We start from the raw sequence: 115343 nt of genomic DNA, 5'->3' as shown, positions 1-115343 counted from the left end.
CACGACGTAATTCGCTACTTTGGCTCGAGGCGAAAGATCTTCAATATCCATTTCCGTAACATCCTCGGCAGGCGAGACGATTTCCAGGAGGTCTTCCCCGACGAGGGTGACATGGACATGGTGCGAGTCATGATGACCCTCAAGGAAGTTGATTACCCTTATATGGTTATGCCCGATCATATGCCACGCCACCCAGACGACCCGAATGGGCGTCAGGCGTTTGCGTTCGGGTATGGTTATATCAAGGGGCTCATTCAGGCAGTTGATACGTTAGCCTAGCGGACCGCGATCATCTGTAGTTCGACCTTTGCACCAACGTTCAACGCCGCCACCTGGACGGTCGCCCGCGCAGGGGGATTCTCGGGAAAATACTCACGGTACACCTCATTGAACGTTGCGAATTCATCGATGTCCACTATGTAGGCGGTCACCGATACGACGTTCTCAAAATCCATCCCGGCAGCCAGCAGCACCTCACGGATGTTCGCCAGGGATTGCCGCGTTTCTAATTCGATGCCACCAGACACCAAATTGGTAGTTACCGGATCGCGTCCGAGATGTCCGGCGATGTACAAGGTGTCGCCGGTCAGAATACCTGGGCTGTAGGGCAGTCCGAAATATGGGTAGGTCTCGGGCCTGATAACCTGCCGCTCTTCCATTACCTGCCGCGTGGATGCCTTGCCATCCGACGCGACGATCATCGGGATTACAACGATTAGAACAGCCAAAGTGATTAGTGTGGCAACGTCTGTGCGATTTCTGAATATCATCATGCCCCTTTCATGAGTTTCTCAACCCAAGTCCCGAATTCCGACCTAAGCTAGCATCATCACTGCTGCGTCCACTCTACGCGCCGGAAAGAGTGCGATAAACAGCTACCAAACTATTACCAGATCGGATTCGGTCGGTAGAAAGGCCAAGCCCATGGACTCGATCTTAGATTGAGTTGGTCATCGTTAAATGCCAACTCTCCTTGGGTGGTTTCAAGATAATCTAGGATAAGTGCTCGGTCGACAGTTTCAAGCGGCCACAGGTTATGCTCGTCTTGCATCCAAGTGATCACCTCGTCCCACCGGTTGCGGTTCATGTGACTCGAAAGAATGATCGCTGTCGAGTGACAGAGAACGCAGTTCTCAAGCACCACCTCGCGCCCCTTCGATGGTCTAAGTCCCTCGAGAAGGCCTTCGGTGGTCGATTCAAGTGCCTCCTGCCCCCTTCGAGAGGGTCCCCGAAGGTTCTACTACACAATCCTCACGTGTTCTTCGCCAGAACATGAGAGAAAGATCGCTCCTTTGACGCTCTTGGCACACCCGCGTCACACGTAGGGCGACCAATACAGAACTGGCGGTGAGGCAGGGATTCGAACCCTGGGTAGAGGTTTAAGCCCCTACAACGGTTTAGCAAACCGCCGCCTTCAGCCTCTCGGCCACCTCACCTGTCATGGCACTGCGCCTAGAACACAGCCCGTTCCTAAGGATACCGCAGCAACCGGTTTCTAGTCTGTGACCTTATGCTGCAGCGTGGAATTGTTCGATGATGGCGGTAGTCATCGCCTTTGAGCCGACCGGTGGCTTATTGTCCATCGGGACCAAGTCGACCGTACGATAACCGGCCGCAAGGGTATCACCGATCGCTTGCTCCACAGCCGTCGCCTCAACGTCTAGCTTCAGTGAATGCCGCAAGAGCATCGCCACTGAGCCAATTGCACCAATCGGATTTGCCTTGTTCTCGTTCGCGATGTCTGGTGCCGACCCGTGAACCGGCTCAAAGAGGCCGACTTTTCCGCCGACACTCGCCGATGGCAACAGGCCTAACGAACCCACAATGGCACCGGATTCATCCGACAAAATATCGCCGAACAGATTCTCCGTAAGGATGACATCGTAACGATCAGGTTTTGACGCAATTAGCAGGGCGCATGCATCAACATACTCATGGCTTAGTTCAATATCCGGGTACCGCTTACCGGCGTCCGTCACAACCTTCCGCCAGAGTCTTGAGGTTTCGAGGACGTTGGCTTTGTCTACAGAGGTGACCCGTTTCCCGCGGAGGCGTGCACTTTCAAACGCGACGGTGGCGATCCGTTCGATTTCCTCAACCGAATAGCGCATGGTGTTGAAGGCTGACTGACCGTCTTCAGCAACGCCACGAGGCAGGCCGTAGTACAAACCACCAGTTAACTCACGGACAACTAAGATATCGACGCCTTTCACGACCTCAGGCTTAAGTGAGCCTCCATTTTCTAGGCCCGGCCAGACCCGCGCAGGCCGAAGGTTTGCGAATGCCTCCAGCTCACGGCGGAGCTTTAAAATTGCCGCTTCAGGGCGCTCTTCTGGCGCCTTGTCGTCAAACTTGGGATGGCCAACCGCGCCGAGGAAGATTCCGTCGGCTCCGAGACAACCCTCAAGCGTCTCGGTTGGCAATGGGGGGTAGCCTGCATCCAGCGCCGCACCACCCACCGCATAGGTTCGAAGGTCAAAAGCGTGACCGAAACGATCCTCCACGGCTTTCAGGACGCTACTGGCAGCAGCAGTCACCTCCGGGCCGATCCCGTCTCCCGGCAATAGAGCAATTGTGGCAACCTTCATCGAACTCCCCATTCTTCTCCGACCAAGACACGACGGAATCGGCCAGACCTATAGGCAGATGAACGTTCCCGTCAATGCAGATTTGATGTTGCGTTGGATGAACTAGGCGATACCTCTTGCCGACCCGAGTCCCTTATGCCGACTTGGCACCGGCTGCTGTTGATTCTGATTCAGTCTCCTCCATATGCACTGTCTCGATCATCGCAACCAAGTCCTCATCACCAACGGTCTTCTGGGCATCGGCTAGACGGATCATGCGTTGATAAATCTGATCAAGCTCGTACCGGCTAAGTTCGTAGCCGAGTTCCACGCAGCGATTCTGCACGGCATGCCGTCCCGAATGCTTACCAAGCACGAGTGTAGTCTGCGAAACCCCAACATCTTCAGGCTTCATAATCTCGTAAGTGCGTCGATCCTTTAGCATACCGTCTTGGTGGATACCAGCCTCGTGAGCGAACGCGTTACGTCCAACGATCGCCTTATTGGCCTGTACCGCCTCACCAGTCAACGCTGAGAGCAATTGACTGGTTTCATAAATGGCCTCCGTGTTGATTCCGGTCGCGAACGGTAGACGGTCTGCCCGCACCCGAGTTGCCATTACAATCTCCTCAAGCGACGCATTGCCGGCGCGCTCACCAATCCCATTAATCGTGCATTCAACTTGCCTTACACCTGCCCGTAACGCCGCCAAAGTATTCGCAACGGCGAGGCCAAGGTCGTCGTGGCAATGCGCACTGAAAACAGCCTTATCGGAGTTCGGGACACGCGTGATAATGGTTGTAAAGAAATCAAAAATTTCATCCGGTGTCGAGTAGCCAACCGTGTCGGGCAAATTGATTGTTGTCGCACCAGCCGAAATCGTCGCTTCGACGACCTGGCAGAGAAAGTCGATGTCCGTGCGCAATGCGTCCTCGGCTGAAAACTGAACATTGTCGGTGTACTGTCGAGCCAGCTTCACACCATCGACCGCAGCTTCCTGACACTGTTCGCGTGACATGTGAAGCTTGTGCTCAAGGTGGAGGTCGGAGGTGGCGAGGAACGTGTGAATTCGACTGCGCTCAGCACCTTCAACGGCTTCACCGGCACATTCGATATCAGCGCGCCGGGAGCGCGCCAGACTCGCAATTACTGGTCGCCTGACCTCCTTCGCTACTCGACGCACGGACTCGGCATCGTCCTTCGACGCGATCGGAAAACCAGCCTCAATGATATCGACGCCCAACGCGTCAAGCTGCCTGGCCAACCTGAGCTTTTCATCAATTCGCAGAGAGAATCCCGGCGCCTGCTCACCGTCACGCAGCGACGTGTCAAAAATCTGCAACCGTTCAGTCGTCATGAAAGGTAACCCCTCAAGTGTCCTTGTACGCCCCAAATCGAACCTTCGTCAAGATTATAATTATTACTATTTAATAAATAGATATTATATATTCGAGCCTGAAATCTGCCCATGAATCTTGCTGAGCTGCAAACGTTTCTAACTGTTGCTTCAGAGCGTAGTTTCTCACGTGCTGCCGCGAAGCTGCACCGAACCCAGCCGGCTGTCAGTCAGGCAGTAAGGCGCCTCGAGGAGGAACTAGACGAACGACTTTTTGACCGCACCTCGAAAGGCGGGCGACTGACCGAGGCAGGGCGTATCCTGCTCGATTATGCACGGCGCCTGACTGAATTACGCGACGAAGCAGAAAACGCGGTCCGCGAGTTACAAGATTTCCGGCGTGGGCGCGTGACGATCGGCGCTAACGAGGCTGCAGTGCATGTATTACTACCCATCGTAAGCCACTTCCGTAACGCACATCCGGACGCCCAGGTAGAAGTACGGCGTATCCCCGCGCGACAAGTTGCAAACGAGGTGATTAACGGAGCACTGGATTTTGGTGTACTCACGTTTGATCCAGCCGAGCGCGGCTTGAATTCAGTGGCAATTGGAGCCGACGAACTCGTCTTACTCACCAGCCCAGACCATCCCTTGGCTGCCAGGAAAGAAATTTCTATGGAGGAGTTCGGACGACAGACCGTGATCGCACACAATGATCCGTCCCCCGCACGGGAGCGCGTGCTGCGGCTGTCCGAGCAGCGTCATGCGCCAATAAACATACAGATGTCATTCCCGAGTCTCGATGGCATTAAGCGCGCGGTGGAAATGGGGCTTGGTGTCGCCTTACTGCCACGCCGGTGCGCTCTCACAGAAATCTCTCGTCAGCAAGTTGCCGTTGTCAAGGTTTCACAGCTTCGCCTACCGCGTCAGGTGCGACTGGTCTACCGGCGGTCTGGCGAGTTCTCACGCGCTGCAGCTGCCTTTCTTGATTCCGCGAAGCAAGCGGCACGCAAACTGGATTAAAACAACGAAAAGGACGGATTTGCAACGGACTCAAAAACCAGTGACGTAAGGTAGCTTTTCCGCAACGGCTCGAACTTCGCCAAACTGACTAAGCAAAAGACCGGTCGCATCCCAGGTCCCGGATAGAAGCGCTTCGCGCGGGGCAGGCGCCATCGACACTTCAACCGTTTGACCGCCGGTTTGGATACTTAGAGCGTGGAGGTCGAAAACCATCGGCAGGCAAGGTTGCTCCTCCACTGAGTGCATTAGTCCTTCGATTATCTCGGGCGTCGCTGTCGCGCACGGAAGTCCTAAAGCCGTTGAATTCGCTAGAAAAATCTCCGAGAACGATTCGCCGACACAAGCTTCGATGCCCCAGCGTTTCAGTGCCTGAGGCGCGTGCTCACGCGAAGAACCACAGCCAAAATTCGCGTTGGTCAACAAAATCGACGCATCCTGATACTGGGCCTGGTCAAAGATATGCCGCGCACCCGCTTCGATAAGCGCTTTTCGGTCATCCTCAAATACGTGCGCCTCAAGCCCTTCGAACCGCACCGACCGAAGAAAGCGGGCCGGAATAATCCGGTCGGTGTCGATGTCCTGGCCGCGCATCGGAACCGCGGTGCCGGTAATACGCTCAATCTTCGGCACGGCGTGGCTCTGACCACCCATCACGCACCCTCTTTGACTGGCATGAGTGCACGTACGTCCGTTATCTCACCAGCGATTGCCGCAGCGGCAACCATTGCGGGGCTCATGAGGAGAGTCCGGCCAGTGGGACTTCCTTGGCGACCCTTAAAGTTGCGATTGGACGACGACGCGCACACCTGACGGCCCTCAAGCTTGTCGGGGTTCATCGCTAGGCACATCGAACAACCCGCACCGCGCCATTCGAAGCCAGCGTCACGGAAAATCTCATCGAGACCCTCCTGCTCAGCAGCCACACGAACTGCCTGCGACCCGGGCACGACCAAACCAGTGACGTGGGGTGAAACTCGTTTTTTGGCGATAACTTGAGCGGCTTCGCGCAAATCTGTCAGCCGGGAATTCGTACATGAGCCAATAAACGCTACGTCAATCTTGGTGCCGGCGATCGGTGCGCCACTATCAAGTCCCATAAATTCCAGAGCTTCAGTAACCGCTGGCCGATCCTTTGCTCCAACATCTGTTGGCGCTGGGATTGTCTCACCGACCTGGACCGACTGACCCGGGTTGATTCCCCAAGTGACGACCGGCGCTAGGGCAGTGCCATCAATCTGGACGCGATCATCGTAGTTGGCATCAGTGTCTGAGGCCATTGACCCCCACCAAGTTTTAGCCGTTTCAAATGATTCACCGGATGGCGTGAACGGTAGACCATCGAGATAGGCGAACGTCGTGGTGTCGGGGTTAACGTAACCAACGCGCGCGCCACCCTCAACCGACATGTTGCACACGGTCATTCGCTCGTCCATCGTCATACCATCGAGAACTTCACCACCATACTCGTAGGCGTAGCCAACTCCACCTTTTACGCCAAGCCTACGGATAATCTCGAGAATTACATCTTTTGCATAGACGCCGTGGCCAAGAGAACCCGTCACATCAATCCGGCGCACCTTTAAGGGGTCGATAGCTAGACACTGTGATGCCAGAACGTCGCGGACTTGCGACGTGCCGATGCCGAACGCTACAGCACCAAACGCCCCATGCGTGGACGTGTGACTATCACCGCACGCAATTGTCATGCCCGGTTGCGTCAGTCCGAGTTCTGGAGCAATCACGTGGACAATGCCCTGTCTTGGGCTCGATAGATCCCAAAGCGGTACCCCGAACTCCTTCGCGTTTTGCTCGAGTGCCGACAACATCTCTTCAGCAAGCACGTCGGCGAATGGCCGAGTCTGGTCACGGGTTGGCACGATGTGGTCAACAGTGGCAAACGTCCGTTCGGGAAATTCTACCTTCCATCCGCGGCCGCGCAGCATGTCAAAGGCTTGTGGGCTTGTCACCTCATGCACAAGATGAAGACCAATGAACATCTGGGTCTGACCAGTTGGAAGATGGCGCACTCGGTGTGCGTCCCAGACTTTCTGTAACAATGTGCGGTTCATAAGCTTTGGGGATATTCTGCAGCAAAAGCGACGCTAGATAACCAACGTCTAACTGAAAGCCTACGTGAGGCAGTCGACCGATGCAACCTGTTGGTCGCTTTTGCTACGGACCAATTAGCAAAGGCTGCCCACCAGTGTTCGCAATCCGACTGTAGTTCTCAATAGTCGAGGGTGCGCGATCAAGAACTCCCCGACTCGCCGTCAGCATATAGTGCTGAGCCACAGTACTTACAGTAAGAGGCATCGTGATCATGGCCTTCTCGAGAGCACACGAGACAGGCCTGTGTCGACACCTTCGAAATTGGATTTAACTTAGCCAATTCAACCGAGACGATACCAGTCGGCACGGCGATAATGGCGTAACCTAGGATCATCAACCCTGCAGCCGCAACCTGGCCCAACGTGGTCGCCGGCGCAATGTCGCCGTATCCAACAGTCGTCATCGTGACAATTGCCCAGTACATGGCTCGCGGAATGCTTGTAAAACCGCTCGCCTCGCCTTCGATGAGATACACCACGGAGCCAACAACGACCGCGATTGACAGCAGGGAACTCACAAATACGGTGATCTTCGCGCGGCTTGCCCGTAAGGCTGCCATCAAGAAATCGCCCTCTTTCACGTAACTAGCAAGCTTTAATACACGGAAGACCCTCAATAGACGCAGTGCACGAATCACGAGCAACGACTGGCTGCCTGGCATAAGAACGCTAAGGTAGGTGGGTAAAATGGCCAATAGATCCACCACGCCGAAGAAACTAGTCACATAACGTCGCGCGTTTTGTACGCTGATTAGCCGAACGACATACTCGACCGTAAAAAGGATGGTGAAGACCCACTCCAACAGGAGTAACTCTTGGCCATAGCGGTTGTGAATCGAGGTGACGCTATCGAGCATCACCGCTGTCACGCTGATAACGATCGCCGTAATCAACAAGACGTCAAACAGCTTGCCGGCAGCTGTGTCGGCCTCGAACACAATTTCATGGACGCGACGCCGCCAGGGCGCCATGAAACTGATAGGTGGAGGGTTGGTCATACCTCGTGGCCTCATCGACGCGGTGAGCGTCCCGAAGAACGCCGTCGCGGTCGGGGGGTGCCGACCTTTTTCTTGGGTAGCGGCGGTTCAGTTGGTCGGTGAAGTGGCGCATGAAGGCTCTGTTGGTAGTAGTCATCAAGCAACATGGCAATGAGCGCAGACTCGTCTTCGTTCTCAGCCAGTTGCCGGGCAAGCGCAATAAATCGCTGGCTCCGCTCACGTTTCAGCGCATCCCGGTCTCGGAGTCTTGCCTCGAGTAGGACGGTGACACGTTCCGCCACCAACGTTTCTACATCCGACGGCGTTGGCAAGGGGCGTTCCTGCATCTCAATACCAAAGGCCTTTGCAATCTTATTCAGCGTGAACCACTCTAATTCTGTGACAAGCGACATGGCGATGCCGGTCGCACCGGCCCGACCGGTCCGGCCCGCACGATGAATGTAACCTTCGATGTCGGCTGGTGGCTCATACTGAATGACGTGCGACAAGTCGGGAATGTCGAGCCCACGTGCGGCTACGTCGGTTGCCACGAGAAACCGAAGCGATCCCTGTCGCACACGCTTTAGCACGCGTTCGCGCTCAGCCTGGGATAAATCCGCGCTCAATTCGTCAGCGTCGTAACCAAAGTTCTTCAGCAGATTGGACACGTAGTGCACCATCGACTTCGTGTTCGAGAAAATGATGGCTGACGTCGGATTTTCCAGTTCGATAATACGCATTAGACTGCGGTCCTTATCCATCCCGGGCACAATGTAGTACACGTGCTCGGTATCAGTCACATGGACGTGGTCGCGGCTGAGGGATAGGAACTCGGGCTCGTGAAGGAACTCCCGAGCAGTGCGCATGACAAAGTCTGGAAAGGTCGCTGAGAACATACAGCTGTGCAGTCGACGCTCCGGAAAGTGCCGTTGCATTTCCTTCATGTCCGGATAGAAGCCCATCGACAACATCCTGTCGGCCTCATCAAAGATGACCATCTTGAGGTGCTTGAACGACATCGTCCGTTTGAGTAAATGGTCAAGCACGCGACCCGGTGTGCCTACGATGATGTGCGCCCCGTCGCGTAGCGCGTCAACCTGCGGGCCGTAACCAACACCACCGTAGACTGGAACGTGGCGCAGACCAGCATCCCCGCAGAGCGTCTCGGCCTCATGCCACACCTGTCTCGCGAGTTCGCGGGTCGGCACAAGCACGAGAGCTTGGCAGTGAGGATGCGATCGATCCAGGCGTTTTAGCATCGGCAGTAAAAACGCACCGGTCTTGCCGCTGCCAGTCCGAGCTTGAATCAGCATGTCCCGGCGGGCCAGCAGATACGGAATCGCCATCGCCTGCACTGGCATGAGAGTCGTCCAACCCGCGCGGGCTGCCCCTGCACGCAAGGGTTCTTCGAGGTCATCAATTCCGACCTCGGGCAACAGGTCTTTAGGCTCCGACACGACAGATTCGTTAAGAAGTTTCGCCAAGCGGATATCTTTAGTAAGACATTCCAAGAACAGGTGATCCAGTCAATCATGCCACAGGTGGCAAAAATTGGCTGGTCGACATAGATTCCCTCGATGCGAGCACGCTCGATGAACGAGAGGACAACGCATTTGCAGTGAGTGTCACTCTGGAGTGTTGCAGCGTGATAGATTGATCAGGGCTTACCAAGATAACTGCAAGCCTGAGTGATTTTGAAGGAGATAAATCATGTCAACCACAATGTCTTTTTGGATGCGCGGCTTTTTGTCAGCGCTGCTGGCTAGTAGTTTCAGTCTCGCCGGCGCCTGCGCAGATGGTGAAGCCCCGGCTGATGAGGCCACCGAGGAAACGCCGGCGCCTTCAGCAGAACTGCGCATTGTGCATGAGCCAACGACCGACGACGAGTTGCCGGCCGCCTTACTCGGTACCGCACCGCCCCCACAGGGTCAGGCGCTCCATTACCTACCTGGAGATACCGCAACCACAGGTTATCTTGCGCTACCCGATGGTGACGGACCACACCCTGCGATTATCTTGGTGCATGAGTGGGACGGCCTAAAAGACCGGGTGCGTCAAGTGGCTGATGCACTCGCAGCAGAAGGCTATGTCGCACTTGCGGCCGATCTCTTTCAGGGTCGAACAGGAAGTAACCCTGACGAAAATCGTGCCTTGACCCGAGAGGCTCGGGCAAACATGGATCAGGTGGTCACCAACCTGAACGTCTCGGCCGCCTATCTACGCGACCGAGTCGACACGAGCGGTAAGGTCGCGGTAATGGGTTGGTGTTTTGGCGGCGGGATCGCGCTGAGCTATGGTCTTGACGGTGACATGCACGAAGGCACAGCAATGTTTTATGGGCAACTCGTGCAGGATCCAGAGATACTGCAGCGGATCACGCATGAGGTCTATGGTACATTCGCTGCGGAGGATGCAGGGATTCCGCCCCAAGATGTCGAACAGTTCGTCGAGGCATTACGGACGGCCAATATTGAGAATGATGTCCACATCTACGACGAGGTGAACCACGGGTTCTGGCTGTTTGTAGACCAAGAACCTGATACACGCACAGAACCCGCCCTCAATGCATGGCAGCGTCTGAAGAGCTACCTATCCCGCACATTGAGTGACTAGAAAAAAAGGAGGCAGAAATTAATGTCTCTGCCTCCTTTTTCCTGCTATTAAATGCCCGCAGTTACACGGCGCAAGTCATATCTTCGCCGCAACACATCGGCGACTTAATCTTGCCGTGATCATCAGGGCACTTCGAAATGTGCACGGCCTTCCCATCTAAAATCAACGTATCGTGCACTAACTCTTTCCCGCACTTTCCACAGGTCATCGTCCCCACGCTCATCCCACACTTCGGACAGGTATACGCAGCCATAACGCTCCTTTGGCAAATCAATCGGAAATCACAAACTCTCTAGTGTAAACAGTCTGGCGCGGACACGATAGCGATCCTCATTGCGCGAGTAATGGTAACCCCACTAAGAACGCCGTCACCGCTAGGACTATGCCAGCCAGCACCAATTCTGCGGCTACGGATCGAAGAAGTGACGCTGTCTTACTGGGACTACCTAGATGGGGCTTGAGTCGTCGCCAATTGTACGCCCCCAAGGACGCAACGGCTAGAAACAGTCCTAATTTGGTTAGAAGAGTCTGACCGTAAGCAGTGGTCCACAGCACGGTCATTTCATCAATGTAGAGCCAGGTCGTCAAACAACCGGTAACAACTAAAAGACCACAACCAGCAAGCGCCACCCGAGAGAATGCATTCACCACGACAGTTGGCTCTTGAATTAGCGGACGAGCCTCACCATCAGTTGGTGGCCAGACAATGACGGAGAAAACGATGACTAGCGTCCCAAGCCAAAGACCTGAACCGGCCAAATGCAATGCTTGCAACGACACCGCCTGCCAAGGGACGACGTGGCTCATCGCGTGACCGGTCAGCGGACTCGTCGCGCATATCGCCAATCCTGTGAGAATTGCCGCTGGCCAGCCAAGTCGAGGCGACCTAAGGATTGCCAAATACGCGACCACACACGCCGCCGAGGCAGCAAACTGCCACATCCATCCGCTGCCCCAACGGGTTTGGAAAACAACCGTTCGTAATAAGTCGACTGTGATGGTTTGTTCAGAACCGAAGAACACGTAGGTCTGGACATAAATCCGACTGAGCGAGGCAACAAAGAACAGCATGGCGCCGCCGAGGCCTATTTGACTGGCCCGTCGGTGGAACTGACCAGACCCCTCGCAACGGCGCACAGCAGTTAGCACGGCGAACCGAAAACCGCATGCCCCAACCGCAAGGACGCCGCCTACATAGGCCATCCAACGCGTGGCTCCTGACAGGGCAGTAACGGCAGTCTCAGGTGTCATCTTGAATCAAACCTTGCGGTTCTATAACTCATCCCAGTCAGTTACCGTTGAGCAACAACATTTGACACACTGAAGGAAAATTCGCCTCTTAGAACATGGCCATCATCGCCGGCGGTCTTCCACTCTACGATGTAATTGCCCGACGGCAGAACATCGTCCACCCTAGCGACAAGTGAGTTATCCCTACCAGCCTCAACGTCACTAATCGAGACGTCTAAGTCGCCCTGTTTCAAGTTTAGTGTGCTCACCACCAGTTCTGGTTTCTGCGTGAACCAAATTTGCACGAGTGATGGCGACTCTACGGTGGTGTTAGCTTCCGGCTCAGTCTTGGTGACGGCCAAGTGGGCAGCAAGAGTAGGCCCAAAAAGAAACACGGTAATTCCGACGCCAAGAATCCATCTGGTTTTTCGTTTCAAAATACACCTCCAAAAAAATTAAAAAGTCGTAACTCCAAACTCGCAGTTCCCCAAACCGAAATACACCAACTGCGGATGCTAGATGAGCGCTCGCTGTTGTGTTTCCAAGGGAAACTTTGAGTGAATCGAGGCTAAGCCAGTTATAGGCGAGGGGGGTGAGGAGAAAGGTCTCCAGGTATTTCGATAGGCAAAGGCAGGAATAAAGCCAAACGGCCGTGGACGCTATTAACGTTGTGAATCAATTGCTTGGATACGAGGATGCCAGACGCACCTAGTAACAGATCAATCGCCTGATCATCACTGCAGGCGCAACGAAAACCTAAGTCGGCTAGGTCAGCACTTCCTGCCGAGTCCATATCTTGCATTGCGCAATGCGCACCACTCCGCAGGTCACTACTGTGGTGTTCGGTCGCTTGAGAGCCATGGTGCATCAGACAGTTGTCTTGGCAGCACGCCAGCACAGCCGTCAGCAGCACGGTCATCTGGACCAAGAGGGTAAAAACACAACACCGAGCCATTCGTCGGCGAAACAGAGACATCCTGGTTAGTCTAAAGGAACACGTGAAAAAATCAAACGCTGCATAACCGCATACAGCACAAGGCCGACGCCAAGGATACCAAGACCGACGAGTGAGGCGAACGTCTCATTCATCAGCACGAACGTTAGTGCCCAGACGTTAACTGCTAGGTAGATGGCAGGCGTGACCGGGTAGCCCCAAGTTCGGTATGGCCGCACCAGGTTAGGCTCGGTTGACCGGAGAACGTACACACCAGCGACAGCCAAAGTTGAGATCATGGTCAGCAAGATCGACGCGTAGAGAAGCACTTGAGGAAACGTGGATGTATAGATAAACGTGAGAGCTAGGACTGTCTGAAAAATGAAGGCGTTCACAGGCAAGCCGCGCCTACTCTTCACCGACAGCCACGCCAACGCCGGAATGTCTTCGCCCATTACCATTAAGATTCTTGGCCCCAGGAAAACATAGGCACTCACAGTCGAAGCTAGTAGACCTGCGATGATGGCGGCCGTGATCTGCCCGCCGGCCTCGCCGAAGATCTGCACGCCCGCCAAGAAACCGACTTCGATCTGACCAGCCAGTTGGTCCATCGCAACAGTCCGGAGAAACACGTAGTTGAGCAGCACGTAGAGTACGGTGACCACGCCAGTGCCAAGAAGCAACGCTCGCGGCAGCGTGCGGCTTGGTTGGTCAATCTCATCGATGACGTAAATCGCCGCGTTCCAACCCGTGTAGGCGTAGGAAACGAAGATCAGCGCTACCGCAAAGGCTGGTCCGGTCATGACGCCGAGGACTCCTACCTGCGGCACTAGCGACAATTCCTGCGCGCGGTCGACAGTGAAGGCAGCGACGATAAATCCCAAGATGAGACACACCTTCAGACCGGTCAGCACGTTTTGGAACAGGGCGCCAACCCGGAGGCTCGACGCGTGGATCAGCGTGAAAGTAAGCACCGCCCCAGCGGCTAGATGTTTTGCAGGCAGGCCAGGAATGAACGCGTCGGTGTATGACGCCAAGGCTATAGCAGCCAAAGCCGACGGCCCGGCAAACCCAACTGTCGCCGAGACCCACCCGGCCAAAAACCCCAACGCCGGCGTGTAGACCCGACGGAGGATGTGATACTCACCGCCTGAGCGTGGTAGTGCTGCTCCCAGCTCGCCGTAGCTGAGCGCGCCACATAGTGCGACCACCCCACCAACGAGCCACAGCATCATAATGGCGAACGGTGACCGGATGTCGGCAACCTGAAACCCGAGCGTCGTGAAAACGCCAGTGCCGACCATCGCCGCAATAACGAACGCCGTGGCCGTCGTTAGACCGAGCGGTTTGCTCCCACCGTTACCTACATTGGTCATCGTGATGAAAGAAGGGTGCGACGGATCGACACACCCCTCGGTTGTTTACCGTTCCATTACGGTTGCGGTGTTCCAATCAAGACCGGCGGGACCCCTTGCCCTGCCAGGGTTTCGTTGAGCGACCTGACATTCTCGATCGCTCTACGCACCTCGACCAGCGTATCCCGCATCCGCGTTTCGAGCACGTCTTGCACTTCGCGCTGCTGGTCATTTGGCGGGAAATCGTAGGTGGCTACATTCCTGATGAGATATCCGATCCGTCCAGACAACATCGTCGGCCATCGGACATTATCCTGCCCGGTGCCGGTCAGCTTCATCTGGACTAGCTTTTCCTCGACCGCGATGAGGGTACCGTCCACTTCCTCGGTCGCTTCAATGAGTGAGTCACGGCCTGCGGGAGCATCGGCCAGAACCGCCTGCAGGTCATAAAGCTGCCGGCGGAGCCACTCCAGTTGGTTGATGGCCGCTGTCACCTGTTCGTGATCGTCACGTAGTTGATACAGCAGCGCGGTTTGTTCCGCGATGTCGTCCTCGCTTCCCTCGGAATTCGGGTCTTTCAAAACCTGAAGCTGCCGGCGCTGTTCACTGCCGTCTAGGTCCAGAACAACCGTGTAGGTTCCCGGTGGTTCAAGAATAGTGATTTCACCACCACCCGACCTCCAGCGCTCGTCGCCCAGATCCAACCACTCTCCGTAGGTCGGCTTCGTCCGCAGCTTGATCTCTGCTGACGGTTCACTTCGGAGGTCCCACCAAACTCGGTTGATCCCCTCGTGCGTAGTTCCATCGAGGATACGAACAGTTTCGCCGCGGTCGTTTTCGATTCTAATACTCACGTCACCGTGACCATCAGACCCGAGCCAGTAGTTGATCGAGGCACCATACGGTGGGTTCTCACCGTCAGACGGATCGTTCGGCATCGCCTGTGGTGACGTAATGTTATGTAGGCGATAGGTCGGGCGCGGTTCAAATAAGTGCGCCTCGGAGCTAGCCACCTCCGGTGTGAGTTGTTGCAATGGGGACAGGTCGTCAAGAATCCAGAACCCCCGGCCGTAGGTTCCGACGACTAGGTCGTTGAAGTGTTCCTGGATGACAAGACCGTAGTTCGGCGCGGCTGGCATGTTCGTTTGCAGCGGCTGCCACTGGTCGCCGTCGTTGAACGAAACATAGACGGCGTTCTCAGTACCTAAGTACACCAAGCCCGGGCGCACCGGGTCTTCCTGAATGCTTCGTGCAAAGCTGAGGACGCTGTCAGAAATGCCATCAGTGATCTTCGTCCACGATTCACCGTAATTGTCAGTACGGTAGACGTACGGTGCAAAGTTGCCCACCTGGTGGAACTCAACTGCGAGATACGCCTTGCCAGCATCCCACTTCGATGCATCAATGCCCCGAACAACACCAAGCTCCGGCAAGTCGGGAATGTTCGCCGTGACATCTTGCCAACTAAGACCATTGTCACGACTGACATGCACGAGCCCGTCGTTCGACCCGGCGTAGAACACACCGGGCTGCGCCGGCGACTCATCGAAGGCATAAACAACACAGCAGTACTCAACACCGATGTTGTCAGGCGTGAGACCTCCAGACAGTCCCTGCTTGCTTTTATCATTCGTCGTTAAATCAGGGCTAATAACCTCCCAACTCTGCCCATCGTTCACCGTCCGATGCACATGCTGGCTGGTTACGTAGATCGTGTCGTGGTCGTGGGGCGAGATGAGCAGCGGGAAGGTCCACTGGAATCGGTAACGCAGTGTCTCGGCCGGCCATCCAATCGTGCTCTCTGGCCACACCTCAACTTGCCTGAATTGTCGGGTGCGCTCGTCGAACCTAACGACGATCCCGCCAACCGCACCGGAACCGGACGCCGATGACCAAATGATGTCCGGCTCCACCGGATCCGGGGTTGCAAAACCGCTCTCCCCTCCACCGACTGAGTGCCACATGCCACGCGGAATGCGGCTACCACCGAAGCCCCCGGTTCGACTGTTGCTCGGCCCACGAAAGGATGGTCCGTCCTGCCGATTACCGTAGACGTTGTAGGGCACTTTCGTGTCGGTCGTCACGTGGTACATCTGAGCAATCGGCAGATTCACCCGCAGCCAAGTCGCACCTCGGTTCTCTGAAATAGCGAGACCACCGTCATTACCGATGATCATCCTGTCGCCGTTGGTCGGATCAATCCAGATGTCGTGGTTATCGCCGCCCGGGCGCCGCCGGCCATTTTGAACAACGCCAGTCTGCCCCCCGTCAATCGACTTTACGAGCGGCGCAGTTAGGAAATACGCTTCGTCAGGATCGTCTGGGGCGACGGCACAGTTGTTGTAGTAGGCGGTCCGACCACCGAAATTCTGGTCGTAGGTCACAAGCTGCCAGGTCTTGGCCCCATCATCCGAGCGCCACAATTCACCGTTATCAGTCTCCTCGCCATTTAGTGGCACCCCATCACCAGTCTCAATAAGCGCGTAGATTCGGTTGGAGTCGGCCGGCGTCAGGCAGACATCAACTTTCCCGATGGTTCGGAGAGGTAAACCATTGCCCTCAAGTTTTCTCCAGGTATCACCCGCATCGCGTGACACGAACAATCCGCTACCAGGCCCGCCGCTTTCGCGACCCCAGGTGTTAAAGATAACGTGCCACATCCCTGCATATAGGATTCTGGGGTTGTTTGGATCCATCTCAACACTTGAGGCACCAGTATTCTCATCTACAAAAAGGATGTGCTCCCAAGTCTCACCGCCATCCATGGTCCGATACACCCCGCGCTCAGGTTGCGAGGCGTGCGCGTGGCCCAGAGCCCCGACATAGACGATGTTCGGGTCCGATGGATGAATGAGAACGCGAGAAATCCGACCGGTTGCGCCGAGCCCCATGTTGCTCCACGTGCTACCGCCGTCGGTTGACTTCCACACTCCATCACCGATCGTCACATTCGACCGGATGTGTGGTTCGCCCGTCCCAACCCAGACGATTTCAGGGTCGGAGGCCGCAACCGCCAGCGCGCCAATCGCGTGGGATGGATGGTCATCAAACACCGGTTCCCAGAACAGACCACCATCTACAGTCTTCCAGACGCCACCCGACGCGGCGCCAACGTAATAAATGTTTGGGTTGCCCGAAACCCCAGCCACTGAAGCAATTCGGTTTCCGACCGGACCGATATGCCGGTAGCGAAGGCCCTCGTAATGATCGGGTGATATATCCTGGCCCGTCGCTGTTCCGGCGAAAAAAAAAATAGGTGCAAGCGTCACTAGGCAGGCAAAAACGCGCGTCTTCATCCGTTCGACCAACTTCGTCATTGGGACCCCCTCTAGAAACATTCCCATACCGCGGTAACTACATCTTACGCTTAGTGCCGATCGGTGACGAATAAATAGGCACTCGACCTGGCCTCCAAGCCCTTATCATCACCTTGACGATCGTCGCTGTTTCCGGCCGCGCACGAACAACGTGCCTGTAACAAAGAGCCGGCTCAGACATGGCATCACACGATGCCAGAATGGCCGCCGCGCTCCGCCGGGCGCGTGGTTACTTTGTCCTTCCGGTAAGTCGATGCACGATAGACCGTGACAGGGTCGATTGCACCGCCTGCATCTAGCCGAGCTCTTTGGACGATAGGCTCAACATTGATCTGGGTCGCCTCCCGCAATAGCCGAGCAGCACCGAGCGCATCGTTTGTCTCCTGCGCGACCGCTAGCGCTTCACGGTTAACTACCAGTGCCTGCGCCAGGGCGCGTTGTACTGCGGCTGTACTTTCGATCAAGCTTTCAATCGGATCAGTTACGTTATGCGATTGATCAAGCATATAGGCTGGAGCGAACCCATCGACTTGTCGCACCTCAGCGTCGATCAACTCATTGAACACGAGGAAGATGCGAAACGGGTCGATAGCGCCTGTATCGAGATCGTCATCACCGTACTTTGAGTCGTTAAAGTGAAATCCGCCCAGCTTTCCTAATTGGATTAGGCGGGCGACGATCATTTCAACGTTGGTCGTCGGTGCGTGGTGCCCGAGGTCGACCAAACATTGCGCTTTCGGCCCCAGCGACTCGGCACAGAAATAGCTCGTGCCCCAATCCGCAATGACTGTTGCGTAAAGAGCCGGTTCATAGAGTTTGTGCTCAAGAAACACTTTCCAGCCCTCAGGCAGCTGCGCGTAGATCTCACGCATCGACCCAAGATAGCGATCAAGCGCCAAGGCAAAGTGCTGCTGGCCAGGAAAATTCGCGCCGTCAGCGATCCAAACTGTGAGCGCCGTTGACCCGAGCTGTTCGCCGATCGCAATACACTCAAGGTTGTGCGTGATCGCTTGCGCGCGCACCGCCGGATCGGTATGCGTCAGACTACCGTACTTGTATGAGTGGTCCTGCCCAAGTTGGTCTTGAAAGGTGTTGGAGTTAACAGCATCGAATCCCAGGCCGAGTGCTTCAGCGTGCAGGCGTAGGGCGTGGATATCATCCACGTGGTCCCACGGCATGTGTGGTGAGACTCTCGGCGTCGCTCGCCCGAGTTGTTGTACCACAGCGCAATCTTCGAGTCTCTCGAAGATGTTGCGCGGTTCGCCCGGCATTGGAAATCGCGAGAATCGTGTGCCACCCGTGCTAACGCCCCAGGTGGGAATTGCTACGGTAAAAGCTCGCACACGCTGCACAACTCCGTCGATCGCTACCCCGCGGCGTTCTAGATACGCACCAAGGTGTTCAAAGTCTGAAAACAGTTCGGGTTCGAGTTCAGTGTTCTGCTCAGTTATTAACTCTTGGTCGATCAGCATCGAAGTTTCCTTAAGGTCCAACATTATCTACCAGTAGTGAAACTTTCGGTCCGGTAGACGGAATGTTTTACTTCAACCGATCTAGGCTTGCCCCTTGATTTTCATCGCTGACATTTGGGCCTCTCACGGCAATCAATTTTAGCTGAATCAGATACAAGCAAGATAGAATCCCAGCGGGAATGTGCGAGCCCGATACCATGTCAGCGAGCTTGACCAAGAGTTCCCGCATTGCGAGGAAATACGCTACGGCACTGGTGATTGCACTCCTAGCGCTCGGTGTGCCCGGAACGCTCTTCCTTTATGGCAATGAGCAGGCCGACCGCGCGCGCGTTGAGCAGTACTTGGAGCACCTGAGAACTGTGTTGCCGGAAGCTGATCATTTCGTTAGTAAAGACGGAGAGTATCCACACTTCCGCGGGTACACCCATAGCACAGACGACGACGTCGGGACACTAGTTGGCCTAGCCTATCTCAACAGTGATGTCGGACATGTTATTACGGGATACGCAAGTGAGATCGTCGTCATGGTCGGGCTTCGACCAGTCGGCACCATAACCGCAGTCACTGTCGTCACTCATGACGAACCCTACGGCTATCGGTCAATCGATCTAGCGCGTTTCAGAGATCAGTTCCCTAACCGCCGATACCGCGAACGGCTACGGGTCGGCGACGACGTTGATGGCATCTCAGGTGCAACGATTACGGTAAACGCCGCCACATCCGCCATCCGGCGATCAACGCGGCGAATGTTTCGTGAATTCGTCAAGGAACAATTAGAGGCGCAACCGTGACCGTTGCCAAGATCGTCGCAGCCTGCGCGATGGCCAGTTGCCTAGGCTTTGTGCCGGTCCGCGCGGAACCACCATCCCAAGCCGTCGAGACCGGTCAGCCCACCCTCTCTCTCGAAGACCTCGACGCATTGTTGGAGGAAGATGAAGTCGAAGAGTCGATGGCCTCGCTTAACTCGAGCGAGGTCGCGGACATTATCGGGATCGTGGCCGTGCTCGGTTTTGCGTTTTTCAGCTTTGCAAGGAAGAGTGTCGCCCTCAAATACATCTCGTTTGCTATGTCGATTGCATATCTTGGTTTATACAAATCAAACCTCGTCTCGATCGTTAACATTTTCGCGATTCTTCAAGGCAATCTTCCTGGGTTCAGGCATAGCATCCCGTGGTACCTGCTTATCGGCTTCACGGTGGTATCGACCGTGCTCTGGGGGCGGCTCTACTGCGGACGGATTTGCGCATTCGGGGCACTCACCCAAGTGCTTGATCGCCTTCTGCCGTCGCGGCTTCGCATCGATCCACCAGCGTGGCTCGACCGACGGCTGGCTTATCTCAAGTACGGCATCCTCGGCGGGGTGTTGGTCTACTTCCTCGGCACAGGTGATTTCCTCATCTATCGGTATGTCGAGCCGTTCTGGATGTTCACGCTAAATGGCAACGCGGTTATGTGGACGCTTGTCGCTATTCTTCTAGTAGCCACGGTTTTCGTCCGTAATCTCTATTGTCGGTATTTGTGCTCAGTCGGCGCAGCGCTTGGCCTCATTTCGAACTTCACCGTGTTTCGGATTAGGCGTTGGGGTGAATGTCAGACTTGTAAGATCTGCGAGAAAGCCTGTGAGTGGGGCGCAATTGACGGACCAAAGATCTCGGTTGCCGAGTGTGTCCGCTGCGACGACTGCGAACGTATCTACCACGACCAGAAGAAGTGTGTGCACTGGATCGTGCTACAGAAAAAACCGCGAGCCCAGATAATAACCTCCTCCTAACCCAAGCAGTATGGTGGAACCTGGTCGTAAACGTTGGTCTTCGCGCGGGTCGTTCATACTCGCTACCACGGGCGCGGCGGTCGGCTTAGGGAACATCTGGCGGTTCCCGTTTCTCGCTGGTGAAAACGGCGGTGCGGCGTTCGTCTTGGTTTATCTCGCCTTTGCCTTTCTCATCGGAGTCCCTGTGATCACGGCCGAGTTGGCACTGGGGCGCATGGGACACCGAAGTCCCATCGGTTCGGCCAAGACGATCATCCGAGAACAGGGCGCCCACGCAGGGTGGCAGATAATCGGTGTCGTTAGTTTATTGGTTCCTTTTCTCGGCTTTACCTATTACAGCATCGTCGCCGGCTGGTCCCTGTACTACACAGTCGAGGCCGTACGGAATACTTTCAACAGCATGGGTGCTGCCGATTCGCAGCGTCTGTTTCAAGACCTAGCGGCCTCACCGTGGCTCACTGTGTTCCTGCAAGGCGTCGTGATCGGACTCACCGCTGTGGTCGTCGGGAGTGGTCTCCATCGCGGCATCGAGCGTGCCACGAGGGTCATGATGCCCAGCCTCGTGTTCATCATGCTGATCATGATCGTTTACAACGTCTTCGCGGCCGATGTTACCGCTGCCTTAGCTTTTCTCTTCACACCCGACTTCTCGCAACTCACTGGCACGTCGCTGCTGCTCGCGCTCGGTCAGGCATTCTTCTCAGTCGGCGTGGGTGTTGGCTTTATGATGACCTATGGTGCTTATCTTCCCAGAGAAGTCTCGGTTCCCCACGCGGCGTTCGTGATTGGTGCAGTCGATACAGCCATCGCACTACTGGCCGGCCTTGTGATCTTTCCAATTGTCTTCGCCTCAAATCTGAATCCAGCTGAGGGTCCAGGACTCGTGTTTGTCACGATGCCAGTTGCCTTCGGCGGAATGGGCCTAGGACATGCAATCGGCGTGCTGTTCTTCCTGCTACTGTCGCTCGCAGCCTACACAACGACGCTCGGCATGCTTGAGCCGATCGTGTCGTGCCTGGAGGAACGGTGGCAGACTTCACGGCGTACACTGGCTATTGTGGCCGGCAGTTCAATTTGGATAGTCGGCTTCCTTCCCGCATTGTCTGACAATGTGTTGGCAGATATTAGACCGCTCAGCTTCATCGGCGCGATGGCGGAAATGTCGTTCTTTGAAGTGTTCGATTTTGTAACAGCGTCGGTCTTGCTACCAATTAACGCACTACTGATTGCACTATTCTCGGGATGGGTTATCGCGGGAAACGCGTTTCAGCAGGAGTTAGCAATGAAACACGACGTTTTCTTTACGGTCTGGCAGATACTAATGCGTTACGTCGCGCCGGCCGCAGTTCTTGTAATCTTAATCTCTGGTTTTATCGAATAGCCCAGCTTAATGGGTCCACGCAGCAGCACTACCTAAGCTCCTCCGTTGTCTTCTGACTCAGGCAGTCGATACGCGAGTAACTCTCCAGCGTAGGTGCCACCGCCCACAGCGACAACGATGTACTGGACACCGTCAATGCTGTAGGTCATCGGAGATCCGGTCTGTGAGGATGGCAGAAACACTGCGTCAATCTCCTGACCGGTCATTTTGTCGTAAGCCCGGAGCCGCGCGCCCTGGCGCTCGTCGGCTGAAGTAAACACCCCGCCGTCACCCGCAATGACAAGCGTCTTGGTCACGAGTGTTCCAACCCGCCCGACGCGACCAGTACGCGGGATGTCAAAATCCTGAAGCGCCGGATGGTCACGTACACGGTCCGCCGTCTCGCCGTGTGCGACTTGCCAGAGAAGCTCTCCAGCATTGAGATCAATCGCCGTAATCCGTCCCCACGGCGGTTTCACCAACGGCAGACCAGAGACGCTCAACGCCGCCCGCGCAGCGTTGACGCCCGCCGGACGGCCACGAATGAAATCCATATCCGATCGCTCGGGATTGTTGACAAGACCGAGCGACACGACCTGCGTCTTTGAATAGATGTAGAAAATTCCGGTTTCCGGGTCTAAAGCACCGCCTGGCCAGTTGGGCCCACCAGTAGCCGATGGAATCATCAGGGTTCCGTAGGTGCCGTCGGCTGTCGCAACCGATGGAGGGGTGTAAAGAGGTCCGAGACGGTATCGTGAGGCAACTTCGAGTGCCTCGGCTCGAAGCGCAGGTGTGAAGTCAATTAGATCGTTTGGGCCAATCCCCTGACGGTCGAAAGGGGGTGGCTTCGTCGGATAGGGCTGAGTCGGCGCCAGCACTTCACCAGGCACGTCCGAGGGAGGGACCGGACGCTCTTCAATCGGCCAGACCGGTTCCCCTGTTACGCGGTCGAAGACGAACAGAAAACCCTGCTTCGTCGGCTGAACGATCGCCTTTATGGCACGGCCGTCAACTGTAATGTCAGCAAGGATAGGCGCACATGGAAGGTCAAAATCCCAGACATCGTGATGTACAGTCTGGTAGTGCCACACGCGTTCTCCGGTCTCAAGATCGACCGCTACCAAACTATCACCGAAGAGATTGTCACCCAGCCGGTGCCCACCGTAGTAATCACCTGTCGGCATCTCAAGCGGCAGATAGGCTAAGCCCAGGTCAAGGTCAACGGTTACTTGCCCCCACAAGCCCGTATTACCAGTGTAGCGCCAGGACTCATTTAACCAAGTCTCGTGACCGTACTCGCCTGGCTGCGGGATCGTATGAAAGATCCACTTCCGCTCCCCAGTGCGGACGTCGTAGCCGCGTACGTATCCCTTGACATTCTCCCGGCTGACCGGCGCGCTGCCTACCGCGTGCGCAGCGCCAATGATGATCGTATTGCCAGCAACAACCGGAGCCGCGTGTAAGCCAACCTCGCCCGTGACAGGATCAATCTCCTGGTCAAGGTCTCGCTTTAAATCAACGATGCCGTCCAAACCAAAGTTCGGAACTTGGTCACCGGTTGACGCATCGAGTGCAACGAGATGGTACCCAGGCGTGACATAGAGGATTCGACCCGCTGCACCATCGTCCCAAAAAGCGAGCCCGCGTCCCGAAAGCCGACGAGGAGCCTGCTGACCTCGTTCGCCCTCGTCAAGGCGATGCATCCACAGCAGTTCCCCGGTCCTCGCATCCAGCGCAGCAAGCGCTCGGCGTGAACCCGCGGTTGTGTAAATCACGCCACCCACCATGAGCGGAGTGACTTGGTAGTTCGACTCCGGCCGCGGGCCGAAGCTGTCGGTCTGGAAGGTCCACGCTAGTTCCAAGTCACCAAAGTTTTGAGCAGTGACCTGATCAAGTGACGAATAGCGGGTACTTGCGAGGTTGCCGCCGTAGGTGCGCCATTCAGTGTCAGGAATCACCGTCTGTGCACTTAGTGACACAGTCACACAGCACAGACCGCTGAAGAGTAAAAGGCTGACGTTGTTACGCGAATACTGTGACACGTGCTAACCCTCCCCTGACAACTGGACCACAGCGACCCCATCCCATAGACCGCAACACGACAGGTTTGGCGTCGTCATCGAAGACAAGAATTATAGCTGGGAACGAGGGCGCCTCACTGGATTAGGCTTTCGGAAAGCATTCTCGGCTGGAACGTCCCTTTTGTCAGTTAGTTCTGGCGACAGAGGCTTGGTCTTTGCCCCCCCCCGCCAGCCGCCTAAATAGCTGCGGTCACGGACCCTAGCGAAACATTGTCTTCTATCCCTTGTCATCTTGGGAGATGCAGTCGTAGACTGCCACGGTAGCTTGGTTGGCGTGAGCATCATTTTCTTTTCCTCATCATTACCATCAAGGGGAGTGGCATGCGGATTACGCTCTTATTGCTATCAGTCTTCACCGCTTTGATGCCGGCGCTCGTCGAAGCGCAGCCCGTCGTGACCGCTGAAGACTACACTCGTGCCGAAAGCTTTCTGAGTGGTCAGACTGACTCACTCGTTTCGGGCGTTATGACCAGTCCGGCCTGGCTGACTAGCGACAGGCTCGTCTACCAGAATCGGATTCCAGAGGGTCGGGAATTCGTGATGGCCGATCCCGAGGAGGGCGTGCGGGCGCGTGCCTTCGACCATGCCAACATGGCAGCGGCACTCTCGGCTGCAGTCAATACGGATTACAGTGCTTTCAACTTACCTGCTCAAGCGAGATTTTCAGATGACGGTGCGTCAATCACGTTTGGCCACCAAGAGCGGCAGTACACCTGCATCATCGAGACATATGCCTGCCACGAGGTAGCGCGCCTAGATGCGCAGAACTTACGGAACGCCGTTGTTGCCCCCGATGGACAGAGAGCAGCATTTATCCGAGAGCATAATCTCTGGATGCGTGACTTGACCTCTGGCAGAGAGACACAACTCACGACTGATGGTATTGAACATTACGGCTACGCAACCAACAATGCGGGATGGGTCCGACGCGATCAACCAGTGGTCCTCTGGTCACCAGACTCTGAGAAAATTGCAACCTTCCAGCATGACGGCCGCTTCGTCGGTGAGATGTATCTTGTGTCCACCCAAGTCGGGCATTCCGAACTAGAAGCATGGAAGTATCCGTTGCCCGGCGACGAACACATCTTCATGATGCGGCGCGTTGTTATTCATGTGGACGAAGCTCGCGTGGTGGACCTGCTGGTCCCACCCGACCCCCACCGGTCCACGATCTCCGATCACGTGGCTAGCCGTAACGGCCAGTGGCTCGATGTGGAGTGGAGTGACGACTCATCACTGCTTGCGTTCGTTTCTTCGTCACGGAACCACAAAGAAGCCAGACTCAAGCTCGCCGACCCCGAGACTGGTGAAGTGCGAAATGTTTTAACAGAGACGGTTGAAACGTTCTTCGAGTCTGGGAGAGGACGAATTAACTGGCACGCACTACCCGAAACAAATGAAGCGATCTGGTTTTCCCAACGAGATAATTGGGGACATCTCTACCTGTATGACCTGGAAACTGGTGACCTTAAACACCAGATCACGACCGGTGACTGGACCGTCTTGCAACTGCTTCGGATCGATAAGGCGAACCGCACCCTGTACTTTATGGGTGCCGGGCGTGAGCCTGGCGACCCTTATTTCCATTACCTCTACCGTATTGGGATGGATGGCACAAACCTCGAACTTCTGACGCCCGAACCAGCGCACCACACCATCACCCTTTCGGTAACGGGCGCCTATTTCGTCGATAACTATTCGACCCCAACTGTTCCGGCAACCACGATTCTCCGGACCGCTGCTGGTGAACATCTGTTGACCGTCGAGGAGATGGACATCTCCCGTCTGGAAGAAGCCGGTTGGCAGCCACCGTTTCCATTTACAGTCAAGGCGCGAGATAACGTAACTGACCTTTACGGTCTGATGTACCAGCCAACGAATCTCAACACGGCAGGCTCGTACCCGGTTGTGAATTATCTCTACCCAGGTCCACAGACAGGTAGCGTCGGCAGTCGCTCCTTCCGGCCCTCGCGGAGTGATAAGCAGGCGCTGGCTGAGCTTGGATTCATCGTTGTTGAAGTGGACGCTATGGGCTCACCCGGTCGGTCAAAGTCTTTCCACGACACCTACTACGGCAACATGGGTGATAACGGCCTGCCGGATCAAATCGCCATGATCAAAGAGTTGGCAAGACGACACGCGTGGATGGACCTCGAACGCGTGGGCATCTGGGGACACTCAGGGGGAGGCTACGCCTCGACTGATGCTATTTTGCGCTACCCGGACTTCTACAAAGTAGCGGTCTCAGGCGCCGGAAATCACGACAACCGGAACTACGAGGACGATTGGGGGGAGAAATGGCAAGGGCTCCTCGAAACGAACCCCGACGGTACAACGAACTACGATAACCAAGCGAATCAACTCCTTGCCGAAAACCTAACAGGGAAATTGTTACTAGGACACGGCACGATGGATAGCAACGTGCCGCCATCGAACACGCTGCTTTTAGTGGACGCCCTTATCGCAGCCAACAAGGACTTCGATCTCGTAATGTTCCCAAACCGGCGCCATGGTTTCGGCCGTGAACCATACTGGCTGCGGCGTCGGTGGGACTACTTCGTACGACATCTACTTGGAGCTGAGCCACCCAAGGGGTACAAGCTTGGCACCGTGGCCGGACGATAATACTTTGTTAGGAACAGGCGTCTCGGGTCTTAAGGAGAATTTCGTGGACCGAACTTTGATCAGACTCTTGGTGTTCTTAGGCGTAACAGTCTGGGCCACATCCGTCGCCGCACAGGAAGATGAGGACTTCTGGCCGGAATGGCGCGGTCCGAGGGCGACTGGTGTGTCCACGAATGCTAATCCCCCTCTAAAATGGAGCGAGACAGAGAATATTCGCTGGAAGATTGACATTCCCGGGCGCGGTTCGTCCTCACCGATCGTTTGGAGGGATCGCATCTTTCTACTTACCGCAGTACCACTTGGTATCGCAGGGGAGGCCTCCCACGCGCCACGCGGTGGATATGAGCCCAGGGACACGCACCAGTTCCTGGTGCTAGCGATCAACCGGAGCGATGGTCAGATCCTCTGGGAACGGGTGGCGCGTGAAGCTCAGCCGCATGAAGCAACGCACGGCGAAAACGGCAGTTGGGCCTCCAGCTCGGCAGTGACTAACGGCGAGTTGGTCTTCGCGTCATTTGAGTCGCAGGGTGTTTATGCCTACGACCTTGACGGCAATCTCGTCTGGGAAAACGACCTCGGCAACAAAACCATGCGGAACCAGTTCGGTGAGGGGACCACGCCTACAGTACATAGCGACCGCCTGTTCGTGGTCTGGGATCACCAAGGTCAGTCATTCATCGTCGCTCTCGACACACAAACTGGTAAAGAGGTGTGGCGTACGAACCGCGACGAGATCGATTCATGGGCCACCCCGCTAGTGGTTGAACATGACGGACGTAAGCAGGTTGTTGTTAATGGCATGAACCGGCTACGTAGCTACGACTTCGAGTCCGGTGAGGTCATCTGGCACACCGAGGGCCTCACCATGAACCCAATTCCGTCGCCGGTCGGTGCCGACGGTCTCGTGATCGTTACAGCCGGTTATCGGGGCAATGACCTGAAGGCGATCGACCTGGGCGTGGCTCAGGGCGACATCACGGACACCGCAGCAATCGTCTGGACGCTAGACCGGGATACACCGTATGTCCCGTCGCCACTACTCTACGGTAATTTCCTCTATTTGCTGAAGCGCAACAACGGTATTTTGTCGGTGTTCGATGTCAAGACTGGTGAACCACACTACCAACTCCAGCGGCTCACCGACGTCCCGAACATCTTCGCGTCACCGGTGGGAGCGTCGGAGCGCATTTACATCCCAGGCCGAGACGGAACTACCCTCGTGATCAAGCATGGTGGGATGTTTGAGATACTCGCAGCTAACACACTCGACGATGGATTCGATGCATCACCAGCACTCGTCGGCAATGAACTGTATCTGCGTGGCTACAACCATCTTTACTGCATCGCAGAAAGCTAGACTCTCGCCCCGGAATTCCGGAATCTGCAGTAGGAGAATGTCATGACCAAGAAACTTCTCGGGCTGGTGATCTTCAGCGGATTAGCACTCACGCTGTCAGGCAATCCCGGGCTTGCGCAGTCCAAGCCGCGAGCTCGGGATTTGGGCGTGCCATTCCAGGGAACCCCAGGTCCCTTTAATGCGATTACCGACGTTAGGGGCGTCCATGTCGGCCACGCCACACTGATTCGTGGCGAGGGAGCACTTCAAGTGGGCCAGGGGCCGGTTAGAACCGGTGTTACGGTAATCCTGCCACGGGCTGAGAACCCCGCTGACCCGGCGTTTGCCGGCTGGTTTGCATTAAACGGCAACGGAGAAATGACCGGCACGACCTGGATCGAGGAGTCGGGTTTCCTTGAAGGACCAATTTCAATCACTAACACACATAGCGTGGGAACCGTGCGCGATGCGATCATCGCCTGGCAGGTCGAACGCGGTGCCGCGTTTCAGCCCTGGTCATTGCCGGTTGTCGCTGAAACTTACGATGGATCACTCAACGACATTAACGGCTTCCACGTAAAAGCGGGACACGTTCTCGAAGCCATCGAGAGTGCGTCCTCTGGACCGGTGGCAGAAGGTAATGTCGGTGGCGGCACCGGTATGCGGTGCCTCGGCTTCAAATGCGGCGTTGGTACTTCGTCGAGGGTGACGCAAGCGGCCAGTGTTTACACCGTTGGCGTGCTGGTGCAAGCCAATTTCGGTGGCGGCCGGCAACTCACCATTGCGGGAGTACCTGTGGGTCGAGAGATTTTCGGCGACCGTCGAGCGAGGCTAACTGCGCCACCTAGTGGGTCAGATCGTGGGTCGATTATCATTGTTGTGGCGACTGACGCGCCCTTGCTACCTCACCAGCTTAAGCGGATCGCCCGCCGGGCTTCACTGGGCGTAGCGCGCACCGGTGGAACCGCGAGTAACGGGTCCGGAGACATTTTTGTTGCATTCTCCACCGCTAACACAGGTGCTGCCAGCGCACAGCCGACCGCGAACATTACCCTGTTGAGTAACTCTCAGATAAGTACGCTCTTCGAGGCTACGGTGGAAGCAACTGAAGAAGCGATCATCAACGCACTAGTCGCTGCAGAAACGATGGTGGGCCGTGACGGTAATCGCTCAGAGGCCTTGTCGCATGACCAACTGCAAGAGATTCTCCAACGTTACAACCGGTTGGAAAATGGCTAACCGCAGCTAGTAGAGTGAACGGCAGGGTGTCTCGTTCCAGTTCCACCCTGATAAAGTGTTCACTTACCGGTCTCCTTCCTTTGTGAGACGGCGTCGGCTAGTACGCACAGGATCTCATACATCATGGTGGCCCCGACAAGCGCGGTGTTTCCTGTGGAATCGAATGGCGGCGAGACCTCAACTACGTCGCCTCCAATTAGGTTAAGTCCTCGGAGACCACGCAATAATCCCTGCGCCTCGATAGTGGTGAGCCCACCCACTTCAGGTGTCCCTGTTCCAGGCGCGAACGCTGGATCAAGGCTGTCTATATCGAAAGACACGTAGGTCGGACCGTCCCCGACCGACCGCCGCAGCTCCGCAATGACCGCCTCCACACCAAGCCGACTAAATTCTTCGATGAAGATAACGCGCATTCCGGAGTCAAGGGAGAACGCCCATCCTTCTTCCGAGTTCTGCGCCCCCCGGATACCGATTTGTACGACCCGTTTCGGGTCGAGGAACCCTTCCTCCACCGCTCGACGAAATGGGGTGCCGTGAGTAAATCGAGATCCGAGTTCCTCGTCGCAGGTATCTGTATGAGCATCGATGTGGACCATACCCACCGGCTGTCTGGCAGCAATCGCGCGAAGAATTGGGAGGCTGATTGAATGGTCGCCGCCGGCGCTCAGAGGCGCTACATCCGCCTCCCGCAAGGTTTCATAGAACCGAGTGATATCGGCATAACTTTTCTCTAAGTCGAAGGCCCAAGGGAACGCTACGTCCCCCATATCGCCGATGCGACACAACTCATAGGGGTTAATCTTTGTGACATGGTGAACCGAACGAGTCAAACTCGACATATTGCGAATCTCACGCGGCCCGTGACGCTGACCGGGTCGATTTTCCGCCCCAGCGTCGAATGGAACCCCGACCAAGGCGATATCCAACTTTGATGGGTCACGGATTAACGGCGCCCGCATAAAGGTCGGAATTTCCGAGTAGCGCGGCGCGAACCTAGATGTAGCGTTTGGCTCATTTGCCATTGTCTGAATCCTTTGGGCGAAATTCGGGCTACCGCCTGTCTACAATGCTATGCAGATCCCAGATTCCTAGGCCTGCAGTCAGTATGGATACTGGCGGAGGGACTGGGATTCGAACCCAGGGTGGAGTTTCCCCCACAGCGGTTTTCAAGACCGCCGCCTTCAACCGCTCGGCCATCCCTCCAATATAAAAACTAGCGTGCGGGTTCGATGACCTCCTGCCCGTCCATGAACGGTCGGAGCGCTTCGGGCACGACGACCGAACCGTCCGCCTGTTGGCCATTTTCCAGCACAGCAATGAGGGTACGACCAACGGCAAGTCCGGAGCCATTAAGAGTGTGGGCGAACTCAGCTTTACCCACGCCGTCGGGACGGAACTTGATCCCTGCACGTCTGGCCTGGAACGCTTCTGTGTTACTACATGAAGAGATCTCACGATAGGTTTCCTGTCCAGGTAACCACACCTCAAGGTCATATGTCTTCGCCGCGGCAAAACCCATATCACCGGTGCTCAGAACCATCCGTCGATACGGTAGACCGAGCTTCTCAAGGATGACCTCCGCATGGCGGGTTAGTGTTTCGTGCTCTCTGTACGATTGGTCAGGGGTCGTGAACTTGAACAGCTCAATTTTCTCAAACTGGTGCTGTCGAATGAGGCCTCTTACGTCCTTGCCGTAAGAACCGGCCTCGCTACGGAAGCACGGCGTGTAGGCCACGTAGCTGAGTGGTAGTCTTCGACCATCCAGAATCTCCTCCCGGTGAAGATTGGCAAGTGGAACCTCAGCGGTTGGTACTAAGTAAAGATTCGAGTTCCCTGCCATTTTGAACAGGTCGGCTTCAAACCTAGGCAAGTTGCCGGTGCCGATCAGAGCTTCTTCGTTGACAAGAAACGGTGGGGCTACCTCAACATATCCATGCTCCTTCGTGTGGACTGCAAGCATGAAATTAATTATTGCGCGGTTCAGTTTTGCGCCCACGCCAAGCAACACAGCAAAACGAGCTCCAGACATTTGCGTAGCACGCTCAAAATCGAGAATGCCCAATTCGGGACCCAGGTCCCAGTGCGCTTTCGGCGTGAAGTCAAAGCGAGTTACTTCACCCCAGCGGTTGATTTCCTGATTTGCCTTCTCGTTGGCACCTCGCGGCACGCTCTTGTGCGGAAAATTTGGCAGCCGGAGTAAGAGCTTCTGCCGTTCCTGTTCAACAGCTGCGAGGTCTTTCTCCTGCTCATGAATCCCGTCGGAGAGGGCTCGGCCTTTCTTCAGCAAGTCATCCGCCGACTCACCAGCCCTCTTGGCTAAAGCGACCCTAGCGCCCAATTCCTTGCGCTCCCGACGCGCCTCCTCGAGGTTAGGAATGATCGCCTTGCGCCTAGTATCGAGCTCCTTAATCGTGGCGAGGTCGGCCTTAAGATTAGTAGCCCCTCGCTCAGTGAGCCCCTTTTCAACCTCGTCGAGATGATCTCTAACTATTGCTGGGTCAAGCATGATGACGGCCTTGCTGTTACCATCGTTGCGCCGTGTGCGCTAGGAGCATTCTAAATCGTTTATCCCCACGGTGGCACCTGAGGTAGGATGCCCGCCGAGAGGTTACGCGTGTTGCCAACCATCCGCAAAGCAGTCTTTCCAGCCGCCGGTCTCGGAACCCGGTTCCTGCCGGCGACCAAGGCACAGCCAAAAGAGATGCTGACATTGGTTGATAAGCCAATTATTCAGTACAGCGTTGAAGAGGCCGCCGCCGCTGGCATTGACCATGTCGTCCTGGTGACCGGCCAGGGAACCAAGCTTGTCGAAGACCATTTCAAGATTAACGCCGAACTGGAGGCGCTACTCGAATCACGTGGCAAGGGGGACCTGCTCGCGGAGGTCCGGAATGTCCCCTGCCCCGCCAGCATCTCCACAGTCCAGCAGGGTGAGCCGTTGGGTCTGGGGCATGCCGTGATCTTGGCGCACGAGCTAATCGGCGACGAAGCATTCGCCGTTATTTTAAGCGACGATGTGATCGATGCCACCCCACCAGCGTTGCGTCAACTGATCGATGTCTACGAAAAGCTTGACGGCCCTGTTGTCGGGGTTGAACGAGTGTCTGCTGATCGGATTAGTGACTACGGGATCGTCGATGCCGAACCGGTTTCGAACCACGCCGGTGTTTATCGGATTCATGACATGGTTGAGAAACCCACAAGGGAAGATTCGCCTTCCGACCTTGCCATTGTTGGCCGCTACATCCTCACTCCAGACATTTTCCCCATTCTCGACACGACACCGCCAGACGCGCAAGGTGAAATCCAGTTGACCGACGCACTCCGACAACTGCTGACCGGCCGGCCGATCTACGCATGCGAAATCGACGGCGTTCGCCACGACACCGGTAGCAAACTTGGCTTTCTCCGGGCAACCGCCTACTTCGCGCTCAAGCACCCTGACTTGTCGGACACCTTTCGCGAATATCTCTGCAAGGTCGGCGTCAACAGGCCTGCCGGCAACTGACGGATTTAACCCCTTTCCGTCTTCACTGATCGGAACCTCTGCCGGCAGGGAACCCCGCGGCCTACTTTTTGGAGGGGGAGCCAGACGAGCTCTTCGATGCTGATTGAGACGTCGACGACGAACTCGATGATGAAGCGGGGGTGTCAGAAGAGGAACTAGTTTTCTGCTTGTCTTTCTTGGTTTTGGAGTCGCTCGGCGAACTGGGTTTCGCGCCGTCATCCGACCGGGAAGCAGCACCCGACTTCTTGGCGTAGTCGGTCACATACCAGCCGGTGCCCTTGAACTGAATGGCGGGCGACGACAACAGTTTCCGCACCGGTCCGCCACAGGCCGGACATTTTTTCTCGAGTGGATCAGAAAATCGCTGAATCCGCTCAAAACGGTCACCGCAGGTGTTACATTCGTACTCGTAAAGGGGCATGTTTTCAGGACGTTAGAAGCGACCATCGTACGCTCGCCCTCTCCACCTGTCAACGGGGAAGAGGGTCATTCACGCCAACGCGCTCCCGGCATTACCACCGAGCATGAGGCGACGATGCGCCCAAATCGGCAAGTTCCCGTTGCCAAGGAGACGGTCGTGGAAGGTCTTGAGAGAGAACTTGCTCGGGTGTTTGGCTTCGTAGTCTGCCCTGAGTTTAAGAATCATCAGTTTGCCGAGCGAATAGACAACATAGCCAGGGTCGAAGGTGCCCCGCTCGGCTTCCCGGCGTGCGCTCCCCTCTTCCATGAACGCTTCGTCACGAAAGAATCGTACGCCCTGCTCGACTGACATATCTTCGACATGCAACCGGATACCGACAACAAGTCGTGCGAGACGAATTAGCGCCTCGGCGAGCTGACCAAGCTTGACGTGATTATCCTTCCCACCAAACCCAGCCTCGATCATGACCTGCTCGCCATAGTGCGCCCAGCCCTCGATAAACCCAATCGACGCAAGAAGTCCCGATTTGCGAAGTTTCGACTCGATCCGGCACACATGCTGGTGCTGAAGAAAGTGCCCGGGGTAGGTTTCGTGCATCGAGATCGCCCAGAGTGCTCCGATATGAAAATCGCGAAGATGTTGCTCCTGGCGGTCGGGTGTCCAAGCGGGGTCGACATCAGTCAGGTAGTAGTAGGTCGGCAGCGGTCTAGCCTCAAAGGGGCCCGGCGCCCAGAGGCTGGCAAACGTCCACCGGTAAAAGGGTGGCGTGGGAGCTACCACGGGCACCTCGCCATCGGTCACGGAAACGAGACCCTTTCGTTCTACGAATGCGGCGAGTTCCGTCACCTGACCTTGGGCCGTCGACACCAACGTGGCGGCAGACGGATGATCCTGTTTTAGACGTTCAAGTGCCGATGCCACATCCCCGCCAAGCCGCCCAGCGACGCTGCGAAATTCTTCTTGGGTCTCGCGGAGTTCCCGCTGTGCAATCGCGAGGAGGCGGTCAGCACCTAGTGTTACGCCTTCTTCAAGTTCAAGCTTTCCATCAAAGTTTTCCCGGCCGAGCCGGAACGAACCTCGAGCCTTCGGTGCCACCTCGTTGCGTAGATACTCGGTGTAGCCGTGGATTGCTGTAACTGCTTCTGTGGACGCATCGGCGAGATCACTTAACAGATGCATGTCGTCCAGACTGGTCAGGGCTCGTGGTAGGTCGTGCTCAATGAACTCGACTACCCCGTTAAGCGACGTAATGCCTTCTCTAATGAAGATACCCGGCGGATCTTGAATCGTCTTCCTCGCCGTTTCGATTAGCCGGGGCGTTTGTTTTAGTTTCGAGAGAATGCGGCGTGCGCGCTCCCCTACCGGAGCGTAGGGAAACAAGACCTGCCCCGCCAAGCTCGTGGCGAGAATCTCGGAGTGCCGCTGTGGGTTACGTTCCCATGAACGTATATTCTCAAGTTCAAATATCCTTGCACGGATGTTGGCAGTGAGCATTTCGCGCTCGACCTGTTCGGTCTTCGTCATCCCCGACTTGCCAACAGCAGCCAGCTGTCTTACCAGTCCCCCCAACTCACGGCCCTGTCCCTCAAGTACGGTGCGGCTTGGATCCTCTAGAAGGTCATCGTATTGATGAACACCGTCGAAGGCTGCGGCGGTGGGCTGAGTCTCGTATAGGTAATTCAGGTAGTTCTCAACAAACGGTGACAGCGGTTCGCCTGAGTACATTCAGGATGTCGTCTATCGCCTAGGCGAGCGATCTCTCGAACGACGCCTCGCGGGAATGGTAGAATACGCTTGCCGGCGCCGGTTGACGCACGGTATTTCGCATGCCCGGCACCCTCTACGTGGTCGCCACGCCCATCGGCAACCTTGAAGATTTCACGTTACGGGCGATCCGCGTCCTCCAAGAGGTCCACCTCATCGCGGCCGAGGACACCCGCCGCACTGCAACTCTACTTAGACATTACTCGATCTCGACTCCGACCACGAGCTTTCACGCGCACAACGAACAACAAAAACAGGCTTCCCTGCTCTCTAAGCTCGAACAGGGCCAACTGGTTGCACTGGTCTCGGATGCGGGCACTCCAACACTGTCTGACCCCGGAACACGACTCATCGCGGCTGCTCACACACGAGGTATTCGTGTGGAGGCTGTTCCTGGCGCCAGCGCTATTCTCACCGCATTGGTCTCATCAGGAATGACAACGGACCAGTTTCTTTTTGCAGGATTTCCACCTCCCAAGGCCAAAGAGAGAACGGCTTGGCTCGAGAGACTCGCAGACGAGCCTCGGCCGATCGTAATTTTTGAATCTCCTCACAGAATTCTCAAGTTATTAGGTCATATGAGAGATATATTCGGCGACAGAGAAATTAGTCTCGGTAGAGAACTCACAAAGAAACACGAGGAGTTGGTTAAAGGACCTATCTCATTTGTAATAAACAAGTTAACTTCTATCAAAGGTGAATTTACCCTCGTTATTAGCCCTTCTACTCCAGACAAAAGAAAAAATCAGTCAGTCGATAAGATGCTTATTTATAAGGAGTTCTGTCATTTAACAGATAAAAAGGACCTTATGAGAAGAGAGGCTGTTCTGAGGTTGTCTCGTAGACATGGAATGTCCTCTAAGGCAGTTTACAAGGCAATCGAAGAAGCAAAGAAATATTGACCGGCTCACTCAATGACTAGCAACGTTAGGAACCAGTCGCATGTCTGGGGCCATGTTGACCCCAGATATAGCTTCTGTTAACCTACCGCGCCCAAATCAGGAGATTAGATGGCTAAGCAACGCCGAGCGACCAAAGCAAAGCGGACAGTGCGAGGAAAGAGAAAAGCGCAGACCGGCCGGGAAGTCAGCCCGCCGGCTCCGAAACCCAGTCCTCAGGAGGAGGCAGCCAGAGAAGCCAAGTTAGCCAGGCACCGAGAGGCCGTCAGCACTTATGAACATGGCCTGGGCGCCCTCCAAATTCGTGATTTTGCGTCAGCAGCCATTGCTTTCAAGTCAGTAATTGAGGAGTTTCACGATGAGCGTGAGTTGCACGACCGGTCCCGGGTACATCTACGGGTGTGTGAACGCCAAACGATGCCACTCACGCCGGGACCAACAACAACAGAGGAGTTGGTCTACGCGGCGACGATAGCCCTTAATAATGCAGCTCAAGATGAGTCACTGCGTCACTTACAGCAGGCTATCAGCCAAGATGCTGAAGCTGAACAAGCCCACTACATGCTTGCCATCGTCTATGCCCAAGCTGAATGCCCAGACCTAGCAATCTCCCATCTAGAGCGGGCGGTGGAGCTCGAACCAGAAAATCGAACAGTCGCGCGTCAAGAGCCAGATTTCAAATCTCTGCGGGAAGATCAACGGGTTCAGAAATTACTCAAACCACCCGTGCAAAAACGCCGGCGGGGCCACCGGCCGGCGCGGTAGCTCCTTGAGTGCCGGCGGGACGCCAGTTCGACGATCCGGTACACTACAATTTCTAGCAACTATGGTTGACACGCACGTCTTGATCTTGGCGGCGGGTATGGGCACGCGCATGAAATCGGCGTTCCCAAAGGTTTTGCACCGCGTGGCCGGACGACCGATGATCGAGTACGCGCTTCGTGCCATTTCCACACTTAATGTTGCGTCGACTACGGTAGTTGTGGGTTGTGGAGCCGAACAGGTTCAAACAGCAGTGCGTGGGTGGCCCGGCGTGCGGTTTGTTATCCAAGAACCGCAACTCGGGACAGGTCACGCACTCATGCAGTCCGAATCGGCGCTCAGCGGCTCAGATGGCACCCTTGTCCTTTTGGCTGGCGACGTGCCCATGGTCCGCAGCGCCACACTGCAAGATCTAGTGGCATTCCATAGGGACACCGACGCAGCTGCCACAGTGCTCACCGCAACCGTGCCACGGCCGTTCGGCTATGGTCGAATCGTTCGGTCACGTGGGCAGATCACGCGCATCGTTGAAGAACGTGACGCAACACCGGCGCAGCGAAACATCCGTGAGATCAACAGCGGCATTTATGCACTCAAACTGAAACCGTTGTTTGACGCGCTTCGGCAGATCGCCTCGGAGAACGCGCAGGATGAGTATTACCTGACCGATCTCATTTCAATTTATCGGCGGCGGAAGCTAGTCGTTGAAACCGTTTCCATCGAGAAGGCAGGGGAGGTTCGCGGCATCAACAGCCGGACTGAACTGGCAGAAGTGGGGGCCGTCGTGAGACAAAAAAAGAACGAAGAATTAATGGCAGCCGGTGTGACGATCGAGGACCCGGCGACGACTTACGTCGACGCCGATGTAACCGTGGGCGCCGACACTGTGCTACACCCGGGAGTTACACTCGAGGGTCGGACGGCTATCGGCACCGCGTGCGAGATTCACAGTGGCGTACGGATTGTGGACTCAACGATTGAGAACGACGTGACGATCAACAATCACTGTGTGATCACTGGTGCCCGCGTGGCAACCGGCGCGCGCGTCGGCCCGTTTGCCCACCTGCGACCGGATGCTGATATTCGGCGTAAGGTCAAGATTGGTAATTTTGTTGAAGTGAAGCATGCTGTCGTAGGCCCCGGCTCAAAAGCCAATCATCTCGCCTACCTCGGCGATGCCACCGTAGGAGAGAACGTCAATATCGGTGCCGGTACAATCATTTGCAACTACGACGGCACCGCCAAACACCAAACCGTGATCGAGGATGGTGCATTTATTGGCAGCGACACCCAGCTCATCGCACCGGTGACGGTGGGGAAGGGCGCCTACGTTGCATCAGGGTCGTCAATCACGGATGACGTACCGCCTGGGTCGCTTGCGGTCGCGCGTGGTCGCCAGACTATCAAGGAGGGCTGGGTGAAACGGAAGCGTCGCTCTTGACGCCGTAGTGCCCAGAGATCTGCCATGTGCGGCATTATCGGCTACGTTGGCTCAAAACCTGCTCTGCCTGTGATTCTCGACGGGCTGCGGCGGCTGGAGTACCGCGGTTACGATTCCGCGGGAATTGCATTGGTCCGTGAAGGGAAGCTTGAACGCCAGCGCTCAGCCGGGAAATTGGCACACTTTGAAGAGACCCTCAATCTGGAGTCCGCCAACGGGGACTACGGCTTGGGACATACCCGATGGGCGACGCACGGGCGACCGACCGAAGAGAACGCCCATCCGCATGTCGATTGTAAGAGCCGGCTGGTAGTTGTCCATAACGGCATCATCGAAAATTACCTCGAACTGAAGCAGAAACTCGAGCGGGATGGGCACACGTTCGTTAGTGAGACTGACACTGAGACGATCGCGCACCTAGTGGAGAGCGAAATGCGCGATGACGGTCTTGCAGCTGCGGTGCAACGATCCCTCTCGGCTCTCCGTGGTCTGTTCGCTCTGGTGCTCATCTCGGTTGACGACCCCGGCACCATCGTTGCTGCCCGTAGTGGGCCTCCGATTGTCATCGGCGTGGGCGACGGGGAATACCTAGTGGCGTCGGACATTCCTGGCGTGCTTAGCCATACTCGGGATGTCATCTTTTTAGGCGATCACGAGATGGCAGTCGTGCGACGTGATGGAGCAACGTTTACAGATTTTGAGGGGAACCCGCGCGCACTCAAACCACAGCACGTCGCCTGGGACGCCGTGATGGCCGAAAAAGCTGGCTACAAGCACTTCATGCAGAAGGAGATCTTCGAACAGCCCGACGGGATCCAAGAAACCTTGCTCGGACGGACCTCCCTAGAAACTGGCGATGTTTTTCCTGGCGAGCTCGGCATTTCGGAGGATATCCTCCGAACCATCGACCGTGTCGCGATCGTGGCCTGCGGCACCTCCTGGCACGCAGGCCTCGTCGGGAAGTTTCTCTTCGAGCAACTCGCACGCCTCCCTGTCGATGTCGACTATGGCTCGGAATCCAGGTATCGCGACCCGATCATCGACAGTCGGAGCTTGACCGTTGTCATCACTCAATCCGGTGAAACGGCCGACACGCTGGCCGCGCTCCGCGAGGCCAGAGACCGGGGTGCACATACCATCGCGATTTGTAACGTCGTCGGCAGCATGGTGACACGCGAGGCCGAAGGCACGGTTTACACCCACGCCGGTCCAGAGATCGGGGTGGCATCAACCAAGGCCTTCACCTCCCAGCTGATCGCACTACATTTACTGGCGTTACACTTAGCGCGCCTGCGGGGGACCCTGACGTCAGAAGCTGCACGACCGCATCTTCAGGCTCTCGCGCAACTGCCCCGACTCGTTGAGGAAACGCTCAAGCTGAATCCGATTATTGAGCAACTTGCGGGCCGGTTCTATGAGCAGTCGGACTTTCTCTACATCGGCCGCGGCATTAATTACCCGATCGCATTAGAGGGCGCACTCAAGCTGAAAGAAATCTCGTATATTCACGCAGAAGGCTACCCAGCTGGTGAGATGAAGCATGGGCCGATTGCGCTCATCGAAGAGAACGTTCCAGTTGTCGCTCTGGCGCCGCATGATCACGTTTTCGAGAAAATGACGAGCAATATCGCCGAGGCCAAGGCTCGCGGCGGCGCGATTATCGCCTTGACCGATGGTGAACCGAACGTGCTTGGTCAAATGCTCGACCGGTCGAACGACCACATCCTAACGGTCCCCAGCACACACCCATTACTGACGCCCGTGCTGATGGTCGTGCCGTTGCAACTCCTTGCCTACCACATCGCTGTCCGCCGAGGCTGTGACGTCGACCAACCTCGCAACCTCGCCAAGAGCGTCACCGTCGAATGACGGACTTTCTCTCGCAGCTGAATCCTGAACAGCGTGACGCCGTACTAAAACTGAACGGCCCGTTGTTAATCTTGGCAGGAGCAGGGTCGGGAAAGACTCGCGTCATCGCGTCACGCCTCGCGTATGTGATCGGCGATGGTCACGCCAAGCCAGAGCACGTCCTGGCAGTCACCTTTACAAACAAGGCCGCCCAAGAGATGCGCGAGCGTGTCGAGGGTCTCCTTGGTGTCGCCCACAAGAGGCTCTGGATTTCGACCTTTCATTCGCTGTGCGCCCGCTTGTTACGCCGCGAGGCTCCGGAGCTTGGTTTGTCACGCGACTTCGTTATCTATGACTCAAGTGATCAACTCACCTTGGTCAAGAAGATAATCCGAGACTTGGGCTTCGATGACAAGTTGGTAGCGCCAAGAGCTGCGCTCGGGCGAATCAGCTCGGCCAAGAATCGGATGCAGGGCCCTGACGAGGTGGCCGAGGGCGGGTGGGGGCCGTTCGAGGAACGCGTGGCTCAGATCTATAGGCGATACGTGCGCGCACTGGCCGACGCAAGCGCGCTTGACTTTGATGACTTGCTCCTCAAAACAGTTGAGCTGTTCGAGAGGTCCGGTCGGGTGAGAACAAAATACGCCGAGCAGTTCCGATACATTCTGGTAGACGAATATCAGGACACCAACCGCCCGCAATACCTGCTGGTCCGTCAGCTGGCCGAGAAGCATCGTAACCTGTGTGTCGTGGGCGACCCCGACCAGTCGATCTACAAATGGCGGGGCGCCGATCTCCGTAACATCCTTGATTTTGAGGAAGACTTTCCCGAAACAACAATCGTCCGCCTCGAACGAAACTATCGTTCAACGCAAATCATTCTCGACGCGGCGTCAGCCGTCATCCGCCAGAACCGTAACAGGAAGGAAAAACGACTATGGACCGAGCAAGAGGGCGGGGCGCGAATCAATTACTTCCGGGGGAGCGACGAGCTGGAGGAGGCTGCTTTCATCGCTTCCACAGCAGGTGCCTCAACTGAGGCCGGCGCCGAAATAGCCATTCTCTACCGCACTAATGCGCAGTCGCGGGCGGTCGAGGATGCGCTACTCCGCCTCGGGGTGGCCTATCAAATGGTCGGTGGTGTTCGCTTCTACGAGCGGAAGGAGATTAAGGACACGCTGGCCTATCTCAAGCTAGCGATCAATCCGCACGATGATGTCAGCCTGCGCCGAGTGATCAATGTTCCTACGCGGGGAATCGGCAAAGGCGTCATGAATACACTGGACCAGATGAACCCCACCAGTGGTGAAGAAACCCCGCTGCTAGATGTCCCAGAAAAGGTAACGCCACCACCGTCGCTGTGGACACGCATCATCCAGGTAGTGGACAAACAGCTCGTCCCGACCCGTGCCCTGAGCAGTTTGTCTGTGTTTCGAAAGCTCGTTGAACACATCAGCACCGTCGCGAGGACCCAAACGGCCTCGGCAACCATCGAGGGCGTTCTCGATCACTCCGGCTACCTTCAAGACCTACAGGACGAACGAAGCGAAGAAGCGCAAGCGAGAATCGAAAATCTTCACGAACTCGTCTCAGCTGCACGCGAATACGAAACTGCGGACGTCGAGCCGTCACTCGCAGGCTTCGTCGACAGATTGTCGTTATTGTCGGAAACTGACGAGGTTGAGGGTGACAAAAGTGCGTGTGTGTCTTTAATGACGCTCCACGCCTCCAAAGGGCTTGAATTTCCGACTGTCATCATTGCCGGTCTTGAAGAAGGGCTATTTCCACATTCCCGCTCATGCGACGACGAAGAGGAGTTGGAAGAAGAACGACGGCTTTGTTACGTGGGGATAACCCGGGCACAGGAGCGGCTCGTCCTTACCGGTTCGGCTCGGCGACGCGTGTTTGGTGAATACCAACCGAGTGACCCGTCACGATTCATTGACGAGGTGCCAGCCGAACTCGTCGACCACCTTGCATCATCGCTACGCACATCATCCCGGGACAAGTTGCGCAGCACCAACCGGCCTTCGGAAGGCTTCTCTCGTGGTGGACGCTCGAGACAGTTCCAGTCTGGTGAAGAGACGGTCGACTCAACTTACGCATACGAAGATGAAGACCAATCTCTTAGCGCTGTCGGACCCGGCACCCAAGTCCGGCATCCGCAATTTGGGGTTGGCATCGTCGTCGCGGTCGAACCTTCACGCGACGACGCTAAGCTGACAGTGAGATTCAGGACGGTTGGGCAGAAAAAACTCTTAGCCAAGTACGCCAAGCTGACTCTCGCCTGATTGGTGGTTGGGTCACACGCCAGTCAGCTGCCAAATGGCTAACATGAGCGCTACGAACCCGACCGCAATCCAGACGACATTCGCACCGATCGGCAAGCGATGTCGATCCGCGTCGTAGGGTAACATCCCTGGCCGGGCCACGTGGAATGGGCTTTGTAGGGTCACCGCAACTCGTTCGGCGACAGCAAGTGTGCCAAACCGCCAGCGCTGTCCGGCCATCGCAACACCGTTGACCAGACAGGTGACTAACATCCAGACCGGGCGCCGCCACAGCCGGTCGGTATCGAGGGTCACTGTTGGTGTACCGCCCAGTGACTGCCGTGCTAGCCAGAACGCCACTCCGGTACCGATCAGGAGCTGTAATGTCGATAACACATGGTCAAAAGTGTACGGTGCATAGGAGACCTCCGGCACTGGAAGCCGCGCGTACAACCAGTCGGGTATCACGCCGATCCCAATGCAGGCTGCCGCCGCCAATCCCATCGCGACCACCATGTTCCGTGGAAGACGGGTCGGCTTGAGGCCACGGTCCGGTCCAAAAAACGTGAAATAGGGGAGTTTCAGTCCGGTATGGAGGAACGTGCCGACACTGGCCACGATCAGCAGCCATTCGACCATTACGTGGCCATGCTCTGACGCGGCCGACACAATCAGCGATTTACTGACAAAGCCACTAAACAACGGCACGCCAGATATCGAGCAGGCGCCAATCAGGTAAAGCATCGTAACGCCAGGCATTGAACGTGCAAGGCCACCCAACTCGGTTAGTTTGTTCCGTCCGGTCGCTTGTAAGACGGCACCTGCCCCCATGAGCAAGAGCGCCTTATACAGAATGTGTGAGAACGCGTGGGCGGCCGCACCGTTAACAGCGAGTGCAGTACCCATGCCAACGCCAGCCACCATGTAGCCGACCTGACTGATGATGTGGTACGAGAGCAACCGCCGAATGTCGTTTTCAAGCACGGCAAACAGAGCACCGTAGACCGCCATGATCGCGCCAGCCCACATGAGAGCCTCGGTTCCGGGAAACACGCGAATCAGCAGATAGACGGCTGTTTTCGTCGTGAATGCACTCAGAAAGACTGTTCCTGTGACCGAGGCTTCGGGATAAGCATCGGTCAACCAAGCGTGCACGGGCGGCACGGCGGCATTCACAAGCACGCCAGCGAGAATCAAGCCGGAGGCTAGGCCAGTACCAGGGGACAGCCGTGTGAGTGTGAGTTCACCGCCGCTTGCCCACAGCAGTGCAATCCCTGAAAAAAGCAACGAGCCGCCGGTCAAGTGCACATAAATGTACCGGAGCCCGGCCATTCGCGCGCGCGTCGTTCCACCGAACCAAATGAGTGCTAGTGACGTAACGGCCATTAACTCCCAGCCTGCAAACACGGTGAGCCAATCGCCCGCATAGATAACGGTAAGCGCGCCCGCAGCATAGATTAGCTTTGTGAAGTGCTCACCGCCGCGATCAATGTGGAGGCCGTAAATAGTGCCGATGAACGCAATCGCCGTGAAAATCAAGCCAAAGAAACGGCTGACTGGATCAACTCTCAGCAGGACGAGGCCTTGGCCAGTGAGCTCGACAACACCACGGTCACCGTCGGGCAATGCAAACGCAGCGATCAGTGCGGCGAGGGTCGCCAGCACTAAGCCCACCTGGCGCGCTCGACCGCGAGTGAGCGCCGCGAACGAGGCGGCGACAATCAACACAAGCGCTGGATGTGGGAGCGTCATCATTAGGGCTCAGTCTCAGGATGTTCGTGCTCAGACCGTTGCAGCCCCAATCGACCCAACGCCTTGGCTCCCCAAATTAACGCTAGGCAACCGGTGAAGCCAGCCAATAAGTCGAACCCTGCAACACGGTGCCACCACCCGCCGTGCACTTCTTGCACGATGGCGATTTCGATGGCGATAAGACCAACCGTGCACACCGTCATCGCGCCAAACACTTGACGTGTCGTCATTGCAGCACTCCAGCACCAGTGACCACACTCTCGGCGGCGAGGCGGGCTAAGGTAAAAAAGTGGAGGCCGAAATCCGGTATGACTCCGAGAAGTAGCGCCACTACTGCCGTCACGCCAAGCGGTAAGACCATCGCCCACCCGGCCTCGCGCACGTCGCTAGTCGGTGCTCTGAAGAACGCATCGAAAAGAATAGGAAAGAAGTAGGCAACATTTAGCAGTCCACTTACTACGAGCACGCCGACCAGTAGTAAGTGGTCGACCTCGACCGCACCTACGCCAAGATTCCACTTCGCGATAAAACCAGCCAGTAGGGGTACGCCGGCCAATCCACACGCGCCGATAGCAAAAGCAGTCATTGTCACAGGCATTTGCCGACCCAGTCCGTCTAAGCCTTTGACACCGTCGCGATGAGCCTGCGTGTGCACCGTTCCTGCACAGAAGAACATGGTGATTTTCATGAACCCATGACCAGCAATGTGAAACATCGCGCCAGTCAACGCTGCCACCGACCCCACCGCGGCACCGAGCACAATATAGGAGAGTTGTCCGATGGTTGAGTAGGCTAGTCGGCGTTTCAGACGGTCTTCGCCCAGCGCTCTTATGGACGCGATCAAGATGGTTGCTACGGCGAAGATGATCAACACAGTATCGGCACCGGTCGCACGAAGGGTGTCGAGGCCAAACACGTAGCCCACCATTCGAACGATGCCGAAAACACCCGCTTTCACAACAGCTACAGCGTGTAACAAGGCACTCACTGGCGTTGGGGCAACCATGGCTGCGGGCAGCCATCCGTGTAGTGGCATGATTGCGGCTTTGACGCCGCAACCGACAACAAAAAGCACGAAGAGCATCCAGACGGTCAGACTTGATGTTTGGCTATTGAGGAAACCACCTGGCCTAAACTCGCTTCCCGGTACAAGAGTCTCCGCCCACACGGTCGCGACGAGTAGTGCCTGGCCAGCGGCTAGTGTGTACACAAGATACCGACGGCCAGCAGCCTGCGCCTCTGGCGTGCGGCCGTGTACAACAAGCGGGTAGGTCGCTAGCGTCAGCACTTCGTAGCACACGAAGAAGGTCAGAAGGTTGCCCGAAAACGCGATGCCGACCGTCGCCGATAAACAAACCGCAAAGGCAGAATAATACGATGTTTGGTGTGTCGAAGTAGTCGCTCGGAGATAACCAATCGAATAAATCGAGGTCAGCAACCAAAGGCTTGATGCCGTCAAAGCGAAGAGCAGCCCCAGGGCATCAACTCGAAATTGTAGTGATAACCCCATCCCAAGTGCGAAGGACACGCCTTCGACCCCTTGCCCGGCAAGCACAGCCGGTAACATCGACGAAACGAGAGCAAGTTTTAAGATGGCGGCCGTGATGGTAATGGTCTCTCGGACGGTTGGTCGCCTGCCCACTAACGGCAACAGCACCGCGGCAAGCAGCGAGACGAGCACGGCGGCGAGTGGACGAAGGGCTAAATCCATTTAGGACACGGCGATCGGCAGGGCGCGCTGTAGCACGTGTGTGATGAGTGGCTGTTGGAACAGGCCCAGCAGTAGCACCACCGCGGCCAGCACCAACGCAGGGCCTAGCATTCCAACGGGCAGGTCGTTTGACCGGACTGACGACAGCTTGTCGTCAGTTACAACGAACGCTCGTTCAAAAATCCGAAAGAAGTAGACAGCGCTCAGCCCCGTGCTCACCACAACCGCTCCCACTCCAATCCATGCCTCTGCCTCAAATGCACCGAGTAATAGGTACCATTTACTAAAGAAACCAGCGGTGGGCGGTAAGCCGACCAACGACACAGCGGCCACCGCAAAGGCCAACATGCTCAGCGGTAATCGCCGGCCCATACCGACAAACTCGGCAACGTTTGATGCCCCGGTACGCCACCTCACACCACCCACCACGAGGAAGAGGCATCCCTTCACCACAGCATGATTCAGCACGTGGAAGAGTGCTCCGACAAGCGCAATCGGGGAGCCGAGTGAAAACCCAAAAAAAATGTAGCCCATCTGGCTAACACTGGAGTAAGCCAACATCCGGCGGATATCGGTTTGCGATAGCGCCAACCAAGCACCCGCCAGGATCGCTATTACTCCTGCCCAGCCGAGAAACACCAGGGCGCTGCCCGCCGTCGGCTCACCGCCGAGGGTAAAGTAAAGCACCCGAAAAATAGCGTAGGCGCTCACCTTTGTCATAACCGCGGCTACAAAGCCGGTGACGGGTGGTGGAGCGTAGGTGTAGACATCAGGTTGCCAGCCATGGAACGGAAAGAGTGCGGCCTTGATAGCCAAGCCAATAACAATCAAACCAATGCCTGCAGCCTTGGCCGTTGAGTCATCGACGTCTGCCAAACGGGCCGTAAGGTCAGCCATGTTCAACGTGCCCGTCAGTGCGTAGAGAAAGCCAACGCCTAATAAATAGCACGACGCGGCCACCGTTCCGATCAGTAGGTAGCGAAACGTCGCCACTGTCGCGCGATCACCGCCAGTGGAAAGCAACGCGTAGGCTGCAATGGCAGAGATTTCCAAGAATACGTAAAGATTAAAAAGATCCCCGGTCGCCACGATTCCAAGTAGTCCGGTCACTAACAAAAGATAGAGCGAATCGAAAATTCCGATTCGCTGTGGGTCGCTTGCAAAGAGGTAGGACCACGCGTAAATCGATGTGGCCAGCGCAAGAAAGCTGACAAGCACCATCATCCCAGCGCTTAGTGGATCAAGAACGTATTCGATCCCCCACGGCGGCGCCCACCCGGCAAATGCATACCGCCATACGCCGTTGGCTACGACCACCGAAAGCAAAAAGGTTGAAGCCGCCAGCGTAAAGCCTAGAGCGGCCAGAGTGACCAGGTGTGCTGCACCCGGTGAACGGCGGCCAAGCAGCGGCACCACGACCGCAGCGAGAAGAGGAGCCACAACGACGAGAGCCGGTAAATGCGCACTCATTCTCGTAACTTGGCGAGAAGCGCCGTTTCACTGAGCGTACCGTAGCGCCGCCGGATACGAATGAGTAAGGCAAGAGCAACCCCTGTCGTGCTAACCGACACAACAATCGCCGTCAGCATCAGGGCGTGGGGAAGTGGATTGACGTATGAAGCGACGTTGATTTCGTGCCCGTCCTCGATAACCACGGGCACTGTTGCGCCGGATTTAGCGGACAACGCGATGAAGAACACGATGACCGCCACCTGAAGGATGTTCATCGCCATGAGCTTACGTAGGAAATGCTGACGGGCGACGATTCCGTAGAGTCCAACCAGTAGCAGCACAATGGTCAGAAAGTATTCCGCCGTTCCGCTGTTCCAGATTCCTTCCATTTCATCCGTCACTGCGCACTTCGGCCAGCGCATCGAAAATGAGCGTCAGAACACCAGTTACCGTCACCGCAACACCAACCTCAATCGCCATACTGCCAACGGCTCGAACTTCTGGGGTCTCAAGCCACAGTGGAAGCACAGAATAATCAAGAAAGTTGCCACCGAAAAGCGGGCCGAGTAACCCAACCGCTACAAAAATGCCCAGCCCCGCGCATGCAAACACCAGCGCACGCTCGGGCGCGAGTGTCCAGCCCCCGGCTCGTCCGCGGACGAGTCTAATCAGGATGACGCAGGCTGCAATAATCACACCGCCTTGAAATCCTCCGCCTGGACTGTCGTGACCGTGTACGACCACATAGGCACCAAACATCAGCATGAACGGTGTCATCAGACGGCTCGCCGCGTCGAGTGCTGGGCTACCGAACGCTAAATTCATTGCGCCTCACCATCTTCTCGCCATCGCGCGCCGAGGATGAGCCAGCAGGCAAGACCCGCCGCACAGATCACCGCCGTCTCACCTAGTGTGTCGTAGGATCGATAGTCGGCTAACACACCTGTGACGAGATTGGCGGCGCCCGTTTCTTGATGCCCGTGACTAATGTATCGTGGCGACACGTGCGTGGCCGCTGGAGACTCGGGGTCGCCGACCGCCGGTAAGCTGCCTGCCGCCGTCATAAGGAGGGCGCCCAGCACGACGAGCGGGACAAGCGACAGTCGGCCCACTAATCAGCACCTCGGTCAGTCCGGAAAATCGCCGTGACAAAGAAAACTGCCGTGATGGCGGCACCGACTGCCGCCTCGGTGAATGCAACATCAACTGCGCCGAGAATCGCAAAGTAAGTAGCCGAAAAAAAACTGAACGTGCCGAAAACGGTCACAGCGGCCAGTAAATCGCGCGCCGAGAGCACCGAAATTGCACAGATGATCATGAGTATCAGAAAAACAACTGCCAATGGATCAAGCATTGGCGTCACAAAGCATCCTTCCGTCGCCACGGAGCAATGCCGGCCCGATATGCCGCCCGGCCAAGCGCGTGGGTAGCGGTCGGATTGGCGAGCGTTACGAAGGCAACAATTAGCAAGATCTTCAAACTGGTAAGTGTGGCACCGCTGCGTAGCGCCAAAGCGCCAACGGTTAGGGCCACGCCCAGCGTGTCGGATTTGCCCAAGGCGTGTAACCGCGTGTAGAAGTCTGGCAGCCTGAGCACGCCCACCACACCAGCCGCAATAAAGAAAAGCCCTACGAGTAACACGAGGTCAGCAACAGGGATCATGGCTGATCCGCCTTTTTGGCCTCGAAGTACTTAGCTAAGGCAAGTGTGCCCACGAAGCTGATCAACGTGTACGAGAGCGTGATATCGACGAAGACTTCGACGCGGTCCGTCAGAAATCCGAGCACCAGTAGAAACACAATGGTCTTGGTCGAGATGAGACCTAAGCCCGTTAGGCGGTCGAAAACGGTTGGTCCGGCAAGCACGCGGTAGAGTGAAAACACCATCGCCGCGGCAAGCACGAACGCTGTGCCGAGTAGCAACGGGCTCATTGGGTCACCTCTCGGTCCAACTCGAGATCTGAGCGTAAGAAGAGCGCCTGGCATCGCTGCACCGTGTCACCACTTCTCAGGCCAGATGCGCTACGTGAGGTCAAGGCGTGTACCAGATAACCGGCATCATCAACATCAAGGGTTACAGTCCCGGGCGTTAAAGTGATGGAATTCGCGAGCACCAGACGGGCAAATGTATGCGGCGCTGGTTTATCCAGCCTCACTAGACTCGGCTCAATTGGCATTCGCGGATGCAGCACGATCCTAGCCACGTGTAGATTCGCCCTGATGACCTGCCAGGCTAGCCACAGCAAATACATCGGAAAACGTGACCAGAACACACCAGCCAACGGGTGAGATGCCGATGAACCGACCTGGGGCGGAAGGCTGAGAAGTCGGCCGGTCCACAACGAAATCGCAATGGCGCAGATAGCGCCGGCAAACAAATGGCTCCTGTCGAGCTTTCCCGATAGAACAATCCAAAAGGCAAAGAGAAGGATGGTAAACGGCAGGCCGCGCCAGAACTCGTGGATTAGATGCCCAAGATGCGACTGACTTGGTTCATGTTCCGCCATGCCCGGTTCATCGATCGCCGTACGATCTCGCATCAATCTTTCGTCGACTGGCGCGCGCATGGAGCACCATTCGAATCTCGATGAGCAACTTAAACCTCCGGGTCAGGACGACACGAGGGTGGTGCGGCGCCCCAGCGGACGCCGCACTGATAAGTCGAAAAGGTCGAAGTCTAAGAGTGCAGCTCGGCGCGCGATCTACCCAACTTCGTCGATAGCCGTGATGATCCAGCGCCCGCTGACCGGCGTGCCGTCGTCTCCAACAAGTTCGGCCCGCTGAATCTCGACCTCGAGCGTTTGCTGAACATCTTGCTCGTCCGGTGTGACCACATCCGCAATGATGCGGACGGTCTTTGACATAATCTCGCCGTCATACAGCGCGACGTCGATCATGTCCGTTGGGCTGTAGGTGCTACCCTCTGCCACAATGCGCCCATCGCTCAACGCCGCACGCGCATCGGAGACTTCCTGGGCATGTTGGGCCATCTCTGCGCGCCACTGTGTCCATTCTTCCTGGACCGTTCGATCGGCTCGGCGGCTTGGTGCGTTGCCCGCTTGCTCAGTTTCAAGGACCCGTTCAATCGCTTCAAGATTCTCGTCTTGGTAAGCCTGCTTCCGTTCAGAGAATTCTGACTCCGACGCCTGGCTTGCCATTAATGCTTCATTAAGCGCACGGGCGCGCATCGGCGCCGTTGTTTCTTCGGAGATGCTTTCCACCTCAAAGCTCGAGACAACGCCTCTCTCAGCAGGACTAAACGTCACCATCGAAAGATTAGCGGACGTCATGTTGTCCCGAAAGCGGGATGCGCGGAAGAAACTTGAGATCAACGTCTCCTCGGGTGGTGGACTCGAGCATCCGGCAAAGGCCGTCGTCAGAACGAAAAGTGCTAAAGCCGTGAATCGTGGCCGATGCATGTCGTCAGCCTCCTTCAATCAATGACTAGTTTTCTCGCTTCACTGGGTCGCCAACCGAGGGCGCGTGTTACGCACGATACCCTACCCCTCGTTTCCGCCCGGTTCACCCGCCTGGTTCTCATCGCGCTCATGGTCAGCGAGGCGAGCAATTGAGACTACGCGGTCGTCTTCCTCCATCTCGATCAGCCTGACACCCTGAGTCGCCCGGCCGATTGCCCGGATGCTCCAGGTCAGCATCCGGAGGATTTTGCCCTGTTTGGTCACCAACATCAACTCGTCCTCACCCCGGACGTGCTCGACGCCGACGACCTTACCGTTCCGCTCACTACTCTGGATGCTAATAATACCCACTCCACCCCTAGACTGCACGCGATATTCGGCCAATTCTGTCCGTTTTCCATAGCCATTTTCGCAGACAGTCATCAGCGCGCCACCAGGCCGAACTTCGGTCATGGCCACCACTTCATCACCGGTCCGAAGGGTGATGCCCCGAACACCGGTGGCCGGCCGGCCCATGGGTCGGACGCCCGTTTCAGTAAATCTGATCGCCATGCCGCCCTGGGTGCCCAAAAAGAGCTCTCCAGTGCCGTCAGTCGCCACCACCGCGATGACGGCATCATTAGCACCCACAGCCTGAGCGATAATGCCCCCGGCCCTTGGATGCCGGAAGGCTCGTATGTCGGTCTTCTTCACCTTGCCCTGCCGCGTGCCCATGACAATGAACCGCTCACCGTCGTTCTCGGGCCACTCGCGAACGGCGACTAGGGCGGCAACCCGCTCACCGGCCGACATCGAAACAAGGTTTGCGATCGCCTTGCCCTTTCCGGAAGGTCCAACGTCGGGAATTTCGTGGACCTTCAGCCAATATACGCGTCCACGGTTTGTGAAAATCAGGATGTAGGCATGAGTCGACGCAATGAAGAGTTGCGAGACAAAATCCTCTTCGCGCATCCGCATGCCGATTCGGCCTTTTCCACCCCGCCGCTGGTTACGGTAAGTGGCGATTGCAGTCCGCTTGATATAGCCGGTGTTCGTTACCGTAATCGCCATGTTCTCTTCAGCAATAAGATCCTCGATGCTGAGTTCACCCGTTTCGTCCACGATCTCACTCCGACGGTCGTCGCCGAACTTCTCACGCACGGCACGGAGTTCATTTAAAACGATTTCCAGCAGCAGAGCGTCACTCCCGAGTACGGACCGAAGCTGTTCGATCGTTTTCAGGAGCTCGGTCAATTCGTCAACAATCTTCTGTCGCTCAAGTCCCGTGAGGCGCTGAAGTTGCATGTCAAGAATGGCTTGAGCCTGCAGCCGGGTCAGCCTGAACTCCGACATCAGGCCTGAGCGCGCCTCCGCTGGCGCCTTCGAACCACGAATTAATTTGATAATTGCGTCAAGTTGACTGAGCGCTATCTTCAGTCCTTCGAGGATGTGAGCGCGCGCCAGCGCCTTACGCAAATCAAACTCGGTGCGACGCCGCACCACCTCACGCCTGAACTCCAAGAATTGTTCGAGCACTTCCGCAAGAGTGAGAACACGGGGACGTCCGCCGACGATGGCCAGCATGATCACGCCGAAAGTGGTTTGCAGTGGCGTGTGCTTCCAGAGATTGTTCAACACTACTTCCGGCACTTCGCCCCGCTTCAGCTCAATCACGACGCGCATTCCGTCACGGTCCGATTCGTCCCGCAAATCTGCAATTCCCTCAATGACTTTCTCACGCGCCAATCTAGCTATCTTCTCGAGCAGTCTCGCCTTGTTGACCTGGTAGGGAAGCTCGACAATAACAATCGCCGCCCGGTCGCCTCTTTGTAGTGCTTCAATGCTGGTCCTGGCACGCATTCGGATCGACCCTCGACCAGTCTGGTACGCTGACCGGATGCCACGCCGGCCGACGATATAGCCCCCGGTAGGAAAATCTGGACCAGGGATAAAAGTTAGTAGTTTGGTTAGTTTTTCTTCTTCTGTCTCACCTGGATGCTCAGCTAGCCACACAAGCCCGTCAATAATCTCTCGGAGGTTATGCGGCGGGACGTTTGTTGCCATACCGACCGCAATGCCGGCTGAGCCGTTCACTAATAAATTTGGGAAGGGCGCTGGGAGCACTGTTGGCTCCTCGGTCGTCTCATCGTAGTTAGGAACAGAATCAACGGTCTCTTTATCAAGATCGGCCATCAACTGCTCGGCGAGCGTCCGCAGTCGAGCTTCGGTGTACCGCATTGCGGCGGGTGGATCCCCGTCAATGGATCCAAAGTTCCCCTGTGAATCAATGAGCATGTACCGCATGTTGAAGTCTTGTGCCATGCGAACAAGCGTGTCGTAGATCGAGGCGTCGCCGTGGGGATGGAAGTTGCCCATCACCTCGCCCACAATCTTGGCGCACTTCCGATACCCGCGATTCGACGCTAGGCCCATGCTTCGCATGCCATACAACACGCGTCGGTGGGCGGGTTTCAGCCCGTCTCGTACATCAGGCAGCGCTCGCCCAATGATTACGCTCATGGCGTAATCCATGTACGAGCGCTTCATTTCGTCTTCGATGTTGACAGGGATTTTTGATTCGGAATCGGTCATGCGAGGTCACGCCGCCTTAACGCACGCACAGCGTACGTTGACCGCAGGCTGGGCCTGGGTCACACGTCGAGGTTTTTTACATCCAACGCGTTCTTCTTGATAAATTCGCTGCGGGGCTCTACTTTTTCGCCCATTAGTGTCTTGAACATCTCGTCGGCGGCTTCGGCGTCCTCCGCCCGCACCTGCAGCAATGTACGGGTCCCGGGCTTCATCGTCGTTGTCCAGAGCTGCTCCGCATTCATCTCACCCAGCCCCTTGTAGCGATTGATAGCAACCCCTTTTCGCCCGGCTGCAATGAAATGGTCGACTAAGTCGTCGATCGAGTCTATCTGTACCGTGCCGTCCTTGTGACTGGCTTCGCGCGACTCTGTGGCGAGGCGAGTTGCTTCGTCGAGAGGGGCGCCACCGATCTGTGTTTCGTCAGCAGTGCCGGTGGTAGCCTCGGCCACTCCATTCTCGCGGTGGCCGTTTGTACTCGAAATAGTTATTGGTCCTTCAAGGCCTCGAACCTCAGCATAGCTTGCTAGCAGTGTTCTGTACTCGCCGGTCGTGACGAACCCAGCATCCACCAAATGTTTCTTCGGGTAGCCGCTGGAGTGATCCTCGATCGCAACAGCGAAAGCATTGTGCTCTATGTCGGGGCGGACCGTGACCTTCCGCGTCGAAGTTGTTAGTTCATTCGCCAGCACAGCGAGGGCCTTTTCGTTAGTGAAGAACTCCCGGTCACGTGCGTCGCGATCCAAGAAAGCCTTAATGACAGCGCGCTCTGGCCCTCGCCGTTCGACGAGTTGAACATATTTCTGGAAGACAATGAGCTTCTGAAGAAGTGTTTCTAGTTCTACCCCGGCGATTGGCGCCGGACGGGTCGACGCTCGCACGACCCGCGATTCGGCGGCACGAGCAATTAACCAACTCTCCAATTCACGCTCGTCTTTGATGTAATGCTCACTCTTGCCACGCTTCACCCGATAGAGCGGTGGCTGTGCAATATGAACATACCCGTGGTCAATCAATTCACCCATTTTGCGGTAGAAAAACGTCAGCAACAGAGTGCGGATATGCGAGCCGTCGACATCAGCGTCGGTCATGATGATAATTCGGTGATATCGCAGTTTTTCCAAATTGAAATCATCTCCAATGTTGCAGCCAAGGGCCGCAACCATCGTCTTGATTTCATCACTGGCAAGAATCTTGTCGAGGCGGGCCTTTTCTACATTGAGGATTTTCCCTTTAATCGGCAGGATCGCCTGGAACCGACGGTCGCGGCCCTGCTTGGCCGACCCTCCCGCGGACTCCCCCTCAACAATGTAGAGCTCACTCTCGGCCGGATCACGCTCCTGGCAGTCCGCCAGCTTTCCCGGTAGTGAACTGTTGTCGAGTGCGCCCTTCCGTCGAACAAGGTCCCGTGCCTTCCGAGCCGCTTCACGAGCTCTTGCCGCTTCGACCGCCTTGTTCAGCACCCGCTTCGCTATACCAGGGTGTTCTTCAAGATAAGAACCAAGCCGCTCATTCAGGACAGTTTCAACAATCCCCTTGACCTCGGTGTTGCCGAGCTTAGTTTTTGTCTGCCCTTCGAATTGAGGCTGCGGAATCTTAACGCTAATAACTGCGGTGAGTCCCTCCCGGATGTCGTCGCCACTAATGCTCTCGGATAAATTCTTCGTCAGGCTATGTCGCGTCGCGTAGCTATTAACGGTGCGTGTAAGCGCCGACTTAAGGCCTGATAAATGTGTGCCGCCCTCGTGCGTGTTGATGTTGTTAGCAAAGGAGTACACCGTCTCCGTATAGCTATCATTCCATTGAAGCGCAATCTCGACATCTGTGCCGCCCCGGTCGCCTTTCATAAAGATAGGTCGCTCATTAACCGCTGCTTTGTTCTTATTGAGAAATGTTACAAATGACACAATGCCGCCATCATAGAGAAATTTATGATTCTTGCTCGAGCGGACATCATCGAGCGTGATTGTGACGCCGGCATTCAGAAACGCGAGTTCTCGAAGACGTTGGGACAGGGTGTCGAAACTAAACTCGACACTCTCAAAAATCTCAAAGTCTGGTTGGAATGTAACCTTGGTCCCACGGCGCTTGGTTGTTCCAGTCGCCTCAAGCTTACTGACGGCAACACCACGCTCATAGGTTTGGTGGTAGACGTTGCCGTCGCGCCAGATTTCAAGATCCAGCGTGGCAGACAGCGCGTTAACAACCGAAATGCCCACGCCGTGCAGGCCACCAGACACCTTATAACTTGAATTATCAAACTTGCCGCCAGCATGCAGGACTGTCATAACCACCTCGGCGGCCGATTTTCCACTCGCATGCTTATCAACAGGAATGCCCCGACCGTCGTCGGCTACCGTGACCGAGTTGTCCAGGTGGACCGTGACATTAATCTCGCGGCAATACCCAGCTAATGCCTCATCAATGGAATTGTCGACAACCTCATAAACAAGATGGTGGAGACCTACGGCACCCGTGGAACCAACATACATCGCCGGCCGTTTCCTGACGGCCTTAAGGCCCTCTAAAACCTTAATTTTCTTGGCATCATAGGAATCAACCAGACCTCCATTATCAAAAGGCTTAGCAGCGCTATTTGGATGGATCGGTTCTTTAGCGATTGGGGTAACAGCTTCTAGTGAAGACTGTTTGGGCGGGGTGTTTTTTTGTTCCACCATGTGTGCGACGCCGAAAACAAACTAAGTGAACTTCAATTACAAAAAGGAGCTGGGGTTCTAAATGGTTAGCTATATGCGCATTGGCATAATCACATAGGTGTAGTTGTAGCCCTCTAACCCAACTGGTTGCATTACCGCCTGGGTTGTCTCGTCTTTAAATTCAAAACGAATACTGTCAGTCTCAACCTCTCTTAAGAAATCGAGTATGTATTTAGCGTTTAAACAAATTTGTACGCTGTCACCTGTGTATTGAACGTCCAGCTCCTCGCTTGCTTCCCCAACATCTGGGGTGTTGGAGGTAATCTCAACCTTATTCTTGTTTATTTGAATTTTTACAGCTTGCGAGCGGTCGTTCGATAAAACCGCAACCCGTTTAATGGCGGCCGCCAAGCGATCGTTGTCAAACTCCACCACTTTGTCGTTGCCTTTTGGAATCACTCGCTCGTAAGCTGGAAATTGCCCATCAATCATCCTAGAAATCAACACTCGGTCCCCAACTTCAAAAAAGAGGTGGTTTTCGCTTTGTTGATAGCCAATTTCTTTAACATCGTCGGTTAACAATTTGGCCAGTTCGGTTAGGGTTTTCTTTGGCAAAATTACCCTCGGGGCCTCGCCTTTACCCTTCTTTGTTTTACCGCCACTTTTCTGCTTGCCAGTGATAAGAGCTAAGCGGTGACCATCGGTTGCAACCAGGGTCAGTTCGTCCGCAGTGAAATAGAACAGTGCGCCATTAAGGAAATACCGCGTATCCTCACTGGTGATCGCAAACTTGGTCCTTGTGATTAAGTTCCGAAGTGTTTGCCCTGGGAGTTTTAAGGTTTCCTTGTTATCCGCTTTGGGTAGTGTTGGGAAGTCCTGGCGCGGCAACGTTCTTATTCTGGATTCAAAATTGTCGGCCGAGACGTTAACTGCGCCTTGCCCTTCCTCGCGAATTGTGATGTTTGTGTCAGGTAATGCCTGAACAATTTCAAATAATTTTTTTGCTGGTAGGGTAAGTGTTCCGCCTTTTTTTACTTTAGCTGAGAAGCGCACGTCCAGCGCAACTTCCAAGTCGGTTGCCACCATTCTGGCCTTATCACCCTCGGCTTCGAGTAAAACATTTGCCAAAACGGGAATAGTGTTCTTCCTCTCCACAATTCCTTGAAAAAGCTGGAGTTCGTGAAAGAATTCTTTTTTGCGAACAACTAAATCCATGCTTCTAAAGACCTCATGTTTGGATATCATCGATCCGAAACTGGCGAGACCAACATAATCTCTCTTACTAAAAAGAGATCATGAAGTAACAAAATTATATAAGAATAAAGTGTGTGTTGATACTGTTATTTTTAATGCCTAATCCTTTAAAATCAACAGGTTAGACAACACCACAGGAATAGGAAAAAACAGGTCTTTTTGGTTAATTTATTGTGGAGGAAAAGGGGCCACCAAAGGAACTAGGGAGCAATCTAGGACCCCTGTGGATACTGGCTGGAAACTGTTGATAACACTACTTCAAGGATTCTATAAGGTTGTTGATAACCATGTTGAAATCCCCATCGTGCTTACGCTGTGCTTCAACTTTTTTAATTGAATGAATTACGGTCGAGTGGTGTTTTCCACCAAAACTCCGGCCAATTTCCGGCAACGAAGCACTGGTTAGAGATTTACATAAATACATTGCAATTTGTCTTGGTCCAGAAATCGACTTTGAACTGTTCCGAGATTTTAATTCGGCCAACCTGAGCTTATAGTAGTCAGCGACAGCCTTTTGGATGATTTCAATTGTGACAGCTCGGTCGCCGTGCGCTAAAACATTTCTCAAAACGTCTTGGGCCAGCGGCACGGAAATCTCGTGTCCAGTGAGCGATGCATACGCGATTAAACGAACGAGCGACCCCTCAAGCTCGCGAACATTCGATTTGATCTTGCCGGCGATATAGATAGCTACGTTATCAGGCAGGGGGACAGATTCAGCATCTGCCTTCTTTTTAAGAATAGCAACCTTGGTTTCCAGGTCTGGCGCTTGGATATCAACAATAAGCCCCCACTCGAAGCGTGACCTTAATCGTTCTTCTAGTGAGGGGATTTGGTGAGGGGGGTAGTCACTACTTATAACAATTTGCTTTTGGAGGTCATAAAGGGAGTTAAATGTATGAAAAAACTCGGTTTGCGTCCCCTCCTTGCCAGCCATAAACTGGACATCATCAACAAGAAGAACATCAACGCTGCGATAACGTTCTCGGAACTCAAGGATGCTATCAAAGCGCACGGCATTGATCATTTCATTCATAAACCGTTCTGATGAGATGTAAGTGAGCTTCAGTCGCGGGTTGTGTTCAAGTACAAAATGGCCAATCGCATGCATTAGGTGCGTTTTACCAAGCCCCACACCACCGTATATATAGAGGGGGTTATATGAGCGGGACGGTGCTTCAGCGACGGCCCGACATGCAGCGTGGGCAAATTGATTTGATGGACCAACAATAAAAGCATCGAAAGAATAGCGGGGGTTTAAGCCAGTCGCTGAAGGACTAGTTTTCATGTCGGTGGTTGGCTGAGGTGGCACGTCCTGAGGAGGCCTGCTGGCCTGACCCTTTCCCTCATCGGTCACAAACGAGATTGTAGTGGAGGAACGATTGACCTCGTCTAGCGCTTCAGAAATGACACCTTTGTAATGTTTTGTTAGCCAGTCTTTGACCAGCTTGTTTCTAACCTTTACTTGAATTACCTCTCCAGAGTCGTCTATGAAAGTAGTCGGTTTAAACCAAGTGTAGAAACTGTGTTGGTTTATCTTGGTTTCTATCCGTCCCAATGCCTGGTCCCAAACACTGTCACTCATCAGCAAAATCCAATCCAAGTTGCTTGGAGCGGTGTTTTATGACTGGCCACATTTGATAAGCTGAGGACACCCTTATTCGGCCAATTTCTAATAAACCTAAGTAAAACAACGATTTCTTCCACATTTTTTTCCACACCTGTGGAAATTCTTGTCAAATGAACCACGCAAATAATTGAAAACGAGGACTTTAGCACATAGATGCCACCTAGCCAAACGTCTAGAATATTGAACACTTTCAATAATATCTAGGGACCTTTTTCCAACATTTGCACGTTTTGACATCTCTAGTGAATAATTTCACAATATTAACCCAACCAAGGCAGATTGCCCCTCCTTCGGCTACTGTAGCGGGAACCATTCACAAACGAGTTGGCTGCATTGACACTGATTAAGCGCCTCCACTACCATTAAGGTTTCTCAGCTGTTCATCAGGCGCAACCGGGGAGCAAAGGGTTAGTGAAGCGCACGTTCCAGCCAAACCGTCGACACCGTCGACGAACTCACGGATTTCTCGTGCGGATGGCCACGAAAGCCGGGCGCCGGATTTTGAAACGTCGTCGTGCAAAGGGTCGGAAGCGCCTTGCAGCTTTCTGACAATCGCGATTCCGTAATTCCGATCGAATCACAGGTTACCCTGAAGGGTCATCAGTCTTAGCCTACCCGCGGCGCCAGAGTCCAACCAGTGCTACAGACGCTCAAGCGTAACGAGCGAATCAAACGCCGACCGGAATACCAGCGGATCCAGAAGAACGGGATTCGGACACATGGCCGGTACCTAACTCTTCTTATTTTGCCTAACGACTTGTCGAGGAGCAGGCTTGGAATCACAGCGTCGAGACGTCTTGGTGGCGCGGTGTTACGGAACCGCGCAAAACGTCTTGCACGGGAGCTCTTTCGAAGGACAAAGGCAAACATTGGACTGGATGTTGTCGTCCTACCGCGACGTGAGTTCCCGAACACTGATTTTGCAAGCCTGGAGTCAGACTATCGCTCGACCTTAGCTCGACACGAGCGTCACCAAAGATGACGATATGGTGAATCGGTTAATCACGGCACTACTGATTGGGCTGCTCCGCGTATACAAGGTGACATTCTCACCACTTTTCACGGGCACCTGCAGGTTCACACCGTCATGCTCGACCTATGCGGCCGAAGCCGTAACGCGCCATGGTCCGTGGCGAGGACTTCTACTTGCAGGCTGGAGGCTGGTTCGTTGTCAACCGCTCACCCCGGGTGGATACGACCCTATTCCGGCGAAGCGTTCACGACGGGTCGAGTCCTGATTAGCTATCGATGGAAAAAAGAGTCTTACTCGCCGTTTTTCTCTCATTCCTGGTGTTATTCGTGTACCAGAGCCTGATAGTACCCCCCGCTCAATTACCGGATGATGAGACTGTATCCACAGAGACAAGGTCGACTGGTTTACGCGACCTTTCACCTGTTGAGCCCCAGGCGCCGATTATTGAAACGCCGCCCTCCACAGAACCACCACAAACGACCGATGCATCGGGCGCAGTAGGGGTGTCTACTGTTATCGCTGATGAGACTCCGCGAGATATCGTTGTTGAAACCGAACAAGTGATAGCAACTTTCTCTAACAGGGGCGGCGTACTGAAAAGTTGGCAGCTGAAAGAGTATTTAGAGGACTCCGGTGAGTCAAATGAGCTAGTGCCGGTTCTAGACGACCAAGAAGCACCGCTTCCGTTTACCCTCGAGGTTGCTGACGAACAGCTGAACGTTCAGTTACGCGAGGCATTGTTTCGGCCAAGTGCTGGGTCGTTACAGGTAGGAGCAGCGCCACGGTCATTAGTCTTTGAGTACGAAGACAGCGGTGGCCTACAAGTTCGTAAGGAGTACCGCTTCGATCCCCAAAACGAGCCGTTCGTGGTTCGCTTCAGCGCCAGCGTGAGGACTTCTAGAGGCGCAGTAAATCCGGTAGTGCGATGGGGTCCCGGGCTGGGCAGCAGCACCGGTGGCGGGTTCGGCTTCACTTATAGCCAGGCGTCGCAGGCGATCTTTTTTCAAGAGGAAGAGGTCTCTCGACTGGACAGCTCAGACCTGGAAGAGACGCCTGCCTACGAAGGCACTTTCGGGTTTGTCGGTGTTGACGACCACTATTTTCTGTCGGCGGCGTTGCCTGATACCAACCCAGCACAAGTTAATTATCGGCCAGTAACGCTGGGTTCCGGCGACGACCAGGTTGTGCTAATAGATTACTCCCTACAGTTTGCCGAACCGCCCACCGAAACCCGCTTCTATATGGGGCCAAAAGATTTTGACATTCTCGGCATCATCGATGGCGAACTTGTGCAAGCCGTGCACTTTGGCTTTTTTTCGTGGTTGGTCGTTCCACTGCATCGTTCGCTCAAGTGGGTGTATGGCCATGTTGGGAACTACGGGTGGTCGATCATCATTCTTACCATCATGATCAATGCCGCCATGTTTCCCTTGCGTCACAAAAGCGTCGTGTCGATGCGTAAGATGCAAGAGTTGCAGCCAGAAATTAAATCCATTCAGGATCGCTACAAAGGTCTAAAGGCCACCGACCCGGCTAAACAGAAAATGAATCAGGAGCTAATGGGTTTGTATCGCGACCGCGGAGTAAACCCCGCAAGCGGCTGTTTGCCGATGTTGGCGACGATGCCGGTTTTGTTTGCGTTTTATTCATTACTATCAGTCGCTATCGAAATCCGAGACGCTCCGTTTATGTTTTGGATTCAAGACCTTGCGAAGCCTGATCCGCTGTATGTCACTCCTTTACTGATGGGCGTGACGATGATGGCGCAGCAACGAATGACACCATCAACGGCAGATGCGACTCAGCAGAAGGTAATGATGGTGATGCCGGTCGTCTTCACGTTTATGTTCTTGGGGGCACCGAGCGGATTGGTCCTGTACTGGCTCGTAAGTAATCTGTGGGGCGTGGGGCAACAAGTGGTGACCAATCGGATTATCGGCCCGCCGAAGGTGCACACGGTCAGGCCGCCCGCTGAACGTCGAACCAAAAAAGCGAAGGTGAAAAAGAAGGGCTCACGTGAGCACGGGGGCGGCTAGACGATGAACGCAGATACGGAACTGAAAACTCGAGTGCAAGATCTGGTCAAAGAGGTTCTGTTAAACCTTGCTCTCCCACTAGAACCGGTGGTTGAAGAGCACGACGATTGCCTGCGCATACGACTTGATGGTGACGGGGGCGAGGTGTTGTTGGAAAAACGCGCTGCTGCACTTGACGCGCTACAACATGTCATGAACTCCGTTTTTCGTCACGAGCTTCCTGACCGCCACCGCGTTGTCGTCGACTATCGTGATTTTAGGCAGGGCCAAGACGAGGAGTTGCGGCAAACGGCTCGGTTGCTCGCTGACCGTGCGAAGCAAACGGGTGAGGCGCAGGAACTTGGACCATTGAATGCCTACGCACGGCGTATCGTGCACTTGGCCATTGCCGAGGAGCCGGACGTGGACTCTGAGAGCATTGGTGACGCTTTGCTCAAGACGATTAGTATTACAGTCAAGGGGAGTGGTTAACGCCGGGCGCCACCCCGCCACCATTCGCCCACCAGCGGGCATATCCATCCCGTGTTTAACACCGACGACACAATCGTCGCCATTGCGACCCCACCGGGACGCGGTGGCATTGGTATTGTCCGCCTAAGTGGCCCAAATGCCCAGTCGATTGCTGGGGCGCTGCTGGGGAACCGCGCGCGGCTTAAACCACGCACGGCGACACTCGCGACGCTCGAGGAGATTGCCAGTGATAATGACACGGAACGGATCGATCAGGTACTAGCCACTTCTTTCCCGGGCCCAGCGTCCTACACCGGTGACGACGTTGTCGAACTAAGCGCGCATGGGAGCCCAGTGGTGCTCGAAGCGATCGTTGAGGCCGCAATGCGTTCCGGTGCTCGGTTAGCCGAACCAGGGGAGTTTACGCTTCGCGGTTTCCTCAACGGGCGTATAGACCTCGTACAGGCTGAGGCAGTCGCTGACTTGGTTGACTCCGTTACACCACTGCAGGCTCGACTAGCTTACGATCAATTAGAGGGCACACTTAGTACTGAAATAAAAGCGATCGACGCGACCCTCTTCGACTTGATCGCTGGCCTCGAAGCCTCGCTCGACTTTCCCGAGGAGGGCTACCATTTTATCGACCGACGGAAAACGGTTACGGCGATCGTCGACATTGGCGCCCGAATAAGCGGATTGCTCGCAGGTGGGCGTCGCGGTCGGGTGATTCGTGAGGGTAGGCAAGTCGCAATTATTGGGAGCCCAAACACGGGGAAGTCCAGCATTTTCAATGGTCTTGTGGGTGCCGGTCGGGCAATTGTCACCGACGTGGCCGGCACGACGCGCGACCTTGTCACTGAAACAATTGATGTGTGCGGTGTCCCTGTTCGATTGGTAGACACTGCCGGGATACGAGAAACAGGCGATGCGGTTGAAATCGAAGGCGTGCTCCGCGCTCGTTCAGTAATGGCGGTGGCCGACCTTTCCCTCCTAGTCTTCGACCAATCCCGTCCATTTGACAACAGCGACCTTCAGTTGCTCGAGGAAACTTCGTCGTGCCAGCGATTAATCGTTGCCAATAAAGACGACCTGCCGTTGGCGTGGGCGTCAGATCCATTCACCGCGGTGTCCAGTCGCATCGTGAAGGCTACGGCCACGACAGAAGCCGGTCTTGAAGCTCTTCGAGAGGCGCTAACGGCCGAGCTGGCTGCCGAGGAACCGCGCCGCGACTCACCAGCGATCACAAACACTCGGCATCTTGACCTGCTGGAACGAGCGCGCGGTGAACTCGACCAAGCCGCACAGGCTGTTTCCACAGAGATATCGGAAGAATTCGTGCTCGCTGACCTACAGCGAGCACGCGCGATCGTGGAAGAGATTACTGGCCAACGCACCACCGAAGATCTTCTGCAGCACATCTTCAAGCGGTTCTGCATCGGTAAGTAGATTCTGTAGTCTTTGTCACAGTGATACAGTTGCCGTCGTTCATCTCAACAGTCTCTATGTCAATGCTAGAGACCTAACCCGATGAGGTTTCTGGAAACTCGTTATCTCTAAATTTCGATGTCGTACTACGACCTGGTCATCGTTGGCGCAGGACATGCAGGATGTGAAGCGGCGCGAGCTGCAGCGCGCATGGGGCGGCGGGTGGGCCTATGCACGCTCTCGCGCGAAACTGTGGCGACGATGTCCTGCAACCCGGCGATTGGCGGTACTGCGAAAGGTCATCTGGTGCGCGAGATTGATGCCCTTGGTGGTCTCATGGGGGAGGCAATTGACGCAACCGGAATTCAGTTCAAATTACTAAATCGAAGTCGTGGACCGGCTGTCCGGTCGCCTCGCGCCCAGGCCGACAAACAAAGGTACTCTCGTTGGGTTCTAGCGTCCCTCGAGCGCGAACCACGAATTGAGTGGATCTTTGGCGCGGCTGCCGAAATCGTGGTTCGCAACAACGCTGTTCGAGGACTACGGATGGCAGATGGTCGATTACTGATCTGTCAGGCACTGGTGGTCACTGCTGGCACGTTTCTCAATGGTCTAATTCATATTGGGCGGGAGCAACGTCCTGCTGGCCGGTACGGCGAACTGCCGTCGACCGCCCTCGCCGAGTCGTTGAAGCGATTGGAGTTTCGCTGGGGGCGGCTCAAGACTGGCACGCCGCCCCGCTTACATCGCGACACGATCGAATGGGATCGTGTGGAAGTGACGCGCGGGGATGATCAGCCGACTCCGTTTTCATTCATGACTGATCGGATTAGGAATCCGCAAATCAACTGTTACCTCGTACACACCAACGAAAAAGTTCACGCTTTGGTCCGCACACATCTTGACGACTCCCCTTTATTCAACGGACAAATCCAAGGAATCGGTCCGCGTTACTGCCCGTCACTTGAGGACAAGGTTGTGAGGTTTCCCGACCGAGAACGCCATCAAGTCTTTCTTGAACCCGAAGGGATTGATGTCGAACAGATTTATGTAAACGGGATGTCGATGTGTTTGCCGCGTGAGGTCCAAAGGGCGATCATCAGGAATCTGCCGGGCCTCGAGGCTGCTACGTTGCTGCGACCTGGCTATGCGGTCGAGTACGATTTCATCCAGCCAACTGAGCTTCGGCCGAGTCTAGAGACCAAACGACTTAACAATCTTTACCTAGCAGGACAGGTAAACGGGACCTCAGGGTATGAAGAAGCGGCGGGTCAAGGATTAATAGCTGGCATCAACGCCGCACGCACCATCGCAGGGGATGAGCCCCTCGTGCTCCGTCGTGATGAGGCATATTTGGCCGTGATGATTGACGACCTCACTACGCAGGGGTGCCTCGAGCCTTACCGCCTGTTTACCTCACGGGCCGAACATCGGTTGCTTCTTCGAACCGACAACGCGGACCTGCGACTTACCCAACACGGGTGGAACATCGGCCTCGTTACAAAAAAACGATGGGAGCGATTCGTTGGTCGTCGGCGACGTTTTGAGCAGAATCTTAAGACTTTGAGAAAGACAACGGTTACGTTACCAGACGGTTGTCGTGTTCGCGCCTCTGAGGCCATTCGTCGTCCACAACTCAGACTCAAATCATTGATTGATAGCGGCGAGATAGAACTTAAAGGCGAAGAAAATACGAAGATAATAGATCTGGCGACTGTGGAGACTGAAATCAAGTATGAGGGTTATCTCAAACGTCAGATGGCTGCTGTGGAGCGAGAGCAACAACAAGCAGAATGCGAAATTCCCCGAGGGTTCATTTACGCGAAGATCCCAGGTTTGTCGACAGAAGTCATCGAAAGGCTTACGCAGACTTTGCCGACAACACTCGGTCAGGCCCGTCGAATTCCTGGTATGACACCAGCCGCGATCGCAATTCTTGGTAGCCTACTTTTTAGTGGTAGTAAGAGAACTTGGGGGAAAGATAAGACAAGACCGCGATATCATGCATGTCGGCCATGAGCGCAAAGGAACCGATTCTAAGGCTCGAGCGCCTAGCCGCTCAATCAGGGCTTCGGCTCAACGGTGAACAGGCTGAAAATCTGAGGGCCTACCTGGCTCTCTTAGCCCGCTGGAACTCAACGGTCAACCTAACCTCCAGCGTCGACACTGACTCGTCGCTGAAAAGATTGATCATCGAGCCTTTAATTGCGGCGAAAGTAATCCCAGGTGGCGAGCTGAGCCTCCTCGATGTAGGTTCCGGTAACGGTTCCCCAGCCATCCCAATCAAGCTATTTAGGCCAAATCTCCACCTTACAATGGTTGAATCAAAAACAAGGAAATCAGCCTTTCTTCGGGAGGCCTTGAGGACACTTGACCTGAAGGATTCAAAGGTTGAAACGGTTCGTTGGGAGGATTTACTACTTCGTAAAGACCTGCTCGAGTCGATGGCCTTTGTGAGCGTAAGGGCTATCGGTGTAGACAGGGCCTCACTTAACAAGCTTCAGAGTTTCCTGCAATATGAGGGAAAGATGCTTCTGTTTGAAAGCAGCGGCAAAACGAAAGAGTCAAGGTCGCTCAGCCCCCCACTTGTTTTGAGGCAAACTGTTCAACTCGTTGAATCACTTGGAAGTCGATTAGTCGTGCTTCAGAAGGAAAAAGTTTCAAGATAGCTGACGAATATCTCGCGCAAGCTGTTTCACGTGAAACATGGTTAGTGAAAGCAGAAGTCTCAAAGGTGACTGTTTCACGTGAAACAGCTTGACCAAACAAGCCTCTGGACGTATCCTAATCTAGAAGTTTTGTATTATAGGTCATTTAACATAATTTATACCAACGGTTAAGTTTCATGGCTGCCAGGGTCATTACTGTTGCTAATCAGAAGGGCGGGGTTGGCAAGACCACAACCGCAATCAATCTGGCTGCCTCTTTGGCGCTTGTGGAGCGCCGTGTGTTAGCTGTCGACGTCGATCCTCAAGCTAATTTAACCAGCGGGGTTGGTCTGAAAGGACAGTCCAGCAGTCAAGGCACTGTTTACGAAGCTCTCACAGCCAAAACGATTCCTGACTTTTCGGGATTTGTGTTGCAGACCACCGTGAGCGGCCTATCTGTGGTGCCGGCAGAGCGCAACCTGACCGGGGCAGAGCTCGAAATGGTCTCGCTCGAAAATCGCGAAAAGCGACTCCGCTCGCTGGTAAAACAACTCGTCGATCGGTACGATTACGTTTTTATCGACACCCCACCGTCCCTGGGCCTTCTAACCCTCAATGGTCTTGTTGCTGCGGACACCGTTTTAATCCCTATGCTCAGCGAGTACTTCGCCTTGGAGGGCTTAGCCGAGTTGGTCTCGACCCTTCAGCGTGTCCGTGCTTCGCTCAACCCTAGTCTTGATATCGAAGGCGTCTTACTGACGATGCACGACGGTCGCACCAATCTCTCACAACAGGTCTCACGTGAAATCAGGGAATTCTTTAAAGCGAAAGTGTTCGATACGGTTATACCCAGGAACGTACGGTTGGGTGAGGCACCAAGCCACGGATTACCGGCTATTCTCTACGACAAGAAATCACGAGGCGCGAAGGCTTATGTTTCCCTTGCCAAAGAAATTCTCAACAAGGACTCGATTATTCTGGGAGAGAAGTATGACTGAAAAGCGCCCAGCGCTCGGCCGGGGACTGAGCGCACTTATTCCTGACGTGTCGCCAACTCCCAAGGTTGCGCTCAACGAAATTGACATCGATCAACTCATTCCGAATCCCGACCAACCACGGACGGAGGTAGACGGGGCGAAACTGGATGAGTTGGCACAGTCGATCCGAGCCAACGGTGTTATTCAACCGCTCGTCGTGCGAAAAGTTGAGGATAGGTACGAAATCGTCGCGGGGGAGCGGCGGTGGCGTGCCGCGCAACGGGCGGGTTTGTTGCGTGTGCCCATCGTTGTCCGCGAGGTAACAAACGACCAATTATTGCCGCTCGCACTCATCGAGAATTTACAGCGTGAAGACCTGAATCCTATTGAGGAAGCCGTTGCTTACCAGCGTCTGGTGGAACAGCATCAGCTGACACACGACGCGATTGCTAGTGCGATTGGGAAAGATCGTTCGACCATCGCAAATGCTCTACGTCTATTGAAGTTGCCAGAGGAAATTAAGGCCAACCTTATGTCTGGTGGTCTGACCGTTGGCCATGCCCGTGCGCTGTTGGGCGTGCCAGACGAGTCGGCTCAACGGCGAGCGGCCCGTGAGGTAATGAGGCGGCGACTGTCGGTTCGAGAAACCGAGGCGTTCATCCGTAAGCTCACAGGACAAGGGATCAGAGCAGGTAGGCCGGAGGCGCCCGACGTACATGTCCGTGCGGCCGAGGAGCAGCTCCGATTCGCCCTAGGTACACGGGTACGTGTCATCCGAAAACGGAAGGGAGGGCGGATTGAGATCGACTTCAGTTCGGAGGAAGAGCTACAACGAATCTACGAGCAATTGACAAAGCGGTGAACGAATTCTGGGTCACCGTGGAAGAGGGCTGTAGTATCAGTGAACTAGACATGCGTTGGACCAAACGACGACTGACCGACTACTCCAGTTGCGCGGGTTGAGCGAGTAAGCTCGCTGCCGGCGAGCTCGCTCAGGTCCTGGGCGATTTACCTTCGTTGGAAAACGAACGGGTGCTGGTCGATTTCCGCACTTCCGACGACGCGGGTGTCTACCGGTGGGATGCCAGTTCAGCGCTAGTCCAATCCGTTGATTTCCTCACGCCAATCGTGGACGACCCTTTCGCCTATGGACAAATCGCTGCAGCGAACTCCTTGAGTGATATTTACGCTATGGGCGGGAAACCACTCACAGCAATGGCCATTGCGGGTTTTCCGAGCCAGGAGTTCGACCCAACTGTGGTGAAGGCGATCTTCGAGGGAGGATTGAGCAAACTGAGTGAAGCCGGAGTAGCCCTTATCGGGGGACACACAGTGCAGGATGCCGAGGTCAAATTCGGGTATGCCGTAACCGGCCGTGTAGACCCAGACCGGGTGCTGTCAAACGCGGGGGCACAGGTTGGAGACAAGTTGTTGCTAACCAAGCCGATAGGCACCGGGATTATTGCAACCGCGATCAAGAAAAGACGTGCCGCAGAGAATATCGAAACGGCTGCTATCGAGTCGATGACGACACTCAACCGCGCCTCCGCTGATGCGCTATGCACCTTGGGCCGGGATGAAGTCCATGCCTGCACCGACGTTACTGGTTTCGGTCTAGTGGGTCATGCCTGTGAGATGGCCTCGGCTTCAAGCGTTGCCTTTCGGATTGAATCAGCAGCGGTTCCATTACTTGAGGGGGCATCTGCTCTGGTGCGACAGAATCGAACTGGCGGGGGCGACACCAACGCGGAGCACTTCGGCCAGCGGACGAGGTTCGAAGCGGGGCTAGTTGGAGAGATTGCAACCTTGCTCTACGATCCCCAAACATCTGGAGGGTTGCTGGTCGCAGTGGCGGCCACTGTGGTGGACCGAGCGATGAGTGCATTAGCGGCAACTGGTAGCCAGGCAGTCAAGATTGGCACAGTTGAGTCGTTCGTGGAATCTGGCTCTAGGGTTTACGTGGGGTAGGCTTTACGAACACAAGTTTTAGCCTGGCCGCTCTTGTCGTCGTGCAGTGCAGATGCTAAAATCGGCGTTCTGCACGGGCGTTCGAAACCCTTCTGGGTCGTCGCTCTACCAAGCGGGAGTTCTCTTTGATTCCAGACCTGACGGTCTTCTGGGTAATTGGGTTGGTGTTGTTACTGGCATGGACCCTCAAGCGTTTTTTAATTGCACCACTTACCGAGGTGATGGAAACGCGTGAGCGTGCCATTCGGTCAGCGCTTGAGCTGGCCGAGTCAGCGGCAAGAAAAGCCGCTGAAGCGACAGCAGAGTTCGAAACGAAGACAGCGGCTGCGCGTGCAGAGATTTACCAACAGATGGAGGAGAACCGTCGAGAGTTACTGGCTCGTCGCGCTGAAATCCTCAATGAAACGCAACGGGATGCCGAGTCGAACCTCGCTGATGCGACCGAACGCCTGAAGACGCAGACCGCTGAAGCTCGCGCCCAACTCGAGCGCGATGCGGAGGCGCTCGGCCTCGCCGCCGCCGAGCAGGTGCTAGGCCGGAAGATTTCGTCGAATTGACTACTGGCGCGGAAGGTGCACCGGGCGTCCCGTTAAGTTGGAGATCGTTGACCCGCATCCGCCATTCGCTTGCCATTGCCTCCACTCGTAGCTCTGAATGGTCGAGTTTTATGCGGTCGTCCGTTCTCTTCATTTGCCTCAGCTTCGCCGTGGTTCTGCCGGCGATTCAATGGGCTGGCGTTAGCGGCGTCTTAGCCGCGGCTTCCCAACCAACACAAGCCGACTCAGTACATGCTGAGGAAGAGCACGACACGCCTCTACTGGAAACAATCGCACGGCTTACTAATTTCGCTGTGCTCGCGGGTATCCTATTTGTATTACTTCGGGGACCTCTCAGCATTTATCTGAGTGATCGAAGCGACCAGGTGCGTGCGGGTCTCGCCCAAGCGCGGGCGACTAGTGCCGAAGCAGCCCAGCAATTGGAAGCGATCAAGGAGAGGCTACTAACCCTTCCTGATGAGCTGGAGACGCTTCGGGTGCGCGGCCAGGAGGAGGTTGCTGCTGAGGAGAAACGGCTGCGAGAGTCGACCGAGGCGGCTCGTCAGAGGCTGATCGAGGAAAGTCGTAGAGAGTTGGCCCTCCAGTTACGGGTCGCGAAGCAGCAGCTGACGCAGCACGCGGCCGCGTTAGCCACGCGAGTGGCGGCGCAGCGGATTCAAGATAATCTGTCAGCGACAGACCAGCTGAGACTTGTTGACCGGTACGTTGACCAAGTACGGCCCGGTTGATAACCGGGTGCTAGAACCAGCACCGAAGGGTGTTGAAAGAAAATGACTGAACGGGTTATCGCAGGACGTTATGCACGCGCGTTGTTTGAGGTGACGGTTAGAGACAAGGACGAGGAGCCCTCGACCGCTGAGCACGATTTAGAGGAGTTTGTCACCTTGCTGGAAGTCCACCCCTCGTTGCAGGAGGCGCTCATAAACCCATCCGTGCCGCCTTCGCACAAGCAGGCTGCTGTGACCGCGGTTCTAAGGCATAAAAAGAATGTGTCAGCCGCGGTCACAAGATTGCTAGATCTACTGGCTGCACGTGACCGGATGAACTTGGTCCAGGAAATCCTCTCGGCTTTTCGAGCCCGTGTGCAAGACCGGTTACAGATCGTACGCGCTGAAGTGACGACAGCGGTGAAACTATCAGCCGATCGGCGCGGCGCGATTGCCCAACGGCTTGGGGAGGTGACCGGAAAACAGGTGTTGATTGATGCACGGGTCGACCCATCGATCATCGGTGGCGTCGTGGCAAAGGTCAGTAGTACTGTTTACGACGGCAGTGTTGCAACCCAGCTTGAACGGCTGAGAGAGCAACTAGAGAGTGGAACCTGATGGATATCAAAGCTGAAGAAATTTCTAAAATAATCCGCGATCAAATAGGGAACTACGCGGTCAACGTCGACGTGAGCGAGGTCGGCACCGTAATTGCCATCGGCGACGGCATTGCAAGGCTGCACGGTGTTGAAAGCGTCATGGCTGGTGAAATGTTGGAGTTTTCTCACGGAGTTTTTGGCATCGCGCTTAACCTCGAAGAATCAAGCGTTGGTGCTGTATTGCTCGGTGACTACACCAAGATCCGCGAGGGCGACACCGTGAAACGCACCGGCCGGATTATTTCGGTGCCGTTAGGTGACGAGATGTTGGGCCGTGTTATCAACGCTCTGGGCCAGCCAATTGATGGCAAAGGGCCGATTACGAGCAATCAGTACCGGCCTATCGAACAAATCGCCCCTGGCGTGGTCGATCGCCAACCGGTTCGTGAGCCACTGCAAACTGGTCTAAAGGCGATCGACGCCATGATTCCGATCGGCAGAGGCCAGCGAGAATTGATCATTGGTGACCGCCAGACTGGTAAAACCGCTGTAGCCGTTGACACAATCATTAATCAGAAGGACACCGGCGTTATTTGCATCTATAACGCTATTGGGCAGAAACAGTCCACAATCGCCCAAGTCGTTAAGACCCTTGAAGACGCGGGTGCGATGACCTACACAATCGTTGTCGCTGCAGCTGCTTCGGACCCGGCATCGTTGCTTTTTGTTAGTCCGTACGCAGCATGCTCAATCGGCGAGCACTTCCGAGACTCCGGACGACACGCCCTCTGTATCTATGATGATTTATCAAAGCACGCGCAGGCCTACCGCGAGATCTCGTTGCTTCTGCGTCGACCGCCTGGCCGTGAAGCCTACCCAGGTGATGTTTTCTATCTGCACTCCCGGTTACTTGAGAGGGCGGCCAAGCTGAGTGACACACGGGGCGGCGGTTCTTTGACTGCCCTGCCTATCATTGAGACCCAAGCCGGCGATCTTTCGGCCTATATTCCAACCAACGTTATCTCAATCACCGACGGCCAGATCTTTCTTGAGAGCGATCTGTTTCACCAAGGCGTGCGACCGGCGATCAATGTTGGCAACTCTGTTTCGCGAGTCGGGGGGTCGGCGCAAGTCAAGGCAATGCGCCAAGTGGCCGGCACGCTTCGGCTCGACCTCGCGCAGTATCGAGAACTGGCGGCCTTTGCACAGTTTGGTAGCGAGCTAGACAAAGCGACTCAGGCCCAGCTCTCGCGGGGGCAGCGACTAGTCGAACTCCTCAAGCAACCCCAGTATGAGCCACTGGCTGTCGAGCAGCAGATAATGATTATCTTTGCTGGCACCACTGGGTTGCTCGATGAGGTAGCCGTGACCGATGTTCAAAAGTTCGAACGAGAACTCTATCGGTTTGTCGAAACACGACATAGTGCTATTTGCGCAGCGATTCGAGAGAAGTCACAGTTAGACGAACAGCTCAAAACTGATCTGACCGCTGCCATCAAAGAGTTTACTGCCGACTTTGTGGCCAATAGGAAAACTGAGGCAGCTTGATCGATGCCTTCCCTTCTCGACGTCCGCCGCCGTGTTCGTGCCGTCAAGTCAACACAGCAGATCACCAAGGCCATGAAAATGGTTGCGGCGTCGAAACTTCGCCGGGCGCAGGAACAGATTCTGGGTGCCCGCCCGTTTGCGCACCATATGCTTCGCGTGCTTAACGACATGGCAACACGTGTTGAGCCATCGGCGCACCCCCTTTTAAGGGAACACGCTGTTACAGCGGGTCGAACCCTGATATTTGTAATCACGGCTGACAAAGGACTCTGCGGTAGTTTCAATACCAACATCATCAAGACCGCCGAGAGGTTCGCGGTAGAGGACCCGGATCGGGAAGTGGCACTTGGGCTGGTGGGCCGAAAGGGCCGAGACTTTTTCAATCGTCGTGGTTTCGACGTCAGGTATGAACTCGTAAACCTTTTCGCCAAACTGTCATCTAAAGACTCACAGGCGATTGCCGAGACCGCGATCGACGAGTACATGAACGAGAAGGTTGACACGGTGTATCTCGTTTATAACGAGTTTAAGTCAGTGTTACAGCAGCGTGTCGTCGTCGAACGTTTACTGCCCATCGGACGGCTTGTGCCCGATGACATGACCACCGAACCGGTCGCTCCAACGGACCATGATGATACGGCGAAGACCGAGTTGCTCATCGACTACCTCTACGAACCGGCGGCACGAGAGATTTTCAGCACGCTGATTCCCCACCATGTAGAGATACAGATTTTCCGGGCGCTCCTGGAATCGGCAGCGGCCGAGCACGCAGCTCGCATGACCGCCATGGATGCGGCGACGAAGAATTCTGGTGAGCTTATCGAACAGTTGACAATCTATATGAACAAAGTACGTCAGGCGGCCATCACGCGCGAGATAATCGAGGTTGTGTCGGGAGCCGAGGCGCTGTAGAGGGATCAAGACACATGGCGAATGTAGTGACGGTGGAACAGAAAACCGGCAAAGTGGTCCAGATTATTGGACCTGTTATTGATGTTGAGTTTGAGGGTGGGCACCTGCCGGCGATTTACAACGCGATCCGGGTCCAATCTCACGAAAAAGATGGCGCTGGCGCCGAGATTGACGTCATTGCTGAAGTTGAGCAGCACCTTGGTGAAAACCGAGTACGTGCTGTGGCCATGAAGCCGACTGATGGAATGCAACGGGGCATGCAGGTGGTCGACCTTGGTGAACCAATCTCCGTGCCTGTTGGGCCGAAGACCCTTGGCCGGGTGCTAAATGTACTTGGTGAGCCTGTTGACTTTCCTGACAGGCCTGTTGAGGCGAACGAACGTTGGCCGATTCACCGACCGGCCCCAACTCTTGAGGATCAATCAACCGAACTTGAGATGTTTGAGACCGGGATCAAGGTCATTGACTTGTTGGAGCCGTACTTGCGTGGCGGCAAGATCGGGCTGTTCGGCGGTGCCGGTGTTGGCAAAACCGTCATCATTATGGAGCTTATCCATAATATTGCGCTGAAGCACGGCGGCGTTTCGGTGTTTGGCGGAGTTGGCGAACGAACGCGTGAGGGTAACGACCTATGGCTTGAGATGCAGGAAAGTGGTGTTATCAACATCGACGAGCCTGACAAGTCACGAGCCGCCTTAGTATACGGTCAGATGACCGAACCCCCGGGCGCGCGGCTCCGGGTTGGCCTGAGTGCGCTGACTGTGGCGGAGTACTTCCGAGATGAGGAAAACAAGGACGTCCTCCTCTTCATTGATAACATTTTCCGGTTCACCCAAGCAGGGTCGGAGGTCTCAGCGTTGTTGGGCCGCATGCCGTCGGCGGTGGGCTATCAGCCAACTCTTTTGACTGAGATGGGTGAACTCCAGGAGCGGATTACCTCGACGAAAAAAGGCTCGATTACTTCAGTACAAGCTATTTATGTACCGGCCGACGACTACACCGACCCGGCCCCTGCGACGACCTTTGCTCACCTTGATGCGACGACAAACCTCTCACGATCAATTGCCGAACTTGGTATTTACCCGGCCGTTGATCCGCTAGCCTCGACTTCACGCATTCTGGATGCGCGGATTATTGGCGAGGAACATTATGAAGTTGCCCGTCAGGTGAAGCAGGTCCTGCAGCGCTACAAGGACCTACAGGACATCATCGCCATCCTAGGGATTGACGAGTTGTCGGAGGATGACAAGCTGACAGTGTCACGTGCGCGGAAGGTACAAAGGTTCCTATCCCAGCCGTTCTTCGTGGCTGAGCAATTCACAGGTCTGCCCGGTAAGTACGTGCCGATTGCTGATACTGTCCGTGACTTTAAGGCGATTGTTGAGGGGGAACATGATGACCTGCCGGAGCAGGCGTTCTATCTCGTGGGAACCGTTGCCGAGGCAATCGAGAAAGCTGAAAAGATGAAAAGTGCCTGAGGCAGGGCGCGTCGTGTAGGGATCCCATGGTATTACCATCACAACTCACACTCGAGGTTGTCACCCCAGACAGGTCGCTGGTCAGCCAGTTGGTTGACGAGGTGCACATTCCTGGCGCGGAAGGGTATTTTGATGTTTTACCCGGGCACACTCCGCTCCTAGCGACGATGATGGATGTTGGGCAACTCTGGTTTCGTACGAATCAAGAACGATCATTTATTTCGATCCTCTCAGGGTTCGTCGAGGTCCAGTCCGACCGTGTCACAGTGCTTGCAAAGGTAGCTGAGCGCGCTGAGGAGATCGACGTTGAGCGTTCACGGTTGGCCAAGCAGCGTGCTGAGAAGCGGCTGGCTGAGCGGTCCTTGGATATTGATGTTGAGCGAGCGCGCGTCTCGCTGCACCGGTCGCTCGTTCGAATACAGGTCGCTGCACGCGCCCAGGTCCGCAGCTAGCCTTCGGTCTTGATTCGAAGTCGACTATTATTTAGGCCCAGACATCTACATGAACTATTGGAGCAGGACGGTCCCCTTTCTGATATCTGTAAATCGTTGGTCGAGGCAGCTAATGCTGGGGGCGGACCCGACAACATCACTACGCTAGTGCTTCAGGTCGATGCTGCATAACCTGGTTCGCTTACTCCGCCACCGAAGCCTCATTCAAAGCCTGGTGGCCCGTGAACTCAAGGCGCGCTACCGTGGATCGGTTCTTGGGTTTTTTTGGTCCTTTATCAACCCCCTTCTGCTTCTGTTGGTCTATTGGTTTGTCTTCAGCGTCGTTCTCCCGGGCATCCGTCCGATCGACATTGAGCCCTACGCGTTGTTCATGTTTTGCGGTCTTCTGCCTTGGACATGGTTTTCGTCATCTGTCCTAGAGGCGTCGAATGTGCTGATCGCAGGCGGCAATTTGATCAAGAAGGTGCTGTTTCCTGCCGAAGTGCTGCCGGTTGTTACTGTTCTCGCGAACATGATCCATTTCTTGCTAGGGCTACCGATAATTGCTGCTGCACTGGTGTACTTCGCGGTGCCAGTCCGTCCATTGGAATTACTCTGGTTGCCGGTTGTCGTGCTCGTACAGCTTTTCTTTACACTTGGCTTAGCGCTGATTGTGGCGTCGCTAACGGTCCACTTTCGTGACCTAAGAGATATCTTAGGAAACCTGATGACCTTCTGGTTTTTCGCCACGCCTATTATCTATCCGATGTCATTAGCTCCGCCGAGTGGCAAGGTCCTACTGGACCTGAACCCGTTCACCCACTTGGTCATCTCCTATCAGGAGATCTTGTTCTACGACGGGCCGTTTGGGCATTGGAAGTGGCTGTTAGCCCTGGGTGGCGTGTCAATCGTATTGTTTCTCCTGGGATATTTTCTGTTCGACAGGCTACGCGACTCGTTTGCCGAAGAAGTATGAGAGGGTGGAGTTGACGAACGTAATCGCCGTCGAAGGAGTGTCTAAGGTCTACCGTCGATTTAGCCGTCGCCGGCAATTCGCCACGCTGAAGAGCGCTCTGTTGTCGGGTAGCCTGATCTCTGACCTTCGGCCTCACGAAACATTTTCCGCCCTTCAGGACGTGTCGCTTACTGTAGAGAAAGGGCGGACGGTGGGGGTGATCGGTTCGAACGGATCGGGAAAGAGCACCTTGTTGAAATTGGTCGCTGGTATCGCCAAGCCGACGTTGGGCACGGTCAGAGTCGACGGGCGCATTTCAGCGCTGATTGAACTCGGAGCTGGCTTCCATCCTGAGATCAGTGGGCGGGAGAATATCTTCATTAACGGCATCATGCTAGGCCTGTCAAAACGGGAGGTCACCAGGAAGTTCGACGAGATTGTAGAGTTCGCCGAGCTAGAAGATTTTATTGACGCACCAGTGAAAACCTACTCGTCAGGCATGTATATGCGACTCGGATTCGCTGTGGCAATCCATGTCGACCCGGACGTGTTACTGATTGATGAAGTACTGGCGGTCGGCGATCAGAGTTTCACCCATAAGTGTCTTGATAAATTTGCCGAGTTTCGTCGGCGAGGTAAGACCGTCCTACTGGTAACTCACTCTCTGGATCTAGTGGAGCGACTTTGCGACGAGGCTGTGTGGTTAGACGACGGGCGGATCCGCGCGACCGGCGATCCAACTCGAGTTGTCGATGCGTATTTAGTTGACGTGGAGAAGGCGGAAGAGCGGCAGATAGCCTCTGCCGATGCGAAGACGAGGGAGCAGGCGAGAACGGCCGGACCGCCCACCGATGACCATCCACCCGACATGTTCCAGGCCACCGAGGGCCGCTGGGGGTCACGCGAGGTTGAAATCGTGGAAGTCTCGATGGTGGGTGATGATGACCAACCCTCGCACGTTTTTCCCTGCGGTGCACGGATGTCCATCCGGTTGCGTGTCCGGGCTGCAAAGCCCGTAGGCGACTTCGTATTCGGGATCAGTTTATTTAATGCTGAGGGTGTGTGCTGTTACGGTACCAACACGGCTCTTGAGAAGTTGACCTCCGAACGTATGGACGGTGAGGGAGAAATTGTTTTTACCATTGACAGCCTAGACCTGGTCGCAGGTACCTACAAACTTGACGTCGCGGTGCACAAGCGTGACGGATATCCGTATGACTATCACCGCCTATTGCATACCTTTCGCGTTAAATCGCGTACTAATGACATAGGAATCTTCCGCCCGCGCCATCGTTGGAAGTTTCCAGACAACATTCGTTTCACAGGATATCTCGACTAGATAAGACCTCTATGGTGACGATGATGTACGACGAAGCGATCGACCTAGTTAACCAAACACGTGCAGCAGGCGGATCCATTGCTTTCACGAATGGCGTTTTTGACTTGGTCCACCCTGGGCATGTGCGCTATCTCAGGAAGGCAGCCGCAGAAGGCGACCTTCTGATCGTTGGGCTTAACGGTGACACATCCGCGCGGTCGATCAAGGGACTAGGAAGGCCCATTGTTCCAGCAACCGAGCGTGCGGAAGTGCTGGAGGCACTAGCCTCCGTTGACGCGGTGGTTATCTTTGAGGAGCCAACGCCTGAGAAACTCATTGCGCAGTTGCAGCCCGATGTGCTTGTGAAAGGTGCTGACTGGATGGCCGACCAGATTGTCGGACGTGAAACAGTTGAGTCTCGGGGTGGACGGGTTGTGCGTGTCGACATTGAGCAGGGTCACTCTACGACGGCAATCGTGAAGCGCATCTGTTCCTTGCATTCGGAACTCCACTTTTAGTCCTCAGTGCCAGATGGAAGACCGCGACACCCGTTGCGGTTTTCTTGGCTCCCGCGTGCTAACATCGGGGGTTCATCTTCTCCGCTGGTTTGATCGTGATTCCCTCGACCCCCCAATCGCTTTCGGTGCGGGCGATGCTCAAGACCGCACTCGAGCAGCTTGATACCAAGATTAACGCTACTGCCATTACTGGGTTGACGAGTTCGGCTTGTGCCCTGTTCACGGCGGCCACCACACGACGTCAAACAGTGAGCCTCCTTGTCGTACCGACCGATGCCGATGTTGACCCGATGACATCTGACACTAGGTTCTTCTTCGCGTCACTGGAGGGGTGTTCGGCCCCCGAGGCCGAACTTGCAATTCTTCCGTTTCCATCGCTGGAGGTCGATCCATATCGCGGATTAGTGCCGCACCTCGAGGTCACCTCGGCACGGGCAGCTGCTCTCTCCGCCTTGGTGCGAGGCAAGGCTCGGGTTGTCGTGGCCTCAGTTGAAGCGCTTCTCCCTCGTGTGAGTGCTCCAGCGGTAATGCTGGATGCGTCGATTCACCTTGCTCCGGGGGACGAGACGTCGCCAACGTTACTCGGCGATCGCCTTCTTCGTGGAGGTTTTGTTCGCCAAGACCCTGTTGATGGCCACGGTGAGTTTTGTGTCAGAGGCGGCATAGTCGACCTTTTTCCTGCCACAGACGACCATCCTGTGCGTGTCGAGTTTATCGGAGACATGATCGAGTCGATAAGGCGCTATGACGAAGCGACACAGCGCTCAATAGGAGGGGTCAGTCGGGTTGCGATAACGCCAATTCGAGAACGCTTTGATAACGACAACAATCCAGAAACATTAGAGGAGGAGCCTCCGGCTGTCTCGGTGTTCGAGTATTTGCCAACACATGAATATCGCCTGCTTACTTCCGAGCCAGAAGAAGTCAATACGCAGTTGACGACGGCATATCAGCGATTAACCACCGCATTTGAGGATGCAAAAACACGCGGTGAGGCACCGAGAGCGCTGGAACAGTTCGTGGCTAACCCCGACGATATTGCACAACGGCTACGAACCGCGGTTTACCTCAATGCCCTCGATTACAAGACATCCGTGGGTGATTCTGTGCACATTGCCTGTCAACCAGTGATCGAGTACCGAGGCCGCCTTGCGGACTGGATAACGGATGTCCAACGTGCGCACGCACAGGGCGAACAGGTGTTATTCGTTGCAATAACCGGTGGCACCTTGAACCGTGCTGTTGAACTACTGACCGACCACGGGCTTTCAGCGGTAATTGCCGGCGCCCATCAGCCGCCGAGTAGATCGGCCGTAATAGTAACTGTAGGCCAGCTATCGCGTGGATTTAGGTTGGCTGATGCCGGATTCCAGGTCTATGCCGAAGCCGACGTGTTCGAGGAGCCTAGACAAACGTCCGATCGCCGGCGCCCCCTCCCGCAGGTGTTCCTCACCGATTTTCGTGACCTTAAGGTCGACGATTATGTCGTGCACGTGGAACACGGTGTTGGTGTATTCGTTGGTCTCCGCCAGCTTGAAGTTGGCGGCGCAGTGCAGGAATTTATGGAACTCCAATATGCGGAGGCCACGAAGCTATTCGTGCCGGTGGAGCAACTCGATTTGATCCAGAAGTACACCGGTGGAAGCCGACCGTCGCTTGATCGGCTAGGGGGAACAACTTGGGAACGTGCGAAGACACGAGTCAAGAAGGCGATGCGTGACATGGCGGAGGAGCTTCTGAAGCTTTACGCCGCGCGCAAAACCATACCGGGCCACGCCTTCAGCGAAGATTCGCATTGGCAGCGTGAATTCGAGGACGCCTTCCGATATGAACTAACTGCTGATCAAGCCACAGCCGTAGCCGACATCAAACGCGACATGGAGGCTCCGACCCCTATGGACCGTCTGCTTTGCGGTGATGTTGGGTACGGAAAGACGGAAGTCGCTGTCCGCGCCGCATTCAAAGCAGTCATGGAGGGGAAGCAGGTCGCGTTGCTGGCGCCCACAACCGTCTTAGCTTTCCAGCATGTCAGGACGCTCACAGAACGGTTTGCAGCGTTTCCCGTCACGATTGAGTTACTGAGCCGATTCAGAACTCGGCAAGAACAAAAGACAGTTATTAGCCACGCAGCAAATGGGAGGGCTGACATAGTTGTCGGCACCCATCGCTTGCTCTCGAGGGATGTGACGTTTCGCGACTTAGGATTGCTTATTGTTGATGAGGAGCAACGCTTTGGCGTAGCTCATAAGGAACGACTCAAACAATTACGCCGGAGAGTCGATGTCCTAACACTGACGGCAACACCAATTCCTAGGACGCTCAACATGTCCCTCATCGGTATTCGCGACATGTCGCTGATTGAAACTCCCCCAAAGAATCGATTGGCGATTCAGACCAATGTCGCCAGATTCGACCGCACTTTGATCGCACAGGCGATCCGTCACGAGGTCGAGCGCGGTGGACAGGTCTATTTCGTGCACAACCGCATTGAATCGATCTACTCGATCGCTGAACTAGTGACGCGACTCGTGCCGAATGTCAAGGTGGCTGTTGCGCACGGCCAAATGAGTGAGGACGTTCTTGAACGATGCATGGTGAGTTTTATTGATCGCAAATGCGATGTACTTGTAACAACCACGATCATCGAAAATGGTCTAGACCTACCAAACGTCAACACTTTAATCATTAATCAGGCCGATCACTTTGGTTTGGCACAACTCTACCAGTTGCGAGGCCGGGTCGGTCGGTCAGACCGCCGAGCTTACGCCTACTTGCTTTTACCCCATGCCGACGCACTGTCGGCTGTCGCACGTAAACGCTTGGCCGCGATTCGAGAGTTCAGCGATCTTGGTAGCGGGTTTAGGGTCGCCGCGCTGGATTTGGAGATTAGGGGAGCTGGCAACCTGCTCGGTGGTGAACAGAGCGGGCACATTGAAGCGATCGGGTTTGAGATGTACATCAAGTTGCTGGAAGAGACGGTGAGTCGATTGAAAGGCGAAGAGATTTTGGACGAGAGGCGGGCAGCCGTTAACTTGAAGATTGACCTGCGAATCGATCAGAACTACATACCAGATATGACGCAACGATTGACAGTCTACCGCCGCGTGGCAGGCGCAAAGAGCGAAGATGATTTGGCGCAGATTCTATCCGAGTTGCATGATCGTTACGGCCTTCTACCCGCTTCCATTTTGACTCTTGCTGACTATGGTCGGCTCCGGGTCCGTGCCGATGCGTTGGGCGTTGAGTCGATCGAACGTGATCACAATACAGTCGTCGTGAAATTCCGACCTCAGATGGTCGTGGATTCTGGTCGAGTTTTGGAGATGGTAGAGGAGCACTCAGATGTGACGTTGGTTCCACCTGGCCTCCTGAAAATTGATTTGTGCGCCGCTGCTGATTCTAGTGATGCGCAACTGACCACTTCTGCACCTTGGTGGGCAGGCCGGGAGAGGGCCGGTAACGCCTCGCTACGACCCAGCCGGAGGGACAGTTCTGCTGAGGACGCGCTTTCCCCAAGCAGCATTTTTTCTCGCGTCACCGGCGTGCTGGCTGAATTGGGATCAACAACCGAAATCAGCTAAGATGGTTGTGTCTAACACATTTCTTTTGAGGCGCTTATGAGAAAGTGTAGCGGTACACGTGGCTTGGTCATATGGGCCGTAGCGGCAGCTGTCGTGGTTTTGGAAGGTGCACCGGCGGAGCAGAACATTGTTTTAGAACAGGTTCTCGTCAAGGTTAACGGCGCGATTATTACTAAGACCGAACTGGAGGAACGTCAGGTTCAACTGCTGCGGCGACAGCGTGAGCAAGGCAATCTAGACGAGAACACGACCGACGCCGAACTTAACGATTTACTGGATCAAGCAATACCGCAGCTCATTGTTGATGCAATTGATGAGCTACTGATCGTGCAGCACGGGCGTGAACTCGGTATGGAGATGGATGACGAAAGATTCGCTGACATTGTTGAGAATGTCAAAACACAGAACAATATCGAAAGTGACGAGCAGTGGGACGAAGTTTTGGCTGCAGAAGGTATGACAGCGTCAGACCTCAGGCGTGCGATGGAGCGGCAATTCATTGTTTCGAATGTCCAGCGGATCGAAGTTACTGACAAGGTCGCGATGACGGATACTGAGGCGCGCGAGTACTACAACGCGAACCCAGATGAGTTTCGTATACCAGGACAGATCACGCTACGGGAGATTCTGATCGCGGTCCCTGACGGCACTCCAACCAACGTAGCCGAGGCGGCTCTTGAAGGGAAGGCTAACGATGCCCTTGCCAGTGTAGTTGCTGGTGAGCCATTCTCGGATGTAGTGGCCAGGGTTTCAGACGCGCCGTCAAAGGCGAATGGTGGTCTGATTGGCCCACTAAACGACGATGAACTCGCACCGGCTGTAATGGAGTTGCTAAAGGATTTGGCGCCCGGTGACGTGACTGATCCGATACGGACGGCGATTGGCTACCAGATGTTTAAACTCGAATCAGCCACACCGGTCTCGTTTCAATCGTTTGAGGATGTACGTGGCGATATCGCCAACAGGGTCTTCAATGAGCGCCGCCAGGTTGCGTTCAATGGGTTCATGGAAGAACTTTATGCCAACGCGATTATTGAGTGGAAGAGCGATGGCCTCCGTGAAGTGTACGAAGCGCGTATAGCCGCTATCCGGGCGGCCGCCACCACAGGTCACTGAGTCGGCGACCCCCGCCCGCTGTGTCTAGCCATTTGCTGTCAATGGGTAACTCACCAACCGCGCTTGCGGCACGTGGTTCCGTTGAGGACTCACGTTCTTTAGAGCCAGCCTGGTATGCAGTGTGGACACGGTCTCGACACGAGCAATCTGTACGTGAGCAGCTTCAGCAGAAGAACATTGACGTATTTCTACCAACATATACTCGGTGGAGTCGTTGGAAGGACCGGAAGAAGAAGTTGGCTTGGCCGTTATTTCCCGGCTATTGTTTTGCTAAGTTCGATACTTCTGCACGAGTCACTGTGCTGAAGTGTTCGGGAGTCGTGAATATTGTTTCGTTCGACGGAGTACCTGCCCCGATCCCGAACCAGGAAATCGCGATTATCCGGCAGCTCGTAGAAAGCGACATGCAATACGATCCCTGTCCACTCATTCACGAAGGAATGATGGTCGAAGTGATCCATGGACCTCTTATGGGGATCATTGGACGTCTATTGCGTAAGAGTGCTCAAGCTAGGTTGATACTTTCTGTGGACCTGATTAAACAGGCTGTCAGTGTCGTTGTAGATGCTGCTGATGTCCGGCCATACTGACGCGATGGAACAAATGGCGCAGGTACAAATCGGCGAAGTGACGTTAACGCTGCCGTTTGGATTGGCACCGATGGCGGGGATGACTGACACAGCGTTCCGACGCTTGGTAAAGCGGCAGCGTGGATGTGGCCTCGTTGTGACGGAGATGGTCAGTTCCGAAGGACTCGTACGCGGTATTGACCGCACGCTCGAATTCGCTGAGTACACAGAAGAAGAACGTCCGGTATCGATTCAGGTGTTTGGCGGTGATCCAGCTAAGATGGCGGCTTCAGCGCAGATCTTGGAGTCATTAGGTGCGGACATCGTAGATGTGAATATGGGCTGTCCGGTCCCAAAAATCGCGAAACACAACGCAGGTTGCAGCCTCATGCGTGATCCGAAGCACGCAGCGACCATTGTCGAAACGATGGCGAAGGCTGTAAGGATACCGGTGACGGTTAAGATGCGGAGTGGTTGGAATGAAGAGGAACTCAACGCACAGGAATTGGCCCGGAGGGTCGAAGGCGTAGGTGCGGCAGCTATCACGGTTCACGGGCGAACAGCGAAGCAGTCCTACTCCGGTCGGTCTGACTGGGGCCTCATCAGCGACGTCGCGCGTTCAGTTGACATCCCAGTTTTCGGTAGTGGAGATTGTGTTGAGCCAGCCCAGCTTCTTGAAAGGCTTAATGAGAGCGCTGTGAGCGGCGTTCTTGTTGGGCGCGGCGCCCTCCGGAATCCATGGATTTTTTCACAAGCAGCAGACCTCTCCGCCGGCAATGCACCCCGTCAGGTCACATTTGAAAAAAGGGGTCATTTCCTACTGGACTACCTGGACCTACTGCTCGGTGAGGGTGTTGGTGAAGCGGAAGGATTCCGTCACAGGCTGCCATCAACTGGCGAAACTGCGACGGTCCGCGGTCGTGACCGGTGGGTGATTAACAAACTTCGGGCGCTCGGCGCTTGGTATACAAAAGGGTGTGAGAATGGTTCCCATCTCAGAAAGGAAATCAACGCGATTGAGTCGATTGCTGGTCTTCGCCGAACGATTCACACTTTTTTCTTCAGCCGATAGATCGATGCACAGCCGTCTGACAGTGTTTTGGTCCCGGCAGTAATTGAATTTAAGCTTACGTCGTTTACCGATTCCGGGAGTGCTTTCCGTTGGTCCGCCCAGGGCGGCTTGGTCCACCTTTTCTCTTCATAACCTCTTTAGGGTTGCGGGCCAATTTGGTGAACTTCGTGGAACGCCGCACCCGTGCCGCTTGCGCCTCGGTCGGCGATTCCCATAGGCGGCCCTGCGCGAACCATTTGAGTTCGGCTTTCGGGTCTTTTCTTCTCATTTGGCGCAAGGTTGTGACCAGCTCATTTCGTGTCGCTGATCGAAATGATGTTCGACTGCCGGTATCCAGCACAATCGTCCAGTAGGCGTAGCGCGGCGGCATATAGATTTCCTCAGGTGTACAGCCGCTTCATCTTCTCAATGAGGGTCGTGCGCTTGAGCTTGAGCAGGTCAGCCGCGCGGCGTTTATTGCCGCCAGATTTTTCGAGCGCTTGGCGGATGATTTGACGCTCGATGTCATGGATAGAGAGACTGAAATCAAGGCCTTCGTCGGGAACTGTAACCTGGAAGTTTTCCAACGAATTAGGAGCCGCCTGGATTTCTTGCGGCAGATCGCCGATCTCAATCTGGGAGCGACCTTGGTTTAGGGTGAGTGCTCGCTCGATGACGTTCTCGAGTTGCCTGACGTTTCCCGGCCAGTGATAAGCGCTTAGCTGCTGTCTTGCCTCCTGTGTGGGCTTGACCTGCGGACGGGGAGGCACTAGTTCACGCCCGATTCGTTGGAGAAAATGCTCTGTCAGTAACGGGACATCCTCCCGCCGGTCCCGGAGTGGTGGGAGGGTAACCGGAATGACATTTAGTCGATAGAACAGGTCCTCGCGAAAGTCCCCATCAGCCACACGTTGGGTTAGGTCGGAATTTGTTGCTGCGACAACCCGAACGTCGATCTTAATCTGCCGAGTGTCACCGATCCGTTCCAGTTCGCGCTCCTGCAGTACGCGAAGGAGCTTACCCTGAAGCGCGGTACTCATCGTGCTGATCTCATCGAGGAACAGGGTGCCCTTTTGTGCCTGCTCAATCCGGCCCGGCCGAGACTCTATGGCACCAGTGAACGCACCCCGCACGTGGCCAAATAGTTCTGCCTCAAGAAGAGTTTCAGGAATAGCGCCACAATTGATCGCGACAAACCGATGCGCGTGGCGCGGGCTGTTTTGATGGATGGCGCGTGCCGCGAGCTCTTTACCGGTACCGGTCTCACCGGTGATCAACACGGTGCTGTTGGTTGGTGCGACGGTCTTTAAGAGGTCAACCAGATTACGCATAACTCGGCTGCACCCGACGAGGTTGCCGAATTGGTAACGCTCATTGACTTGTCTACGTAAGTCATCAATCTCGTTTTGGGTTGCGAGTTCCTTTGAGAGAACATGCACCAAGTGCTCGAATAGAAATGGTTTAGTGAGGAAGGTGCCCTTGCCGTTCGGCATTGTCTCGACTGCTTTCTTAACCTCAGGGAACGCAGCCTCATGCGCAGTCATGACGATGACGAGAATCTTGGGATACCGCTCAACAGCTGCCTTGACCACCTGAGTGCCATCCGCCGCGCCTGGCAGCTTCAGGTCTGTAACAACGACGTCGAACGCAAACTCACGAAGTTTCACCAGCGCCTGCTCACCAGTTTCGACCTGCGTCACCGTGTAGCCACGGTCTGAGAGGCCCTCGGCATATGCTTCACGGAGCGCCTCTTCATCTTCAACGATGAGTAAATGTGTTTCTTTTTCAGTCATTTAGAGAGGTGACAGTATTTTGACACTCGGTGGCTCCTTGGTCAAGACAGCTCAAATGTTCACCTACAGGCCGATGGTCGCAAAGCCGATAGACCCTAAGGAGTGGGAGTGAGCTAGATGGATTGGTAGGCGAGGCGGAGTCCCCGCTCAGTGTGTTGGGCTACTCCGCACGCCAGCGAGTAAGACCATGATTATTGACCGAAAAGCCATTTCGATTATGAAGGCGTGCGAACTGGTGGGCGTTAGCCGCCGGACGATCTACAACTGGATTTCCAGTGGCAAGGTCGAGTACGTCCGAACGGCTGGCGGTTCGATTCGTATTTTCACTGACACGCTCTGGCGGGAGCCGGCTGGTGCATCGAAGGGCCCAGTCTGGGCGCAGGCCGACCGAAAAGAGGCCTGAGGAATACGCTCAGTGACCGGCGGCAGTGCTTCAGCCCACATCGAAAAGGGATGAGTGTGGACGAGCCGACCGATTTCCGCCGACTGTTTCACGACCTGAATAATCAGCTCGGAATTATTCTGGCCAATGCTGAGCTTATTGAAGTGAATAAGGCTACGGACGGGAAGATCCGATCACGCGCGGTGCAGATCCAGGAGAGCGTATTTAAGGCTCTAACTACGGCAAGAGCGATACGCTCTAAGCTGAAGACTCCCGAATAAGATCGCGTTCCTGGCCTCTTAAGAGGCTTCTTTCAAAAGAGATTTCTCTCCACAGTTGTCATTTAATTGACGATATTTTTTCTCTTTGTCATTTTAATGACGATTATTCGCAGGATCTCTACATAATTTCTCCTTCTTTCACAGTCATAAAAAACTATAAGAGCCTATTTTTGTTCACTTTACAGATATATCTTGAATATTCACTACACATTCCCCCTGTTGGTACCACTGTTGCGACATAAAGCACTGCCACTGCATACGCCGAAGTGTGAGCAGCACACTTTCGACTGCCGCTACTCGACGCCGTGGCTTGGGGGAGATTTGAGATGTCGCAGCATATTGCTACTACGGAGCAGCAGAATCGCGTCGAGGATGGCGTGCCGTTCGTCCAGGCACTGGCCCGCCGTGTTGCAGCGTCGATGCCGCACTCGATTGATGTTGGAGACTTGGTGCAGGACGGAATGATTGGACTCATTGATGCCGCCCAACGGTTCGATGCGAGCCGAGGTATCAAGTTCGAGACGTTCGCTGAACGCCGAGTACGGGGAGCGATGATCGACGCACTGCGCCGCGATGCGTGGCCTCGCGGGATCCGCCGCGTGCGACGTGAACTTGAGTCCGCACGCGAGGCCCTCCGACGGGAACTGGGCGGCGAGCCCTCCTTAGCTGACTTGGCCGCTCGCGTCGGTTCTGACGAAGCCCGCCTTGGGCAGACAATCGTGCGAATCAACACCATCGAATCCACGTCACCCTTGGCGACATCCGAGGATATCGATGAAGCTAGCTTGCCGGCGGTGATGGTGCCTTCGAAACCGCTGTCGCCGGACAAAGCCGTGGAACAGGGTGAGGTCAAGAGTCGGGTACGTGCGGCCATTAAATCCCTCCCGCCACGTGAGCGGAAGGTAATCGGACTGTATTACTACGGCGAGGTAACGATGAAACGGATCGGGACTGAGATCGGCGTGAACGAATCTCGGGTCTCGCAGCTTCACACGCGAGCGATTAATAAATTACGTAAGGCTCTTGCTCAGGAATTCGAATCCGACGCTGTAGCTGCCAACGCGCTTGGCGCTGTACTCGCCCACAATATGCCCAAGCGGGCAACTCGGGCCTCTCGTAATGCCCCACGGGGTGTAGTGCTGCCCTATCCGAAGCGACGCAGCCCGAAGGCTAATCAGTTGGTCGTACACCGGCCGCGGGCAGCTGCCACTTCACCGCCCACTGCCGTGGCTCGGTGACCGCCGGTCTTCGCTCAGGATAGTACTTCTTGGGCCACCTTGAACAGTTCGGTGAGGCGGAATGGCTTGCGAAGACAGGGGCAGCTGACTTCATTAAGAAACTGTTCAGTGTTTTCTCCGACCACGTCCCCAGTTGTAAAAACCAAACGGTTCTTGAGATTTGGCGTGGTTGTAACGGCTGCTCGGAAGAATGCTGCGCCGTCCAGACGTGGCATTTTCAGGTCACAAATTACGAGGTCATAGGTATGTTCGGCTATTCGGGACAGAGCGTCTTTGCCGTCTCCCGCGCGGTCGACGCGGTAACCCCTGTCGGTAAGCGCCTCAGCCACCACTGTTGCTAGGGCCGGGTCGTCCTCTACGAGAAGAACTGCTGCACCACCACCAAGGTTTGTCCCTCTTTTAGTCGATGGTATTTCAGTCTGATGGGCCTTCACCGTTGAGGCAGAGAATTCCGGGAATTCCAAGCGGAATGTTGCTCCTTCGTTGGGGGCTGAAGTCAACGTAATCCGGCCACCGTGATCCTGCATAATCGCTTGAGCCATTGTGAGGCCGAGGCCGGTGCCTTTTCCCACATCCTTTGTCGTGACGAACGCATCAAAGATGCTAGCCTGAATCTCGTCAGGCACCCCGGGACCGTCATCGCTCAGTTCCAGCACCACGCATTCTTCGCCGGCGTTGTACCAAGTCCGCATCACGAGCGTGCCCCGGCCACGCTCCTCTAATACATGCTCGGCATTTATCACTAGGTTGAGCAACACCTGCTTGAGTTGGCCAGCGTCAAACCACACCTGAGGCAGACCGGTGGCTAGTGCATCGATGACTACAATGTTGGAGACACGCTGTTGATAGGTGCGAAGTGACATTGTCTCTCTGATAACCTGGTTGACATCAACCATTGCTTGTGTTGCCTGTCGGTTGTCACTGAAATTCGAAAGTTTTCGAATAATTCCCGCAGCGCGCTGAGATTCCGAATGAATTGTGCTCAGGCCGCGTTGGACCACATCATCAACCGACTGTTCAGCCAGTCGCTCTGACCAAGTCAGGATCGTTGCTAGCGGGTTATTTACCTCGTGAGCGACCCCAGACATTACTCGCCGAGCGTAAGCCTTAATTTCCTCTTTGTGCACTTGTTGTGAACGCTCTCGTTCCTGCTCGTCCGACTTCTTCTTGTCGCTGACGTCACGCATATGTGCATGCATGAGTAGTGTCTTGCCCTGCTTTGGTTCGGCGTGAGCCGTAACTTCGACCCACATGGGCGTTCGGTCAGCCCGTCGCAGTGACAGCAAATAGTTAATGACAGCGCCATCGCGCTCTAGCCGCTCAAGAAATATCTTGAACGCTTCGGTGTCAACGACCCGGTCGGCATCAAACGGTTTCACTTTAGTGGAGGACGTTTCGGTCGGGTAGCCGAACATTAGTTTGAGGTGCGGATTGGTAGCCAGCGTTTTCGTAGTGTTTCCGGTGATCGTGCCGCAATAAAAGCCTTGGGGCAGAACTTCAAAGAGTCGACTAAAAGAGGCGGGCGCAGATGGGCTATGGTCACTCTTCCGAGCAGATTTCCGAACAGACTTGGGGGAGCGTGTCCGTGACACGGGCGGCTCGGAACCCGAGTGGCGTCGAACACTACGCTTAGCTGTTGAAGCTCGGCGCGCCACAGCGACCAGTAAGGGCTAGGGAACGGGCGGTGTCGGGGTCTGGGTCATGAAATGCGGACTGTAGTTCCGCTCAATGGTCTCACGAATGTTCGTAAGGGAACTGCCGGCTTCATGCATGGTCATCGCGTCACGCGCGACATCGATACAGATGGCTCAACCCATGCCGTGGGCTTCCCATGCCACTTTCCCTTCAGCATTGCGATCTGCGACAAAGCAATCGTGGTTATCGCCGTGGCCGAAATTTTCACAGCCGCAATAGCATGGAACGTACGAGAGCACCTCAGGATGGTTCGCCGCGAAGGTATAAACGGCTCGAATAACTTCCATTGGCCTCGGAGGTGGGAACTGAAGCCTTGGGAGAGGCGGAAGATTTGACGATGGCAGCCTCATTACTGGTCCACGCTGCGACGTCAGGTCTCGGGATGAGGTTTGCATTGGTGGGAAGCCAGCGCTAGTGACCGGCGCGTCGGTCGGGGAAACCACTGAGTTGGCTGGCGTTCCGGGTGACGGTGAAATCCACCACGCCACCATCGCAACCCCAGCGGCCATCAGGCCGAGCGTCAACTTAGTCCGTCGCCACCACACCACTTTGCGCGATCGATTGGAAGACATGCCAGCCATTCTATCACCGTTCGGATTCAAGCCACTCGGCGGGTTTCTTGTAGAACTAGCGTGCTAGACTCCCCGAGCATGCCCTCGGACCGTATCCTCGCTGACAAGGTCGCTATTGTAACGGGTGGTGGTACGGGGATTGGCTTGGCAATTGCTCGTCGCTTAGGCGTGGACGGCGCCGCGGTCGTCATAGCTAGCCGAGACACGGATCATTTGGCTGCTGGAGCGCGAGCGCTTCAAGATGATGGAGTGCCGGTCCTGACAGTACCAACCGACGTTCGGGACCCGGAGCAGGTCGATGCCTTGGTGGAGCGTGCGGTGGCCGAATTCGGTCGTGTCGACATTCTTGTTAACAACGCTGCCGGAAATTTTATTTGCAGGGCTGAAGAACTCTCCCCCAATGGCTGGAACGCAGTTGTTGGAATCGTTCTGAACGGTAGCTTTTACTGTGCCCGCGCCGTTGGGCGGCATTTAATCGAGCGTGGCTCCGCGGGCGCAATAGTGTCAGTGCTGGCAAACTACATCTGGACTGGAAGCGTTGGGACGATACACTCAGCCGCTGCCAAGGCGGGTGTCCAGTCAATGACCCAAACCTTAGGTGTGGAGTGGGCCCACCACGGTATTCGTGTCAATGCTGTGGCACCTGGCCCGGTTGAGTCGCCTGGGGCAGCGCGGCAACTCTGGTCTACCCCGGATGCTGTCGACCGGATCACCCAAATGGTTCCACTCAGACGATGGGCACAGCCCCAGGAGATCGCTGAGGTTGTGGCGTTTCTTTGCTCGTCTCGTGCCAGCTATGTTGTTGGTGAAACGATTACGGTTGATGGAGGCGCCTGGCTGGGCCGAGGCACGTTCGATTTCCTGAAATAAGACTCCGGGCGTCAAACCGTCTTAAGTTAACCCGCTGACGAAAAAATCTTTTCCGCATCGCGGGTCAAAGGAGTTTAGTTCACGACGATTCACAGATGCGCACAAGCGCCCTGCCTACAAGTTACCTTCAGAAATCTAGAATCACGAGGTGGCTCAGAGTGACAAACTAACTCTAATTGGCCAGAGGGCCAAGGGCAAAAGTCATCGATCCTTCGAGCACAGTCTCATCATTTACCTTAGCGGTGCCGCTTAGTTGGCCGACGCGACTGCGGAGCCGAACAACCGATGCTTCGATCCGCACGACATCCCCGGGGTAAACTGGCCTGTAATACCGCACACGCTCAATACCCATGAAATAGATCAACTTTTCCCGATTCTCAGGCTTGGCCAGGATCAAAATGGCGCCAACTTGGGCCACTGCCTCGGTGAGGATCGTTGGTGGGAGCACTGGTTCCTCGCCTTGGGTGTGTGCTAGGTAACGTTCGTTGAGCGAAACGTTCTTGATGCCAACGATGCGTGTGTCCTCTTCAAATTCGATGATGCGATCGACCAACAGGAAGGGATACCGATGTGGGAGAATTCGTTCAATGGCCGTGTAGTCGAGTGGTAGTGATAGAGGTTCCATTCAATTCTTATATCGATGAAGATTCAAGAAGTGCCCGCCAACCGAAGTTTCAAAAAACACCTAAGTATAAGCCGAATTGACCATTCACGGCCGAGTGACCTTCCGGCCCCCATTCGGGGCCTCGGCCCACGCTAGCCAGCAGCTAGAGGATACTCAACGTCTTAGATTACCGGTGAAACGCTAGAAAAACGACACCCGGTGGTCGCTCAGTATGAAGTCAAATATCGTTGTGTTTCCCAGGGCGTGACCTGCGTAGTGTAATCGTGCCATTCTGATCGCTTTGCTTCGATAAACTTCTTGAAAATGTGATCGCCGAGCGTATTTTGCATCAACGAGTCCTTTTCCAGCGCGTCCAGAGCCCGGCTCAAATCACCAGGCAGTTCGTCGATCTTTGCCTTTCGACGTTCGCGGTGGCTCATCTCGTAGATGTTCTTATCGACGGGCGCAGGTGGATCAATCTTATTCTCGATTCCATCAAGTCCCGCTCGGAACATCACTGCCAGGGCGAGGTACGGATTGCACGCCGGATCCGGCATGCGGAGTTCAACGCGGGTTCCATTTCCACGCGAAGCTGGCACGCGGATGAGCGGGCTTCGATTTTTCTCTGACCACGCGAGGTTCGTCGGTGCTTCGTAGCCAGGCACCAACCGCTTGTAGGAATTGACGAGCGGATTCGTAATCGCACAGAACCCTTTGGCATGCTGCAAAAGGCCCCCAATGTAATGCAGACACGTCTTGCTTAAGTTCCACTCCGCTTTCTTGTCGTAAAAAGCGTTCTTACCATTCTTAAACATCGATTGGTGGCAGTGCATTCCTGAACCATTAATGCCTTGAATTGGTTTTGGCATAAACGTGGCGTGAAGACCGTTTTGCACCGCTACGTTCTTTACCACAAACCTGAAGGTGCTAATGCTATCGGCTGTCGCCATGACATCGTCGTATCTGAAATCAACCTCATGCTGGCCGGCTGCAACCTCGTGGTGCGCCGCTTCCACGTGAAACCCCATTTTCTCAAGCATGAGGACGATCTGCCGGCGTACGTCTTCGCCCAAGTCGACAGGCGTGAGGTCAAAATACCCGCCTGTATCATGGGTTTCGGTTGTTGGATTACCGTTAAGAGTTTGAAACAGAAAAAACTCTGGTTCGGGTCCTGCCTTCATTTCAAACCCGAGCTTTGCAGCCATTTCCACAACGCGTCGTAACGCTGTTCTCGGACAGCCGTCGAACGGCTCGGGTGTTCTTGTTTTGCTGTTAGGTTTGTAGATGTCACAAATAAGGCGACCGACCTTGTCGCCGGATGAACTCTCCCACGGAATGACTTGAAACGTTTTCAGGTCAGGTTTCAGGTACATGTCGGACTCTTCAATCCGCACAAATCCCTCGATCGATGAGCCGTCAAACATGATTTTTCCGTCAAGCGCGTCATCGAACTGGCTGTCAGGCACCTCCACGTTCTTAATTGCACCGAGGATGTCGGTGAATTGTAGACGCACGAACTTTACGTTCTCGCGTTTGACTTTTTTCTGAATGCTGGCTTTGTTGACGCTGTGACCGGCGGTATCCGTGGTGCTCACTGGACGCTCCTTCCACTGGTTTGTCCGGCGTGGAACTAGTCTCTCCACGCGCCCTAGAAGAGGTTCTAAGCGGAAACTCCAAAAGGATAGAATGTACTCGAAATATTGTAGATCACGCAAGGAAATAGAGACGATTTGTAATTTTTGACACGACAATGTGCTAATTACCACGAAATCTGTGCAGATGTTGCAGATACTGGACTAATAAGAATAAGGAAGCCGAATCTGGTGAAGGCTTCCGGTAAGGTGGGCGGCTACATTTGAAATCTGGAATTTGGAGATGTAGCGACGAACTTGGTATTTGAAATGGGTGTACTACAAAGTGTGGTCTATCCACCGCGCACCGGATCCCCGGGCGTCTACTGTGTGGCGGAAGCCGCTATCCCGTCGGGGTTGGTTGGGCGAAGAATGACGTAGGTCGGTAGGCCGATACTCTTAAAGCGATCCATGACCTCTTTGGCGGGCGAACTGCTTGGGTCCTCGGCTTGGAATTTGATCTTTACGTAGGCATCCAACTCCGCTGTGACGTCGGGGTCCTTTAGCGTGGTTTGGTCCATTGTGAGACAGTTCTTGCACCAGGTGGCCCACAGGTCAACAAGCACAAACTTATTCTCAGCGTGAGCTGCTTCGAGTCCTGCTTGCATTGACCCATACCAACCTTCTCCGAGCTTTTCTTCGACACTGCTCGTCACTTGCCGCGCGTCGACCAAACGATTTTCGAAAATTCCATAGGCGACGTATCCGTAGTAGGCAGCGGTTGCCAAGATAAAGATGCCAAAGGCCTGCTTGACATGGACGGTCCACATGCCTGGTTTGGGCAGGAACGAAAGACCGGCTCCGGCGATCGGCCACGGCAGAGCCATGCCAACACCAAGGCAAAACGGAAGCAACAGCGCTACGTTCATACCCGAGGCGTACAAATCACTTGAGAACAGGATGACCTGAATGACAACCGGAGCCACACAGGCGCCGGCTAGCAAGGCAGCCACCGAACCCATGCCGAACGCGGTCAGGAAAGACCCATTTGGGTTGTTACCAATCCATAATTTGGATTGAAGGCTGGAAAAATCGATAGTTATTACATCAAACATAGCGAGCGCTAGTACTACGAAAATCAGCGCGATACTGATATTGAACCAGGGTGATGCGTTGATTGTGCCGAAAGTGCCTGCGGTGAGGATGACGATTAGCCCGAGCGCCCCGTACACGACAGCCATAGCCGCACCGTATGTGGAGCCAAGCAACAGGCCACGAACACGCGAGCCGGCTCGAGCCCCGGCTCCAATGATGGCGATATTAATCGGAATCATTGGTAGTACACAGGGTGTTAAATTGAGCGCGAGCCCGCCAAGGAGAATAAGCACTAGGATGGTTAACGGCCCGCGCCCTTCAAACCAGCCCAAGCGAGCTTCTCCCGCTTCAGCGGCGCTGACGAAGCTCAGAAAGTCCTCTGAGTCGAGGTAGCCGCCTGTCGTGCCGAGAATCTCGAAATCATGAAGCATGGTGACAACGTCGTCGGTTTCGAAAACGCTCGGTGTGTCCCACGCGGGTACGTCGAAGACGTCACTGCCGCTGTCCGGCACAACAGCATTCTCACCACCGAACATGATGCCGTCGAGGACATCCGAGTCCTGTGCCCCGCTGGCCGTAACCTCAGGCCAGATCTGTAAGTTCCACTCGAAGGCCGCCGTCGTTGGCATGTAACACATCGTTTCGTCACATGCTTGGTAGCGGAGTGTGCCTGGCACCGTGTAGGTCCCGACCGGCAGGTCATTGGCCAGTGTGAGAAGAACGCCTATAGCGAAGCGCTCTTCAAAGACAGCTAGTGGTATTTCTGCGCCCTGCTGCTCAAGTAGGCCAGCTTCGGGATACGTAATCTCTGCCACGGCAATCCCATCGGGAGGCGAGAGTATTAGCGCGGTGGGAATAAGAAAATCCTCAAGGGGCTTGTTCGAATTTACGTGAAAGCCGGGTGCTAAGTAGGCCCGGACGGCGACACGCAGGGTCGTTCCCGCCGCCGCGCCCTCGGCAGCGACCAGCGTTTCAATCTGGACCTCCGGTGGCTGCTGGGCTGACGCCACTGCTGCTAAGGAGAGGAGCGTTCCTACGGCGACTATCTTGACCGTACGGATAATATTCTTCATCTTCGTTGTCAGCGCCTGCCGGTGCCGGCTGGCGAAGGTGCGGAGTTAGGATGCCCATCCATCGTGAGATTAGGCATCAGCCTACCCAGTGGCTCATTGTACCAGACGGCTACAAGGCTGTGTTGGGAGTGAAGGCTCTACCTAGAGTCTCTGTCTATCCGATGGTAGACTAAAACTAGTTTCCCTCCCGCGGTGTCGGAACGATTTAGTGACTGGAGCAAAAGCGTTAGCAAGATTACTGACGGACAATTAGCTTTTCATGGTGAATTACCTACGAACGAATCTCTGTTTTGCGGCCGTTTTGGCGATCTGTGTCGTACTTGGAGCCAACCAAACTGCTCGTGCGCAGACACCTGGAGTCACCGCTCCTCCCCTTAACCAGTTCTACCAGCAGCTTGAGCGAACCATTATTTCCGGCCGCGCGATCGCCTACTTGGCGATGTTGTCACCCTCTCTGGCTGCTCAGCCAAGCGCCCGGCAGTTCGTCAGGCGGAACATCTTGGCGGGTGTGACCAACGTGACGATCAAAGAACTGGGACGTCTACCGTTATCCGATGTACCCGAAGGACAAGGGTATGCCGTGCTGCTTGAGGTCTTCCGTGAGCAACGGCTGGCAGGGAACGTCGCTACTTGGCTTCTCAATGTGAGGCGAGACATTGATCCGTTGACAGGTCAATCTTTTCGAGACGGACCTGAATGGCGGATTGTCGGACAGCAACGGCTAACACAAGTTGGTGGTCTTTTCCGGCTCGAACTCCATCCCGAACGTCAGTACATCGTTCGGAATCTCACAATTTCGACGACCGACTTAACGCTGACGTTGCCTCAAGGAATGGCGTTCGTCGCCGATACCGGACAGGGAATCACGGCTCTAGTGCTACAGGGCGAAGGTGAGATGGATTTCACTCCAAATACATCCGTGGAGCAGGGGCAACTCCGGCTCTTCTCCGGTGACGAAGCGCTGAGAACTACGTTCACTAGTGCTTTTATCCGAGTGAACCCTAGCGACTTCGATGCGCTCGTGCCGCAGCAAGCACTTATGGAACGTACTGTTGGCCTGCGTGATTACGAAAGAGCCCAGGAAGTATTCGACCAATACGCACCGGAATCGTATCTTGTCGACATCGGCGATCTAAGTGCTGAAGCTTGGTGGGTGTTACCGAATGAGCGAGATTTGCTCATTGAATTAGATACGCCGCACTACGACCAGCTGACTTATGTTAAATCGGATCGCAAGGCCGAGGACATTCAACTTTTCGATCGTGAAGGGAAGCGCAATATTTCGGTCTACGCGTCAAGCGAGAAGCTGTTGACACGTGGCCGCTTCTACAGCGAGGACGATCTAATTGACTATGACATCGAGAACTACGACCTCGATGTGATGTTTCTACCGAGGCGCGACTGGGTGGAGGGACGCGCCACATTAGCCATGCGCGCCGTGCGCGACCTGTCGTTATTTTCGATCCGGCTAGCCGATGAACTTGCAGTTGAATCGGTTACTGCCGAGGGGGTCGGACGGCTATTCCCAATTCGTACGCCAGGTCAGAACACGATGATCCTGAATCTACCGGAGTCAATCGCGGCCGGTGATGAAGTTACACTGACTATTGACTACAGGGGCGAATTGCCGGCCGAAGCCGTGGATCACCAGTCAATTGTGCCTCGCAATCTCTCTCTCTTAGACTCGTCACGTTTTGTGCACCCAACCATCCGTTCCGGGCCCCAACCGCACTATTTATACAGTAGCCGGAGTTTTTGGTATCCCCAGTCGCTAGTGACTGATTTTGCGCCGGCTACGATTCGTATCACCGTACCACCCGATTTCGAGGTCGTGGCCAGTGGTCACCGGAGTGGTGCTCCACGTGAGCTATACGGTGAAGAGTCGGAAGGAATGCCTGACGGGTCCAAGGAATACGTCTTTGAGGCCGAGCAGCCGATCCGGTATTTGGCAGCTTTAATGAGCGGATTCGTGCAGGTCGCATCGGAGAAAGTCCAGCTACCAATGTCCACCATCACTTCCAAACAGAATCGAATTGCATTATCAGTCGAGGCAAATCCCCGACAGCGTCGTGCCGCTCGATCACTATCTGAACGAGCCAAGGCGATTTTGAGCTTCTACACTTCCCTCATCGGCGATGTTCCCTACGAAAGCCTGACCGTAGCCTTGGTCGAGAGTGAGCTGCCTGGAGGTCACAGTCCGGCACACATCTCAATGATTAATGAGCCTATGCAAGCTAGTAATCTGTTATGGCGCCGTGATCCGGTCTACTTTATGGACGCGCCAGACTTTTTTCTCGCGCACGAACTCGCTCACCAGTGGTGGGGACAGGCTGTTGGATGGAACAATTACCACGAGCAGTGGCTGAGTGAGGGCTTCGCGCAGTATTTTGCCGCGCTGCACGCTAGGCATTCCCAAGGTGACGATGTGTTTCGAGGGATTATGCGGCAGATGCGCGAATGGGCGATGCAGCAGTCCGACCAAGGCCCTGTCTATCTAGGCTACCGGCTCGGGCATATCCAGGGAGACAGAAGAATTTTTCGTGCCCTTGTCTACAATAAGGGCGCGATGGTGCTGCACATGCTCCATCGCCTTTTAGGGGACGAGGCATTCTTTCAAGGAGTGCGCCGCTTTTACACCGACCGGCAGTATCAGAAGGCCGGAACTGAGGATCTTCGAGTGGCGTTCGAGCAAGTATCGAGCATTCCACTGACTCGTTTTTTTGATCGCTACATTCATTCTACCGGCCTACCCGATCTTGCTTTTACTTATAGGGTGGAAACAGTTCCCGATACCGAGGGCGCTTCAGTAGTTAAACTGCGATTCGAGCAACGGACTGATGAGCTCTACGACGTTCCGGTGACCGTTAGACTTCGCTACACAACCGGTGGCTCTCAGAACGTTGTTGTTAGCGTGACCGACCGTGTGACCGAAGTGCGAGTGCCTCTAGCTGGGTCACTGAGCAGGGTCGACGTGAATCGGGACTTCGAAGCGCTGGCCCGCATCGTCGACAAAAACTGAGCCGACCGGTCCCCACAACGTGTAGGTAAATTTAGGCAGAGAACAGATCTGACATCAAGGAACCCAGCCGGTCTCTTTCGGCGTTTCAATCGCGACTGGTTCACATCCTTCACGTGCTCAGGAACTCGCTCGTGAACGAATCAATCAAGTCGTAGATCTCGTTCAACTCTTGAGGGTTCGCAAGAAAAACGACACGCATGAAACCGCCACCAGGTGGCAAGCCAAAGCCTGAGCCGTGAACGCACAGCACCCCGGTCGATCGTAGCAAGCCAAGGACATAGTCCTCGTCAGTCTTGTTTGGTGGCAGGGTAATTTGTGGGACAGCATAGAACGCAGCGGTTGGCGCCACGCACGACATGCCATCAATGGCATTCAACCTTGCGGTTGTCAGCTCGGCGCGCTCGCGCAGGGCGGCGCGAAAAGTGTCTTGATCTGAGCTCTTCTGGGTTAAAGCCGCAGTGATCGCTGCCTGCATCGGAGCTGTACTGCATAGCCGGCCGTCGGCCAGTTTCTTGATTGCGGCCAAGAGGTCGTTGAGTCGATCGCTGGTACCTACGGCCATCCAACCCGCGCGCCACCCAGGCGCTAGGTAGGCTTTCGACAACGATGAAAAAGAAATAACAGGTGCCTCGGGGTCGAGACTGCCGATTGGTGAGATCGGACCATCGTATGCAAGATCGGCATAAACTTCGTCCGCTAGTAGAAGCAAACTGTGACGATTTGCCAGTTCCAGAAGTTTGCGACGCGTACTGTCCGAGTAAACAGCCCCCGTTGGGTTGTTCGGATTGATCACCACTAGCGCCCTCGTGCGAGGCCCGATCAGACTCTCGATGTGATCGAGATCTGGCATCCAGTTATTATTTTGATCGGTTTGATAATACGAAGCATTTGCACCTAGCTTGGCGAGCACAGCGGTATAGAGTGGATAGGTTGGGACCGGCACGAGCACTTCCTCGCCAGGGTCCACTAACGCAGTAAGTGCCAACTCAATTCCCTCAGACGTTCCCATGGTAAGCAACACGCGGTCGGCCGGAATGTTGAGGCCACGGCCCGAGAAGTCCTCGGCCACCGCTTCACGTGCTGGCTCTATACCTGGAGACGATGTATAGCCGTTCAGTCCGTCGTGCATCGCGCGCTGGACGGCATCGAGGAGATGCTGGGGAGTCTTAAACCCGAACGGAATCGGATCGCCAATATTTAGGTACCGGACACGTGTGCCGACCGCCTCAACTTTCTTAGCCTCCGCTACGATGTTCCGAATGGCGTAGGAGAACCCGTGGACGCGACTGGCGACTTGAATGGTTGATGTGGCAACTGTCATAAGAATCCGATCCTAGCGCATCCCCTTGGTTCATAGCTAGCAGTACCTACACACATGCGAGTTCTCAAGACACTGGTATCACTTGGTCTTGAAGGCGGGTATGATCGTAGGGTTACACCGTTGTTGTAGAGAACACTATGGCTGTCCGAACCGAACTGTCCCTGCGACTCCCAAACAATCCCGGCGCACTGACTAATGTGTGCCAGCTTCTGTCGGATGAACAAGTCAATATTCTTGCGTTCAGTCTCGATGCTGATGTCTTACTCCGCCTAGTGGTTGACAACCACATCCACGCGGAAGGCGTGCTCCGCGATCAGCACCACGACGTTGAAACACGGCAGATTTTGTACTTGGAAGTGCCAAACGGTCCTGGCGTACTAAAGACGGTCGGGCGAATGATGGCCAATGCAGGCATCAACGTCGACCATGCCTATGGTTCCGTGATCGAAGGCCATCCGATGGCGACGATCGTGCTGGGAGTGGATGACGCGGTGAAGGCTTCAACCATCGCCGGTGTGTAGTGGCTGACAGACTCGGTGAAGCTAGGTCTTACGGGAGAAACGCATGCTGAGATGCACGCGATGGAACTGGCAAGCGGTCATAATCGCGACGGGGATTTTCGGTTCAGGAACCGGTGTGGTTGGTCAGACCGTCGAGTTCACGGACACGACACTTCAAAATGGTCTACGAGTAATCATCGCAGAAGACCACGTGGCGCCGGTGATCTCGATCGCTGTAAATTACGACGTTGGTTCACGTAACGAGCGCCGAGGGCTCACAGGGTTCGCCCATCTTTTTGAGCACATGATGTTCGAAGGGTCAGAGAACGTCGGCGATGGCGAGCACTTCCTACTCATCGCCAACAACGGTGGCGACGTCAATGGAACGACCGATAAGGATCGAACTCTTTATTTTGAACGGCTTCCTTCAAACCAACTCGACCTTGGCTTATTCCTTGAGGCCGATCGGATGGCCTCGCTCGATATTACCCAGGAAAATCTTGATAACCAGCGCCAAGCGGTACAGGAGGAGCGCAGGCTCAGGATTGACAACCAACCCTACGGGCACACGTTCGAGACGATTGATGAACTGGCTTATAGCAATTTCGCCTACTCACACTCGACAATTGGATCAATGACTGACCTCACTGCGGCTACTGTGGTGGACATAGCGTCGTTCTTCCGGACCTATTATGCGCCGAACAACGCTGTTCTTGCGCTCGTTGGTGACATTGACGCCGAGGTGGCACTCGAGAAGGTTCGGCAGTACTTTGGACGGATTCCACGCCAGCCCGAACCGCCCACTGTGGATCTGACAGAGTTACCGCAGACTGAGGAGCGCCGGGCAAGCTACGATGACCCACTGGCTCGTTTATCGCGCATTGATGTCGCGTATCACATTCCGGAGAGCCTGACTGCTAACCACGATGCCCTCAGTGTGCTCGCGACCATACTGTCGTCTGGACGGAGCTCGCGACTCTACCAAGCCATCGTCCGGGATACCCAGCTTGGCGTAAACGTTGGTGCGTTTGCGGTCAGTAACCGTGGTCCGAGCCTGTTCCGGTTGGTCGGCATTGCCGCACCCGGGGCAGACATTGGCGCGCTCGAAACCGCCATCTACAACCAAATCGAGCGGATCAAGGTTGAACCTGTCGAGGACTGGGAACTCGCCAAAGCACGCAATGGCGCACGGCGGTCGTTTGTTTCAAGTTTAGGGAGTTCACTTCAGCGTGCCATCACTCTGTCACGGTATGCACTCTTCTATGACGACCCTTCGCTTATTAACTCACGCGCTGAGCGCGTCGGTGCGGTGTCAGCGGAAGACCTGCGACGGGTGGCGAGCACTTATCTCAACGAAACTAACAGGTCGGTCATTATCACAGTCCCGAGGCCAGCTGGTGCGCAAACAGACCAGGTTCCGGGGCAGGGGAATTTCTGATGTGCGTACGGTGGTCCCACGTCGTATTGGGATGCATGTTGTCGGCTGTTGTATCGCTGGTTGGTGTTCACCTTCAGGCCAAGGAGTTACAGACTCAATCAATCGTCGGTGCCGAAGTCAAGGGTTTGGCACCGGTCTCCGACGAAATCCTCCAAGTTAATTTACCGAGGGCCGAGGAAGCCGACCTTGATAATGGCTTACATCTGATGGTGCTCGAAGATCGGCGCGTGCCGATCGTTTCGTTTCAGATGATTCTGATCGGAGCTGGTGGCTACTACGATCCTCCCGATCATGCGGGTCTAGCCAGTTTTACGGCGTCACTGTTGCGGGAAGGTACGGAGAACCTTTCTTCAGTGGAAATAGCCGAAGCGCTTGAGACCCATGCCTCTCGTTTGGCCATCTCCACGGACATGTCGTTACAGGCCACGAGCATGAGCGGTTCGAGCCTCACGGAGCACCTCGAACAGACGATGGCCCTAGCAGCCGACGTTCTACTCCGGCCTTCCTTTCCTGAGGAGGAGCTCGCTTTGTTTAAAGACCGTGAGCGTGCTGGTTTAATGCAGCAAAGGACTCGGCCAGGCTTTCTGGCGGTCGAACGCCTCAATGGAGCCATTTATGGCAACCATCCTGCTGGCCGAACCTCGGCGACACCGGAGACACTCGATAGGACCACGCGTGACGACCTGCTCAGCTTTCACCGAACGCACTATATTCCCGACCATGCCGTGTTTGCTATGGCCGGCGACATCTCAATGGTTGATGCGCGCACCTTGGTGGAGAAGCACCTCGGTGCGTGGGCTCGAACGGAGAGACCACGGCCGACGGTACAAGACCCTGAACCCATCGGTCCGTCGAAGCTCTACTTAATCAACCGTGCTGCATCTGTCCAAACGAATCTTGTTGTTGGTACACAGGCAATTAAACGCACCAGTCAGGACTACGACGTTCTCACGGTGATGAATCAGATTCTAGGAGGCGGTGCAACAGGACGTCTATTTATGAACCTGCGTGAGGACAAAGGCTACACCTATGGCGCTTACAGTTCCTTCACGGCGCTGCGGTATCGCGGTGATTGGGAGGCTTCCACCGAGATACGCACTGAAGTAACTGGAGATGCTTTGGCCGAGTTGCTCCGAGAGTTGAAGAGAATCCGCGATGAAGTGGTTCCCGAACAGGAATTCCAGGATGCCAAGAGATCGATCATTGCGAGCTTTGCACTTTCTCTCGAGTCGCCGAGCACCTTACTCGGCAATTCCGTCGTCCGTCATCTCTACGACCTAACAGACGATTATTGGGAACGGTATCCCGAGCGAATTATGTCGGTAACGCGCGAGCAAGTACAGGAAGTTGCGATGAAGTATCTCGATGCCGATCGGCTACACATTGTCGCCGTTGGTGATGGGGAGCGGATCTCTGACGCGCTAACCTCTTTCGGTCCCGTTGATGTGTATGACGACCAGGGAACCCTGGTCACGACGGCGGGTAACAGTCAGTGACCGGTGGTAATTATGTCGAAGTCCGAGATTTTTCTAGACCCAGCACTTGACAGGACCTCGATCGCAACCGACGAAATCATCTCACGTGACCAATTAGCGGTCTGGTACCGGACGATGCGATTGGCTCGTGCTTGCGACCAGAAACTGGCCGCCCTCTACCGCCAGGGGAAGATCGTCGGTGCTGTCTATCTGGCGATCGGGCAGGAAGCAATTTGTACTGGTGTTGTCAGTCTCCTTGAGCGAGACGACTACTTCTCGACAGTCGCGCGTGGTTTGGCAGGATGGTTTTTACGTGGCGTCGAGCCGAAACACGTTATTGCCCGATGGCTGGGCCGCGATGTACCACCGGCGCACGGCCGCGAACTTGGCCTGTTCTTTGCTGACATCCGGCAGTACGGCATCGCGCCCTACCATAACGGTTCGATGGCTTCCTGGATCCCGTCGGGTGCAGGATTCGCACTTGCCTTTAAAATCAGAAAGCAGCCGCGGGTTTATATCGCTTTTACTGGTGATGGGGCCACCAGTCCTGGTGATTTTTACGAAGGCCTCAACTTTGCGGCCATTCACAAATTGCCTCTGGTCGTCGTTGTGGAAAATAACTGCTTTGCCTATTCGACCACCATTGAAAAACAAATGCCGGTTGAGAATGTGGCTGACCGTGCACCGGCCTTCAATATTCCGTCAGAGGTTGCCTTCGGCAACGACATCTTCGAAGTCAGACGCGTGGCCAGGCGAGCGATTGATCACGCGCGTGCTGGCAATGGACCCTATTTGGTTGAGTTCAAGACGTTTCGTGCTCGCGGGCACGGCGAGCATGACGACATGGGCTATGTCAGTGCTGACTTGCGAGAGTTTTGGGAGAGGCGTGACCCGCTGCGACTGTTCGCTGAGTACCTGTCCGGGGCCGGTGGGCTAGGCGAGGCTGAGGTGCAAGCGATCAACAATGAATGCGTCCAGACGATTGAGGATGCGGTGGTGTGGGCCGAGGCACAGCCTGAGGCATCGCCCGACAGCGTGACAGACCGGCTCTTCGCACCGTGAGGTAATCCTATGGCGGTTATCACCTACCTCGAGGCGATCAGTCAGGCATTGCGCGACGAGATGAGGCGCGATGACAACGTGATTCTCCTTGGTGAGGACATTGCGGTTTTTGGCGGGGCCTTCAAAGTAACCGTCGGCTTTCTGGATGAGTTTGGTGAAGATCGCGTAATCGATACGCCGATCAGCGAGAGTGGCTTTACCGGTGCAGCGTGTGGAGCAGCTGTTGAGGGCCTCCGGCCGGTTGTCGAGTTTCAGTTTGCTGATTTCATTGCCTGTGCGTTCGATCAAATTGTCAACTACGCCGCGAAGAACTACTACCGCTGGGGCATTCCGATGCCAGTTGTCTTCCGAGGTCCTGCGGGGGGTGGCTTTCGTGGTGGACCCTACCATTCACAGAACCCCGAAGCGTGGTTCACGCATGTGCCAGGCTTGAAGGTGGTTCAGCCTTCAACGCCTTACGACGCTAAGGGATTGCTGATTGCAGCAATCCGAGACAACAATCCAGTGGTCTACTTTGAACACAAGCACCTCTACCGCAGGATCAAGGAGGACGTGCCTGATGAGGACTACGTGGTTCCGATAGGTGTCGCCGACGTCAAAAGAGAGGGATCAGATTTAACGGTTGTAACATATGGTGCAATGGTTCACGAATCGCTGGCGGTGGCCGAGCGATTATCGCGGGAGGGTGCCGAATGCGAGGTTGTCGATTTGCGCAGCCTATGCCCGCTGGACCGGGACACGTTTCTAGTGAGCGTGCGAAAAACCTCCCGTGCACTGGTCGTCCATGAAGCACAGCTCACCGGTGGCTTCGGTGGTGAGGTGGCGGCGATCATCGCGCAGGAGGCATTTGATGTGCTTGACGCGCCGGTGACACGAGTGGGCGCATTGGACGTTCCGTCTCCCTTCGCGGCGTCACTAGAGGATGCGATGCTTCCGACCGAGGAAAAGATCTATACTGCCGCTAAGAACGTTTTGGAGTACTAACCCTATTTAGATGAGCCTGCTTCCAGCATCATGATTGAAATAGTAATGCCCCAAATGGGGGAGTCGATCGCCGAAGGCACAATTATTAAGTGGTTGAAAAAGGTTGGCGACGTTGTTGACCGTGATGAACCTCTCTTTGAAATCACGACCGACAAGGTTGACACTGAGGTGCCGGCTCCTGCGGCGGGGACGTTAACCGAGATTCTTGTGAAGGAGGGCGAAACGGTTGATATTGGAACGCCTGTGGCGGTGATTACTGAATCCGGAGAGGATGTGAAAACTGCCTCCCCCGGCGAAGGCAGGCAATCGAAGGCCGATACAAGTGAACCGGATGGAAAGAAGGGGGATGAACCGGGTGGCCATTTTCAGGCAGCGCAATCGTCCCAGGTGATTTCCTTCAGGCGAGAATCCGAGAAGACCGACGAACCGTCTGCGTCGACGACTCCGTCGCATTCGTTTAGCCCAGCCGTTCTTAAGACCGCAGAGCGCTGTGGCATGTCGCTCGACACATTGGCAACGTTACAGGGCTCTGGCCACGGTGGTCGTGTGACAAAGCGTGACGTCGAGCAGTATATTCGCCAACAAGCAACCTCGCCCTTAGAGTCGGATAACTCCGCGGGCAGCCCTCCAAAGGAGTACCTGTATCAACCGCAGGACGGAGATGAGCGGATACAGATGTCGGCAGTGCGTAAGAAGATCGCGCACCACATGAGTTGGTCCACGCGGATCAGTCCCCACGCAACGGCCATTGTTGATTGCGACATGTCGCGTGCTGCTGAACTAATGGAAACGGCCGGTCAACGTTTTGAGGCGAGCGTGGGTGCACCGCTTACTTATACCGTGCTTGTTGCAGAGGCGGCGGTTAAAGCTCTTGGGGAGTTTCGTGCATTGAACGCCTCGGTTGTTGGCGACGAGATCGTGCTGAAGCCGTCGGTTAATCTTGGAATCGCCGTTGCGCTGCCTGAGTCAGGTGAGCTAATTGTGCCGGTGATCCGTAAGGCTGAAGAGAGGTCTCTCGCAGGGTTTGCAAAGTCGATAAAAGAATTAGCTGTGCGCGCACGATCTCACCGTCTCACGCCAGAAGATGTACAGGGTGGCACTTTCACACTGACGAACCCCGGTATCTTCGGAGGCCTCACCGGCACGCCCATTCTGAATCAGCCCGAGGTGGCGATTCTTGGCCTCGGTGCTGTAATTAAGCGGCCGGTTGTGGTCGATGAAGCCATCACAATCAGGCCGGTCATGATGATGTCTCTTACCTTCGACCACCGTGCAAGTGATGGCATGGCCGCCTTCCAGTTCCTTGCCCGTGTTCGGGAGCATCTCGAAGCACTACCCGCCGACCTCACTGAGATGGCGAACGCCTGACTAGTTCTCGATCCCTGGGGTTGAGCGTGACACAACATCCCAACGGGACAGAGAGGTCTGCCCCCTTAACTCGCAACCTTTATATCCGTCCTAGGGTTATAGGAACGGCAGAATCGGTCTTGCTGCCACCGAGAACGGCCAAGGTGTCCCGAGCAGGATCAGTAGCATGGCGATTCCGAAAAAGATCAATCCAGTGCGGTGTTTCGCCTTCGCTTCGGGCGCTTTACGCACCCGGACGACGCCGATATGCGCGAACACAAGAGCTGCGAGCATCATCGTCGGATGCTCAACGATCCAAAAGCGTGTTACCGAGTTACTCATCGCGCTCCCCAGGTTCTCGAACGCTGATGTCGTGATGGTGCTGAAGAAGAGATACATGAGTATACCGAGGAGCATTTGGACATCGAGCGAAATCGCGAACAACCGGCCGAACCTTCCGTCGTCATCTTCGAAATTTCCCTTTGACATACTGGACAATGCCCGGATGACGATCACGAATCCAAACGCGATCGCGGCCCATCGGATCAACGAGTGCAGCGCCAGCATTAGAGTCAGCATGCCTCAAGAATACCTGTTTCAGATGTCATGCGGTGGACTTTAAGGTTCACGCTTCAACTGCCTGCACAAACATACCGGCCAGTTCGGATGAGGTTATGCGGCTCCATGATTCGTTGATACCTAGCCTGAAGCCAGAACCATCACCGAGTGGTGCTGGGAGACGCACATCTTGGTGCGCGAGCTTATTACGGAACAGGTCGAGGTCTGGATACTTCACTTGAAGCAAGAAAAGGTTCGTGCCTGCTGGGACTGGTTTAATGGAAAAAGCGTCGTGCTTGCTGATTAGCTGCTTCCATTCATTTGATACATGAACAGCTCGCGCGTAGCGCTCGGGGAACCCCCGGAAATAGTGTAGTGCGATCGCTGCGAAAGGCCACACATGGGCAAGACCACCGCCAAACATACGCCGCGTATGAAACATTTGGTCCAGCAAGGCACTCGGCCCAGCGAGAATCGCACCTGATGGCGCGTTGAAGTACTTGTAGAGCGAGACGTAGACGGTATCGAAAGGCCTGGCATAATCGGCGGCTGACCGTCCTCCGAAACCGGTTTGTAGGAAAATCCGTGCGCCGTCGAGGTGTGTACGGATACCGTTCTGCCGAGCAAATTCTGTGATTTTATCCATCTCGGTTTCGTTAAAAATCTCACCCGACCTTCTCCGCACTGGTGATTCGATTGAAATAACTGATACGGGTGTGGCAACTCGCCCACTGGAGGTGCGGTCAAGTAGTATCCTTACGTCATCCAACGTGAAAGTTGCGCGACCAGGGGCTAATGGGACCAGCTGGATGTTACTTAGGGTCTGGACGGTGTCACCGGTATCGTTGTAAAGATGGCTCTCAGCCTGGACGATTGCCCGGCTAGGCCCACCAGCGAGCATCCGAACGGCTAGGTGATTGGCCAGCGTGCCAGTCGGCATGAAGACAGCTCGTTCTTTTCCAAGTGCCGCGGCGAAAGCCTGCTCTAGTTCCTCGACGACTCCACCATTGGAATACGAATCTGCTTGGATCCCTTCTCCTTCCTCAACGAGGCGCGTTAAGAGCTTGACTGAATCGTCCGGGGTTAGTCCGAGACCGTCGCCGTAGAGCTTTACACTTTGTTCGCTTGAGGCCTGTGGTTGCGATGATGCCACTGCCGCTTGCTCAGCTCGCTTCGTCGTAAGGCCAAACACGCCACTCGCCGCACCAAAATGCAGGAATCGCCGGCGATCGATCATCCTCATAAGTTTCTCCCGAGTTAAGAGTTGTTGGTTCGTGACGCTCAACACTTACTAGTTACCTCTCACCTAGCACGTCTTGCAAAGATAACGTTGAATTGACTGATTATGTGTTACTCATGGTACCTAGTGGCCGGGCTACCAGACGGATGAAATACTCCCATCAGGCGAATAGGCGTGTCTTCTAAGTTCTTCATTGAATGCTTAACCCGTCTGGGAAGGTAGATACAACTGCCGGGCGCGACCGGCGCCTCTTTACCATTAGCCCACAGCACGCCGTGTCCTTCAACGATATAAATCGCTTCTTCGTAAGTGTGATGATGTACTGGAGCCTCGGACTTGGGAATGAATCCGAGGAACTGCGTAACGTGTTGGCAGCCGACACTCTTGTCGACGAGTAACTTGAACCATCGGTCACCTGTTGGAATCGACTTTCGGTTGTCCTGATGCACGACGACTACGGGCTTGGTCTCCCCAGAGTCGGCTGGGCATGTGTTTGCCGGGAGGTCGAAACGCGAGTCACGAATCTGAGGGCAGCAGACGCTCACGACTTCAAGGTCGCCTGTCGGCGTGTCGAAGCAACACTCTTTACCCGGTGCTACGTAAACGGCGGAGCCAATTTTGACTTGGTAACCGTATCCATCAACGTAACAGGTGCCTGATCCTGCCGAGACGTAATGAACCTCCTCGCTGGTGGGATTTATTTGACCCGGAGAGAGGCCTTTATCGAATTGGCTGACCGACTGCTCGATGTCGCGTGCGGCAGCTACCGCTGCACCCACTGTCCACCACCGCCGCCTAGTACCCTCACAGCTAATTTGTCCCTCGTTGGGTTCGATGACCCGGCATCCGCCACCTAGTGTTGGCATTACTACTAACCCCCTAACGTCTGGCTAAACCTTGAACGCTTGAGCATGGCTGCTTCAGCTTCCAGTGAGGTAATTACCGAATCGTGGTGGTCAACTGAATCATCTTAATTAGCCGACCGTTTCTGGGCCTGCGACCGCGTTGGCTGTCTGCGAAGGCTTAGCGCTCGGCTCGAACGCGAACTTGAGAGGGCCGTCTCCATCCGCCAAGCTAATCCGGACAGTGCCACCGGTTTCCAGCTGGCCGAACAAGATTTCCTCAGTGAGACGGTCTCTAACCTCTGCCTGAATGATCCGAGCGAGCGGACGAGCCCCGTAAACCGGGTCATAACCCTTTGTGGCAAGCCACTGGCGCGCTCCGGTTTCGAGGGTGATCGCCACACGCCGCTCCGCGAGCTGCGCTTCGAGTTGAAGGATAAATTTCTCGACAATCATTTCCATCACGTCTGGTGTAAGTGCCCCAAAGGTTACAGTCGTGTCGAGCCGGTTACGGAACTCAGGGCTAAAGATCCGCTCGATAGCTGCTTTGATCCGACCTCGCACCGCCTTCGATCGTCCCCCGCTAAATCCAATAGCACCAGCGCTCATTTCCCGGGAGCCAGCGTTAGACGTCATGATTAGCACGACCTGCCGGAAGTCAGCTTTCCGGCCAGTGCTGTCGGTTAGTGTTGCATGGTCCATCACCTGTAAAAGGATGTTTAACAGATCTTGATGGGCTTTCTCGATTTCGTCGAGAAGCACAACGGCGTAGGGATGGCTTCTAAGTGCGTCAACTAACAGCCCCCCCTGTTCGAAGCCTACGTAACCTGGTGGCGCTCCGATCAGTCGAGCAACGGAATGTTTTTCCATGTACTCACTCATGTCATAACGGAGGAATTCGTTGCCCAGATGGATAGCTAACTGTTTCGCTAACTCGGTCTTTCCCACCCCAGTAGGTCCGGTGAACAGGAAACAGCCGGCTGGCCGCTCTGGCTGTCCGAGGCCAGCGCGCGACCGCTTGATCGCTTTGGCAACTGCTGCAACTGCGTCGTCCTGCCCGAAGACGACCCGTTGCAGTGCTTCCTCCAGCGTACGGAGACGTTCTTTGTCGGACGCTGAGGCTTGTTGCTCAGGGATTCCTGCCATTCGGGCGACCACATGCTCGATGTCCGCCGCCGTCACCATTTTCTCTGTCGGGGTGGCAGCGCGATCTTTGTTACCTTCGGGTTGTGTCTCGGTGCAGCGCAGCCTAAGCATGGCACCCGCCTCATCGAGAACGTCAATTGCACTGTCTGGGAGTCGGATGTCGCGAAGATGGCGTCCGGCAAGCTTTACTGCTGTCGTGAGTGCGGCGTCTGTGTATTCGATGCCGTGATGTTCGGCATAGCGTGCATGCAGGCCCTTTAGAATCTTTATAGCTTCTTCGGGACTGGGTTCGTCGACTGTGATTTTCTGCAACCGGCGAGCCAACGCACGGTCCTTCTCGATATGCTTAAAATCTTCAATCGTGGTCGATCCGATCACTCGAACTTCACCGGCGCTGAGCACGGGCTTGATAAGAGTTGCGAGGTCCAAAGTGCCACCGGTCGTTGCGCCCGCGCCAACCGTGGCGTGCACCTCATCGATGAAAAGGATAGGTTTCGCGTGCTGACGCAGCGAAGCCAGTACCGCTTTGAAGCGCTCTTCAAAATCGCCCCGGAAACGAGTTCCAGCAAGGAGCGCCGTCGTATCGAGTGAAAAGACCTCGGCTCCCTGGAGTGGTGCTGGGACGGTCGTGTCAAGCAATCGAGCGGCGAGTCCCTCGGCTAGGGCTGTTTTACCTACCCCAGCGTCACCGATAAAAACCGGATTATTCTTTCGGCGCCGACAGAGAACCTCCATTGTCCGTTGTAACTCAACGGAGCGTCCGATAAGGGGATCGACTTGGCCGGCAGCTGCACGCTCGGAAAGATTCACAGTGAAAGCTGCTAGGGGATCCCGCTGTACGGTCGGCGCATCATCTTCCGCACCGGCGTGGACGGTCTGGTCCGGCGTGACGCCGTCACGGCTTGGCGCTGGTGGAACCTTAGCAATACCGTGAGAGATGTAGTTCAGCACATCGAGCCTGGTGACGCCCTGCGCAAGTAACTGCTCCGCTGCGAAGCAATTGGTTTGTTGAAGGATTGCAGCGAGCACATCGCCCGAGTGAACTTCATCTTTACCAGCACTCTGTACATGCAGCACTGCTGTTTGTAAGACCCGGCGAAAGGCCAGCGTCTGAACCGGTTCCCCAGGACTGTGTCTTGGAAACCGCTCAGTCTCACGCTGTAAATAGTTATCAAGATCGTGGCGAAGTGCTGGTAAATCAGCGCCACAGGCTTGCATGATTTTTTCAGCCTCGACGTCGTGTGCAAGTGCATACAGGAGATGTTCCAGCGTGAGGTCCGCGTGGCGCCTTGATTCGGCCTCTCGATACGCAATGCTGAGAATTAACTCGAGCGATGCACTGAACATAGTGAGAGATTCCTCATTCTTTCTCGATGGAGGTTTGTAGCGGAAAGCCCTCGTGACGGGCGAGGTCCTGTGCCGTAAGGGCCCTGGTCTCGGCGACGTCGTAGGGATAGATGCCGCAGAGCCCTTGGCCCTGGCTATGCACTTGCATCATGATTCGGTAGGCCTCGGCGGGGGACCTATGGAACACCGACTCCAACACTTTCACAACGAACTCCATAGTGGTGTAGTCATCGTTGTGAAGCAGCACACGATACCGAGGTGGTTCTTTTGAGACCGACCGGACTCGCTCCCGCGTTTGACCGCTGGGTTCTTCATTGTATGGCATCGTCGGTTTTGTAGAGTTTCTTCGACCAGCCTATGGGAGCGATCTAATGACGTCAAGCAGTTGTCCGTTAAACCACGATACACAGATCGGCGTAGTAAGATAGCATCGTCAGGCTCGGCTTTATACGCCCACGAATCATGAATCGACTGACGCGTGATATTAGTTACATCGACTTGCACTTCCAAGGTCAATCGGAAGTGATCGCGGCAGGCGTGCTGCACGGCAGTTTCGGCGCCGCTATAGTTGATCCAGGACCAGCTGCGACCTTGGAAACGCTTGGGTCCGAGCTGAGGCGGCATGGCATTGCTGTCTCCGACATTCGGGCGATCCTTCTGACTCACATCCATTTCGATCACGCTGGGGCCACTGGAGCGATCGTGAACGAGAATCCAGAAATTACTGTCTATGTTCACGTGACTGGGGTCAGTCACATGGTCGACCCAGCGCGTCTGATTGCGAGTGCTCGACAAATTTGGGTCGATGAACTCGAACAATTGTGGGGAGAATTCAAGGCTGTGCCAGAAACCAACTTACGCGGCCTTATGGGCGGTGAACGGATTCGAATTGGGGAGCGGGAACTGGAAGTAGCCTACACCCCAGGCCACGCACGTCATCACGTTAGCTATTTCGACCGAGACAGTGGCATCGCCTTTGTGGGTGACACAGCTGGTATTCGTGTGGGTCCTTCGCCTTATATACTGCCTCCAACACCACCTCCCGACCTCGACCTAGCGGCTTGGCGCACGAGCGTCGAGGTAATCGAACGCTGGCGAGCTAGCACCCTGTTTCTAACCCATTTCGGTCCACACACTGACGTAATGAACCATATGCGTACGTTTGTGGACCATCTCGCTGAGTTGGCCGAGATCGCTAGACGGGTCGTGGCGCAGGAATCCCGCGAGGATGGGCTCTCAAGTTTTACAACTGCCGTCTCGAAGTTGCTTCGCCAACGGTTGCCTGAAACGGCGGCCCGCCACTACGAGGACGCAGTGCCGCTCAGATTGTGCTGGCTAGGTCTGGAGCGATATTGGAAGAATCAGGGCTTGGGCGACGCACCATGATTGCATAGTGGGCCCCGGTTGTTGGTTCGTGGGGCATACCAATAACGTCGAACCCAAGCCGAGTGTAGAACGTTACGTTGCGCATGCTGAACGTTTCAAGATAACAGACGGCCTTGGCCTCGTCAGCTTCGGTGAGCGTTGGCTCGAGCAATTTTCGCCCCAGCCCCTTCCCTTGTGCTTTCGGTGTGATGCCAACAATCGACAGATACCATGCATCCGCCGGGATGCAGACCCGTGACCGCTGGCTCATAAATTCAGTAATCCGTTGATAGGTGACCAGTCCGGCTTCGCTAAGCACTTCGTGAAGCGCTCGCTCTTTCCGGATTTTTGCCTCCTGCGTGATCCCGGGCGCTATCGGGAGAAACCAAGCGGCGGCACCGAGCTGCCCTTCGTCCACGACCAACTTGCCGATTGCCTCAGCTTCGTCCAAGGCGTATTCGAAATACTGCACAAGTGCAGTTTTGAATGCCGGTGTGTCTCGATGCTGGGCGCCTGCGATCGTACGGTAGAAAGGGTCTTTGGCAAGTGCACGGTACAACGCAACCGCGACTGAGCGCCTTGCCGTCACTGTTTCCGATGTCTCCTTGGGTTATCCGTGAGTTTAGGGATTTGGGCAGATGAAGAGACAACAAAAGCTTCTAGGATTCACGAGTCCTTCTGAGAAGGATCTACGCCCCCCGGCCTTCTTAACCGTGAACGAGACCTCGTTCGGCAGCGATTGAAGAAGCCGCTCAACCGACGGTTGGGACAAGATTTCCTGCGATCCAAACTGATTCAATCGATCGCGTGTTAAGGATATCGTCCAGCGGGTTCGCCGACAGCACCACGAAATCTGCCCAGTTACCCATCGCCAGAGTGCCCAGGTCCTCGCTAACCTCCATGCACCCCGCGGCGTCACCAGTAGCAGAAACGAGTGCCTGTAAAGGAGTTAAGCCGGCTTCAACCATCCGCTCGAGTTCGAGCTGTTCGAAATAACCTTGGAAGCGGCCGACCGGACCTGTGTCAGTGCCGAATGCGATATGCACTCCAGCGTCAGACAGCGCTTTGACATTCCGCATTGCCACTTCAAGCGCTGCTTTATACCCTTGAGCACTCTCGCTATCTTGAATCCGCGCTTGGCGAACGGGATCCTCGAGCCCAATGATCACATTGGGGTCGGTGGCCCGAAGGAAGAAAGGGTCGTCGAAGAAGTCAGGCCGTGATTCGTAAACGAATGTTGAAACCTCGCGCATCAGTGTTGGACTTAGGCACACGTCTCGCTCAAGCATGCCGTCAATCAGTTCCTGGTCGACGTCCGTGTCCCGAACACTGTGGGCGAGAAAATCGACGTTGGCCTCGACTAGCTTTTTCGCATCATCTAGGTAGAACACGTGTGCAGCTACTCGTAGGCCATGTTCGTGTGCTCGTTCAATCACAGCACGCCACGCCTCTTCCGGCATCTTAGTGGTAGACCCGAGATTATCGTCGACACGGATCTTGATTATGTCGGCTCCCATTCCGGCGATTTCGTCGACGAGGGGCTCAACATCTTCCGCCGTTGCGCCGTTAACAACCGGGCCAGCAACGAATAGCCGACTTCGATCGAGTGATAAATCCTGTTCATCGCGGAGAGTGACACCTGCCTGATCATCGCCGCCGAGACTAAAGACCGTGGTGACGCCGTAGCGGGCATACAGTTCCAACTGATGCAGCAAGTTACCACGGGTGTACAACTCAGGGTTTGACTCGAGTCCCCTAGTAGCGCCGACGTGACCATGACTATTAATGAAACCCGGAATGATCGTTCGGCCCGTTAGATCAAGTTGTTCGGCACCAGCCGGTACGGACACAGAGTCGGACGCTCCGACCGCTTCGACACGACCGTCTCGGACGACTAGAATGCCATTCTCGATCGTGGTGCCATTGCCGTCGATAATACGTGCACCGGCGAAGGCCTTAAGGCCTGGTACGGGTTCAACCGCTGGTTCCACGCAACCGGTCAGTGCCAG

Annotated in this window: 98 protein-coding genes, 2 tRNA genes and 1 pseudogene (1 of these 101 running past the window's edge); 51 read left to right on the top strand and 50 right to left on the bottom strand. The window is 55.2% G+C overall.

Features of this window, described 5'->3' with window-relative positions; all coding sequences use genetic code 11:
• Positions 1-279 carry the final stretch of a mannonate dehydratase gene (locus QGH09_01780; protein ID HJO16915.1) on the top strand. It extends 813 nt beyond the left edge of the window, so 279 of the gene's 1092 nt are visible here — the last part of the coding sequence; the start codon falls outside the window, past its left edge; it ends in the stop codon at positions 277-279.
• Here the strand turns inward: QGH09_01780 and QGH09_01775 are convergent.
• The 5 genes from QGH09_01775 to QGH09_01755 form a co-directional block, all read right to left on the bottom strand.
• Positions 276-773 (bottom strand): Rid family detoxifying hydrolase, encoded by a 498-nt coding sequence (locus tag QGH09_01775; GenBank protein ID HJO16914.1) that lies wholly within the window; start codon positions 771-773, stop codon positions 276-278. The genes QGH09_01780 and QGH09_01775 overlap by 4 nt on opposite strands.
• 113 nt (positions 774-886) lie before the next feature.
• Entirely contained in the window at positions 887-1087 is a 201-nt protein-coding gene (locus QGH09_01770) for a hypothetical protein (protein ID HJO16913.1), read from the bottom strand.
• A 255-nt stretch (positions 1088-1342) separates the two neighbouring features.
• Positions 1343-1436, bottom strand: a tRNA-Ser gene (locus QGH09_01765).
• A 72-nt stretch (positions 1437-1508) separates the two neighbouring features.
• Entirely contained in the window at positions 1509-2588 is a 1080-nt protein-coding gene (gene leuB, locus QGH09_01760; protein HJO16912.1) for a 3-isopropylmalate dehydrogenase, read from the bottom strand.
• A gap of 133 nt (positions 2589-2721) precedes the next feature.
• Positions 2722-3924, bottom strand: coding sequence for a 2-isopropylmalate synthase (locus QGH09_01755; protein HJO16911.1), 1203 nt, complete (start codon positions 3922-3924; stop codon positions 2722-2724).
• Positions 3925-4035: 111 nt separating this feature from the next.
• Here QGH09_01755 and QGH09_01750 point away from each other — a divergent pair, with 111 nt between their 5' ends.
• The gene (locus QGH09_01750) at positions 4036-4926 is read left to right on the top strand and encodes a LysR family transcriptional regulator (protein HJO16910.1); all 891 of its coding nucleotides are present in this window, start codon (positions 4036-4038) and stop codon (positions 4924-4926) included.
• 30 nt (positions 4927-4956) lie between these two features.
• Here QGH09_01750 and QGH09_01745 read toward each other — a convergent pair whose 3' ends face one another.
• From QGH09_01745 to QGH09_01730, 4 genes are all read right to left on the bottom strand, one after another.
• Positions 4957-5577, bottom strand: a complete 621-nt coding sequence (locus QGH09_01745; protein ID HJO16909.1) for a 3-isopropylmalate dehydratase small subunit — start codon at positions 5575-5577, stop codon at positions 4957-4959.
• Positions 5577-6995 (bottom strand): 3-isopropylmalate dehydratase large subunit, encoded by a 1419-nt coding sequence (gene leuC / locus QGH09_01740; GenBank protein HJO16908.1) that lies wholly within the window; start codon positions 6993-6995, stop codon positions 5577-5579. The genes QGH09_01745 and leuC overlap by 1 nt, the downstream gene beginning before the upstream one ends.
• Positions 6996-7174: 179 nt before the next feature.
• Positions 7175-8032: an ion transporter gene (locus tag QGH09_01735; protein HJO16907.1), complete on the bottom strand. Its 858-nt coding sequence runs from the start codon at positions 8030-8032 to the stop codon at positions 7175-7177.
• An 11-nt stretch (positions 8033-8043) separates the two neighbouring features.
• Positions 8044-9495, bottom strand: a complete 1452-nt coding sequence (locus QGH09_01730) for a DEAD/DEAH box helicase (GenBank protein HJO16906.1) — start codon at positions 9493-9495, stop codon at positions 8044-8046.
• A gap of 226 nt (positions 9496-9721) precedes the next feature.
• Between QGH09_01730 and QGH09_01725 the strand changes: the two genes are divergently transcribed.
• Entirely contained in the window at positions 9722-10624 is a 903-nt protein-coding gene (locus QGH09_01725) for a dienelactone hydrolase family protein (GenBank protein HJO16905.1), read from the top strand.
• 330 nt (positions 10625-10954) lie between these two features.
• Here QGH09_01725 and QGH09_01720 read toward each other — a convergent pair whose 3' ends face one another.
• From QGH09_01720 to rhaI, 6 genes are all read right to left on the bottom strand, one after another.
• A complete protein-coding gene (locus QGH09_01720; GenBank protein ID HJO16904.1) occupies positions 10955-11875 on the bottom strand; it encodes a CopD family protein in 921 nt (306 codons plus the stop codon).
• A 41-nt stretch (positions 11876-11916) separates the two neighbouring features.
• Positions 11917-12291 (bottom strand): copper resistance protein CopC, encoded by a 375-nt coding sequence (locus QGH09_01715; GenBank protein HJO16903.1) that lies wholly within the window; start codon positions 12289-12291, stop codon positions 11917-11919.
• 140 nt (positions 12292-12431) lie between these two features.
• Entirely contained in the window at positions 12432-12830 is a 399-nt protein-coding gene (locus QGH09_01710) for a hypothetical protein (GenBank protein ID HJO16902.1), read from the bottom strand.
• A gap of 5 nt (positions 12831-12835) precedes the next feature.
• Positions 12836-14164, bottom strand: coding sequence for an amino acid permease (locus QGH09_01705; GenBank protein HJO16901.1), 1329 nt, complete (start codon positions 14162-14164; stop codon positions 12836-12838).
• Positions 14165-14220: 56 nt separating this feature from the next.
• Positions 14221-17460, bottom strand: coding sequence for a hypothetical protein (locus QGH09_01700; GenBank protein ID HJO16900.1), 3240 nt, complete (start codon positions 17458-17460; stop codon positions 14221-14223).
• Positions 17461-17645: 185 nt separating this feature from the next.
• Positions 17646-18932 carry an L-rhamnose catabolism isomerase gene (gene rhaI / locus QGH09_01695; GenBank protein HJO16899.1) on the bottom strand — a complete coding sequence of 429 codons (1287 nt, stop codon included), beginning with the start codon at positions 18930-18932 and terminating at the stop codon, positions 17646-17648.
• Positions 18933-19129: 197 nt separating this feature from the next.
• Between rhaI and QGH09_01690 the strand changes: the two genes are divergently transcribed.
• From QGH09_01690 to QGH09_01680, 3 genes are read left to right on the top strand one after another with little or no spacing between them, the layout of a single operon-like run.
• Complete coding sequence (locus tag QGH09_01690) at positions 19130-19723, top strand: FMN-binding protein (protein HJO16898.1); 594 nt, start codon at positions 19130-19132, stop codon at positions 19721-19723.
• Positions 19720-20703, top strand: a complete 984-nt coding sequence (locus QGH09_01685; GenBank protein ID HJO16897.1) for a 4Fe-4S binding protein — start codon at positions 19720-19722, stop codon at positions 20701-20703. The genes QGH09_01690 and QGH09_01685 overlap by 4 nt, the downstream gene beginning before the upstream one ends.
• A 10-nt stretch (positions 20704-20713) precedes the next feature.
• Positions 20714-22084, top strand: a complete 1371-nt coding sequence (locus QGH09_01680) for a sodium-dependent transporter (GenBank protein ID HJO16896.1) — start codon at positions 20714-20716, stop codon at positions 22082-22084.
• A gap of 32 nt (positions 22085-22116) precedes the next feature.
• Here the strand turns inward: QGH09_01680 and QGH09_01675 are convergent, their stop codons facing one another.
• Positions 22117-24105 (bottom strand): pyrroloquinoline quinone-dependent dehydrogenase, encoded by a 1989-nt coding sequence (locus QGH09_01675; GenBank protein ID HJO16895.1) that lies wholly within the window; start codon positions 24103-24105, stop codon positions 22117-22119.
• A 360-nt stretch (positions 24106-24465) separates the two neighbouring features.
• On the opposite strand from QGH09_01675, the gene QGH09_01670 reads away from it, so the two are divergent.
• Genes QGH09_01670 through QGH09_01660 form a run of 3 tightly spaced genes read left to right on the top strand, consistent with a single transcriptional unit; the run spans position 24466 to position 29344 of the window.
• Positions 24466-26769: a DPP IV N-terminal domain-containing protein gene (locus QGH09_01670; GenBank protein ID HJO16894.1), complete on the top strand. Its 2304-nt coding sequence runs from the start codon at positions 24466-24468 to the stop codon at positions 26767-26769.
• Between the two features lie 43 nt (positions 26770-26812).
• Positions 26813-28126, top strand: coding sequence for a PQQ-binding-like beta-propeller repeat protein (locus QGH09_01665; GenBank protein HJO16893.1), 1314 nt, complete (start codon positions 26813-26815; stop codon positions 28124-28126).
• Positions 28127-28168: 42 nt separating this feature from the next.
• Positions 28169-29344 carry a P1 family peptidase gene (locus QGH09_01660; GenBank protein HJO16892.1) on the top strand — a complete coding sequence of 392 codons (1176 nt, stop codon included), beginning with the start codon at positions 28169-28171 and terminating at the stop codon, positions 29342-29344.
• A 59-nt stretch (positions 29345-29403) separates the two neighbouring features.
• Here the strand turns inward: QGH09_01660 and speB are convergent, their stop codons facing one another.
• The 3 genes from speB to serS form a co-directional block, all read right to left on the bottom strand.
• On the bottom strand, positions 29404-30366 hold the full coding sequence (gene speB / locus QGH09_01655) for an agmatinase (GenBank protein HJO16891.1): 963 nt from the start codon (positions 30364-30366) through the stop codon (positions 29404-29406).
• Positions 30367-30457: 91 nt separating this feature from the next.
• Positions 30458-30547, bottom strand: a tRNA-Ser gene (locus tag QGH09_01650).
• 10 nt (positions 30548-30557) lie between these two features.
• Positions 30558-31850, bottom strand: coding sequence for a serine--tRNA ligase (serS, locus tag QGH09_01645; GenBank protein ID HJO16890.1), 1293 nt, complete (start codon positions 31848-31850; stop codon positions 30558-30560).
• 87 nt (positions 31851-31937) lie between these two features.
• On the opposite strand from serS, the gene galU reads away from it, so the two are divergent.
• Positions 31938-32852 carry a UTP--glucose-1-phosphate uridylyltransferase GalU gene (galU, locus tag QGH09_01640; GenBank protein ID HJO16889.1) on the top strand — a complete coding sequence of 305 codons (915 nt, stop codon included), beginning with the start codon at positions 31938-31940 and terminating at the stop codon, positions 32850-32852.
• Positions 32853-33342: 490 nt separating this feature from the next.
• Here galU and QGH09_01635 read toward each other — a convergent pair whose 3' ends face one another.
• Entirely contained in the window at positions 33343-34998 is a 1656-nt protein-coding gene (locus QGH09_01635) for a DUF885 domain-containing protein (protein ID HJO16888.1), read from the bottom strand.
• 101 nt (positions 34999-35099) lie between these two features.
• On the opposite strand from QGH09_01635, the gene rsmI reads away from it, so the two are divergent.
• The 5 genes from rsmI to QGH09_01610 all read left to right on the top strand — a co-directional run bounded on the left by rsmI (position 35100) and on the right by QGH09_01610 (position 42278).
• Entirely contained in the window at positions 35100-35939 is an 840-nt protein-coding gene (rsmI, locus tag QGH09_01630) for a 16S rRNA (cytidine(1402)-2'-O)-methyltransferase (protein HJO16887.1), read from the top strand.
• A 108-nt stretch (positions 35940-36047) separates the two neighbouring features.
• A complete protein-coding gene (locus tag QGH09_01625) occupies positions 36048-36701 on the top strand; it encodes a hypothetical protein (GenBank protein HJO16886.1) in 654 nt (217 codons plus the stop codon).
• Positions 36702-36762: 61 nt separating this feature from the next.
• Positions 36763-38139 (top strand): bifunctional UDP-N-acetylglucosamine diphosphorylase/glucosamine-1-phosphate N-acetyltransferase GlmU, encoded by a 1377-nt coding sequence (gene glmU / locus QGH09_01620; protein HJO16885.1) that lies wholly within the window; start codon positions 36763-36765, stop codon positions 38137-38139.
• 24 nt (positions 38140-38163) lie between these two features.
• Positions 38164-40008: a glutamine--fructose-6-phosphate transaminase (isomerizing) gene (gene glmS / locus QGH09_01615; GenBank protein HJO16884.1), complete on the top strand. Its 1845-nt coding sequence runs from the start codon at positions 38164-38166 to the stop codon at positions 40006-40008.
• Positions 40005-42278, top strand: coding sequence for a UvrD-helicase domain-containing protein (locus QGH09_01610; protein ID HJO16883.1), 2274 nt, complete (start codon positions 40005-40007; stop codon positions 42276-42278). Before glmS ends, QGH09_01610 begins: the two co-directional genes overlap by 4 nt.
• Positions 42279-42290: 12 nt before the next feature.
• Here QGH09_01610 and QGH09_01605 read toward each other — a convergent pair whose 3' ends face one another.
• From QGH09_01605 to dnaA, 16 genes are all read right to left on the bottom strand, one after another.
• Positions 42291-44012, bottom strand: a complete 1722-nt coding sequence (locus QGH09_01605; GenBank protein ID HJO16882.1) for a Na(+)/H(+) antiporter subunit D — start codon at positions 44010-44012, stop codon at positions 42291-42293.
• Positions 44012-44239 (bottom strand): hypothetical protein, encoded by a 228-nt coding sequence (locus QGH09_01600; protein ID HJO16881.1) that lies wholly within the window; start codon positions 44237-44239, stop codon positions 44012-44014. The genes QGH09_01605 and QGH09_01600 overlap by 1 nt, the downstream gene beginning before the upstream one ends.
• A complete protein-coding gene (locus QGH09_01595; protein HJO16880.1) occupies positions 44236-45720 on the bottom strand; it encodes a proton-conducting transporter membrane subunit in 1485 nt (494 codons plus the stop codon). Before QGH09_01595 ends, QGH09_01600 begins: the two co-directional genes overlap by 4 nt.
• The gene (locus tag QGH09_01590) at positions 45721-47190 is read right to left on the bottom strand and encodes a monovalent cation/H+ antiporter subunit D family protein (protein ID HJO16879.1); all 1470 of its coding nucleotides are present in this window, start codon (positions 47188-47190) and stop codon (positions 45721-45723) included.
• Complete coding sequence (locus QGH09_01585) at positions 47187-47573, bottom strand: cation:proton antiporter subunit C (GenBank protein ID HJO16878.1); 387 nt, start codon at positions 47571-47573, stop codon at positions 47187-47189. The genes QGH09_01590 and QGH09_01585 overlap by 4 nt, the downstream gene beginning before the upstream one ends.
• Entirely contained in the window at positions 47563-47997 is a 435-nt protein-coding gene (locus tag QGH09_01580; protein ID HJO16877.1) for an MnhB domain-containing protein, read from the bottom strand. Before QGH09_01580 ends, QGH09_01585 begins: the two co-directional genes overlap by 11 nt.
• Positions 47994-48284: a hydrogen gas-evolving membrane-bound hydrogenase subunit E gene (gene mbhE, locus QGH09_01575; GenBank protein HJO16876.1), complete on the bottom strand. Its 291-nt coding sequence runs from the start codon at positions 48282-48284 to the stop codon at positions 47994-47996. Before mbhE ends, QGH09_01580 begins: the two co-directional genes overlap by 4 nt.
• Positions 48284-48526 carry a hydrogenase subunit MbhD domain-containing protein gene (locus tag QGH09_01570; protein ID HJO16875.1) on the bottom strand — a complete coding sequence of 81 codons (243 nt, stop codon included), beginning with the start codon at positions 48524-48526 and terminating at the stop codon, positions 48284-48286. Before QGH09_01570 ends, mbhE begins: the two co-directional genes overlap by 1 nt.
• A 5-nt stretch (positions 48527-48531) precedes the next feature.
• Positions 48532-48834, bottom strand: coding sequence for a monovalent cation/H(+) antiporter subunit G (gene mnhG, locus QGH09_01565; GenBank protein ID HJO16874.1), 303 nt, complete (start codon positions 48832-48834; stop codon positions 48532-48534).
• Positions 48831-49103: a monovalent cation/H+ antiporter complex subunit F gene (locus tag QGH09_01560; protein ID HJO16873.1), complete on the bottom strand. Its 273-nt coding sequence runs from the start codon at positions 49101-49103 to the stop codon at positions 48831-48833. The genes mnhG and QGH09_01560 overlap by 4 nt, the downstream gene beginning before the upstream one ends.
• Positions 49100-49711, bottom strand: a complete 612-nt coding sequence (locus QGH09_01555; GenBank protein HJO16872.1) for a Na+/H+ antiporter subunit E — start codon at positions 49709-49711, stop codon at positions 49100-49102. The genes QGH09_01560 and QGH09_01555 overlap by 4 nt, the downstream gene beginning before the upstream one ends.
• A 162-nt stretch (positions 49712-49873) precedes the next feature.
• The gene (locus QGH09_01550) at positions 49874-50590 is read right to left on the bottom strand and encodes a hypothetical protein (protein HJO16871.1); all 717 of its coding nucleotides are present in this window, start codon (positions 50588-50590) and stop codon (positions 49874-49876) included.
• 81 nt (positions 50591-50671) lie between these two features.
• Positions 50672-53161, bottom strand: coding sequence for a DNA gyrase subunit A (gene gyrA / locus QGH09_01545; GenBank protein HJO16870.1), 2490 nt, complete (start codon positions 53159-53161; stop codon positions 50672-50674).
• A gap of 59 nt (positions 53162-53220) precedes the next feature.
• Positions 53221-55836, bottom strand: a complete 2616-nt coding sequence (gene gyrB, locus QGH09_01540) for a DNA topoisomerase (ATP-hydrolyzing) subunit B (protein HJO16869.1) — start codon at positions 55834-55836, stop codon at positions 53221-53223.
• Positions 55837-55905: 69 nt separating this feature from the next.
• Complete coding sequence (gene dnaN, locus QGH09_01535) at positions 55906-57030, bottom strand: DNA polymerase III subunit beta (protein ID HJO16868.1); 1125 nt, start codon at positions 57028-57030, stop codon at positions 55906-55908.
• A 292-nt stretch (positions 57031-57322) separates the two neighbouring features.
• On the bottom strand, positions 57323-58654 hold the full coding sequence (gene dnaA / locus QGH09_01530) for a chromosomal replication initiator protein DnaA (GenBank protein HJO16867.1): 1332 nt from the start codon (positions 58652-58654) through the stop codon (positions 57323-57325).
• A gap of 456 nt (positions 58655-59110) precedes the next feature.
• Here dnaA and rpmH point away from each other — a divergent pair, with 456 nt between their 5' ends.
• From rpmH to dusB, 24 genes and pseudogenes are all read left to right on the top strand, one after another.
• A complete protein-coding gene (rpmH, locus tag QGH09_01525; protein ID HJO16866.1) occupies positions 59111-59248 on the top strand; it encodes a 50S ribosomal protein L34 in 138 nt (45 codons plus the stop codon).
• Between the two features lie 437 nt (positions 59249-59685).
• Positions 59686-59937 (top strand): membrane protein insertion efficiency factor YidD, encoded by a 252-nt coding sequence (gene yidD, locus QGH09_01520; GenBank protein HJO16865.1) that lies wholly within the window; start codon positions 59686-59688, stop codon positions 59935-59937.
• 10 nt (positions 59938-59947) lie between these two features.
• Positions 59948-61708: a membrane protein insertase YidC gene (gene yidC / locus QGH09_01515; protein HJO16864.1), complete on the top strand. Its 1761-nt coding sequence runs from the start codon at positions 59948-59950 to the stop codon at positions 61706-61708.
• Between the two features lie 3 nt (positions 61709-61711).
• Positions 61712-62179 (top strand): R3H domain-containing nucleic acid-binding protein, encoded by a 468-nt coding sequence (locus tag QGH09_01510; GenBank protein HJO16863.1) that lies wholly within the window; start codon positions 61712-61714, stop codon positions 62177-62179.
• A 51-nt stretch (positions 62180-62230) separates the two neighbouring features.
• Positions 62231-63604, top strand: a complete 1374-nt coding sequence (gene mnmE / locus QGH09_01505; GenBank protein HJO16862.1) for a tRNA uridine-5-carboxymethylaminomethyl(34) synthesis GTPase MnmE — start codon at positions 62231-62233, stop codon at positions 63602-63604.
• A gap of 117 nt (positions 63605-63721) precedes the next feature.
• Positions 63722-65602, top strand: a complete 1881-nt coding sequence (gene mnmG / locus QGH09_01500; protein HJO16861.1) for a tRNA uridine-5-carboxymethylaminomethyl(34) synthesis enzyme MnmG — start codon at positions 63722-63724, stop codon at positions 65600-65602.
• Positions 65599-66252 (top strand): 16S rRNA (guanine(527)-N(7))-methyltransferase RsmG, encoded by a 654-nt coding sequence (gene rsmG, locus QGH09_01495; protein ID HJO16860.1) that lies wholly within the window; start codon positions 65599-65601, stop codon positions 66250-66252. The genes mnmG and rsmG overlap by 4 nt, the downstream gene beginning before the upstream one ends.
• Before the next feature lie 176 nt (positions 66253-66428).
• Positions 66429-67229: a ParA family protein gene (locus QGH09_01490; protein ID HJO16859.1), complete on the top strand. Its 801-nt coding sequence runs from the start codon at positions 66429-66431 to the stop codon at positions 67227-67229.
• Entirely contained in the window at positions 67222-68070 is an 849-nt protein-coding gene (locus QGH09_01485; GenBank protein HJO16858.1) for a ParB/RepB/Spo0J family partition protein, read from the top strand. The genes QGH09_01490 and QGH09_01485 overlap by 8 nt, the downstream gene beginning before the upstream one ends.
• A 116-nt stretch (positions 68071-68186) precedes the next feature.
• Positions 68187-69176: pseudogene (gene selD / locus QGH09_01480) on the top strand (selenide, water dikinase SelD).
• A 125-nt stretch (positions 69177-69301) separates the two neighbouring features.
• Positions 69302-69733, top strand: a complete 432-nt coding sequence (locus QGH09_01475; protein HJO16857.1) for an ATP synthase F0 subunit B — start codon at positions 69302-69304, stop codon at positions 69731-69733.
• 110 nt (positions 69734-69843) lie between these two features.
• Positions 69844-70461: an ATP synthase F0 subunit B gene (locus QGH09_01470; protein ID HJO16856.1), complete on the top strand. Its 618-nt coding sequence runs from the start codon at positions 69844-69846 to the stop codon at positions 70459-70461.
• Positions 70462-70503: 42 nt separating this feature from the next.
• Positions 70504-71058: an ATP synthase F1 subunit delta gene (gene atpH / locus QGH09_01465; protein ID HJO16855.1), complete on the top strand. Its 555-nt coding sequence runs from the start codon at positions 70504-70506 to the stop codon at positions 71056-71058.
• Positions 71058-72587, top strand: a complete 1530-nt coding sequence (gene atpA / locus QGH09_01460; protein HJO16854.1) for a F0F1 ATP synthase subunit alpha — start codon at positions 71058-71060, stop codon at positions 72585-72587. The genes atpH and atpA overlap by 1 nt, the downstream gene beginning before the upstream one ends.
• 3 nt (positions 72588-72590) lie before the next feature.
• Positions 72591-73499 carry an ATP synthase F1 subunit gamma gene (atpG, locus tag QGH09_01455; protein HJO16853.1) on the top strand — a complete coding sequence of 303 codons (909 nt, stop codon included), beginning with the start codon at positions 72591-72593 and terminating at the stop codon, positions 73497-73499.
• Positions 73500-73513: 14 nt separating this feature from the next.
• Positions 73514-74977, top strand: coding sequence for a F0F1 ATP synthase subunit beta (gene atpD / locus QGH09_01450; protein ID HJO16852.1), 1464 nt, complete (start codon positions 73514-73516; stop codon positions 74975-74977).
• Positions 74978-75003: 26 nt separating this feature from the next.
• On the top strand, positions 75004-75429 hold the full coding sequence (locus QGH09_01445) for a F0F1 ATP synthase subunit epsilon (GenBank protein ID HJO16851.1): 426 nt from the start codon (positions 75004-75006) through the stop codon (positions 75427-75429).
• Between the two features lie 160 nt (positions 75430-75589).
• Positions 75590-76384: an ABC transporter permease gene (locus QGH09_01440; protein ID HJO16850.1), complete on the top strand. Its 795-nt coding sequence runs from the start codon at positions 75590-75592 to the stop codon at positions 76382-76384.
• 10 nt (positions 76385-76394) lie between these two features.
• On the top strand, positions 76395-77702 hold the full coding sequence (locus tag QGH09_01435) for an ABC transporter ATP-binding protein (GenBank protein HJO16849.1): 1308 nt from the start codon (positions 76395-76397) through the stop codon (positions 77700-77702).
• An 11-nt stretch (positions 77703-77713) separates the two neighbouring features.
• Complete coding sequence (gene rfaE2, locus QGH09_01430) at positions 77714-78199, top strand: D-glycero-beta-D-manno-heptose 1-phosphate adenylyltransferase (protein HJO16848.1); 486 nt, start codon at positions 77714-77716, stop codon at positions 78197-78199.
• A 134-nt stretch (positions 78200-78333) separates the two neighbouring features.
• A complete protein-coding gene (gene mfd, locus QGH09_01425) occupies positions 78334-81780 on the top strand; it encodes a transcription-repair coupling factor (protein ID HJO16847.1) in 3447 nt (1148 codons plus the stop codon).
• Positions 81781-81816: 36 nt separating this feature from the next.
• On the top strand, positions 81817-82896 hold the full coding sequence (locus QGH09_01420; protein ID HJO16846.1) for a peptidyl-prolyl cis-trans isomerase: 1080 nt from the start codon (positions 81817-81819) through the stop codon (positions 82894-82896).
• Positions 82897-82937: 41 nt separating this feature from the next.
• Positions 82938-83486, top strand: coding sequence for a UpxY family transcription antiterminator (locus QGH09_01415; GenBank protein ID HJO16845.1), 549 nt, complete (start codon positions 82938-82940; stop codon positions 83484-83486).
• Complete coding sequence (gene dusB, locus QGH09_01410; GenBank protein ID HJO16844.1) at positions 83470-84537, top strand: tRNA dihydrouridine synthase DusB; 1068 nt, start codon at positions 83470-83472, stop codon at positions 84535-84537. Before QGH09_01415 ends, dusB begins: the two co-directional genes overlap by 17 nt.
• A gap of 380 nt (positions 84538-84917) precedes the next feature.
• Here the strand turns inward: dusB and QGH09_01405 are convergent, their stop codons facing one another.
• Positions 84918-86309 carry a sigma-54 dependent transcriptional regulator gene (locus QGH09_01405; GenBank protein ID HJO16843.1) on the bottom strand — a complete coding sequence of 464 codons (1392 nt, stop codon included), beginning with the start codon at positions 86307-86309 and terminating at the stop codon, positions 84918-84920.
• 187 nt (positions 86310-86496) lie between these two features.
• Between QGH09_01405 and QGH09_01400 the strand changes: the two genes are divergently transcribed.
• The 3 genes from QGH09_01400 to QGH09_01390 all read left to right on the top strand — a co-directional run bounded on the left by QGH09_01400 (position 86497) and on the right by QGH09_01390 (position 88210).
• The gene (locus tag QGH09_01400; protein HJO16842.1) at positions 86497-86712 is read left to right on the top strand and encodes a helix-turn-helix domain-containing protein; all 216 of its coding nucleotides are present in this window, start codon (positions 86497-86499) and stop codon (positions 86710-86712) included.
• 50 nt (positions 86713-86762) lie between these two features.
• Positions 86763-86972 carry a hypothetical protein gene (locus QGH09_01395; protein ID HJO16841.1) on the top strand — a complete coding sequence of 70 codons (210 nt, stop codon included), beginning with the start codon at positions 86763-86765 and terminating at the stop codon, positions 86970-86972.
• A 326-nt stretch (positions 86973-87298) separates the two neighbouring features.
• On the top strand, positions 87299-88210 hold the full coding sequence (locus QGH09_01390) for a FliA/WhiG family RNA polymerase sigma factor (protein ID HJO16840.1): 912 nt from the start codon (positions 87299-87301) through the stop codon (positions 88208-88210).
• 14 nt (positions 88211-88224) lie between these two features.
• On the opposite strand, the gene QGH09_01385 is transcribed toward QGH09_01390, so the two are convergent.
• Together QGH09_01385 and QGH09_01380 are read right to left on the bottom strand one after the other, a co-directional pair.
• A complete protein-coding gene (locus QGH09_01385; protein ID HJO16839.1) occupies positions 88225-89589 on the bottom strand; it encodes an ATP-binding protein in 1365 nt (454 codons plus the stop codon).
• Positions 89590-89880: 291 nt separating this feature from the next.
• Positions 89881-90192 (bottom strand): PCYCGC motif-containing (lipo)protein, encoded by a 312-nt coding sequence (locus tag QGH09_01380; protein HJO16838.1) that lies wholly within the window; start codon positions 90190-90192, stop codon positions 89881-89883.
• 363 nt (positions 90193-90555) lie between these two features.
• Between QGH09_01380 and QGH09_01375 the strand changes: the two genes are divergently transcribed.
• Entirely contained in the window at positions 90556-91347 is a 792-nt protein-coding gene (locus QGH09_01375) for an SDR family oxidoreductase (protein HJO16837.1), read from the top strand.
• A gap of 172 nt (positions 91348-91519) precedes the next feature.
• Here the strand turns inward: QGH09_01375 and fabZ are convergent, their stop codons facing one another.
• From fabZ to QGH09_01360, 3 genes are all read right to left on the bottom strand, one after another.
• Entirely contained in the window at positions 91520-91972 is a 453-nt protein-coding gene (fabZ, locus tag QGH09_01370; protein HJO16836.1) for a 3-hydroxyacyl-ACP dehydratase FabZ, read from the bottom strand.
• Between the two features lie 206 nt (positions 91973-92178).
• Complete coding sequence (glnA, locus tag QGH09_01365) at positions 92179-93546, bottom strand: type I glutamate--ammonia ligase (protein ID HJO16835.1); 1368 nt, start codon at positions 93544-93546, stop codon at positions 92179-92181.
• Between the two features lie 359 nt (positions 93547-93905).
• A complete protein-coding gene (locus QGH09_01360) occupies positions 93906-95690 on the bottom strand; it encodes a cytochrome c biogenesis protein CcdA (protein ID HJO16834.1) in 1785 nt (594 codons plus the stop codon).
• A 259-nt stretch (positions 95691-95949) separates the two neighbouring features.
• Between QGH09_01360 and QGH09_01355 the strand changes: the two genes are divergently transcribed.
• On the top strand, positions 95950-98709 hold the full coding sequence (locus tag QGH09_01355; GenBank protein HJO16833.1) for a M1 family aminopeptidase: 2760 nt from the start codon (positions 95950-95952) through the stop codon (positions 98707-98709).
• 109 nt (positions 98710-98818) lie between these two features.
• Here QGH09_01355 and QGH09_01350 read toward each other — a convergent pair whose 3' ends face one another.
• Entirely contained in the window at positions 98819-100030 is a 1212-nt protein-coding gene (locus tag QGH09_01350; protein HJO16832.1) for an aminotransferase class I/II-fold pyridoxal phosphate-dependent enzyme, read from the bottom strand.
• A gap of 137 nt (positions 100031-100167) precedes the next feature.
• On the opposite strand from QGH09_01350, the gene QGH09_01345 reads away from it, so the two are divergent.
• Genes QGH09_01345 through QGH09_01320 form a run of 6 tightly spaced genes read left to right on the top strand, consistent with a single transcriptional unit; the run spans position 100168 to position 106857 of the window.
• Positions 100168-100551 (top strand): ACT domain-containing protein, encoded by a 384-nt coding sequence (locus QGH09_01345; GenBank protein ID HJO16831.1) that lies wholly within the window; start codon positions 100168-100170, stop codon positions 100549-100551.
• A gap of 43 nt (positions 100552-100594) precedes the next feature.
• Entirely contained in the window at positions 100595-101968 is a 1374-nt protein-coding gene (locus tag QGH09_01340) for a pitrilysin family protein (GenBank protein HJO16830.1), read from the top strand.
• Positions 101968-103464: a pitrilysin family protein gene (locus QGH09_01335; GenBank protein ID HJO16829.1), complete on the top strand. Its 1497-nt coding sequence runs from the start codon at positions 101968-101970 to the stop codon at positions 103462-103464. Before QGH09_01340 ends, QGH09_01335 begins: the two co-directional genes overlap by 1 nt.
• A 12-nt stretch (positions 103465-103476) precedes the next feature.
• On the top strand, positions 103477-104505 hold the full coding sequence (locus tag QGH09_01330) for a thiamine pyrophosphate-dependent dehydrogenase E1 component subunit alpha (protein HJO16828.1): 1029 nt from the start codon (positions 103477-103479) through the stop codon (positions 104503-104505).
• Between the two features lie 9 nt (positions 104506-104514).
• On the top strand, positions 104515-105489 hold the full coding sequence (locus tag QGH09_01325) for an alpha-ketoacid dehydrogenase subunit beta (protein HJO16827.1): 975 nt from the start codon (positions 104515-104517) through the stop codon (positions 105487-105489).
• Between the two features lie 30 nt (positions 105490-105519).
• Positions 105520-106857: a dihydrolipoamide acetyltransferase family protein gene (locus QGH09_01320; protein ID HJO16826.1), complete on the top strand. Its 1338-nt coding sequence runs from the start codon at positions 105520-105522 to the stop codon at positions 106855-106857.
• Between the two features lie 96 nt (positions 106858-106953).
• Here QGH09_01320 and QGH09_01315 read toward each other — a convergent pair whose 3' ends face one another.
• The 5 genes from QGH09_01315 to QGH09_01295 form a co-directional block, all read right to left on the bottom strand.
• Positions 106954-107415, bottom strand: a complete 462-nt coding sequence (locus QGH09_01315; protein ID HJO16825.1) for a hypothetical protein — start codon at positions 107413-107415, stop codon at positions 106954-106956.
• Between the two features lie 46 nt (positions 107416-107461).
• On the bottom strand, positions 107462-108637 hold the full coding sequence (locus QGH09_01310; GenBank protein ID HJO16824.1) for an aminotransferase class I/II-fold pyridoxal phosphate-dependent enzyme: 1176 nt from the start codon (positions 108635-108637) through the stop codon (positions 107462-107464).
• Between the two features lie 107 nt (positions 108638-108744).
• The gene (locus tag QGH09_01305; protein ID HJO16823.1) at positions 108745-109500 is read right to left on the bottom strand and encodes a cupin domain-containing protein; all 756 of its coding nucleotides are present in this window, start codon (positions 109498-109500) and stop codon (positions 108745-108747) included.
• 108 nt (positions 109501-109608) lie between these two features.
• A complete protein-coding gene (locus QGH09_01300; protein HJO16822.1) occupies positions 109609-111969 on the bottom strand; it encodes an AAA family ATPase in 2361 nt (786 codons plus the stop codon).
• Positions 111970-111982: 13 nt separating this feature from the next.
• The gene (locus QGH09_01295) at positions 111983-112294 is read right to left on the bottom strand and encodes an ATP-dependent Clp protease adaptor ClpS (GenBank protein ID HJO16821.1); all 312 of its coding nucleotides are present in this window, start codon (positions 112292-112294) and stop codon (positions 111983-111985) included.
• A 137-nt stretch (positions 112295-112431) separates the two neighbouring features.
• Between QGH09_01295 and QGH09_01290 the strand changes: the two genes are divergently transcribed.
• Positions 112432-113355: an MBL fold metallo-hydrolase gene (locus tag QGH09_01290; GenBank protein ID HJO16820.1), complete on the top strand. Its 924-nt coding sequence runs from the start codon at positions 112432-112434 to the stop codon at positions 113353-113355.
• Here QGH09_01290 and QGH09_01285 read toward each other — a convergent pair.
• Entirely contained in the window at positions 113291-113923 is a 633-nt protein-coding gene (locus QGH09_01285) for a GNAT family N-acetyltransferase (GenBank protein HJO16819.1), read from the bottom strand. The two genes, QGH09_01290 and QGH09_01285, sit on opposite strands and share 65 nt — an antisense overlap.
• 163 nt (positions 113924-114086) lie before the next feature.
• The coding region (locus QGH09_01280) for an amidohydrolase family protein (GenBank protein ID HJO16818.1) at positions 114087-115343 on the bottom strand (1257 nt) is incomplete at its 5' end.

Source organism: Vicinamibacterales bacterium (assembly GCA_036012125.1).
GTDB lineage: Bacteria > Acidobacteriota > Vicinamibacteria > Vicinamibacterales > UBA823 > UBA11600.
This window is presented reverse-complemented; position numbering and strand designations above follow the sequence as displayed.

What these genes read in the sequence shown, in the direction of transcription:
- QGH09_01605 (HJO16882.1), bottom strand. Translation starts at nt 44,012, where the DNA reads ATGATGACGCTCCCACATCCAGCGCTTGTGTTGATTGTCGCCGCCTCG.
- QGH09_01590 (HJO16879.1), bottom strand. Translation starts at nt 47,190, where the DNA reads ATGAGTGCGCATTTACCGGCTCTCGTCGTTGTGGCTCCTCTTCTCGCT.
- QGH09_01750 (HJO16910.1), top strand. Translation starts at nt 4,036, where the DNA reads ATGAATCTTGCTGAGCTGCAAACGTTTCTAACTGTTGCTTCAGAGCGT.
- atpG (HJO16853.1), top strand. Translation starts at nt 72,591, where the DNA reads ATGCCTTCCCTTCTCGACGTCCGCCGCCGTGTTCGTGCCGTCAAGTCA.
- QGH09_01330 (HJO16828.1), top strand. Translation starts at nt 103,477, where the DNA reads ATGTCGAAGTCCGAGATTTTTCTAGACCCAGCACTTGACAGGACCTCG.
- QGH09_01570 (HJO16875.1), bottom strand. Translation starts at nt 48,526, where the DNA reads ATGCTTGATCCATTGGCAGTTGTTTTTCTGATACTCATGATCATCTGT.
- gyrB (HJO16869.1), bottom strand. Translation starts at nt 55,836, where the DNA reads ATGGTGGAACAAAAAAACACCCCGCCCAAACAGTCTTCACTAGAAGCT.
- QGH09_01720 (HJO16904.1), bottom strand. Translation starts at nt 11,875, where the DNA reads ATGACACCTGAGACTGCCGTTACTGCCCTGTCAGGAGCCACGCGTTGG.
- QGH09_01395 (HJO16841.1), top strand. Translation starts at nt 86,763, where the DNA reads ATGAGTGTGGACGAGCCGACCGATTTCCGCCGACTGTTTCACGACCTG.
- rfaE2 (HJO16848.1), top strand. Translation starts at nt 77,714, where the DNA reads ATGGTGACGATGATGTACGACGAAGCGATCGACCTAGTTAACCAAACA.
- rsmG (HJO16860.1), top strand. Translation starts at nt 65,599, where the DNA reads ATGAGCGCAAAGGAACCGATTCTAAGGCTCGAGCGCCTAGCCGCTCAA.
- QGH09_01340 (HJO16830.1), top strand. Translation starts at nt 100,595, where the DNA reads ATGCTGAGATGCACGCGATGGAACTGGCAAGCGGTCATAATCGCGACG.
- QGH09_01360 (HJO16834.1), bottom strand. Translation starts at nt 95,690, where the DNA reads ATGAAGAATATTATCCGTACGGTCAAGATAGTCGCCGTAGGAACGCTC.
- QGH09_01550 (HJO16871.1), bottom strand. Translation starts at nt 50,590, where the DNA reads ATGCATCGGCCACGATTCACGGCTTTAGCACTTTTCGTTCTGACGACG.
- fabZ (HJO16836.1), bottom strand. Translation starts at nt 91,972, where the DNA reads ATGGAACCTCTATCACTACCACTCGACTACACGGCCATTGAACGAATT.
- QGH09_01295 (HJO16821.1), bottom strand. Translation starts at nt 112,294, where the DNA reads ATGCCATACAATGAAGAACCCAGCGGTCAAACGCGGGAGCGAGTCCGG.
- QGH09_01690 (HJO16898.1), top strand. Translation starts at nt 19,130, where the DNA reads ATGTCAGCGAGCTTGACCAAGAGTTCCCGCATTGCGAGGAAATACGCT.
- QGH09_01315 (HJO16825.1), bottom strand. Translation starts at nt 107,415, where the DNA reads ATGCTGACTCTAATGCTGGCGCTGCACTCGTTGATCCGATGGGCCGCG.
- QGH09_01700 (HJO16900.1), bottom strand. Translation starts at nt 17,460, where the DNA reads ATGACGAAGTTGGTCGAACGGATGAAGACGCGCGTTTTTGCCTGCCTA.
- QGH09_01770 (HJO16913.1), bottom strand. Translation starts at nt 1,087, where the DNA reads ATGAACCGCAACCGGTGGGACGAGGTGATCACTTGGATGCAAGACGAG.
- QGH09_01415 (HJO16845.1), top strand. Translation starts at nt 82,938, where the DNA reads ATGGGTAACTCACCAACCGCGCTTGCGGCACGTGGTTCCGTTGAGGAC.
- dusB (HJO16844.1), top strand. Translation starts at nt 83,470, where the DNA reads ATGTCCGGCCATACTGACGCGATGGAACAAATGGCGCAGGTACAAATC.
- mfd (HJO16847.1), top strand. Translation starts at nt 78,334, where the DNA reads ATGCTCAAGACCGCACTCGAGCAGCTTGATACCAAGATTAACGCTACT.
- QGH09_01320 (HJO16826.1), top strand. Translation starts at nt 105,520, where the DNA reads ATGATTGAAATAGTAATGCCCCAAATGGGGGAGTCGATCGCCGAAGGC.
- QGH09_01680 (HJO16896.1), top strand. Translation starts at nt 20,714, where the DNA reads ATGGTGGAACCTGGTCGTAAACGTTGGTCTTCGCGCGGGTCGTTCATA.
- mnmG (HJO16861.1), top strand. Translation starts at nt 63,722, where the DNA reads ATGTCGTACTACGACCTGGTCATCGTTGGCGCAGGACATGCAGGATGT.
- QGH09_01375 (HJO16837.1), top strand. Translation starts at nt 90,556, where the DNA reads ATGCCCTCGGACCGTATCCTCGCTGACAAGGTCGCTATTGTAACGGGT.
- QGH09_01420 (HJO16846.1), top strand. Translation starts at nt 81,817, where the DNA reads ATGAGAAAGTGTAGCGGTACACGTGGCTTGGTCATATGGGCCGTAGCG.
- QGH09_01400 (HJO16842.1), top strand. Translation starts at nt 86,497, where the DNA reads ATGATTATTGACCGAAAAGCCATTTCGATTATGAAGGCGTGCGAACTG.
- atpH (HJO16855.1), top strand. Translation starts at nt 70,504, where the DNA reads ATGACTGAACGGGTTATCGCAGGACGTTATGCACGCGCGTTGTTTGAG.
- QGH09_01580 (HJO16877.1), bottom strand. Translation starts at nt 47,997, where the DNA reads ATGAATTTAGCGTTCGGTAGCCCAGCACTCGACGCGGCGAGCCGTCTG.
- dnaN (HJO16868.1), bottom strand. Translation starts at nt 57,030, where the DNA reads ATGGATTTAGTTGTTCGCAAAAAAGAATTCTTTCACGAACTCCAGCTT.
- QGH09_01335 (HJO16829.1), top strand. Translation starts at nt 101,968, where the DNA reads ATGTGCGTACGGTGGTCCCACGTCGTATTGGGATGCATGTTGTCGGCT.
- QGH09_01555 (HJO16872.1), bottom strand. Translation starts at nt 49,711, where the DNA reads ATGCGAGATCGTACGGCGATCGATGAACCGGGCATGGCGGAACATGAA.
- QGH09_01325 (HJO16827.1), top strand. Translation starts at nt 104,515, where the DNA reads ATGGCGGTTATCACCTACCTCGAGGCGATCAGTCAGGCATTGCGCGAC.
- atpA (HJO16854.1), top strand. Translation starts at nt 71,058, where the DNA reads ATGGATATCAAAGCTGAAGAAATTTCTAAAATAATCCGCGATCAAATA.
- mnhG (HJO16874.1), bottom strand. Translation starts at nt 48,834, where the DNA reads ATGATCCCTGTTGCTGACCTCGTGTTACTCGTAGGGCTTTTCTTTATT.
- gyrA (HJO16870.1), bottom strand. Translation starts at nt 53,161, where the DNA reads ATGACCGATTCCGAATCAAAAATCCCTGTCAACATCGAAGACGAAATG.
- QGH09_01350 (HJO16832.1), bottom strand. Translation starts at nt 100,030, where the DNA reads ATGACAGTTGCCACATCAACCATTCAAGTCGCCAGTCGCGTCCACGGG.
- QGH09_01355 (HJO16833.1), top strand. Translation starts at nt 95,950, where the DNA reads ATGGTGAATTACCTACGAACGAATCTCTGTTTTGCGGCCGTTTTGGCG.
- QGH09_01705 (HJO16901.1), bottom strand. Translation starts at nt 14,164, where the DNA reads ATGACCAATGTAGGTAACGGTGGGAGCAAACCGCTCGGTCTAACGACG.
- QGH09_01595 (HJO16880.1), bottom strand. Translation starts at nt 45,720, where the DNA reads ATGGATTTAGCCCTTCGTCCACTCGCCGCCGTGCTCGTCTCGCTGCTT.
- QGH09_01610 (HJO16883.1), top strand. Translation starts at nt 40,005, where the DNA reads ATGACGGACTTTCTCTCGCAGCTGAATCCTGAACAGCGTGACGCCGTA.
- QGH09_01775 (HJO16914.1), bottom strand. Translation starts at nt 773, where the DNA reads ATGATGATATTCAGAAATCGCACAGACGTTGCCACACTAATCACTTTG.
- QGH09_01510 (HJO16863.1), top strand. Translation starts at nt 61,712, where the DNA reads ATGAACGCAGATACGGAACTGAAAACTCGAGTGCAAGATCTGGTCAAA.
- QGH09_01405 (HJO16843.1), bottom strand. Translation starts at nt 86,309, where the DNA reads ATGACTGAAAAAGAAACACATTTACTCATCGTTGAAGATGAAGAGGCG.
- dnaA (HJO16867.1), bottom strand. Translation starts at nt 58,654, where the DNA reads ATGAGTGACAGTGTTTGGGACCAGGCATTGGGACGGATAGAAACCAAG.
- QGH09_01345 (HJO16831.1), top strand. Translation starts at nt 100,168, where the DNA reads ATGGCTGTCCGAACCGAACTGTCCCTGCGACTCCCAAACAATCCCGGC.
- QGH09_01290 (HJO16820.1), top strand. Translation starts at nt 112,432, where the DNA reads ATGAATCGACTGACGCGTGATATTAGTTACATCGACTTGCACTTCCAA.
- QGH09_01390 (HJO16840.1), top strand. Translation starts at nt 87,299, where the DNA reads ATGTCGCAGCATATTGCTACTACGGAGCAGCAGAATCGCGTCGAGGAT.
- QGH09_01305 (HJO16823.1), bottom strand. Translation starts at nt 109,500, where the DNA reads ATGCCAACACTAGGTGGCGGATGCCGGGTCATCGAACCCAACGAGGGA.
- atpD (HJO16852.1), top strand. Translation starts at nt 73,514, where the DNA reads ATGGCGAATGTAGTGACGGTGGAACAGAAAACCGGCAAAGTGGTCCAG.
- yidD (HJO16865.1), top strand. Translation starts at nt 59,686, where the DNA reads ATGGTGAATCGGTTAATCACGGCACTACTGATTGGGCTGCTCCGCGTA.
- QGH09_01560 (HJO16873.1), bottom strand. Translation starts at nt 49,103, where the DNA reads ATGAGCCCGTTGCTACTCGGCACAGCGTTCGTGCTTGCCGCGGCGATG.
- QGH09_01485 (HJO16858.1), top strand. Translation starts at nt 67,222, where the DNA reads ATGACTGAAAAGCGCCCAGCGCTCGGCCGGGGACTGAGCGCACTTATT.
- speB (HJO16891.1), bottom strand. Translation starts at nt 30,366, where the DNA reads ATGGCAAATGAGCCAAACGCTACATCTAGGTTCGCGCCGCGCTACTCG.
- QGH09_01735 (HJO16907.1), bottom strand. Translation starts at nt 8,032, where the DNA reads ATGACCAACCCTCCACCTATCAGTTTCATGGCGCCCTGGCGGCGTCGC.
- galU (HJO16889.1), top strand. Translation starts at nt 31,938, where the DNA reads ATGCCCGCCGAGAGGTTACGCGTGTTGCCAACCATCCGCAAAGCAGTC.
- QGH09_01490 (HJO16859.1), top strand. Translation starts at nt 66,429, where the DNA reads ATGGCTGCCAGGGTCATTACTGTTGCTAATCAGAAGGGCGGGGTTGGC.
- QGH09_01440 (HJO16850.1), top strand. Translation starts at nt 75,590, where the DNA reads ATGCTGCATAACCTGGTTCGCTTACTCCGCCACCGAAGCCTCATTCAA.
- QGH09_01710 (HJO16902.1), bottom strand. Translation starts at nt 12,830, where the DNA reads ATGTCTCTGTTTCGCCGACGAATGGCTCGGTGTTGTGTTTTTACCCTC.
- QGH09_01670 (HJO16894.1), top strand. Translation starts at nt 24,466, where the DNA reads ATGCGGATTACGCTCTTATTGCTATCAGTCTTCACCGCTTTGATGCCG.
- QGH09_01445 (HJO16851.1), top strand. Translation starts at nt 75,004, where the DNA reads ATGGTATTACCATCACAACTCACACTCGAGGTTGTCACCCCAGACAGG.
- QGH09_01635 (HJO16888.1), bottom strand. Translation starts at nt 34,998, where the DNA reads ATGTACTCAGGCGAACCGCTGTCACCGTTTGTTGAGAACTACCTGAAT.
- glmS (HJO16884.1), top strand. Translation starts at nt 38,164, where the DNA reads ATGTGCGGCATTATCGGCTACGTTGGCTCAAAACCTGCTCTGCCTGTG.
- QGH09_01600 (HJO16881.1), bottom strand. Translation starts at nt 44,239, where the DNA reads ATGACGACACGTCAAGTGTTTGGCGCGATGACGGTGTGCACGGTTGGT.
- QGH09_01725 (HJO16905.1), top strand. Translation starts at nt 9,722, where the DNA reads ATGTCAACCACAATGTCTTTTTGGATGCGCGGCTTTTTGTCAGCGCTG.
- QGH09_01470 (HJO16856.1), top strand. Translation starts at nt 69,844, where the DNA reads ATGCGGTCGTCCGTTCTCTTCATTTGCCTCAGCTTCGCCGTGGTTCTG.
- QGH09_01745 (HJO16909.1), bottom strand. Translation starts at nt 5,577, where the DNA reads ATGGGTGGTCAGAGCCACGCCGTGCCGAAGATTGAGCGTATTACCGGC.
- QGH09_01625 (HJO16886.1), top strand. Translation starts at nt 36,048, where the DNA reads ATGGCTAAGCAACGCCGAGCGACCAAAGCAAAGCGGACAGTGCGAGGA.
- QGH09_01300 (HJO16822.1), bottom strand. Translation starts at nt 111,969, where the DNA reads ATGTTCAGTGCATCGCTCGAGTTAATTCTCAGCATTGCGTATCGAGAG.
- QGH09_01310 (HJO16824.1), bottom strand. Translation starts at nt 108,637, where the DNA reads ATGAGGATGATCGATCGCCGGCGATTCCTGCATTTTGGTGCGGCGAGT.
- rhaI (HJO16899.1), bottom strand. Translation starts at nt 18,932, where the DNA reads ATGCTGATCGACCAAGAGTTAATAACTGAGCAGAACACTGAACTCGAA.
- QGH09_01660 (HJO16892.1), top strand. Translation starts at nt 28,169, where the DNA reads ATGACCAAGAAACTTCTCGGGCTGGTGATCTTCAGCGGATTAGCACTC.
- rsmI (HJO16887.1), top strand. Translation starts at nt 35,100, where the DNA reads ATGCCCGGCACCCTCTACGTGGTCGCCACGCCCATCGGCAACCTTGAA.
- serS (HJO16890.1), bottom strand. Translation starts at nt 31,850, where the DNA reads ATGCTTGACCCAGCAATAGTTAGAGATCATCTCGACGAGGTTGAAAAG.
- yidC (HJO16864.1), top strand. Translation starts at nt 59,948, where the DNA reads ATGGAAAAAAGAGTCTTACTCGCCGTTTTTCTCTCATTCCTGGTGTTA.
- leuB (HJO16912.1), bottom strand. Translation starts at nt 2,588, where the DNA reads ATGAAGGTTGCCACAATTGCTCTATTGCCGGGAGACGGGATCGGCCCG.
- leuC (HJO16908.1), bottom strand. Translation starts at nt 6,995, where the DNA reads ATGAACCGCACATTGTTACAGAAAGTCTGGGACGCACACCGAGTGCGC.
- glmU (HJO16885.1), top strand. Translation starts at nt 36,763, where the DNA reads ATGGTTGACACGCACGTCTTGATCTTGGCGGCGGGTATGGGCACGCGC.
- QGH09_01755 (HJO16911.1), bottom strand. Translation starts at nt 3,924, where the DNA reads ATGACGACTGAACGGTTGCAGATTTTTGACACGTCGCTGCGTGACGGT.